Raw genomic sequence first — 88,804 nt, forward strand, 5'->3', positions numbered from 1 at the left:
CAGCACACCCGCGCCCCACCCCTCCCACGTGAGTGTCTGGAATCAGACACGAGACATCGAGACATGGGTCAGCCTTACCCCCAATGTAAAACGTATTCACGCCAGCGGAAAAGTTTAAACATATCAGTCAATTTGAAAAGACCTGAGAAAACGGTTTCAATGCGTGGCATCGCTTCTTCCGAGGACATCCACGTATGGAATTGAAGACTCCTCCCGCACAGCCCACCTTCGCGACCTACCAGGGCGTCGAAATCGTCGGACAATCCATCCTCGCCATCGTCAACGGAATGGAGCTGGCGCAGGCCCGGGCGCTGCGAATCCTCGCGGAGAATGGCATCACTCCACTGGAAGCGAAGACGTGGTACCCGATGCCCGCGTTGCTGAAATCTTTCAGCCTGGTTTTCGAGAAGATTGGCCCCAGCACGGTGCGAACGATTGGCCGGAAGATTCCAGACAGCGCGCACTTCCCGCCAGACATCGACAACCTGGAAAAAGGCCTGCGCGCGGTGGACCTGGCGTACAAGATGAACCACCGGGGCAAGGGCAACATCGGGGGTTACCACTACGAGCCGGTGGACAAGCGCAACGCGAAGATGCGCTGTGACAATCCCTATCCGTGCGACTTGGACTACGGCCTGCTGGAGGCAATCACGGACAGGTTTCGCCCCAAGGATTCGCTTTGGGTGCGTATTGAACATGACCCCAGGAGTTGCCGTCGCAGGGGAGATGGGGCCTGCACGTACAACATCAGTTGGTAGCGCACATCGCAGGCCTCCAGGCCCGCGTGGCTCCCCGCGCGGACCTGGGCACGTCGTCAAAGACACTCCGCCTGGGCCGAGCGGAGACATGCATCCGGGAGGGACATCCATGAAGGCCGTGCTCCAACACATCGCGGTGTGCGAGGAGCGGTTCGCCTCACACCCTTTCTTCGCGGACCTGAAGCAGGACCGACCGATAGAACAGGTGATGGCATTCGCGCCTCGCCTCACCTTCTGGGTGATGACGTTCCAGGATGTGCTGCGCCTCAACGCGCACTTCATCCAGGACGCGCACCTGAAGGAGCTCGCCACGCATCACCATGCGGAGGAAGGCGGGCATGACCAGTGGTTCGAGGACGATATCGCCCAGCTCACCGGGGGCTCGCTGAGCATCGGCGCGCTCTACGGCAAGGCCCACGCGAAGACGCGCGACGCCGCCTACTCCATCATCAGCGAAGTCTACCGCTCGGTGGATGACCGGCTGCGCATCGTCCTCTTGTGGGCGCTGGAGTCCACCAGTCACGTGTTCTTCAGCCGCACCGCCGTCATCAGCGCGGCGCAGGGCGCGGACGACAAGCTCAAGTACTTCTCCGACCACCACATGCAGGCCGAAGCGCAGCACGCCATGTTCGAGCAGCAGCTGGCGGAGGAGCTGGAGGCCATGGTGCTGGCGCCGGAGGTGCGCGAGGACGCGCTGGCCATGGTGAACCGCATCTACGCGGCGTTCGACACCATGTTCGACGGGCTGCGCATCCACCTGGAGCACGAGCGCGCCGACCAGACGGAGCCGCGCCGCGCCACGCTGGCCCCGGCCGCGAATGCGGAGGCAGAGGAGCCCTTCGAGCTGGATGAGGCTGACTTCAGCGACGTGGCGCTGGCGGTGGACCGGGCCGCCTGAGGCGACCCGCGGCGGGTCCGACTACTTCGAGGGCGGGGAGAGCACCAGGATGAGCTCTCCGCCCACGTGTTTGCCCGCCTTCTGATAGACGGCGCCCTGCCGGCCCAGCTCCACGTCCAGCGTGGGCTGGCGCGGAATGGCCACGCGCACGGTGGCGGTGCCTTCCTTCATGCCCAGCAGGAGCAGCGACGCGTTGCTGCCGTTGGGCAGCTTCACCTCGGTGGCCGTCTTCGCGCCCACTTCCAGCTTCTCGTTGGACAGGCGCTTGAAGGACGTGAAGTTGAAGTTCTGCTTCTGGAACTGCTCCTTCATCTTCGCCAGCTCCGGGGGCTCCACTTCCGAGCCCTTCTTGGAGGCGAGCACCACCTCCACCTGGATGCTGACCTTCTGCTCCTCCTGGGCCTGGCCGACCACCGGCATCAGCAAGCCCAGGCCCAGCACGGCCAGCAGCAGCCGGCCGGACGACACGTTCTTCTTCACAGGGGACCTCCCGAGGGGCGCTCCACTTCGGTCTTCGGCTTGCCCAGGGGCTTGGGCCCCTTGCCCTTGTTGCGAAGCCCGCCGCCAATGTCCTCTTCCAGCTCCTCGTCCTCTTCCGACGGGGAGCCGTCCTGCGTCTCTTCATCCACCAGCCAGATGATGGTGCCACCGTTGTCGGTTTCCATCACCACCGGCGCCACGCGGGCGTCCTGGTAGGGCTGGATGGACTTCACCGTCATCCGCTCCGCGCCGTAACCCACCGGGGCCTTGTCGCTGAGCAGCAGCGGCAGCCCCACCAGCACGAGCACCGCCGCCGTCGCCAGCGAGGAGACCATCGCCGTGCGCTGGTAGAGGAACATTTCGGACAGCGCCAGCTTCAGCCGCTCCAGGAGGGGCGGCTTCTCCGGCGTCACCCGCGCCATGACCTTCTGCGCGAAGTCCTTGAAGTCGACGTCATCCACCGCCATGTCCAGGCCGACCCGGAGCAGGCCCGACTCGGCCCGCAGGTCCGCCGCGCGCCCCGTGCAGTCGCGGCACGCGCCAAGATGACGCTCCACGTTCACCCGCTCCGCGGGGGTCAGCTCCCCGTCGACATACGGGGAGAGCATGGGGACAAAACGCTCACATGCGGGATTTCCGGCCATAACCTTCACCCTGCTCGGTGGTGGATGCTGCGAACGCTGTGACGCGGGGGTCCCTCAGATATTCGAGGGCCCTTCATTCGCTGCCCACTCCGCTCTTCGCTTCGTCCAACTCCAGGTATTCACTCAGGATTTTCTGGACCTTCGCCCGGGCATGGAAGAGGCGGCTCATCACCGTGCCCTTGGGAATGTCGAGCGTCCGGGCCAGGTCCTCGTAGGACATGCCTTCGATCTCCCGGAGGAGGAGGATGGCGCGGTGCTTCTCGGGCACCGTGGCGAGCGCTTCCTGAATCTTCTCCGCCAGCTCACGCCGGAGCGCGCTCTTCTGGGGATTGGTGCCCAGGCGGCTGCCGAGCGCGCCGATGCGGGCCTCGGACAGGTCCATGGCCTGGTTCTCGTCGAACTCCACCGCCTCGCCTCCACCTCCGCGCTTGCGCAGCACGTCGATGCAGATGTTCACGGTGATGCGGTAGAGCCAGGTGTAGAACGACGAGTCGCCCTTGAAGTGGTCCAGGTACTTGTAGACCTTGACGAACGCCTCCTGGGAGACGTCCATCGATTCCTCCTTGTCCTTGAGCATGCCGAGCGCAACTGCGTACACCTTGCGCTGGTAACGCTCGACGAGGAGTTTGAACGCGCGCTGGTCGCCGCTCCGGACGCGCTTGACGAGTGTAAGGTCGTCGGTTGCCAATGGGTGCGGCAACGTACCACAAGCCGGCCAACGCCGAGGACTTTCCACCGCCGGGCAGCCTCCCCGGCCAGTCTCCCTAGAGGCTCACGAGCGCCAGCACCAGGAGGGCGATGCCCGCCAGGGCCAGCATGGCCCCGAAGGCCGCCCTGTCCCACTGCCCCTGCGCCACCGCCCCGTCCTCGGGGTCCGAGCGGAACCGGTGCAGCACGTTCCAGAGCATTTGCGGCCCCAACCGCTTGCCCGAGGAGCGGCGCCGGCCGTCGGAATCCGAGGGCTGTTCGTCGGAATCCTCGGACTCGGACGCCCTCATGCCCAGCGGCGCGGGGCCGCCCCGGAGCGTGTCCGGTCCCCGGGCCTGCATGGCGAGAGCTCCCTCGGCCACCCCCTCCTTGCGGACGGCGGCCTCCGAGTGGCGGACCTCCGGGGGCGGCTCCAGCCGGACGGTGGCCACGCGCTCGCGGGCCTCGTCGGGCGTCCTGGCCTCCAGCACCCACAAGCCCTGCGTCACCCCGTCCTGGCCGGTGCGCGCGTCGCGCAGCTCCGCGAAGCCCTGGCCCTTGAGCGACTCGCGGAAGGCCTCCTGCCCCTCCTTCTGGGGCGGCTGGGCCACGGCGGCCTCGGCGTAGGCGGCGAAGAAGGCCCACAGCCGGGTGGCGCGCTCGGTGCTCGACAGCTGCGAGGGCTTGAGGTGCTGGGCCAGCAGCGCCGCGTCCGAGCCGAAGCGCAGCCCCAGCTCCTCCTGGCCCGCCACCTTCTCGAGCCCGGGGGGAATCAGCTCCGCCACCTTGCGCAGCGGCGCCCGCTCAGTGCCACCCAGGGTGGGATGGCCGCCGGGGATGGCGCCCTTGGTCCGGAAGGCGTCGCCCTTCCCATGGCCCCCACCCTCCAACCCACCTCCTTGGGGAACCTTGGGGCCGCGCGGCCCTCCCGCGGGCGACTTGAGGATGAGCTGGGCGAGCCGGCTGAAGTTGGAGGTGATTCGCGAGGAAGCGGACATGAGCGGTGCCTCGTCATCCGTCGTGGGAAGGGGCGTCTCTGGCACGTCCCCGGTGGGCTCCGCCGAAGGACTCCGGGAGCCTAACGCGGGCGCGTCCCGGGGGCTGTTTTGGGAGCTGAACGAAGTGTCCGCCAGCGACGCCGTGCCCCGGGGAGCATTTCCGCTCTCACGCGGTGTGTCGGAGACGGGGGCACGCCAGATGCGGGTGGGCTCCGCGCCTTCTGGCTCCATGCCATCCGCCAGCAGGGGCAGCCCCGCTGGGGGCGTCCGAGGACTGGCGCCCGAGTTGGACGACGCGCGCGGGCCATGCTCGCCACGAGGCTCCCCGCCGCCCCTTCCTGCCCGGGGGCCGTCGCGGGGCCCCCTCATGTCGCCGACGTGGCCCATTTCCCAGATTCTCGCCCGGAGCGAGGATCAGGTTGCGGCCAACTACTCGCCTTCGCGTTCCACCTCGACGGGCGTGGTCATTCCGTTGGCGTCCAGACGCACTCGGTAGACGGAGTTCAGCCCGTCGCCGTCGAAGTCGCCGCGCGCCAGGCACGACACCTCGGGCTCTCCCACGGGGCTCTCCTGCACCACCACCTCGTACTGGAAGCGCACCTTCCCCTCCGGCTCGAAGCCGAGGCGGTGGAAGACGTCGTTCTCCGGGAAGGGCACCGACTCGCCGCCGCGCGGCACGTCCCGGGGCGTGGGGCCCGCGACCTGATAGGCGCCATGCTCGTCGCGGTACGCCTGCACCGCGTCACACAGCGCCAGCACGTTGAGGCGCGCCTCGGTGTCGGTGGGTCGCTCGCTCGACTGCCCGACGTGCCGGAGGCCGAGGACGCCCAGGATGGCGGCGAGGACTCCCAGCCCGGCGGCGAGCAGGGGCCACCGCTTGAGGAGGTTGCCCGGCGGGGACGGAGGCGGCGGGGATGTGGAGGGGTCGGACATGGTCCTCAGCTCTCCCGCGTCCAGGCGGCCCAGTCGCGGGGCTGCTTCAGCACGTCCACCAGCCGGGACTCCCAGCTCCCGGGCTCCGGGTGATGGTCATAGCGCCAGCGCGTCTGGGGCGGCAGGGACATGAGGATGGACTCGGTGCGCCCGCGCGTCTCCAGGCCAAAGACGGTGCCGCGGTCATAGACGAGGTTGAACTCCACGTAGCGCCCGCGCCGCACCTCCTGCCAGAAGCGCTGGGCCTCGGAGAAGGGCGTGTCCTTGCGTCGCTCGGCGATGGGCAGGTACGCGTCCAGGAAGGCCCGGCCACAGTCGCGCACGAAGTCCAGCTCGCGCTCCAGGTCGCCGCCCATGTTCTCGAAGAAGATGCCGCCCACGCCGCGCGTCTCCTCCCGGTGACGCAGGTGGAAGTACTGGTCGCACGCGGCCTTGAAGCGCGGGTAGTACGCCAGGTCGTGCGCGTCACACGCGGCCTTGTGCACGCGGTGGAAGTGCGCCGCGTCCTCTTCGTAGAGGTAGTACGGCGTCAGGTCCGCGCCGCCGCCGAACCACGCCTTCCCGCCCTGATGGATGAAGCGGTAGTTGGCGTGCACGGTGGGCACGTGAGGGTTGCGCGGGTGCAGGACGAGGGAGATGCCGCCGGCCCAGAAGGAGCGCCCCTCACCCTGGAGCTTCTTGGCGAACTGGTCCTCCAGCTCTCCGAAGACCACCGACGTGTTGACGCCCGCCTTCTCCAGCACGGCGCCGTCCTCCAACACGCGGCTGCGTCCACCGCCCCCGCCGGGCCGCGTCCAGGCGTCCTCGCGAAAGCGTCCCGTGCCGTCCAGGCGCTCCAGTGCGCCGCAGATGTCGTCCTGCAGCGACTGGGTGAAGGCGGCCATCCGCTCCTTCAGACTCTCCACGTCCACCTTCGTCATGCGTGCTCCTGGCGATTTCCGCTACGGCGCGGAGTAGTCGGCCGGCGCCTCGAAGTCCACAGGTGGAACGGGGGGCGCGTTGTGGCCCGCCGCATCGAACGCCTCGATGCGCGCCCGGTAGCTGCGGCCATCCTCCATGGCGAACGTCCCGCTGCACGCCTCGTGGCCGATGAAGGCCGTGTTGTTGTGCACCGGCACCACGTACTGCTGGATGCTGGGGCCCGGACGCCGGGGCTCCAGCTTCACCACGAGATACGCGGGGCTCTCCTCCTTCAGCGACAGGTTGAGGCGCACGAAGCGCGCGGTGCCCTGGGCCGTGCGGCGAAGGAAGCCCTCCGAGACGGCGGGGCGCTTCTGCCAGCGCGGCGGCTGGGTGTCGGCGCCCTTGCCCGTGTTCCATTCGGGCAGCGCCCCCGCCCGGCCGTTGAGCACGGCGACGTTGGGCAGCAGCTCGTCGAGCCGCAGCGTGTAGCGCTTGTCCGGCTCCAGCTTGCCCACCACCTTGAGGACGATGGTGGCTCGACCCAGGCTGCTCTCCCAGCCGCGCTGCGCCTTCACCTCCACCTCGTGGGTGTCCGCCACCAGCCGCAGCTTCTTGCCCACCAGCGCGACCACGGACTCCCGGGCCGTACCCACGCCCTCCAGCAGGAAGCGGCTGTTGATGGGGACGATGGCGCCGGGCGTGGGAAACAGCTGCACTCCGTCACCCAGGCATTGGGCGGAGGCGGCACGAGCGCACAGCAGCACGAACAATGAGACGAGGATTCTGAGCACGATTTCCCAAGTCTGCGCCCCTGCGGGATGGATGCCAACCCGTTCAGTGCCCCCGGCGATATGGGGGACACGCACCGTGCGTTTCCAGGAATAGTCCCCCGCGCGCCGGGCCCCGGGCTCGCGGGCAGCTGCTCCCTCCGTTTTCCTCCGGGGACGTTCCGAGAACATCACCATGCGCTCACGCCTTTCGACGTGGGTGACGGTCGGGCTCCTGTGGGGAGCCTGCGGCTGCGCCGTCACGCCTGAAACCCGCCAGCAGTTGGTGGAGACCACCAGCGGCAACGCCGTCTACAACCTGTCGGCGGACGCCCTGCTGGCGACGACGCGGCGCCTGCTCGCGGAGCAGAAGTACGAGCTGCTCCCCAGCTCGGACCCGCTCTACATCCACACCACCTGGCGCATCCGGGGCAACACGGACATGGGCGCCAGCTGGAGTCGCATCTTCGTGCAGGTCCATCCGCTGTCGGACGGCCGCGCCGTGGTGCGAGCCTACCGGATGGCCTACACCACCAACGGGCGCGCGCCCATGCACCCGACCCTCGGTGCTGGCACTCGGGACTCGAAGTTGGGGGATGGAGCGGCGACGGCCTACGTCCAGGGGGAGCCCATGTCGCCGGCGAAGCCCATCGTGCGCCGCGCCTCGGATATCGAATGGGAGGTGCTGTCGCGCGTGGAGCCCAGGCTCGCCGCCCACCTGGAGGCCCGCGCGGAGGCGTACCTGGCCACCGGACGGAAGGACCCGAGCGCGCCCACCGAGGAGGAGTGAGCGCGCCGTCAGGCCCCGTGGCTTCGCGTCAGTGCATGCCGCCGTCGTCCTCGCGCAGGACGATGGCGCCGTACTTCGCCTCGTAGCGGTTGAGGTTGTCCTGCATGGCCAGCATCAGCCGCTTCATGTGCTTGGGGCTGGTGATGATGCGCGAGCGCACCTTGGCCCGGAGCTGCTGCGGCTGGACGTAGATGAAATCCAGCGTGAATTCCGTGTCCGTATGGTTCACGAGGGCCATGTTGGCGTACTGACCATTGGCGACGTCCTCGTCGATTTGAATCTGCAACTGCATGTCCGGGGGCTTCGGAGTGTCCGCCATGAGGCATGGGGCATAGCGCCTGCGCCTCCGCGTGGCCAGCCTGACGTCATGATGGATGCCTCGCTCGCCATGGACGCGGAGAAGACGGAGCCCTTCGAGCTGGGACGGGGCCCGGACGCGTGCCTCTTGCTGCACGGCTTCACCGGCAGTCCCTGGGATGTGCGCCCGCTGGGAGAGGCGCTGGCGGCGCGGGGGATGCATGTGGTGGCGCCGCTCCTGCCGGGCCACGGCACCACGCCCCAGGCGCTGCTGGGCGTCACCTGGCGCGACTGGCGGGACGCGGCCGAGCACGCCCTGGGCGCGCTGCGGGGTCACCGGAGCATCTTCGTCGCGGGGCTGTCCATGGGCGCGCTCCTGGCGCTGGGGCTGGCGGCGGACCATCCGGAGGCGGTGCGAGCGCTGGCGCTCGTCGCCCCGGCGGTGCGCTTCCGGGGACCTCGGATGATGCTCATCCGGCAGTTGTCGCGCACGCCGTTGTTGGAGTGGGCCCGGCCGTGGGTGGAGAAGACGGGCACGGACATCTCGGACCCGGTGGCGCTGGCCCAGGCGCCGGTGCTCTCCGGCTTCCCGGTGGCGCGCCTGCGGGATTTGGTCACCCTGCAGGACGCGGCGGCGCGAGGTGTGTCGCGGGTGCGCTGTCCCGTCCTGGTGGCGGTGGCCGAGCAGGACCACGTCGTGGACCCGGAGGGGGGACGGTGGCTGGCGCGCCGGCTCACCGCGTCGCCGAGCGTGCGCGTGGTGTCGCTGCGACGCGGCTTCCACGTCATTCCCCGGGACACGGACGGCCCCCTGCTGGCGAGCGAGGTGGGTGGCTTCCTGACGCAGTGGCGTGACTTCGGGGAATGGGAGCCACAACCGGCGGGCGCGTGAGCGGGGCTCGGGACGCGGCGAAAGGGGCCGCATCCGTATATCAAGGGCACGCACATGCCTGAGTCCGACACTCCTCCGCTCGTCGAGCTGCGTGACGTCACGAAGTCCTATGCCGAGGGCGACACCGCGCGCGAGGTGCTCTCCGGCGTGCGGCTGACCCTGCGCCGGGGTGAGTTCGTGGTGCTGCTGGGCCGCAGCGGCTCGGGCAAGTCCACGCTGCTCAACCTCATCAGCGGCATCGACCTGCCCACGCGCGGCGAGGTGCTCGTCGACGGCCGGAACCTGGGCACGATGAGCGAGCGCGAGCGCACGCTGCTGCGCCGCGAGCACGTGGGCTTCATCTTCCAGGCGTTCAACCTGCTCCCCACGTTGACGGTGGAGGAGAACGTGCGGCTGCCGGTGGAGCTCAACGGGCACGACGCGGCGCAGGCGAGCGCGAAGGCGCGGGCCCTGCTGGAGCGCGTGGGACTGACCTCGCGCGCGAACAGCTTTCCGGACCGGCTCTCCGGTGGCGAGCAACAGCGCGTGGCGGTGGCGCGGGCGCTCGCGCATTCGCCGCCGCTGCTCCTCGCGGACGAGCCCACGGGCAACCTGGATGAAGCCACGGGGCGACAGGTCCTGGACCTGCTGGAGGGCCTCACTCGACAAGGTCACGCATGCGCGTTCGTCGTCACACACGAGCCGGGCCTGGTGGCCCGCGCGGACCGGGTGCTGGAGATGACGGGCGGACGGCTGGTGGAACGCGACGTGCCGCGAAGGGAGCCCCGGTGACCAACCTCTTGGTGCGCTCCAGTCTGCGCCACCTGGGCCGCCATCCGTGGCTGACGGCGCTGTCCCTGCTGGGCATCGCCCTGGGTGTCGCGGTGGTGGTGTCCATCGACCTGGCGAGCGGCAGCGCGCTGCGGGCCTTCGAGCGCTCCACGGATGCGGTGGCGGGACGCGCCACGCACCAGCTCGTGGGGGGCACCTCCGGGCTGCCGGAGGCCGTGTATCGGGACTTGAGGCTGCGTCCGGACGCGCCCGTGTCCGCGCCGGTGGTGGAAGGGTACGTGCAGGCCGCGGTGGGGGACCGGCGCACGCTCACGGTGCTGGGCGTGGACCCCTTCGCGGAGACTCCGTTCCGCGACTACGCGGGCGGCGAAGCCGTGGGCGACGTGGGCGCGCTGCTCACCCAGCCGGGCACGGTGCTCCTGAGCGCGCGGGCCGCGCGGGCGCTGGGCGTGGAGGCCGGCGGCGTGTTGCCGGTGCGCGTGGAGGGACGCGAGGCCTCGCTGCGCGTGGCGGCGCTGCTGGCGCCCGAGGACGAGGACACCGCGCGGGCACTGGAGGCGCTGGTGCTGACGGACCTGTCCACGGCGCAGGAGGTGCTGGGGCGCGTGGGGCGACTGACGCGCGTGGACCTGCGACTGCCAGGCGGAGAGGCGCAGGCGGACCGACTGCGCGCGACGCTGCCGACAGGGACCGAGGTGGTGCGCGCGTCGGCGCGGGCCGGCACGGTGGAGCAGATGACGAAGGCGTTCCGCACCAACCTCACCGCGCTGTCGCTGCTGGCGCTCGTGGTGGGGATGTTCCTCATCTACAACACGATGACGTTCTCGGTGGTGCAGCGGCGCGGACTGCTGGGGCGGCTGCGCGCGGTGGGCATCACCCGGGGCGAGCTGTTCGCGCTGGTGCTGGGCGAGGCGCTGGTGTTGGGCATGGTCGGCACGGTGGCGGGCCTGCTGCTCGGCATCCTGCTGGGACGCGGGCTGGTGGGGCTCATCACCCAGACCATCAATGACCTCTACTTCGTGGTGAGCGTGCGCGGACTGGCGCTGGAGCCCTTCACGCTGGCCAAGGGCCTGGCGCTGGGCCTGGGGGCCACGTTGCTGGCGGCGCTGGTGCCCGCGTGGGAGGCGGCGCGCTCGGCGCCCGCGACGACGCTGCGCCGCTCGACGCTGGAGGACGTGTCTCGCACGCGAGCGCCGAGGCTGGCGCTGCTCGGGTTGCTGGTGCTCGCGGGAGGCATTGGCCTTCTGGGCTGGCCCACGCAGGCGTTGGTACCGGCGTACGCGGGACTCTTCGCCGTGTTGATTGGTGCCGCGCTGCTGGTGCCGTGGGTGACGGAGCGGCTGTCCCTCTTCGCGGCGGTGCCGTTGGGACTCGCCTTCGGTCTGCTGGGACGCATGGCGGCGCGCGGGGTGAGGACGAGCCTCAGCCGAACGGCGGTGGCGCTGGCGGCGCTGATGGTCGCGGTGGCGACGACGGTGGGCGTGGGCCTCATGGTGTCCAGCTTCCGAGGCACGGTGCTGTCATGGCTGGAGGCCTCGCTCCTGGCGGACGTGTTCATCTCCCCGCCCTCGCTGGTGGCTCGACGCGGAGACTCCACGCTGGTGCCGGGACTGGTGGAGCGACTGCGCACCACGCCGGGCGCCTCCGGCAGCAGCACCCTGCGCGTGACGCGGGCCCGGGTGAATGGCGTGCCCACGGACTTGCTCGCGGTCGATTTCAGCCGCTCACCGGCACGGCCCTATCGCTTCAAGCAGGGCGACGAGGCGGCCGTGTGGCGGGAGCTGGATGCGTCCACGGATGCGCTCATCGTCTCGGAGCCCTTCGCCTTTCACCGGGGCGTGGGTGTCGGCGACACGGTGCAACTGGCCACGGACCGAGGGCCTCACGACTTCCGCGTGGTCGGCGTGTACTTCGACTACGGCTCCGACGTGGGGACGATGCTGATGCCTCGCGCCACGTATGAGCACTGGTACGAAGACCGGGGTGTGAGCGGCGTGGCGCTTTACGCGGCGCCGGGACAGGACGTGGATGCACTGGTGGCCTCGGTGCGTGAGCGCGCGGGAGGCGAGCAGGCGCTGCTGGTGCGGCCCAATCGCTCGCTGCGACAGGCGTCGATGGAGGTGTTCGACCGCACCTTCACGATTACGCAGGTGCTCCGACTGCTGGCCATCGGCGTGGCCTTCGTGGGGGTGCTCAGCGCGTTGATGTCATTGCAGTTGGAGCGGGCGCGGGAGTTCGCGGTGCTGCGGGCCACGGGGCTGACGCCTCGACAGCTCTGGGGACTGGTGTCGCTGCAGACGGGCCTGCTGGGCCTGCTGGCGGGGTTGTTCTCCATGCCGCTGGGGGTGGGGCTGGCGTACATCCTCGTGTATGTCATCAACCAGCGGTCCTTCGGCTGGACGCTGCGGCTCGCGGTGACGCCGGAGACGCTGGGACAGGCGATGCTGCTGGCGCTGGTGGCGTCGGCGCTGGCGGGGCTGTATCCGGCGTGGAAGATGGCACGCGCCAATCCCGCGCTCGCGTTGAGGGAGGAGTGACGCCATGAGCAACGGCCGAGGGCTCGTCATCGGGACGGCGGTGGTGCTGGCGGCGTTGGCGGTGGCGGCGTTCATCGTCACGAGAGAGACGGAGCCGCCCGCGCTGGCGAGGAGCGGGACGCTGACGGTGGCGAAGGCGCTCGGTGGAAGTGATGGGGGAATGGAGGGCTATGCACGCGCCTTCGAGCCACGTCCGTTCCACTTCCCCGAGGACCACGGCCCGCATCCGGAGTTCCGCACGGAGTGGTGGTACTGGACGGGAAATCTCGAGACGGCGGACGGGCGCGCCTTCGGCTATCAGTTCACCCTCTTCCGCAATGCGCTGGCGCCCGGTGCACCAGCACGGGACTCCGCGTGGGGAACGCGAGAGGTGTACCTGGGGCACTTCACGGTGACGGACGTGGCCGCGGGACGCTTCCACGTCGCGGAGCGCTACAGCCGCGCGGCGCTGGGGCTCGCGGGCTCGCGCGCACAGCCGTTCAAGGTGTGGCTGGAGCAATGGGAAGCGGCGAGCGTGGGCGAGGCGATGTGGCCCGTGCGGCTGCGCGCGGAGACGGACGAAGTCGAGTTGGAGTTGTTGCTGGAGCCGGGCAAGCCGCCGGTGCTCGAAGGCGACCGGGGGTTGAGCCAGAAGAGCGCGGAGCCGGGCAACGCGTCGTATTACTACTCGATGACACGCATGCCCTCGCGCGGCACGGTGCGACTGGAAGGACAGACGTACGCGGTGACGGGTGAGAGTTGGATGGACCGTGAGTGGAGCACCAGTGCATTGGGCGCGGACCAGGTGGGCTGGGATTGGTTCTCGCTCCAGCTCTCGGATGGTAGCGAGCTGATGTATTACCAACTGCGTCGCGAGGACGGGACGGTGGACCCGTTCAGCTCGGGAACGTGGGTGCCGCCCGTGGGTGCGGCGGACAGCGCATCCATGCATCTGACCCGGGATGACGTGGAGCTCGCGGTGCTGGACACCTGGAAGAGTCCGCGCGGCGGGGTGTACCCGTCGAAGTGGAAGCTGCGGGTGGCGAAGCTCGGGCTGGAGCTGACGGTGACGCCAAAGCTCGCGGACCAGGAGCTGCCGGTGAGCGTGCGCTACTGGGAGGGCAGCGTGAACCTGGATGGCGTGCGCCAGGGCCAGCCCGTGAAGGGACGCGGCTACGTGGAGCTGACGGGCTACGCGGACACGGCGGCCTCGACACAACGGCCGGAGGCCCGGGCCCGGGGGACTCCGGAGGCCCGAAGCACACCAACGACAGACAGTCCTCGCCACTGATTCCAGCGAAACCACACCCCTGTCGCGGCTCGCTGAAACGGACTTCGTGAGGAATCACCCCGAGTTGCACGGCTGGATACAGCTCAGAAGCCAACTGCCGTGACGATGGGTGGCGATGTAACCATTGCGCACACGAGGGTGCGCCCTTGGCGGGCAGGCTGAAAGAAAGCCTATGCTTCACCCCTCACCCGGGGGGTGTCATGAGTCATGACAATGAAGCGAACACCAGTACAGGAGTGTCCGCCGTCGCGGCTGTGCCATCTCATGGGGGCCTCGCGCCTCCCTCGACAGGCACCATCACCGCCATTCCCCACCCCCAGAATCAGCGACTGCTGATCCTCACCACCGCGCTGCCGCTGCTCAGCCTCGCGGCGGCGTGGTTCGTCGCGCCCGGCTGGAGCTACATCGCCGCGTCCGCCGTGCTGCTCGCCTTCCTCGCCGTGCTCGGCCAGAGCATCACCGGGACTCCCTTCGGCGTGCTCATCAGCGAGCGCAACATCATGAGCCTGTCTCGCTTCCAGGCCGTCACGTGGACCGTCGTCGTCGTCGCCGGCTACCTGACGATGGTCATCGCCCGCGTGAAGGCAAACACACCCAATGCCGTCGACGTCGCCATCCCCCAGGAACTCTGGTGGGCCATGGGCATCGCCTCGACTTCACTGCTCGGCACCTCGCTGCTGCTCAGCGGCAAGCGCTCCAAGACCCCTGACGCCAGGGCCGTCGACGCCACCGCCGCCCAGCTCGCGGAGCCCCCCTCCGAAATCAACGCCCAGCGCCAGGGCGCCCTCTACGCCAACAAGGGCATCCAGGACGCGCGAATCTCAGACATGTTCCAGGGAGACGAGGTCGGCAACACCGCGCAAATCGACCTCGCCAAGGTGCAGATGTTCTATTTCACCGCCATCGCCGCGGTGACCTACTTCGTCGACATCTCCATGGCCATCCAACGCGGCTCCCTCACCAGCCTCCCAGAGCTCTCCGAAGGTCTCGTCGCCCTGCTCGCCATCAGCCACGGCGGATACCTCGTCAGCAAGACCACCGACCACTCCAACTCCAAGCCCTCCTGAGCCACGCGCCCGCCGTATGCTCGGCCCCGGCGCGCCCTCACGAGCGCCGGGCGCCCGAGCACGCAAGCACGGAGGAACGTCGCGGTGCCCAAGCCCCTGGTGGACGTGGACGCAGCCCCCGCGTCCTCCTTCTGTCTCACCGACACGCTGACACCCTTCACCTCCGGCTGGCACACCCACCGCCGCCACCAGCTCCTCTACGCCGATCGCGGCGCCCTCCACCTGGAAGTCGCCGAGGCCCAGTGGCTCCTGCCACCCCAGCGCGCCGCCTGGCTCGCCGCCGGCACCCGCCACCGCGTGCGCTCAACCCAGCCCGCCACCCTCTGCACCGTGTACCTGGAACCCTCGCGCGCGAGATGCTCCTCTACTCCACCCGCTGGGGACCGGAGCGCCCCCCACGCGATGCCGTGGCCGAGAGCTTCTTCTCCGCCCTGGCCCACCTGCTCTCGGAATGGGCCGCGGAACCTCGTGAATGGCGCCTGCCTCGCGCCCGCACTCCCGAACTGGAACGCGCGATGGCCTACACCCTGGCCCGACTCGCCGGCCCCGCCACCCTCGCCGGCGCCGCACGCGCGGCGGGACTGTCCCAGCGCACCCTCGCGCGCCGCTTCGAGGACGAGGCCAGCACCTCCTGGCGCCGCTTCCTCCACGACGCCCGCATGCTGCGCGCCATGGAGCTGCTCGCCGAGGACGGCGCCCGCGTCACCCAGACGGCCTACACCGTCGGCTTCGAGAGCCTCGCCGCGTTCACCCACGCCTTCACGTCCTTCACCGGCGAGAGGCCTCGCGACTTCCGCCAGCGCGTCGCACGAGGCGTCGTCGTCCCACCGCCCCGCGCCACACCCCGCCCCAGGCGACCTGCCAGACGAGCCCCTTGAGGCCCGCCCGAACTCCACGGCGCTTCAGGTAGGTGCCGGCGGCACATCAACCCCGGCGAAAGGGGACTTGCGATGACCGACTGACCAGATTACCATCCTGGTCAATGAGTTCCGACCCTCGCATCGCCATCCTCAAGGCCGCCGGCGAAGTCTTCGCCCGGTTCGGCTTCAAGAAGGCCTCGGTGGAGGACATCGCCAAACGAGCAGGCGTCGGCAAGGGCAGCATCTACCTGCACTTCGAGAGCAAGGAAGCGCTGTTCGAGGCGATTGTCCGGCAATCGCACGAGATGAGCCTCGCCGAGCTCAAGGCGAGCGTCCAGCGCGCCACGACGCCCGAGGCCCAGGTCCGCGCCTACATTCGCTGCAAGCTGGAGCAGAGCGTCCGCAAGCCCGACGGGGAACGCCTTGAGATGGCCACGCTCTTCGAGCTGGGCACCCAGGTGATGCACCTCGTTCCCCAGATGCAGGACGCGGATGCGGCCATCCTGGCGCGCGTCTTCGAGGACGGAGTGGCGCGCGGGGTCTTCACCGTCAGCGCCCCCCAGTTGGCGGCTCGCGGCTTCGTGGAGCTCATCACGATGCTCGTTCCCAAGCTGATGACCCAGGAGACCAGCCCCCTGACGCTCGAAGCCCTGGACGCCTCGTTCGAGATCTTCATCCGCGGCCTCTCGGCCCCACCCGGCCCGACTCCACCCACTCGCTGACTCCCCAGGCCCCACTCCGTGCCCGGAGGATGGGGTGTTCGTTTGCCCGGGACTGACCAGAAAACCAATTCAGTCATTCAGTGCCGGAGTCCCATGAGTGCCGGCCCCACTACGAGGAACGCAGCGATGAAGACGACCTTGAAGGCAGCAGTGGTGGTGGTGGCCGTGGTGGCGGGGGCGTGTGGTGGCGGTAGCAAGCCCGTGGCGCCGTCTCCCTCGGCGCAGGCCGTCCAGAAGCCCGTGGGCGTCAAGGCGCTCACGCCGGCCACGAAGCTGGAGGCGAGCGTCCTGCAGGCCACCGGCAGCGTGCGCGCCAAACAGGAGGCGACGCTGAGCGCGGAGGCCTCCGGCACCCTGACGAAAGTCACCGTGAACGCGGGCGACGCGGTGAAGCGCGGTCAGTTGCTCGCGCAGTTGGACACCTCCAATGCACGCCTCACCGCAAACCAGGCACGCGCCGCCAAGGCCGCGGCCGAAGCGGCACTGGAGGGCGCGAAGACGGAGGTGGAGCGGGCACGGATGCTGGCGCAGTCGGGCAGCCTCGCGCGCGCTTCGCTCGACAAGGCGGAGGTGGGCTACCGACAGGCACAGGCCCAGGCCGAGCAGGCCGCCGCGGTCCTCGCCAGCGCACAGGAGGCGCTGCGCGATGCCACCCTCACGGCGCCCTTCGACGGCGTCATCACCAGCCGCAGCCGCAACGAGGGCGACTATGTGTCGCCGGGCACGGCCATCTTCGGCCTCGTCAACACGCAGGCGCTCGAGGTGCGCGCCCCGGTGCCCGAGGCCTTCGTGGACCGCGTGAAGGTGGGCACCATCGTCAAGGGCACGCTCAACCCCTCCGGCGCGCCCTTCGAGGCGAAGGTGCGGAGCCTCGGCGCCGTCATCGACTCGCAGACGCGCACCGTGGAGGTGCTCGCGGACGTACTGCCCTCGAAGGAGGACGGGGCGCGGCTGCGCGCGGGCGCCCTGGTGGAGCTGGACTTCTCCGACATGATGGCCACCGACAGCGCCCCGGGACAGGCGGGCCTCTTCCTGCCGTCACAGGCCGTCAACGCCAAGGGCCAGCAGGGCTTCGTCTGGGTGGTCCAGGACGGCAAGGCGCAGCGCCGTGACGTCAAGGTGGAGCGCGTGCTGCCCGGCTTCGTGCGCGTGGTGCATGGGCTCGGCCACCAGGAGCGCGTCGTCGCCGACGCCAGCCTGCCGCTCCAGAACGGCGTCGCGCTCCAGGTCGTCCAGTAGCCCTCTTCCCTTCCCTCCCATCTTCCGACGAGCGCCACTGCCATGCTCCAGACCTTCATCAAACACTCCGTCTTCACCGTCATGCTGATGGCGGCGGTCGTCGTCTTCGGCCTGTATGCCTATCCGCGCATCGGCGTGGACCAGTACCCCAACGTCGACATCCCCGTCGTCACCGTCACCACGCTGCTGCCGGGCGCGGACCCCGAGTCCATCGAGAAGAACATCTCCGACCCGCTCGAGGAGGCGCTCAACACGCTCAGCGGCGTGGACGAGCTCAACTCCATCAACCTGGAGAACGTCAGCCAGGTCACCATCAGCTTCAAGCTAGGCACCAACGTGGACGTGGCGGCCCAGGACGTTCGCGACCGCGTGCAGGCCACGCTGCGCGAGCTGCCCGACGACATCGAGACGCCCGTCGTCGAAAAGTTCGACATCGGCGCGGCGCCCATCCTCACGCTGTCGCTCTCCGGCGCGCTGCCCATCGAGGAGCTGACGCGCGTGGCGGAGGACGTGGTGAAGCCCTCGCTCCAGAGTCAGGCGGGCGTGGGCAGCATCGGCGTGGTGGGTGGCCGCGAGCGGGAGATTCAACTGGTGGTCGACCCGCAGCGGCTGCGCGGCTACGGGCTGGCCATCGGCGACGTGAGCCAGGCGCTCCAGGCGCAGAGCGTGGACCTGCCCGGCGGCCGCGCGACGCAAGGAGGCCGCGAGCGAGTCGTGCGTCTGACGGCCGAGGCGCGCAGCGTGGAGGAGATTGGCGGCATCATCGTCGCCAGCCCCAACGGTACGCCGGTGCGCGTACGTGACGTGGCGGCGGTGGTGGACGGCGCGCAGGAGGCGCGGGGTCTGGCGCGCTCCGACACGGGCACGGCCCTGGCGCTCGTGGTGCGCAAGCAGTCGGGCGCCAACACGGTGCAGGTCGCGGAGAACGTCAAGGAGTCACTCGCGGAGCTCAACTCCGAGCTGCCCCAGGGCGTGACGGTCAGCACCATCAGCGACAACTCGACGACGATTCGCGCCTCCATCCACGCGGTGCAGGAGGACATGCTCATCGGCGGCGTCCTCTCCGTCCTCATCGTGCTCATCTTCCTGCGGGACTGGCGTTCCACCTTCGTGTCGGCCATCGCGCTGCCGGTGAGCGTCATCGGCACGTTCGCGGTGATGGCGATGCTGGGCTTCACCTTCAACATCATCACCATGCTGGCGCTGACGCTCTCCATCGGCCTGCTCATCGACGACGCCATCGTGGTCATCGAGAACATCGTGCGCCACCTGGAGGAGGGGAAGACGCCCATGCAGGCGGCGCTCGAGGGCACCTCGCAGATTGTCATCGCCGTGCTCGCGGTGACGCTCGCCATCGTCGCCGTGTTCATCCCCGTGGCCTTCATGGAAGGGACGATTGGCCAGTTCTTCTACCAGTTCGGCGTCACGGTGGCCGTGGCGGTGCTCATCTCCTACGCGGTGTCGATGACGCTCACGCCCATGCTCTCCAGCCGCCTGCTCAAGGCCCACGCCCACAGCGGGCCTCGCAACCGCGTGAGCGCCGCCATCGAGCGCGTGCTCGTGGGAATGGAGCGCGGCTACCGCCGCAGCCTGGGCTGGGTGCTGGAGCGGCGCGCCCTGGCCATCGCCGTCGCGGTGGGTGTGCTGGTGCTGACGTTGGGCATGGCCCGCTTCCTCAAGTTCACCTTCATCCCGCCCTCCGACAACGGCGCCGTGCGCGTGACGGTGGAGCTGCCCGTGGGCTCCACCCTGGAGGACACCGAGCGCGAGCTGGGAATCGTCGCCGCGCAGGTGCGCCCGCTGGAGGGCGTGAAGGAGACGTTCAGCACGGCCGGTGGTGGCACGCTCGAGGAGGTGCACAAGGGCGAGGTGCTGGTGAACCTGGTGCCGCGCAAGGAGCGCGCCTTCGACCAGGAGGCCTTCAAGGTGCGCCTGCGCGACGCGCTGGCCGAGCGCCCCGGGGTGATGCTCTCCGTCCAGGACGTCTCCGGCGTCGGCGGTGGTGGCCGCACCCAGCAGGTCCAGTACGTGCTGCGCGGAACGGACTGGCCCCAGGTCGTCGCGTCCAGCGAGAAGCTGCTCGCCACGATGAAGTCCCACCCGGGCTTCACCGACGTCGACACGACGTTCCGCAGCGGCAAGCCGCAGTTCGACGTGCGCGTGGACCGCGAGCGCGCCGCGCAGATGGGCGTGCCGGCGGCCCAGGTGGGCGTCGCCCTGCGGGCCTACCTCGGGCGCGACGAGTTCATGACCTACCGCGAGGGCGGCGAGACGTACGACGTGAAGCTGCGCCTGCCCGACGCGACGCTCGCCTCCGAGGAGGCGCTGGGACAGCTCACCGTGCGCACCACGGGCGGGCAGTTGGTGGAGCTGCGCAACGTGGCCACCATCACCCCTTCCGAGGGCCCGGTGCAGATTGACCGTCAGAACCAGAAGCGGCAGATCACCCTGCTCGCCAACCTCGCGCCCGACTACACCCTGGGCGAGGGAATGGGCTTCCTCACCGCGCAGGCGGAGCAGGACCTGCCCCAGGGCGTGGTGGGGAGCTTCGCCGGCAACGCGAAGGAGATGAACAAGACCGTCGGCGCCTTCGCGACCGCGCTGGGGCTGGGCATCCTCCTGCTGTACATGATTCTGGCGGCGCAGTTCGGCAGCTACATCCACCCTTTCACCATCATGTTGTCGCTGCCCTTCGCGCTCATCGGCGCCATCGGCGCGCTGCTGCTGTCGGGCAACGCCATGTCGATGATTGCCCTCATCGGCGTCATCATGCTGATGGGTCTGGTGGTGAAGAACGGCATCCTGCTGGTCGACTTCACGCAGCAGCTTCGCGACGCGGGCAAGAGCGCTCGCGAGGCACTGCTGGAGGCCGCGCCGGTGCGCTTGCGCCCCATCCTCATGACGACCATCGCCATGGTGGCCGGCATGATTCCGGTGGCGCTCGCCAAGGGTGACGGCGCGGAGACTCGCGTGCCGATGGCGCTCGTCATCATCGGCGGCCTCATCAGCTCCACGGTGCTGACGCTGGTGGTGGTGCCCGTCGTCTACTCGCTGCTGGACGGACTCTCCGCGCGCTTCAGTCGCCGCGAGAGTGACGCCCCCACGTCGGAGGCCTTGGTCGCGCCGAGCGGCCCGCTCCTCGCGGAGGAAGGCTCCCACTGAAGCACGAGCTCACGCCACGCTGACGGCGGAACCGGGAGCCACATGCCCGGTTCCGTCTCATCCACCTGACTCGCGACGTCGACGCTCCGGTCCTTTCAGGCGACCGCGACGCACCTCGTGTGCCCTCTCTTCCCTGACGCACCCACCTCGGTCTTCACCATGCTCCTCCACGCGTTCCTCACCAGCGTCCTGCTGACGCAGGCCCCCAGCGTCGCCGCCACTCCCGGACGCACGCCCCCCTCCCAGTCGGCTCCCTCCACCACCGACACGCCCATGCGGGACGCGGCCTCCAGCGACTCCGCCGTGCCGATGCCCACGTCCGGCACGAAGGCGACCGCGCTCCCGCTGCTCACCCTCCAGGAGGCCATCGCCCTCGCGGAGAAGCAGAGCCCCAGCCTCGACGCCGCACGCGCGCGGCTCCAGCAATCCAAGGAGCTGGGCAACAAGGCCTGGTCCGGCTACCTCCCCAGCGTCACCGCGAGCGGCTCGTACATCCGCAATCCGAAGGAGCTGAGTTTCGCGCTCCCGGGTGCTCCAGACCCCGTCACCCTGCAGAAGCAGGATCAGCTCTCCGGGCAAATCTCCGCGCGGCAGGCCCTGATTGTCCCCACGCTGTGGCCCGCCATCAAGAATGCCTACCTGGGCGAGAAGGTGGCGGGGCTGACGGCGGAGAACTCGCGACGCGAGATTCTCTTCTCGGTGGCCCAGGCCTATCTCGGCGCCGCGAGCCTGCGGGAGGCCATGGCGGTGCAGGAGCAGCTCCTGGAGGTCCGTCGCGGCTTCGAGCGCGATGCCCAGAACCGCTTCGACGTGGGCGACGTGGAGCGGCTGGCGCTGCTGCGCGCGACGCTGGACCGAAAGCAGGCCGAGCAGGAGGTGGTGCGCAGCCGCAACGCCTATGCGACGGCGAAGAGCTCCCTCGCCGCGCTCCTCGCTCGGCCGGTGGACTTCGACGTGGCGCCCCCCCAGGAGACGGCCGTGCCACTCCCCGCGGAGACAGGGGATGTGGCGTCCGCCGAGAAGACGGCCCTCGACCGGCGGCCGGATGCCTCGGCGGCGCGCCTCAACGTGGACCTGGCGCGCGGCGGGCGCAAGCAGGTGCTCTTCGAGTACCTCCCCAACCTGCATGCGACGGGCAACGTCTCGACGAGCAACACCGCCGGCCTCACCGGCGTCGCGTCCACGTGGACAGCGGGACTGGCCCTGTCATGGAACCTGTTCGACGGCGGACTGCGCGAGGCCAACCTGCGGGAGTCCTCTGGAAAAATCGCCGAGGCGAGCGCCAACCTGCGCGGCACCGAGGAGAAGATTCGCGATGAGGTGCGCAAGGCGCGCAGCGAACTGGAGAGCGCGGAGGTCAACCTCAGTACGGCCGAGGAGCGGGTGAAGCTCGCGTGGGAGAGCGCTCGACTCGCGAAGCAGAGCTTCGACGCGGGGGCCACGACGTATCTCCAGGTGACGGACGTCAACGCGACGCTCGCGAGCGCGCAGATGTCCGCCGTGACGGAGGCGCTCAACGTGCAGTTGTCACGCCTGGCCCTGGCCCGGGCGACGGGCCTCTTCGACCCCACCGGCAACTCGCTGGCGCCCGTGCCTTGAACGCCATGAAGAACGCATCCGTCATGAACACGTCACTGACCCAGGTCCGCCGACTCGTGGTGCTGCACGCGGTCGGGCTCACGTGTACGGCCTGGGCGCAAGACACAGCGCCCACATCGAGCCCCGTTCCAGTCGCTGGAGAAGTGACGATTGAAGCCTCGGCGCCACCACCCGCGACGCTGACGGGGCGCATCGAGCGCATCGACATCCAGGGCAACACCCGCACCCAGGAGTCCGTCATCCTCCGGGCCATGCGCATGGCTCCGGGGGACATGCTCACCACGGGGGACGCCGCCGAGCTGAAGCGACGGCTGCTCAACCTGCAGCTCTTCAAGAGCGTGGAGGTGCTGACACGCCCCGAGGGCGAAGGCGTCGGACTCCAAATCACGGTGGAGGAGCGCTGGACGCTGCTGCCCATTCCCGTCTTCTCCTCGGGAAAGGGGCAATGGCAGGCCGGTGTCTTCGCCGTCGAGAGCAACCTCTTCGGGCTGCGCAAGACGCTGGTGGGCGGAGGCATGTGGGGCAACCGGGGCGGCACCCTGTTCTCCATGTACCGGGACCCGAGCATCGGAGGCAGCCCGTGGACGGCCCTCCTCTCGTTCCAGTTCGCCAAGACGGACCGGGAGCGCCATGTCCGCGATGTCATCAGGGATACGTACACGGACAGGCGCTTCGACATCGCGGGGACGCTCGGCTACCAGGTAACGCCTGAGCTGAATGTCGGCGCGGGTTGGTTCTCCCTCATCAACAAGCCATTGGCCTTGCCGGAGGGCCCGGAGACACCCCAGCGGGGAGAGGTGCACGGGGTGAGCGTCTCGGCCGAGTACCTGGGCCAGGACTTCCACTTCTATTTCAACGAGGGGCTGGTGGCCCGGGCGCTCTACCGTGAGGGATTGGGCTTCCTGGGTTCTTCTCGCGAAATGCGTCAGGTGTCGCTCTTCGCGAGCTACACGCTGCCTGTCTTTGGCAATCATGCGCTGACCTTGACGGCCCAGCACGGACAGACGCGAGGAGACGCGTTCCTGGACGCGCAGCTCCTGGGCGGCCGCACGGGGAGCCGGGGCTTCGCCGCTGGAACACTGTGGGCGGAGATGGCGACCTCGGCGACGCTGGAGTACCAGGTGCCACTCTGGAGCCCCAGCATGCTGACCCTCACCGCGCATGCCTTCGTGGATGTGGGCCGGGTGGAGTGGAGGAACTCACTGCTCAAGTACGTCTCCCCTGGCGTGGGCGTTCGCGCCTATGTCCGCGAAGTGGCCATTCCGGCGGTCGGCGTCGAGCTGGCGCGGGACCCTCTGTCGGGCGACATCGTGACCTCGGTCGCCGTGGGCTTCGGTTTCTAGCGTTCTTCTGAGCGCGGGCCGCCGTTCTCGCGGCGGCCCGTGAAGCCTTGGCCCGGATGAAACTCACCCGCCGCAAGCGACGCGGTGGACCAGTCCGTACACGCCGTAGCGCACCATGTACGGCAGCGCGTACTCCGGGAAGGCCGCCGCCGCGCGCTTCTCCAGCTCCGCGTGGTGGGGCGCCGCCGCGTCACCGCACAGATCCGCCTTGCGCCCACCCAGCTCCGCTGAGTACGTCGTCACCACCGTCACCATTCCATCCAGGTAGCGCTGCTGCGCGGCAATCGCCTCCGCCACCGGCGCTGACGTCCCGCGCCCGCCGTACACCGTGGCGCGCGGCCACGCGGACAGCTCCCCCAGCGCCGCCTTCCACGCCTCCACGTCCGGCACCACCTTGCCGTCACGCACCCCACCCTCCAGCCACGCATGCGCGCCGTGGTGCACCAGGTCTCCGACGATGAGCGCCTCACGTCCCGGCACGTACGCCACCGTCTGCGTCACCGTGACACCCGCGTGCTTCAGCTCCGTCAGCTCCACCTTCGCGCCGCCCTCCAGCGGCAGCGAGTACGCCCCCCTGAACGTGACATCCACCGTGGCCTGCGCCGGATAGGTCTCCTCGGTGAAGGCCTTCGCCACGTTCACCCAGAAGTACTTCTTGTACGCGTGCACGGCGGGAATCGCGGCGGCGGTGGCCTCGCTCGCCACCACCTTCGCACCCGCGCGCTGGAACACCGCCGCGCCGTTGAACTTGTCGGGGTTCGGATGCGTGATGACCACGTAGCGGATGGGGTGGTCGGTCCGTGAGCGGATGTGCTCCAGCACCCGGTTCGCCTCCGCCTCGGTGAACTGCGCGTCGAAGACCACCACCTCCGCGCCCGTGTCATAGAAGAACGAGTGCGTGTCGAAGCCGTTCGCGTCACTCGTGTAATGCGCCACCTCGGAGTCGCCCAGGTTCGCCTTCGTCCCCGCGCACCCCAGCACCAGCAGCGCCCCCAGCGTCAGCACCGTCGAGTTCTTCGTGAAGCCCATGGTCATCGTCCTCGCGTTGGAATGCCGGGACCTCCACAGGGGCCCCGGCGAGCGAGGCGAAACATGCGCGCGTGGCGACTGGCGCGCTTTCGCGCATCGGCCATCGATTTGTTCGAATCCGCCAGATGCCCCGGCACGTCGACCATGAAGACAGGCGCATCCGCCCTGTCGACGGGCTCCGTTCGCGTCTCGCTGCTCACCACGTGACGCCGTTCCCCCCTTCAGGTGCCAGGCCGGGCATTTCCTCCCGTGGGCAGCGCGGCGCTTCCTCACGCACCTCGCGTCACCCAGTCAATCCCGCGCGGCACCCCATCCTGGCCTCCACGCGGCTGGCACCTGACTTGCCTGTGAGCCACCGGCGCTCGAGGGACGTTCGCCCAAGGACGTCGGAGGCGGGACAAGCATGTGCGGGCATGGACGAAGCGGATGGTGGCTGGGATTGCTGGGCGCGCTCTTGCTCGCCGGCTGCAAGGAAGGCGCGGAGACGCGGACTCCTCCCATCGAGGACCAGGACGGACAACCCGACGCGGGCACGCCTCCCGTCGATGATGACGCCGGAGTGCCCGATGCCGGCGAGCCTCCCGACGCGGGACTCCCGGACGATGCGGGCACACCCGACGCGGGCCCACCGGATGCCGGAGCGCCCGACGCGGGCCCGGCCAGCGGCCCTCCCATCCCTCCGGATGCGAGCGGCTGGCGCTTCCTCGGCTCCGCACAGGGCGGACCGCGCGAGGTGCTGGGCGTCACCCAGGACGAGGGCGGAAACATCTGGGTCGCGGGCGGCGAGGACGGCCTGTGTCTGGTGCGCCCCGGTGCGAACACCTTCCAGTGCTTCACGATGGCGGACGGCCTGCATCCCTGGGCCGCGTGGAAGGGCAAGGACCCGCTGCCGGAAAACCGCTACCTCAAGGTGACCGCGGTGACAGGCGGCCCCTCGGGCGTCGTCTTCGTCGGCTACCAGGGCCGCCCCAACTGCGAGAACGAGTTCTACAAGCCCCCTGGCCAGCCCGAGGACCCCGCCATCTACAAGAGCGGCGACGCGGACCGCGTGGAGCTGAAGGCCGATGGCACCTTGTCCGTCGTCCACTATGACATCCACTCGCCAGCGCACTCGGTGCCCGGCTACGGCCACCGCGAGAAGCTCTGCACGGTGAACCGCATCGTCTGGGACAAGGCGACCCAGGGCCTGTGGTTCGCCGCCAACCATGGCCTCGCGTGGGGTGAGGCGAACTACCAGGGCGGCGAGGCCTGTGCCAGCGCCCAGGTCCGCGCCGTCAACGAGTGGGCCCATGTCACTCATGACGCCCAGGGCAACGAGGTGGACCGCGAGCTGCGCCAGCGCTGCAAGTTCGGCGTCATGGAGCACGTCCACCCCGCCATCCAGATGCACGGCACGGACGAGACGGACGAGGACAGCCGGCTCGCGGGAGATGTCTGGGGCGTGGCGGTGCGTCCGGACGGCGACGTGTGGATGGGCACGGCCATCCGCAGCTCGCGCTTCCGCATCATGACCAACGGCGTGGGCCACGTGGGCACCGGCGCGCCCTGGAACTTCGAGGCGGCGCGCAAGCAGTCCGAGGAGAAGAAACACAAGGCCAACCGCATCGACATCTGGCCCGACGCCGTCGCCGAGCCCATTCCCCCCACGCCCGCACAGCGCAAGGACGACGTGGTGAGCGACCTCGCGCTGATGCCGGATGGCACCGTCTGGGTGTCCAGCTTCGCGTGGGGCATGGCGAAGCTGAGCGACGCGGGGCTGGTGGTGGACCAGGCGCTGACGGGTGACGCGGAGCGCTTCGTGTCCTCGCTGGAGCGGGATTCGCGCGACGGCAGCCTGTGGATTGGACACCGCTGGGGCCGGGGCCTGATGCGCCTGCACACCGAGGGCACCTTCATCACCCATAACAAGGTCCTGGGGGGCCTGGCCGGCCAGCCCGTCTGGGATATCCAGGTGGCGGGCACGGGCGATGCGCGCGTGGTGCTGGTGGCCTTCGGGGCGACACGTGATGGTGCGAACAACATCACCCGTCCGGGCTCCATCGGCATCTACACCGGCCATTGACGTGGAGTAGGGTCCTCCCAACGCGCCGTCCATCGTTGGGAGGACCCACCCCATGCCGAAGGCGAAGTACGTCCTGGCCCTTGACCAGGGCACCACTGGCACCCACGTCTCCATCCTCGACTCGAAGCTCAAGGTGGTGGGCCGCTCCTACAAGGAGTTCACCCAACACTTCCCCAAGCCGTCCTGGGTGGAGCATGACTTGGATGAAATCTGGGCCACCAGCGAGTGGTGCATCGGCCGCGCGCTGAAGGACGCGGGGCTGGTGGGCCGGGACATCTCCGCGGTGGGCATCACCAACCAGCGCGAGACGACGGGCCTGTGGGCTCGCGACTCCGGCAAGCCCCTGCACCGCGCCATCGTCTGGCAGGACCGGCGCACCTCGGAGCTGTGTCGCCAGCTCAAGGAGCGCGGCGTGGAGCCGCGCGTGCGAGAGACGACGGGCCTCGTCGTGGACCCGTACTTCTCCGGCACCAAGCTCCACTGGCTCTTCGAGCACGTCAAAGGTGCACGCGCCAGGGCGGAGCGCGGGGACGTGTGCTTCGGCACCATCGACACGTGGCTCGTCTACAAGCTCACCGGCGGCACCACCCACGTCACCGACGTGTCCAATGCCAGCCGGACGCTGTTGATGGACCTGAAGACCTTGCAGTGGAGCGACGAGATGCGCGCGCTCCTGAAGATACCGGCCGCGTGCCTGCCCCAGATTCGCGGCTCGGCGGAGGTCTACGGCACCACGCGCGGCATGCGCAGCCTGCCGGACGGCGTCCCCGTCGCGGGCATGGCGGGAGACCAGCAGGCCGCCCTCTTCGGTCAGGCGTGCTTCGAGCCCGGCGAGTCCAAGTGCACGTACGGCACCGGCGCGTTCCTCTTGATGAACACGGGCACGGAGCCGGTGCGCTCGTCGGCGGGCCTGCTCACCACCGTGGCGTGGCGGCTGGGTGGCACCGGCTCCACCACGTACGCGCTGGAGGGCAGCAGCTTCATCGCGGGCGCCGCGGTGCAGTGGATGCGCGACGGCCTCAAGGTCATCAAGCGCGCGCCGGATATCGAAGCGCTCGCCGCCAGCGTGAAGGACACCGGCGACGTCGTCTTCGTCCCCGCGCTGGCGGGCCTGGGCGCGCCCCACTGGCGCCCCGAGGCACGAGGCCTGTTCGCCGGAATGGACCGCTCCACCACGGTGGCCCACATGGCGCGCGCGGTGCTGGAGGGCATCGCCCTGCAGATTCATGACCTCGCGGAGGCCATGCGTCGCGACAGCGGCCGGAACATCCCCGTCTTCAAGGCGGACGGCGGCGCGGCCGCCAACAACCTGCTCATGCAGTACCAGGCGGACCTGCTCGGCGTGCCGGTGGTGCGCCCGAAGAATCTCGAGACCACCAGCCTGGGCGCGGCGTTCCTCGGCGGCCTGGGCGCGGGCGTCTGGGACAGTCCGGACGCCATCCGCCGCGCGTGGAAGGCGGACAAGGTCTTCAAGCCGAAGATGAAGGCCGACCTGCGCGAGCGTCACCTGGGCAAGTGGAAGCGCGCGGTGGAGCGCGCATGAGCCGGGGGGCGCGCACAGGCCCGCTGCTCGCCGCCATGCTCGCCCTGGTTGTCGGTGCGGGCTGCCCGGGCGATGTGCCGCCGGAGTCGTGTATCAGCGGCGACCCCATCGGCCCGATTCCGCCGTTGGTGCTCGTGCCGGTGGGCGAGGAAGCGAGCCTGCGCGTCACCGCCAACCCGAACATGAACTGCGCCCTCGATGAGGGCAGCTTCCCCGAGTCCGTCACCGCCGAGGTCCAGGACCCCGACAACCTCCCCGTGCAGGCCACGGTGGAGCTGACCTCCGGTTGGGGGGCCACGCTCCGCTTCACACCGACGATGACGGGCCGCTACCACGTCATCGTCGCCTTCGCGCCGGTGGGCAGCCTGAGCCAGTTCGACGTGTACGTGGCGGAGGACGAGCGCCAGCGCCCCTCCGTGGCGAGGCTCTCCGGCGTGCCCCAGTGCCAGCACCTGGACCGCACGAGCAGCGGCACCTGGGTGTGTGACGGCCGGGCCCATCGGGGGTCGGGGTTCCCGGAGCAGACGGTGGGCAGGGACCACCGCCCTTCGACGGCCGTGGTGGGGAACGTGGTGTGGACGATGGTCGAAGGCCAGGTGCGCCGCTTCGTCGACACGGGCGAGGGGCCCCTGGTGCGCGCCGGCAGCGCGCTCTACCCCACCAGCATGGCGACGGACGTCTCCCCCCACACCCGCCTCGCCACGGAGACCGAGTACCTGGTGCTGGATGCCACCACCCTGTACCGCTACACCTTCACCGAGGAGCTGGGGCTCAGCGTCGCCCGGACGTCCAAGTGGACCGAGCAGCCCGGGCTGGCCTTCGGCTCGGACTCCACGCAGGTCATCGCCATGCGCGTGGGTCCGACGCTGTGGCTGGTGAGCCGGTTCCAGGCGCCGGTGACCTTCCTCGCGCGCACGCGGGCCTGCCCCTTCCAGCTCGACGCGCAGGACCACTATGTCCCCGTGTCGGGCCAGCCCTGCCAGGTCCTCGCCGGTGAGCCGCTGGGCCATGGCGACGGCGTGCTGTGGACGCGCGAAGTGACCTCCACCCCGCGAGGGTTCACCAGCGTCCTGCATCGCCACCTGGTGACCGCGGAGCGCGGCCTCGTGGAGGAAGGCGTGCTGGCCCTGGGTGACGGTCTCTCCGTCTCCGTGCCGGAGCTGCGCGCGGGCCCCGCCCTGCCCGTCATCACCTCCTTCGGAAGCACCGGACCGGCCGCCACCCCGCGCTGGGACGCGGAGCGCAACGCGCTGTTGCTCGTGTTGTTGCCCGGCCCGGGAACGAACACCGGCATTACACGCGTCTCGGACCATTTCACCTGGACGGTGAACCTGGACGGGCTCACCGACCTGCGCATCCACCCGTGGACGTCCACCCCCTGACGTCGCCATTCGGATGGCTTCCCTCGGGCGCGAGAGCGGATATGAAGGAGGTCATCATGGCCCACGACCGCACCCTGCTCGCTCCCGAGGCGCTCCAGTCCTTCCTCACCCAGCATCCCGACTGGAAGCATGAGGGCGGGATGATTCGCCGCACGTACGAGGCACCTTCCTTCCTCGCGGGCATCGCCTTCGTGGAGAAGGTGGCCCAGGCGGCGGAGAAGGCGGACCACCACCCGGACATCGACATCCGGTGGCGCAAGGTGACGCTGGCGCTCGTCACGCACGACGCCGGGGGCCTCACGTTCCGCGACACCGCGCTGGCCGCGGACGCCGACCGGCTCTTCGCCGAGGTGGTGCGGGCTCGGTGAGGCACTTCGCGGTGAGTGCCTCCAACAACGTGATGGACTCCAGGATGGGCGGCTCGACGCGGTGGAACGGATGGCTTCGCGCGCTCGGCGGATGCGCGGTGCTGGGCCTCGCGCCCGCGGCCTGGGCGCAAGACGAGGAGCCCACCCAGCCGCGTCCGGAGCGGCTGTATTTCAATCCCGGCGCGCTCCTGGGCTCGGCGCGCGTGGTGGCGCTGGGCGGCGCCTACGTGGGCATCGCCGAGGGCGCGGCGGGGTTCCCCAGCAACCTGGCGGCGCTGGCCCACCGGGGCCCCGCGCTGGAGAAGGACTGGGACTTGGGCGTCACGCTGTCCTGGCTGGACCTGCCGTTCACCAGCGGACGCGCGCGCGACGTGGACAACGACGGGCGGCCGGACGAGTCGCAGGACCGGCGACAACTGCTGGGCGGACTGCTGTTGCAGTACAAGCGCTTCGGCATCGGCTTCGCGCTGCGCAACAGCGCCGTCTCCTACTGCGCGACGGAGGCCTGCGCCGGGGACAGCGAGCGCATCCGCGTGTCGCTGACGCAGTCGGTGCTGGCCGGAGCGGTGTCTTTCGGACAGGACGACTTCATCCTCGCGCTGGGCATCTACGCGGCGCAGGCGTCCTTCCGGCTGCAATCCGGCGGGACGGAGCTGCGCTACGGCGACACGGGCGTGGCGGTGGACATGTTGTACCGCCCGCATGGCCGTCCCTGGCGCATGGGTGTGACGGTGCGGCCGGAGGTCGTCGCGGACTGGAGGCGAGAGGAAGGCCAGGCGCCGGTGCTGGCGGACCGGACGCTGTTCGGCGCGGTGGTGTCCCCGGCGGTGCTGTCGGTGGGCGCGAGCTGGCGACTGGGCGAGGGCGCGGAGCGTTACAACCGCCTGTCTCCCGCCGCCCGACGTCAGCTCGTCATCGAAGGGGACGCGCTGCCAGTGCCGGAAGAGGAACCCAAGGATGCTCCGGCGGGACGGTGGCTCATCAGCGCGCAGGTGGACCTCCTGTCCGGCGTGGACAACGCGGTGCCGCTGCGCAGCTTCGCGTCGACGGCGGAGGAGGAGCGCGTGGGCCACGGCTCCGAGTTCGCCCCCCGGCTGGGCGTGGAGCACGACACGGTGCCGGGGATGATTCGGCTGCGAGCGGGCGTGTACGCGGAGCCCTCGCCCTTCGACGGTCGGCCGCCCCGCCCCCACCTCACCGGCGGCTTCGAGGTCTTCATCCTGCGCTATTGGGAGGACTGGTCCATCAGCACCTCGTTCGACCTGGCGAGCCGCTACACCAACGTCGGCCTGTCCGTGGGCTTCTGGCGCTGAAGCCCAAGGAGCGAGGTGCGCGTTGCCCGGGCTGGGAAGCGCGCCTCCCTCACAGGAGAGGTCCGGTGCGCAGGAGAGGCACACGGACGCCTCGCGGGTGATGCGTCGCGCGCTTCGGAGCGGGCGGGCGGGCAAACGTCGCACACGGTATTGCTGGCACCTACCAGCATGGAGAACCTCCGAGGGGCGGGAGGGGGCTTCATGCATCAGGGGCGGCGATGGTTGCGGACTGTCGCGTTCGCGACAGCGGTGGGCTGGGCGGGGCTGCTGACAGGTTGTGACGACGCGGAGGCCGACACGCCTCCGGATTGTCCGAACGAGTCGCGAAGCGACTGTCCCGCGCAGGAGACGCCTTCGGAGGAAGATGACGCGGGGACGCCGCCTCCCGGGGAGACTCCGGACGCGGGAGCTCCGGATGCGGGCGGTCCACCGCCGATAGAGCCACCGCCTCCGCCACCCCCGGCGACACCGGGAAGCACGCTGTGGCTGGCGCGCGAGGGCACCGCGCAGGATGACCTGGCGCTCGGCGCGGCGGTGGATGCGAATGGCGACATCCTCACCGTGGCCTTGTACGAGATGGATGACCTCCAGGAGCGTCAGCCCACGGACAACACGGTGCGGCTGACGCTCGCGCGGCGCATCCCGACGGGAGAGATGCGCTGGACGCGCAGCTTCGCGGTGCGCGTGGCGGAGACGCCCGAGTCGCTGCGCGCGGACGTGAATGCACGCGTCGCCCCCGCGCCCGACGGGGGACTCTTCGTGGCGGTGGATGCCCGGGGGCTCGTGGACTTCGAGCCGCTGGAGCTGGGCAACGGCGCCTTCCTCGTCCGCCTGGACGCGGCGGGCAATGTCCTCTGGTCCGCCACCGTTCCAGGCAGGGATGCCACCGTGGCGGACCTGGTGCTGGATGCCCAGGGACGGCCGATGGTGGCGTTCAACACCTCCGGCCCGACGGACTTCGGCGGGGGCGTGGTGGGCTCCGGCGCGGTGGTGGTGACGTACTCGCTGGACGGCAAGCCCGAGCAGGCGCTGTCCATCGGCCGGGCGGAGGGTTCGGACTCGCGGGTGACGGTGACCACCCTGGCGCGCGGCGCGAATGACAGGCTCGTGGTGGGGGGGCGCTACCTGGGCGCGGCCCGCTTCGGCACCCAGCGCACGGAGTCGTCGAAGGACGGCAGCCCGTTCGTCGCCGTGTACCAGGCGACCGGAGCCCTGGTGTGGGCAAGGCCGCTCGCCCAGGCCAGCGGCACCATGAGCGACGTGGGCGTGGACAGTCAGGGCACGGTGATGGCGCTGGGCTCCTTCCTGGGCACGGTGTCCTGGGGCACGACGAAGCTCCACGGACATGTGTACCGGGCCAGCCCGTTCCTCGTGTCGGCGGATGCCACGGGCAAGGAGCGCTGGAGCCGCAACCTGGGGGATGGACTCCAGGCGGGAGCGCTGGGCGTGGAGCCCACGGGCGGAGTCGTCGTCGCCGGGTTCACCTACTCGCTCATCGTGGATGGCGCGTCAGGACCGGACGGGCTCGGCTCGGCTCAGCCCCTGGCGCTGCGCTACGGACCGGATGGCGCGTCGCTCGGGTTGCGCCTGTACCTGTCCGACCCACCCCGCCCCCGAGGCGAGCTGTATGGGCTGGAGGACATCCGCTTCGTGCAAGTGCTCCCGGACGGCGATGCCCTGCTGTTCGGCCACACGGACCGCGAATCCGACTTCGGCACGGGCCGTCGGTCGCCCGCGCGGAGTGATTTGTTCCTGCTTCGCATGAAGCGCTGAGCGCTGGCTGGGAGGAGGCCCGTGGGGACCTTCTCGAAGGGTCCTCGGCCTCACCTCAAGCGCTGAGCGCGGCAGCGGGGACCCGTCTCTTACGAGGGGTCCCCGCTTGCTTTCGCGTCGCGAACTAGCGGCGCGTCGTCCGGCGGGTGGTCTTCCGCGCGCCCTTGCGCGCGGTGGTACGGGTGGTGGTGCGACGGGCCGGGCTCTTGCGCGCGGTGCGTCCCGCGGCCGCCGTCCGGCGCGTGGTGGCCTTGCGGGCAGCGCCCTTGCGCGTGCCCCGGACGGCCGTCTTCCGCTTGGCCGTCTTGCGCGTCGTCGACTTGCGCGTCGTCGACTTGCGCGCGGCGGTCCTGCCCCGCTTCGCGGAGGCACGGCGCGAGGTGGTCTTCTTCGCACGAGCACCGGTGCGGCCAGCGGCCTTCTTCGTGGCCCGGCGCCGCCGCGCGGGCGACTTGCGCGTCACGGACGACGAGTCTGAGGTCCCACCCAGGTCCGCGGGCGCCAAGGCATCGGTGATTTGCGAATTGACGGTCTCGTGAGTCATTCCATCTCCTCCAGAAAGGGGAACCGCGTGAATTACGAACCACAGCGTACGCCGATGCGCACGCGATGAGAGCCATCCCCTCGGGAAGATGAACGACAGCGGACGAATGGCGCGTCAGCCTTCACGCATCACGGTGCGCGAGCCAGCTCGCGTTCGACCTTCTCCACCTGCGCGAGCGACGCCTTCAGTCCATGGTCCGTCGCCACCGCGCGCGCCCGTCCCAGTCGCTCCTCCACTCGCGCTCGCTCGCCACGCAGCGCGTGGGCCCGCGTCAAATCCAGCAGCAGGTCCACCGTCGAGAGCCAGTCCTCGTGGGACTCCGCGTTGGCGAGGGACTGCTCCAGGAAGGGAAGCGCGGAGGTGGCGTCCTCGCGGCGCAGGTGGATGCGGCCCAGGACGGCCCGGGCCTCGCGCTCTCCCGACGGGTCCTTCAGCTCGAGCGCCAGCGCCAGCGCCTTTCTCGCGGGCTCCAGCGCGGAGGTGCCCTTGGGCTCGATTCGGGAGCGGACCTGGGCCACCGTCACGAGCGCGAACAGCTCTCCGGTGCGAAAGCCCACCTGCTCCCTCAGGCGCAGCGACTCCTCGAACTGCTCCAGGGCCAACTGAAGCTCCCCCCGGTCCTCGGCCAGCCCCGCGAGGTGCCGCAGGTTGTAGGACTCCATCAGCGGGTCTCGCGAGGCGCGGGAGAGCGCCAGGGAGTGCTCGAAGGTCGACCTGGCGCCCGTGAAGTCCTCCTGGAACTGCTGGGTGAGGCCCAGGTGGAAGAGCGCCACGATGTGTCCGCGCGTGTCCCCGGAGGACTCGGCCAGGTCCCGTGACTGCTCGAAGAGGGCGACGATGGGCGCCCACTCGCCCTTCCCCGCCAGCAGCTTGTCGAAGTAGTGGAACATGCCCTCGGCATCGAGCGCGGCGACCCGCGCGCGCGCATCCCCCGAGTCCTCCGCGAGCCTCCGCGCTCGACGCAGCAAGTCGAGGACCTGGGCCGCATCCAGCCCAGGCTCATGACGGAGCTGGCGGGACAGGACGCGCCCCAGTTCGACCTGGAGGCGGGCCTCACCGCCCGGGTCCTTCAGGAGTCGAGCCCGCTCACTGGCGAACCGGCCCAGCGCCGCGGCCTCCTGGAAGCGGCTCTCCAGGTCATACGCCTGCATGACGGTGACGGCCGCCTCCGTGAACCGTCGTCCCTCTTCCAGGGTGACGGGGTCTCCGCTCCCACGCGCCGACTTCCCGGCGGCGCAGGCGGTAACGAGCGCAGCCAATCCCACACACACGACAGGCCTCATGACGTCCTCCATGGGGAGGCGACCGGCCTCCCAGCGCGAGGAAGACTAAGAACGGAGCTGTCCGGTGGGGCACGGATGGGATGAGACGCGGAATCGGGGGACGAGCCGAAGCCGGACGAGGACGAGTCACGACGCCTCACGGGCGATGGCGCAGGCGCGTGCGTGCGTCTAGCCTCCCGAGCGCCATGACTCCCGAGGAGAAGCAGAGACTCATCGAGCGCGCTCGCGCCATCCTCCTGGAGCAGGTGCCCCACTGGGAACCGGCGACTCCCGAGGAGAGCGACCCCTCCAGTGGCTACGAGCAGCTCGCGGCCGCGGTCAGGGGTGCCCTCGCGGGAGAGCGCGGCGGGGTCCCCACGCTGCATCGCGTCTTCGACGAGAGGTTCTTCGCCGCGACGAACTCACATCATGAGTATGCGCTGGCCGCCCTGAGCCTCGCCCTGCTCGGAGACCGCGCGTCCATCCAGCGCATTCGAGCGGTGTCCGCCATCAACCTGAACCGTGAAGCGAAACCGCTCGCCCTGGCGATTCTCGACGCCACGGAAGAGCCGCTCCCGGCTCACGGGGAGTCGAACAGCTCGCCCGAAGAAGCCTGAAGGCGAAGCAGCTTGGAGTGCGGGGAGGCACACGTCACAGGGGATGGCCGAGCACCTGCTCCAGCCGGGCCCGGTACGTGCGACTCAACGTCAACTCCTGCCCGTCGCGCAGCACCAACCGGTGGTCGCCCGACAGCGTGGGCGACAGCGAGACGATGCGCTCCACGTTCACGAGCGCCGAACGGTGGACCCGAGCGAACCGACGCGGCGGCAACCGCGCCTCCAGCTCCGCCATCGTCTCGCGCAAGAGGTGCGCCTCCGCGCCGACATGCAACGTGACGTAGTTGCCAGCGGACTCCACCCAGTCCAGGTCCTCCACTGGGACGAGCAGCGTCCGGCTCCCCGTCTTCACCACCAGACGCTCGGTGGGCACGGCCACGGGCTCCGGGCGAAGCTCCTGGAACAAGCGCTGGAGCTGCTGACGCAAGTCCCCAGGAGGCGCGGCCAGTCGCTCGCGCACCCGGACCAGCGTGCGCCGGAAGCGCTCCACCGTGAACGGCTTGAGCAGGTAGTCCACCGCGGCGGCATCGAAGGCCCGCAGCGCGTGCTGAGGCCAGGCCGTCACGAAGACGATGACGGGCGGAGGCGTCAGCGCCGCTTCGGCCAGCACACCGAATCCGTCGCGCTCCGGCATCTCCACGTCCAGGAAGACGAGCGCGGGCCGCTCGCGGGCCATGACCTCCAGGGCCTCGTGTCCGTCGCAACACTCGGACACCGGATGAAGGTCCGGCTCCGAAGCCAGGAGCGTGCGCAAGCGCTCCCGGGCCAGGGGCTCGTCGTCGACGATGAGCGTGCGGACCGTCATGCCCGGGCGCTCCGGAAGGGCAGCGAGAGCGAGACGACGAAGCCTCGGGGCGCGTTGGCCTCGCACGTCAGCGACTGAGAGACACCGTAGAGCCGCTCCAACCGGGCGCGAGTCGAACCCAGTCCGATTCCCTCGCTCAGCCCGGAGAGCCCCTCCGCGGGCGGCCCGACGCCGTCGTCTCGGACCTCCAGTGACAGCCGGTCCCCGGCCCGCTGGACGCGGACCCAGACCCGGCCGGGCCCCCGACGGGGAGCGATGCCATGACGGATGGCGTTCTCCACCAGGGGCTGGAGCACCAGGGGCGGAACCAGGGCGTCGTGCACATCGGGCGCCACCTCCACATCCACCTGGAGCCGGTCGGAGAAGCGGGTGCGCTCGATGTCCAGGTAGGGCGCGAGCAGGTCCAGCTCCTCGGAGAGCGGCACCTCGTGGCGACCGTCGCGCTCCAGGCTGGCGCGCAGCAGCTCGCTGAGCTGGCCCACCATGCGGTCCGCCGCGTCCACGTCGCGGTGCATGAGGGTGGAGATGGCGTGCAGCGTGTTGAACAGGAAGTGGGGCCTCAACTGGCTGCGCAAGAGGTGGAGCTGCGCCTGCGCGAGCTGAGCCTGGAGCCCCGAGGCGCGAACGGCCTCCTCGCGCACCTGTCGCGCGTAGCGCAGGGTCGCATCGAGCCCCACCACGGAGAGGTAGATGAGCAGGTCGAAGTCCGTGGTCTTCGACAGGAGCCAGGTGAAGTAGGTCCACGCGGCGGCCCCACCGCCTCCCGCGGGCTGGAGCAGGAGTTGACGCAGCCCCGCCAGGAGCGCCAGGTGCGCCGTGGCGAAGAAGACCGCGGGGGGCAGGTGCAACGCGAGCTGGACGGGCCAGGGGCGCCCCGTGCCTCGCACCCGGCGGGCCACGGCGAGGATGAACGGCGTCAACGCCGCCCAGCCCCCCCAGACGATGGCCCCCGTGAGCAGCGTCTCGCCGAAGACGGGGGGCGCGCCAATGGACGCCTTGTAGACGGAGAGCTGCGCACCGTAGATGAGCGCGAGCACCGTGTACCCGGCCAACACCAACGCGGGCCCGAGCCAACGCGAACGGAACGTGCGTGCCTCCTCGCCGGAGGACACGGGGCGCGGCCCGGTGATGTCTTTCAGTCCGACCACGAGGGCCTGACTCTAACAGGCCTCCAGGACGTCCGGCGGGAGGCCGCCACCGCGCACGCTCAGGACACCGCGCGCCGCCGCTCCAGGAGGCTGGCCGCGCAGAGAAGTCCCAGCAGCACCGCGCTCAGGACGACCTGCGCTGGAATGCCCAGCACCTGTCCAGTCCCCGCCCGCTCCGGGTCGACGAAAGCCGTTCCCGGAAACGCGATGCTCCCCAACTGCGCCAGCCAATACAGGGAGGCGAAGAGCATCCCGGTGCGTGGCCACGGCCCCGCATCCCGGCCGCTCCACCAGGTGAACCCGAGCGCACAGGCACCGAGCCCCAAGCCCAGCAACATCGTCTGGGCACCGTGAAACCTCGCATGCGGTGGCCACAGGGGATTGAAGAGATGCGTCGCGTTCCAGTCCGCGAGGAACGGCCCCACCATCGTCACCCCTGCGACGAAGGTGACGAGTCCCTTCCCCACAAGCGACCCGCGTGCCGAGACCGTGCCTGGATGAATGTTCGTGCCGTGCATCCGCACCGACATGTCGCCTCCTCGTGAATGCATGAAGCTTCGAGAGGACACGCAAGGTAGGCGTGCGAGCCGAGAGGGTCGCGGCGGAAGGTGCGCGACCTAGGCGAAAGGTGCTCCATTCGAGGCACGCACGCGGTACTCGCGAGGCGAGCAGCCATAGCGGGCCCGGAACGCGCGCGCGAAGCGGCCCGGGTCGGTGAAGCCGCACGCCAGGGCGACCTCCAGCACGGAGGGCGTCCGGGCCGCTCGGAGTTGCTCAGCCGCGCGCTCGAGCCGAAGTGTCGTGAGGTGCTGATACGGGCTCGCGCCGACCTGCGCGCGGAAGACATGCAGGAGCGCATAGCGGCTCATCCCCGCGACGCGGGCCAGGTCCTCCACGGACAGTCGCTCGCGATATCCATCGTTCATGGTCGCGAGCACCCGACGAATGCGCCGGTCGAGATGAGCACCCGGGGGTGGCGAGTGGAGCGAGGCTCGCGCCACGCCGAACACCGTGGCGTCCGAGAGGGACTTGATGAGCGGGTCCTTCATGGAGGCACCTTCGGACGCCTCCTCCATGAACAACCGGATGAGCTGCGCGAGCCGGTCGTCGGCACCGAGGACGAGCGGCTCGAGCGGGCCATGCACGGGGAGCCCGAGGGTCATCGCGGCGACCGCGATGATGGACGCGGGGACCATGATTTGCTGGAGCGCCGCGACGCGGACCCTCGGGGTGACGACGGCCCCCGGGGGCAACACGATGCACGCTCCATCCGACGCCACGAGCAGCTTCCCTGAAGCGAGCTCGAACTCAACCCGCCCGGCCTCGACCCAGGTCAGCTCGAAGTCGGGGTGGTGGTGACGAAGCCCGCGCTCGACGCGCCGCCCGCTCACGGCGCGGCGGACGACACGGTCGGCGACCGGCGGCGCCTCCAGGCTGGCGATGCGCATCCCCATGCGATGTCAGGGTAGCGCGGCGGGCGCACCCGCGCGCAAGGCTCCGAGCCCCGTCAGCCCTTGAGGAACGCGGCCAGCTTCTCGTAGGCCACGGCCAGGGGAGCGATGGGCGCGCTCTCGTTGGCCTGATGCGCCTGCGCCGTCTCACCGGGGCCGTAGTTGATGGCGTCCACGCCCCACTCGCCGAAGCGGGCCACGTCCGTCCACGCCTGCTTGGACGCGGCGGGCAACCCGGTGATGGCGAGCAGCTTCTGGAACAAGGGGTTGCCAGCGACGACGGGCCCGCTGGGCGAGGCGTCGGTGATGTCCACCTCCGCGCGGCCCGCGACGAGCGCATGCACGTCCGCCTTCGCCTGCTCGATGCTCTTGCCCGGCGCGAAGCGGTAGTTGAGGTTCAGCTCGAACGCCTCCGGGATGACGTTCCGCGCGCGGCCGCCCTTGGCGAGCGTGGCGTTGATGACCTCGTAGAAGCGGAAGCCATCCACATCCACCTCCACGCGCTGACGGGCCAACAGCTCCGTGAGGAACGGACCCGCCTTGTGGATGGCGTTCTCCCCCTGCCACGGCCGCGCCGAGTGCGCGCTGCGTCCGGTGAAGCGCACCGTCACCTGCATGGAGCCGACGCAGCCCACCTGCACCTCGCTGTCGGTGGGCTCCATGGCGATGCCGAACTTCACGCCCGCCAGGTCCGGACGCTTCGCGAAGAGGGGGATGAGGCCACTCTCCGCGTAGGCACCCTCCTCGCGCTCATAGAAGAGGAACGCGAGATTCACGGGCAACGTGTCGCGGCGCAGGTCCTCCGCCAGCGCCATCATCACCGCGAGCCCGCCCTTCATGTCCGAAGCGCCCAGGCCGAAGATGCGCTCACCCTCGATGCGAGGCTCCCGCCCCACGTCACTGGGGTGCGCGGGCACGGTGTCCAGGTGGCCGATGAGCGCCACCGTGGGCCGTGGGTCGTCCAGGCGACCGAGCAGCAACGTGTGCCCTACCCGGAAGACTTCCCTCGCGGGGAAGTGCTGGAGCGCCCAGCGCTCGACGAAGTCGGCGATGGGGCCTTCGTGGGTGATGGGGCTGGAGATGCGGCACAGCTCGAGCGTCGTGCGGGCGAGCCTCGTAGCGAGGTCTTGAGAGGACATGCGCCTCCCACCATAGCGCCACCCCCACCTCGCCCGCTGATCTCCCTCCACCCCGACGACAATCAGGGCCGCCAGGCAGGCTCGTCAGGCCCTGAAATTATCGATTACTGGAAAACCCGCTGACAGACGGCCCCAGGCATGCCGCGAGTGAAGAAGATGCCCGACGAATCCCGTCCGGGATTACGAGTGACAGTGCTCGGGCGTTCACTGACACTCGCGCCGCTTTCCACCTCCGAGGATGAAATGTCGGCCAAGTCGAACAGTGACGCGACCCAGGCGCTGCTCTCGCTCTGCGAGGCCAAGTCCCGCTGGAAGAACGAGCTGACCCCGGAGGCCGTGAAGAAGGCCGTGGCCGAAGGCGCTGACGTGAATGCCGGCAACAAGTACGGCCAGACGGCCCTGCATCTCGCCGTGCAGTCGCCCTACACGAAGGGCGAGCCGCTCCCCAGCGTCGACGTGGTGCGGGCGCTCATCGAGGCGGGCGCGGACGTGAACGCGCGCGACGCCCATCAGCAGACGCCGTTGATACACGCCGTCAGCTACGAGCCGGACAAGGCCAGCGAGGACCGGGCGCTGGAGATCATCCGGGTGCTGCGCGCCGCGGGCGGCAAGGTGCCCTCGGAGGTGACGGACAGGAGCGGCGGCGCGTTCAGACTGTCGACCGAGGCGCTCTACCGGGAGGTCCTCGACGCGGGCGCGACCGTCAACGTGCGGGACGATTCGGGACAGACGCCGCTTCACCGCGCGATGGGCGTGGGCAAGCCGGAGCTCGTGAAGCTGCTGCTCGAGCGTGGCGCCGACGTGAACGCCATCGACGGGTTGGGGCGCACGCCGCTGGGCGTGGGGCTGCGCACCAAGGAGGAGGTGTGGGTGGCCCACAACAAGCGCACGCCGGGCTTCGTCGCGGCCATCAACGCGCTGGAGGCCGCCGGAGGCAAGGCGAGCGTTCCCATCCAGCACGACCCCACGGACCCGTTCGCGCCCTTCCCCATCGACGAGGCCGCGCTGACGAAGGCCCTGGCGGGCAAGAAACTCTCCTTCAAGCACGCGGTGAGTTCGGCGCAGGAGCTGGCCACGGGGCTGCACAGCTTCGGGGACCCGAGCGATGCGTTGGACAAGCTAGAGGCCGTGAGTGATGTGCTCGGCGTGGAGGAGCGGACGGTCCGGCTGAAGGGCCCGCTGACGCTGAAGCGCGTCTTCTTCCACCACGGCGACCTGGAGGTGGACGGCGACCTGGAAATCCAGAAGCCGTTCGCGGTGACGGGGGATGTCATCGTGCACGGCGTGGTGCGGGACGCCGGGAATGACTCGCTCGTGAACATCCTGGGCGACCTGAAGTGCCACGCGCTCTACACCGATGGAGAGTTCAGCGTCGGGGGCGACATCGAGGCGCGGGACGTGGTGCTCGGCTACTACAACGACCACATCCTGAGCGCGGACACCATCCGGGCCAAGGTCGTCATCGAGGATGAACACGCCGTCGATGCCACCGTCGAGGCCGAGCACCACTTCGACATCGACACCTACGCCCAGGGCTACGGTGATGGCGTGGCCGACGACCTCCGCGCCATCTTCGTCGACCAGGTGTTCGAGGGCGAGACGGACAAGCCCGAGGAAGAGGAGTCGGAGGACGAGGAGGAACTGGACGAGGAGGACTCCGAAGTCGAGGACATCGACGACGGGGATTCCGATGAGGTCGACGACGAGGACTCCGACGACGACGAAGCGGACGACGACGGGGACTCCGACGACGACGAAGCGGACGACGACGAGGACTCCGACGACGATGAAGCGGACGACGACGAGGACTCCGACGACGACGAAGAGGCTTCGGACGACGAGGACTCCGACGACGACGAAGCGGACGACGATGATGATGAGGAAGAGACGCCTCAACTCGACAGAGGGGCGCTCTTCGACCGCATCAGCAAGGGGCTGCCCGTCTTCCGCAAGGCGAAGAAGTAGGAGCTCCGCACAGCAGGCGCGGGAGCTGTCCTCCCGCGTCCGCCGCGGCTCCAGGGCACTCCTGGGTCAGAACGTCCGGATGAAGTCGAGCTCCACGCCGGGCTTCTTCGCGCCCCCCGCGTCGGCGGGCGTCACCGCCTGGGCCTTCGCCGGAAGCGCCGGGCTGCCCGACGCCTGCCACGTGGACACGTGGCGGAACGAGTTGGCGTCGAAGCCCGCGAGCATCAACACGTTGGGCACCTGCGAGGGCAGCGGCGCGTTGTCGTAGGCCGCCAGGTTCCACAGCACCACGTCCACCGGACCCAGCACGTGGTGCCACGCCTGGAGCACGGCCTGGAGCGGCGGCACGCTCGCGTCGAACTCGAGGCCCCTCTTTCGCAGCGACTCCACCAGGCCCGGCTCCACGCTCTGGACCTCCGGCGGATGGAACTGCATGTCGGAGAAGAAGTAGAGCGTGCGGGGCCTCGGCCTCGAGGGATTCTTCAGCAGGAGGGAGATGAGGTTCACCACCGAGTTCACCACCTGCGTGCTGCCCCACCCCGGCCCGCTGCGCAGCTTGGTGGCCAGGTCGAGCACCCCCTGCCCCCGCGCGCGGTCCTCCACGAAGATGTCATCGGAGAACGTCGCCGCGTACCCCAGCTCGCGCGCCATCACCGCGGCCAGCACCACCGCCACGTCGCCCACGTGCGCGGAACCCTTCACCCCGCCCACCTTCGCGCCGAACATGGAGCCGGAGATATCCGCGATGCCAAGGCTCTTGCCCGCCGGCAACAAGCCCTCGCACACCTTCTCCAAGATGACCTCGAAGACAGGCGCGATGGCCGGCACCGGGTCCGCGTGGAAGCAGTCCTCCCCCTGGGAGTCCTCCCGCGTCTTGCCCGCCATCGCCGCCCACCACCCCATGTACACCTGGTGCGGCCACAGCCCCGCGAAGCGGCGCTTGCGCGCCTCCGCCAACAGCACGTCCAGAGGGATTCCTGCCTGATACATCGCTCGGAGGTAGCCCTTGAAGGCCATGTCCGGCAGCAGCCCCGGTACGTCGAGCACCCGGCGCCACGTCTCCTGCGTCGACCCCATGAACGACAGCGCCTGCTCCGTGGAGAGCCGCCCCTTCACGAAGTTCTCCAGGCTCGCCTCGCCGCCGAAGAACGCGCGGCGCGCCTCCAGCAGCTCCAGCCCCTGCGCCAGGGCCGTGCGCTCGCGCGTGGGCGCGTGCAGGTAGTGGTAGAGCTTCAGCGTGCGCTCATCCAGGTGCGCCTTCGCCACGCCCATCGCATCCACCAGCCGCAGGCTCGCGCGCTGACCGTTCTTCCGGCGCCGCGACAGCGCGAACTGTCGCCCCGCGTACTTGAGCAGTTGATACAGGTCCATGCCCGCCAGCGCCCGCGCCATGCCCTTGCGCGCCGCCTCGGGTACCTCGCCCAGCCCCAGGTTGTCGAAGTGCGTGAGGAACAACGCCACGTCGTCCGCGCGGTGTCGCAGACAGCGGAACGTGTACTCCTCCGTGAAAGGGCCCTCCGGGTCCGCCGCCGCGAGGATGGCCGGCGCGACGCTCCCCTGGATGCGATTGCCCTTCCCCTTCACCGGGTCGCGCATGTACGCGGCGAACTTCCAGCCGAAGCCGCGCTCGTGGCGCTCCGCTCCGAGCAGCGCCGCCGCGTAGCTCCGAATCTCCTCCACCTGGGTGCGGTAGAAACTCTCCTCGAGCAGCGCCGCGCCCTTGGTGAAGGTCAGATGCGTCAGCGGGTCCGTCTGGGACAGGTCGAAGGCCGCGGCACCCTCGTGCGTCAGCGCTCCCACCACCTCACGCAACACCCGAGGCATATCCCCTCCCGACCTTTGAAGAAAAAGTCGGCGCCCCGCCCCTGATGGCAAGCCATCAGGAGCTCATGGACGAAGTAGGGGCGCCAGATGTCTCGAAGGCTATGACAACTCAGCCCGGCGTGGCGAGTTCTTCCTCGAAGCTGATCGCACCCTCCAGCAGCGTCGCGCACAGACACGCGGGCCCCCGCAGCGCGCTGAAGCCGTGGGCACTGCCGTCCGTCTTCTCCTGCTCCTCGCCCGGCCACACCTCGTGCCCGGTGTCCTCGCGCAGCCCGCCCTCGAGCACCAGGTTCAGCTCGCGGCCATGGTGGGTGTGCAGCGGGTAGTGAATCCCCGGGTTCAGCCGCAGCATCGCGCCCATCATCCCCTCGCGCGCGGGCCCCGCCTCCACCGGCATCAGCGCCGAGCCCTCCACCGGCCCCGGCATCCACCGCGACGGGTCCGCCAGGGACTCCAGCAGCTCCAGCGCCCGCTCCCTCGACAGGTCGAAGAACGCGGCCACCCGGTCCGCGAAGCGCTCGAAGCGACGCGGCCCCTCCATGCGCTCCATCAGGGCCTCGAGCACGGCGGCGGGCGGCTCGACGGGAGGCACCGCCATCGACAGTCCCTGGCGAGCCATGGACAGGCGGTCGGCCTCGACCCGGCAACGAGAACACGTCGACAGGTGCCGCTCCGCGGCCTCCCAGGCGGGGGAGTCCAGGGTGCCGAGGGCCCACTCAGCCAGGATGTCGTCGAGGTGCTCCATCGTCACATTCCGTCCCGTCACACTCCCTCTACGGAAGTATCAACCGCTCTGGATTTCTGGGGTCAGACCGGCACGGCGAAGTCGCGCAGGGCCGAGTTGAGGCTCGTCTTCTTGTCCGTCGACTGTGTCCGCTGGCCGATGATGAGCGCACAGGGAACCATGAATTTTCCGGCGGGGAACTGCTTCTCCCTCATCCCCGGAATCACCACGCTGCGCGCGGGGACGCGGCCCTTGTAGACGCGCTCCTCGGGTCCAGTGACGTCGATGATTTGCGTGGACGCGGTGAGCACGACATTGGCGCCCAGCACCGCCTCCTCCTCCACCACCACGCCCTCCACGACGATGCAGCGGCTGCCCAGGAAGGCCCGGTCCTCGATGATGACGGGCGACGCGGTGGGCGGCTCCAACACGCCCCCCAGGCCCACGCCACCGGACAGGTGCACGTCGCTGCCCACCTGCGCGCAGCTGCCCACCGTGGCCCAGGTGTCCACCATGGTGCCCGCGCCCACGCGCGCGCCGATGTTGACGTAGCCGGGCATCACCACCGCGCCCCGCTCCACGAAGGCGCCGTAGCGCACCGTGCCCGGAGGCACCACGCGCACCCCCGCCTTGTCCAACCCCTTCTTCAGAGGGACCTTGTCGTGGAACTCGAAGGGGCCCACCTCCATCACCTTCATCTCCGACACCGCGAAGAACAGGAGGATGGCCTCCTTCACCCAGGCGTGGACCTTCCAGCCCTCCGCCCCCTTCTCCGCCACGCGCAGCTCGCCTGCGTCCAGCCGCGCCACCGTCTCGCGCACGGCGGACACGAAGTCCGGGTCCTTCAATTTCGTCCGGTCCGCGAACGCGGCGGAGACCTTCTGGGCAAGCTCGTCGATGGGCAGCATGGCGCCTCCTTGAATCACAATTTGGAGCGCCGCGCCGCACCCAACCGCAGGCCCCGCGCGAGGCTCAGGTCCGCGCCGCGCCGGGCTCCACCAGGGGCAGCGTCTGCGTGGTGATCTCCTCGTACAGCTCCGGGGTCACCGCGTCCGCGGCCCCCCGCCCCTCCAGCACCACCGTGCCCGGCGTCACATGCCGCACCCGGGACATCGGCAGCTGGCCCCACCGCCGGCTGAACGGCCAGCGCCTCACGTAGATGTGCGCGCCACTCAGCAGGGCCACGTACCCCAGGAACGTCCCCGCCTCGTCGCGCACTCGCATGCCTCGGATGATGGAGCGCCGCTCGTAGGGCGACGCCATGTCGGGCCAGGCCATCCGTCCACCTCCTTCCACCAACCTGCACCTTCCTCCGCCTACCCGGGAGCACTCCGCACTCGCCCGTTTCCTTGCCAGCGCAGGCAACTGCTTCCCCAACGAAGTCGATAACTTCCTGTTTTCTCTGAATTCACCATGTTGACGACTGGTCAATCGCACCACGGTCGTGCCAGCATGGGGTCACCCCTCACCCCTGGAGGGCAACATGAGCGCTACCCCCCCGCGCCCGTGGAGCCTCGCAGTGGCAGTGCTCGCGTCGTTCGCCGCCGGTTGCCTCGGCGAGGCGTCGCTCGACATGCAAGGTGTGCCGGATTACGACAATCCGAACCCACCGCCTCCCCCGGTCCAGCAGGACGGCTCGCTGCCGTGTGATTTGGAGAGCGTCCCCGCCGGGGTGACGCTCGCGGGCATCGCCAGCGACTTCGACCGGGTGGTGCAGCCCGCACTGGTGCGGGAGGTGTCGGGCTGTATCTCCTGCCACGCGCCCACCAGCGGACGGCTCTTCCGGGTGGGCCTCAACGGCGTGGAGAACTTCTACGCCATCCGCGCCGCCGGCTATCTCACCCCGTCGTCGGGCTCCATGTTGTCGCGCCTGGTCACCACGGATGAGAGCGCGCGCATGCCCAGGGCCCAGCCGGCCTGGAGCGCGCAGGAGATCGCCGCCGTGGCCAGCCTCACCTGCCAGTTGGCGGCGGTGGAGACGCGCCAGCCGTCTTCGCCGCCGGACGAGGAGTTCCCTCCCGCGCTGCTGGAGGCCTACAGCGGCCCGTCCGTCGCCACGTATGACAATCCCTTCCTGAGCTACGAGCAGCTCAAGGGCAAGGTGAAGGCCGTCTTCAACGACGACTGGGTGCGCGGAGGCCAGGACCGCTTCGCGCAGAACGTGGGCGTGTTCGGCGGCGTGGACTACAAGGACCACTTCGTCGAGGCGCGCGTGGCCTCGGCCGACTTCTTCCTGGGCCTGGATGATTTGTCGCGCGACGTGTGCCTCACGGCCGCCACCGCGAAGACGGGGCCCTTCTCCGGCCTGGACCTGGCCCTGCCGCTGACGGACATCCCCGCGCCCTCCACGAAGACGTACGAGATGGAGGCCGCCGCGAAAGATGGCACCACCATCCCCGCCGGCACGCAGATTCTGGCGAGCACCGGCGGCAAGTCCGGCAGCACCGGGTGGAACCTCTACACCACCGGCACCCTCACCACGCTCCAGCCGTACGCCTTCCCCGCCTCCGCCACCTACCGCTTCACGGTGAAGGCGAAGGGTGACCTGTGCGGCCCGGACCTGCCGAACCTGCAGCTCAAGGTGGACGGCGTGCTGGTGAAGGAGTGGGCCGTCGCGAACAACACGGCCTACGCGGACTTCGTGCACACGCAGGCCGTCACCAGCGGGGACCACATCCTCACGGTGGCCTTCACCAACGACTATGGCGAGACGGGCGTCTGCGACCGCAACCTGCACGTGGACGCGCTCGTGGTGTACGGCCCCACGGAGGCGGCCACCGGCACGCAGCGCGCGGACGCGGCGAAGGCCAAGGTGGACACCATCTACCGGCGGATGCTGTACCGCGCCGCGACGTCGCAGGAGCGCGCCAACGGCTATGCGCTGGTGACGGGCCTCCTGGACATCGAGGCGAACGCCACCAAGGCCTGGAGCGGCCTGTGCGAGGGCCTGATGCGCGCCCCCGACTTCCTCTTCACCCTGCCACCCTCTTACGAGGCGTTCTCCGGCAAGGAGCGCGACAAGCTGCTGTTGGTGAAGCTGGCGCAGGACCTGCTGGGCCGCCCGCCTTCCGCCGCGGACTTCACCGCGCTGGAGAGCGGCACGAAGACGTGGGAGGCCATGGTGGACGGCTACCTGGCCTCGGCGGACTTCCGCTCCAACTACTTCCGCCGCATGCGCGTGCGCACGGAGAGCGAGGGCACCCCCGACACGGACGAGCCCGCGCGGCTGTGGACCTTCCTCGTCGAGCAGGAGCGGCCACTGCAAGAGCTGCTCGTCGGTGACTACTCGGTGGACGCGGCCTTCCAGCAGGTGACGCGGCCCACGCAGCACGGCAAGACGGGCGTGCTCACGATGAAGGGCTTCATCAAGAACAAGCCGGGCCTGCCGCACTACAACTACGCGGCGCGAGTGATGACGGACTTCATGGGCACGCTGTACGAGGTGCCCGCCGAGGTCTTCGACATGCGCGGCGCGGCCACGGCCTCCTCCACGGTGGACCCCAGCAGCATCTGCTTCTCGTGCCACCAGACGCTCACCCCGCTGGCGCACCAGCGCCTGAAGTGGGACGACGAGGGCAACTACCGCACGGCGGACGAGCAGGGCGTCACGCTGGACGACACGGACCGGAACCTGGCGGCCACCTACGCCTTCAAGGGCCCGGGCATGGAGGCCTTCGCCACCCAGGCGGTGAAGAAGGAAGCCTTCGTTCGCCGCACGCTCAACGCCCAGTACGCGCTCTTCTTCGGCCGGGAGATGCGGCACCAGGAGGACGAGCGCGTCATCTACAAGCGCCTGTGGGACGTCAGCCAAGAGCAGCACGGCAACTTGAAGGCCGTGCTGAAGACCATCGCCACCTCGCCCGAATACCTGCGCCAGTAACCGCGCCCAAAGGACCGCCGCCATGAACCGCCGCCGATTCCTCGCGGGCGCCGCAGCGGGCGCCGCCATCAGCACCCTGGACTGGCTCCGCTTCTTCCGTTCCTTCGGAGTGCCGGGGACGAAGAAGGAGCTGGGCTTCGCCGAGGCCGCCGCCGCCGAGGCCGACGACCCGCACTTCCTCATCTACTGGTTCCAGGAGGGAGGCTGGGACGGGTACTCGATGTTCAACCCCATCCACACGCCCAATGACGCCATCCGCGTCGTCCCGGCCGGAGAGCTGCGCCCCACGCCCTCCTGGACGCAGCACCGCTACCGCCCGAAGAACTACGGCACCACGCCGTCGGACCCGCCCAGGATGCAGGGCAACATCCAGTACGGCTACCTGGCGCAGGACGGCCTGGACCTGTTCCCGGACCTGGCGGTGGTGTCCAGCCACAACGGCAACACCTTCCACTCCGGCGGCCGGTGGGAGTACCACTACGGCAAGTACAGCGCCTCGCTGTCCGGCAAGCGCAACGCGGACGAGCGCACGGTGATGCAGGCGTTCTGCGAGGCCTACGGCACCGGCTACCTGTTGCCCCACGTCTCCTGGCACCGCTGGCTGTCGGACGGTGAGCTGTCCATTCCGTCCTACCCGGAGGGCACCGGCTACTACGAGAAGCTGGGCCCGGTGCATGCCCACACGCTCTACGGCAAGACGCCGGGCGCGATGCGAGACAGGCTGTCCTCGTTGGGCAACGTGGCGCAGGGCCAGCGCGACGCGCGCATCCGCCAGTTCACCGACAACCTGCAGGCCAGCTTCCTGGCGGAGAAGAACAGCGAGTCGGTGCGCGCCTTCTCCTCCGCGCTCCAGATTCACCGCGCGCTGACGGCGGGCGGCAGCATCAACCTGGACCCGCGCACGCTGTTCACCGACACCACGCTGCGCGCCGAGTTCGGCATCACCGCCGCGGACGAGGCCACCGATTCCTCGTCCATCAACGGCAACCCCGCTCGCACCAAGGAGACGCCCAACACCAACGTGCAGGCGTTGATGACGTACGAGCTGATGACGAAGGGGCTGTCCATCGGCTTCTTCATCGAGAACCGGGGCCTGCGCCAGTTCGACACGCACCGGGACCGGCGCTCCATCATGAACAACAAGGGCCAGACGGAGCAGCGCGACACCATGCGCAAGCACCTCTGGAACCCGCTCAAGACGCTGGTGGCCAAGCTCAAGTCGACGCAGTACGGGACGACGGGCAAGAGCTACTACGACTTCACCACCATCGTCCTCGCTTCGGAGATGGGCCGCACGATTCAGGGCGACGTGGAGGGCATCCTCACCAAGGCGGACGTGACGGATGCGCAGAAGTACGAGGAGATCATGCTCCAGGACTGCTGCCAGCACTGGCGGGTGAACAGCGCGGCCTTCCTCGGCGGCACCGTGCGCGGCAACACGCAGTACGGCCGCGTGGGCAGCGTCTCACTGGACGGCATTCCCATGATGCCGGATGGCACCTTGGACCCGGCCTTCAACCCGGACACGGGCCTGCTGATGACGGGGCGGACCAAGAGCGCCAACAGCTTCATCTCCGACGCGGGCCACCTGTACGCGACGGCGTTGCACCTGTCCGGCCTGGACCCCGTGGCGCTGAAGGCCGCGGGCAAGGGCAAGAACGACAGGCCAGCGATGAAGTTCATCAAGCGCTGAGTCGACGAAGGCGACCTGGAGTGCTCCTCCGGGTCGCCTCGCGCGCGAGGGTCATCCGTCCAGGGCGCGCGCCACCGCGTCGACCACCTCCTGGTCCGTGGGGAAGGCCAGCGAGTCCTTCCGGATGACGACCTTGTCACCCACCCTGACCTCGTAGCTGCCCGACGGGCCTGGCTTCAGCTCCGTCTCCACATCCAGTTCGTCCTTCAGCACGGCCGCCGCACGGGCGGCCCGAGGCTTGTAGCCTCAGGAATTACAGTAGGTAATCGAGACCGGCTTCGCGTCCGCCATGGTGCGTCTCCTCGCGTGGGCGCATCGACTCGTGCGCACGTCCTGGAGATAATGCGTTTCAAGCGCGCGAGCCAGCCTGCTTGTCTGCCTCGACCGGGGACGCGCGAGGCCCGGGGGCCCTTCGTCCCACCTGCTCGCGACACCCGTCCGCTCGAGACCTGCGCGAGCCTCCGAGGCGCCCTCCCGCCTGCCTGCCCCGACCGGGGACGGGCGCGAGCTCGGGGAGCCGTCGTCTCGCCGGCCCGCGCCTCCTGTCCGCGCAAGACGTGCGCGCGGCCCGGAGGAGCCTGCCCTCATCCCGGCCTCTCGGGTCGTTCATCGGTGAGCGGGACTTGGGGCTCCGTGCTCGTACCCGAGGACGTCGCCATCCATCGCGGTTAGGTTCCCGGTCCGCCATGACCGACTTTCGTGAGCGCATCGCCGCCGCCTATGACACCGAGGCCTTCCGCCGCGAGGGTCGCCAGTTGGTGGACACGCTGGCGGACTATCTGCGACAGGCCGAGCGCGGCGAGGGCCTGCCCGTGTTGCCCTGGGCCGCGCCCGCGGTGAACGTGGACCGCTTCGCCGCCTCCTTCCCGGAGGAGCCCACGGGAGACTTCGCGGAGCTGATGGCGAGCGTGCTCTCCGGTTCCAACCACCTGCACCACCCGCGCTACGTGGGCCACCAGGTGACAGCCCCCGTGCCGCTGGCCGCGCTGTGCGACGCCGTCTCCTCCCTGCTCAACAACGGCATGGCGGTGTACGAGATGGGCCCGGTCTCCACCGCCATGGAGCGCAACGTGCTGCGGTGGATGGCGGCGCGCCTGGGGATGCCGGAGTCCACGGACGGCGTGCTGACCTCGGGCGGCTCGCTCGGCAACCTCACCGCGCTGCTCGCCGCGCGGCAGGCCCGGGCCGGCTACGACGCCTGGAACGACGGCGCGCACGCGGGGCCTCCGCTCGCCGTGCTGGTGCCGACGACCGCGCACTACTGCGTGTCGCGCGCCACGCGGGTCATGGGCTGGGGCTCGGGCGGCGTGGTGCCCGTCCCCGTCGACAGCCGCTTCCGCCTGCGCCCGGAAGCCCTGGGGCCCGCGCTGGAGTCGGCCACGCGCGCGGGGCGCAAGGTCATCGCCGTCGTCGCCAGCGCCGGCTCCACCGCCACCGGCGCGTTCGACCCGCTGGAGCCCGTGGCCGACTTCTGCGAGCGCCACGGCCTGTGGTTCCACGTGGACGCCGCGCATGGCGCCGCCGCCGTGCTCAGCTCCGAGTACCGCCACCAGACGCGCGGCATCGACCGCGCGGACTCCGTCGTCTGGGACGCGCACAAGGGCCTGTTGATGCCCGCGCTGGTGACGGCCGTCCTCTTCCGCGACGGCGCGCGCTCCTTCGAGTCCTTCGCCCAGGAGGCCAGCTACCTCTTCGGCAACACCGAGCGGCCCTGGAGCGACGTGGGCCTGCGGACGATGGAGTGCACCAAGGAGATGATGGCGCTCAAGCTCTACACCTGCCTCCGCGTGCTGGGCACGCGCCTCTTCGCGGACGCGGTGACGGAGTCGTACACCCTGGCCCGTCGCTTCGCCGAGCGCCTCTCCGCCGCCCCCGACTTCGATGTGCCGGTGGCCCCCGACTGCAACATCGTCTGCTTCCGCCACACGCCCGCCCACGTCCCGCCCGAGGAGTGGGACGCCCTCCAGGCCCGGCTGCGCGAGCGACTGGTGACACGCGGGGACTTCTACCTGGTGCAGACGAAGCTGCCCACGGGCGTGTACCTGCGCGTCACCCTCATCAACCCCCTCACCACCGACGCGGACCTGGACGCGCTGATGGAGGCGCTCAGGACGGCAGCTCGACGGTGAACTCGCTGCCGACGCCGGGCTCGGAGGCCACCGAGACGACGCCGCCCAGCACCGACACCATCTCCCGCACCAGCGTCAGCCCCAGGCCCACCCCCGGCTTGGACTTGTTCTCCAGGGGCTCCAGGTGCTCGAAGGGCTCGAACACGCGCGACTGCGCGGCGCGGGGGATGCCCGGGCCGGTGTCTCGCACCCGCAGGCGCCAGCCCTGGGGGCGCTCCTCCACCGCCACCGACACGCCGCCCTGCTCGGTGTACTTCACCGCGTTCGTCACCAGGTTGAGCAGCACCATCTGGACGATGCGCGGGTCCGTGCGCGCCACCGCCTTGCCGGGCGGCCGCTCCAGCTCCAGCGCCAGGCCCTTGCGGCGGGCCTCCGCGCGCGCCTCCTCCACCACCTCCTCCACCACCTCGCCCAGGTCCACGGCCTGACGCCGCACCACCAGCCGGCCTTCTTCCAACTGGTTGTACTGGAGCACCATCTCCACCATGTCCCGCAAGCGCACGGTGGAGCGGTGCATCCGGTCGAACATGTCCAGCGCGCGGGGCGGCATCCCTCCCAGCTCCCGCTGGAGCGCATGTTGGGTGAGCTGGAGCACCGACAGCGGCGTGCGCAGCTCGTGCGACACCAGTTGGAGCAGCGTGCTGCGCGACGTGCTGGCGCGCTCGGTGGTCTCCAGCGCCACCTCCAGCTGCCGCTTGCGCATGCCCAGCTCGCGCGCCATCGCCTCCAGGTCCACCGAGCGCGCGGCCAACAGGCCCTGCAGCACCTCGCGCGTGCGCTTCACCACCGCCAGGTTCGTCACCCGCGCCACCAGCTCCTCGGAGACGAAGGGCTTCACCACGTAGTCCTGCGCCCCCGAGCGCAGCAGGTCCACCCGCAGCGCATCATCCGCGCGCGCGGTCAGCAGGAGGATGGGCGTGGACTCGATTCCGGGACGCGAGCGCACCGCGCGCACCAGCTGGTCTCCCCCCATGCGAGGCATCATCAGGTCACTGACGATGACGTCCGGCTGCATCCGCTCCGCCTGGACCAGCCCGTCCACGCCGTCCACCGCGGTGGCCACCTGGAAGTCCTTCGACAGGGTCTCCACCACGAAGCGGCGCATCTCCCGCGTGTCCTCCACCACCAGCACGCGCGGGCGGCTCGAGTCCTCCGCGCGCGTCGACGCCACCACCTCCCGCGCCTCCGGTCGCAGCAGGTCCAGCTCCGCGCGCGCCGCCGCGTGGTGCTCCACCCGCGCCTCCACCTCCGGACGCGCCGACAGCTTCGCGCCCGAGGGCGCCATCAGCGGCAGCTCCACCACGAAGCGGGCGCCGCCCCCCGGCCGGTCCTCCACCCAGACGCGCCCCTCGTGCAGCACCACGAAGTCCCGGGCAATGGCCAGGCCCAGCCCCGTGCCCCCCAGGTCCCGCACGGTGGCCTCGTCCCCCTGGCGGAAGCGCTCGAAGATGGCCTCACGCAGCTCCAGCCGCACGCCCGGCCCGGTGTCCTCCACCACCAGCCGGCCTCGCCCCGCCTCCGCGCTCAACGCGACCCGGATGCTGCCTCCCGGGGGCGTGAACTTGGCGGCGTTGGACAAGAGGTTGAGCACCACCCGGTCCACCTTCTCCGAGTCCACCTGCGCCGGCAGCATCGCCGGCAGCTCCAGCGCGAAGTCCAGCCGCCGCTCCGCCGCCAGCCCCTCGAAGTTCTCCGCGCCCAGCCGCACCAGCCTCGCCAGGTCCACCTCCTCGTACTGGAGGCGCATCTTCCCCGCGTCCAGCTTGGCCACGTCCAGGAGCGCGTTCACATGCCGCAGCAGCACCCGCGCGTTGCGGCGCACCACCTCCAAGTCCTTGTGGGCGGACTCGGACAGCTCTCCCTGGTTCAGCAGCCGCTCCACCGGCCCCAGGATGAGCGTCAGCGGCGTGCGCAGCTCATGGCTGACATTGGCGAAGAAGCCGGTGCGCTGCGCCTCGGATGCCTTCAGCCTCGCGTACAGCTCCTCCAGCTCCACGGAGCTCTTCTCCAGACGCACCCGGCGCTCCTCGGACAGCCGCGCCGCCTCCGTGAACTCCACCACCCGCCCGCGCAACGGCACCAGGTACATGCCCGTGGCCACCGACGCCACCGCCGTCACCACCTTGATGCCACCCGCCAGGTAGTAGGCCGAATACCAGACGTTCCACACCTCCATCAGGTGCGTCAGCCCACACGCGCCAATGAAGACGCCAAACGACAGAATCATCCCGCCGAAAGGCAGCCGGCTGCGTCGCACCATCGCGTACAGCGACAGGGAGATGAAGAAGTAGGCGGCGCCGATGAGCGCGTCCGACAAGACATGCATCACCACCAACTCCTGCTTCCACAGATAGCAGTGGCCGTGAGGCATGTTCCAGGCACCGTAAAGCACGTCCCGCAGACCCGCCCAGGGTCCCTCTTCCGCCAGGGAAGACCGCACCAGGGAAACCGCGCCGCGCACCGCATGTCCGAGCTGGTCGTTCATGGCGTTCCCTTCCACTGTCCGCATGACAGGGGGGCCCCCCATGGCCCTCCCCCCAAGAAAGCATTCCACGCAAAACAGGCACCTCTTGCTACCCCCCCATCTCACACTGGCGCGAGGGGAAAGGGCATTCACCCCGGCTCCACGCGCCGGGTGCTGGACAGTCGCCCTCCCCCACGAAATGAGGTAGAGGGCTCAACGCCATGCTCGTCTCTCTCGTCATCCCCGTTTACAATGAGATTCCCACACTCGCGGAGCTGCTGCGCCGCTGCATCGCCGTCGACTTTCCGAAGGAGCTTGTCCTGGTGGACGATTGCTCCCGGGACGGAAGTCGGGAGCTGCTCCAGCAGCTCGCGGAGCAGGGCGTGGGTGTGTTGGGGGGAACCCCCAAGAACCGCAACGAAGTCCGGGTGCTGTTCCAGGAGCAGAACCAGGGCAAGGGCGCCGCGCTGCGGCGCGGCTTCGCGGAGTCGACGGGGGACATCATCCTCGTTCAGGACGCGGACCTGGAATACGACCCCAAGGACATCCCGAAGGTGATTCAGCCCATCCTGGACGGGGATGCGGACGTCGTCTTCGGCAGTCGCTTCACGGGGACGCCCCGGCGGGTGCTGTACTTCTGGCACACCGTGCTCAACAACATGCTGACCACGCTCTCCAACATGACGAGCGGGCTGAACCTCACGGACATGGAGACCTGTTACAAGGCCTTCCGCGCCGAGGTGCTGCGCTCCGTCGAGGTGGAGGAGAACCGCTTCGGCTTCGAGCCCGAAATCACCGCCAAGGTGGCCCGAGGCAACTGGCGCATCTTCGAGGTGCCCATCAGCTACCACGGGCGCACGTACGAAGAGGGCAAGAAGATTGGCTGGAAGGACGGCGTGCGCGCCCTCTACGTCATCGGCAAGTACGCGCTGAAGCGGTAGGGACGGCGGGACATGGCCGCCGCCCCCACCGGGGCGGTGCTACCCGTGGGCCCGCGTCTCCGGAGCCGGCGGCTCGGGCGGCGGCGCGGCGGGCTCCACGCCCATCAAGAGCGCCTTGGCCGCGTCCACCGCCTCGCACGTGCCCGTCAGCGCGAGCACGTCTCCAGCCCGCAGCACCTCCTGCGCGGTGGGCACGGAGAGGCTCTCCTCACCGCGCTGAATCGCGAGCACCGTCGCGCCGGTGAGGCCGCGCAGGTTCACCTGGGCCAGCGTCTTGCCCGCCACCGGGCTCTTCTCCTCCAGCCGCACGGACGCCGGCGCGCCCAGGCCCGGCAACAGGCCCTGGACGTGGTCCAGCGCGTGCTCGTCCCCGCCCGGCTCCTTCGAGTGGGACTGCGCCGCCAGCGCCGCGACGATGACCTGTGCTCCGGCGCGCACGTGTCCGTGCAGGTTGGTGGCGCCGCGCCAGAACGCCACACCCAGCGCGCCCACCAGCGTCAGCACGATGAGGGGACCGGTGGCGCCCTTGAGGAAGGGCTGCGTCACCATGACGACGGGGATGCCCACCAGCAGGACGATTCCCACCTGCAGCGTGACGAGCAGCACCCGCCGGGGCGCCGCGGCCAGGTCCAGTTTGCCGTCCTTGCGCGCCGGCAGCGCGGCTTCCGCCAGCGTGGCGCCCAGCCGCCGGGCGATGCCGATGACGCCCAGGATGAACGGCACCGACAGCAGCACCGCGCCGCCGAGGATGACGTTCTTGGACACGTCCTCGTCCAGCCCCGTGCGCGTCTCGACGAAGCCCGCCATGCGCTCGGCCGACATCGTCGTTCCAATCACCAGCGTCACCAGCAGCACGGCGTCCAGCACCAGCAGGCGAATCAGCCGCCGCACGTCCGCGCCCAGCGTCTCGCGCCGGGGCGCCTGCCGCAGCCGCTCCACCCAGGTGCCGTACAGCGTGACGAAGGTCTGCAGCGGCTTGGGCAGCTTGCGGTCCACCCACGTCGCCACCGGCCCCGACACCTTGATGAGCAAGGGCGTGGTGAGCGTGGTGATGGCCGACACGGCCACCGCCACCGGGTAGATGAACGAGCCCGTCGCCTTCAACGACAGCCCCAGGCCCGCGATGATGAAGGAGAACTCACCAATCTGCGCCAGGCTCATGCCCGCCTGGACGGACGTGCGCGTGCCGTTGCCGGTGAGGAAGGCCCCCAGCGTCACGCTGAGCAGCTTGCCCAGGATGACCACCGCGGTGAGCACGAGGATGGCCGCCCAGTGCTCGACGATGAGCTCCGGGTTGATGAGCATGCCCACCGACACGAAGAAGATGGCCGCGAACATGTCGCGCACCGGCTGCACCAGGTGCTCCACCAGCTTCTCCTCGCCCGACTCCGCCACCAGCGAGCCCGCGAGGAACGCGCCGAGCGCCACCGAGTAGCCGAACGACTGCGCCAGCAGCGCCACCGCGAAGCAGATGCCCACGCTCGTCACGAGCGTCGTCTCCGGCCGGTTCAGCTTGATGACCGCGCGCATGGCCCGGGGGATGATGAACAGGCCCACCGCCACCAGCCCCACCAGGAACGCCACCAGCTTGCCCGTGGTGAGCGTCAAATCCTTCACGTTCAGGCCCGCGCCCGTGGAGACGGCCGTCAGAGTCGCCATCAACAGCACGGCGATGAGGTCCTCGACGATGAGCACCCCCACCACCAGCTCCCGCAGCTTGCCCCGGATGCCCTGTTCGTCGAACGCCTTGGCGATGATGGTGGTGCTGGAGATGGCGATGAGCGCGCCGGTGAAGAGGCTCTCCAGCGTCGTCCACCCGAAGGCCCGCCCCACCACGAAGCCCAGCCACACCATGATGCTGCACTGGATGACGGCGGTGACGCCGGCGGTGAAGCCCACGGAGAACAGCTTGCGCAGGCTGAACTCCAGCCCCAGCGAGAACATCAGCAGGATGACGCCCAGCTCCGACAGCGTCGTGACGACCTCTGGATTGGCCACCAGCGGAATCGGCACGAAGGGCCCCACGACGAGCCCCGCGAGGATGTAGCCCAGCACCACGGGCTGTCGCAGCTTCTGGAAGAGAACAGTCGTCACCGCGGCGACGCACAGGACAATGGCAATGGCCTGGAGGACCTCGTGGGCTCCGTGCATCAGGTCACCTCAAGAATGAAAAACTCGGATGGGACACGACCCGCCGTCGCTCCGAGGAAATCGGAGACAAAGGCCGTCGCGCGCGAAGGAAAGGAAAAGACGTCGTAACGCCGGAAATGAGCGCGGGCTCGAACAAGCGCCGGACGAAGCCGGCACGACGCTCGCGGCTCAGCGGCCCCGGGGAGGACCGCGCAACGGCCGGGTGACGATGGAGGGACGGTCCGCGATATCCCCGCTCGAAGTCGGGGCCGCCGCGGACCGACGTTCTCTCAAGGTGACGCGCGCGACGGCGTGACGCCGCTCGCGGCCCCAGCGATGGAGCGCCTGGAGGTCCGGCTCGAAGGAGGCGCGGCCTCGCGCGGAGGACGGCGGGGTGAAGGCGAGGCCGGAGCCGACGTGCAGACCCGAGTCCCAGCCCCCCAGGTCGGTGACGTGGAACTGCGCGCCCCACCGACGTGAAGGCCCTTTCGAGGACTTCGAGCCCTGGCGGACGGAGGTCGCGCCGCTGTCCAGGTAGAAGCTCCGCTCGGAGGCCCACACGGTGGGGCACTCGGCGGCCTCGGCGCGAAAGACAGTGGCCAGGACGAGGCTCACCCCCAAGGCGAGCAGCACCGTCCGGAGCGTCTCGCTCCCGGAGCCGGGCATTCGCGATGTCGTGCCGGGGGAGCGCATCACTCGTTCAGGTACTACGCCGGACCTGGGCCCGTAAAGCGCGCCCTGCCTCACGCTCGCCAGTCCGCTGGAGCCAGGCTACTGGCGCGGGACAACTGCTCCACCGGTTGTCGCGCTCGCTGACGCGTGAGGCTGACGCCTTGCTCCAGGCCGACGCGTCACAGACCTGTAGGGCCATGTCCTCCCCCCGCGTGGAGCACCGTCGCGTCGGTGAAGGGGCGCGGGGCCCTTCCGTGTGGAGGGGAGAACGTCCACCCGTGCACATCGACGGCAGGCGTCGATTCGTCGTGGGGCGGGGCCTGCCGGTTGCGAGGATCGGCCCTAACTTGAGGGCGTGCTTTCACGATTCTTGCTCTACGGGTGCACGGGTTGGGTGTTGGAGGTCCTCTTCACCGGGGCTGGCGCGGCCTTGAGCAGGGACCGGAGCGCGACGGCGCGGACCTACCTGTGGATGCACCCCATCTATGGAGGCACGGCGCTGGCGCTGGAGGAGGTCTCCGCGCGGCTCAAGCCCCTGCCTCGGCCCCTGCGGGCGCTGGCCTACACCGCCCTCATCTTCGGCGCGGAGTACGCCACGGGGTGGATGCTGCGCAAGCTGCTCGGCCGCTGCCCGTGGGACTACGCGCCGCACCGGTGGAGCGTGCACGGCCTCATCCGCCTGGACTACGCCCCCGCCTGGTACCTCACCGCGCTGATGTTCGAGCCGGTCCGGGACGGGCTGCTCCACGTCACCAGCGAGGCCCTGCGCCACACCCCCGAGTACCGGGAGGCGGAACAGGCAGGGGAATTGCCCGTGTGCCTGCCAGAAGGCCAGGCGGAGCAGGCCGGCGTGGTGGCCGCGCGCTTCGAGCAGGCCCACTCGGAAGCGGCTCCCTGAGCCCCCGAGCCTCGGGGCTCCAAGTCCGGTGGCCGACTGCCCCCCAGGCGGTTATTGGAGCGCCGCCGGCTTTTCTTCCTCCGTGCCGCGTCGCGTAGTACCTTCGCGACCGCTCTTCCCACGCGCCAGCGGGAAATTCCGCCGACTCTTCGAAAGTTTCCGCCCTCGTATGTTCGACTGGCTTCACACCCTTTTTTCGCGCGACCTCGCCATCGACCTTGGGACGGCGAACACGCTCATCTACATCCGCGGTCAGGGCATCGTGTCCAACGAGCCCTCTGTGGTGGCCGTCCAGCATGACGCGCGCGGGGGCAAGAAGGTCCTCGCGGTGGGCAAGGAAGCCAAGGAGATGCTGGGGCGGACGCCGGGCAACATCGTTGCCATCCGGCCGATGAAGGACGGCGTCATCGCCGACTTCGAAATCACGGCGGCGATGCTGCGCTACTTCATCCAGAGCGCGCACAACCGCAAGACGCTGGTCAATCCTCGCATCATCATCGGCATCCCCTCTGGCATCACCGAGGTGGAGCGCCGCGCGGTGCGTGAGGCGGCGGCGAACGCGGGCGCGCGCGAGGTCTACCTGATTGAGCAGCCCATGGCGGCGGCCATCGGCGCGGGCCTTCCGGTGACGGAGCCCAGCGGGAACATGATTGTGGACATCGGCGGCGGCACGTCCGACGTCGCGGTCATCAGCCTCGCCGGCATCGTGTTCGCCAAGAGCGTGCGCATCGGCGGCGACAAGCTGGACGAAGCCATCATTCAGTACGTGAAGCGCAAGTACAACCTGCTCATCGGTGAGCGCACGGCCGAGCTCATCAAGATGGGCATTGGCACCGCGTACCCGACGGACGAGGTCATGACCATGGAGATCAAGGGTCGCGACCTGGTGGCCGGTGTGCCGCGCACGCTGACGGTGTCCAGCGACGAAGTCCGCGACGCGCTCGCCGAGCCCGTCAACGGCATCGTCGAGGCCGTGAAGCTGACGCTGGAGCGCACGCCGCCGGAGCTGGCGGGTGACATCGCCGACAGGGGCATTGTCCTGGCCGGTGGTGGCGCGCTCCTGAAGAACCTGGACACGCTGTTGCGCGAGGAGACGGGCCTGCCCGTGTTCCTCGCGGAGGACCCGCTCTCCGCCGTCGTGATGGGCGCGGGCAAGGCGCTGGAGTCGCTCGATATCCTCCGGCAGGTCTGCCAGCCGGGCTGAGGCCCGGAAGTCACTTCCCGCCTGCGCCCACGGCGCCGAGCCTTTCACGAGGCCGGCGCCGTTCGTGTGTCTGGGGACGGGTTTGACAGCCATGTGGCGCCTGGATTGTGGTGCACCGCATGAGCTCATTCTCGGTTCGTCACACGCTGTCGGGAGTCCTCGCCGCCACGCTGCTCTTGTCCACGCCCGCCCTCGCCGACTGGGTCGGGGACCTGCGCGTGAAGAGCGCCCCACTGCCCGGACAAAAGGGCGCGCCCCCGGAGACGAAGGGCAAGATGTACGGCCGTCCGGGGATGATGCGCATGGACCTGGCGCCCGCCGAGGTCCCCGGCGGCATGTCCATCATCTTCGACTGGGACAAGCGCACCGGCACCACCCTCTTTCACTCGAGGAAGGCCGCCACCAGCCGCAGCCTCGATGACATGTCGGTGAAGATTCCCGGCACCTGTGTGGGCAAGGACCAGGACTTCGACGCCTGTTTCAAGGAGCAGGGCTTCAAGAAGGTCGGCACCGAGAAGGTCAACGGCCACCCCACCGTCGTCTACGAGGGCGTTCCTCCCGGCGCCGAGGGCAGCATCCAGCGCCAGAAGGTCTGGCGCCCCACCGACCTCCCGGAGGTCGCCTATGTGCGCAGCCAGACCTTCGACAAGCAGGGCAAGGTCCAGGCGGACATCGACGTCACCAACATCCAGATGGGCGCGCAGCCCGCCTCGCTCTTCGCCGTCCCCGCGGGCTACCAGGAGCTGGACGCCGCCAGCGCCGCGCCCCCCATCATGGGGTCCTTCAAGCCCGAGGACCTCCAGGGCAAGACGCCCGAGCAGATTCAGGAAATGATTCGTCAGCGCATGCAGCAGGGCCCGCCGCCCGCGAAGAAGAAGTAGCGCCGCGTGCGCCACGGCGCCGTGCTTCCGCGAAGGCTCGCGGAGCCGGCGCCGTTCGTGCGTCCGGGGCGTGGTGAGTCAGACCTCGGTGAACTTCGCGCCGGTGGTCCGCTCACGCTCCAGGGCTGCCTTGATGTCCTCGGAGACGATGAGCCCCAGGTCCCAGCCCCAGGTGCGGAACACCTGAGCATCGCCCACCTTCGTGGAGTCGATGCGCATCCCAATGACGGACTTGTAGTCACCCACCCGCTCGGGTTGTCCATCCTCCGGCTTCCAGTAACGAACCTCGTCAGAGGCTTCGTCGTCGATACAGCGGATGAGCCGGGTGACGACCAGGATGAGGTACTGGTCGAGGTCGCCCTGAATCTCCACGGGGATGAGCTGAACGTCGCTGGGGGCGAGCTCCGCGAAGACAGTCGCGACTCGGATATGGACAACGGGTGCCATGCCCAAACCCGCGGTGCTGAAGTCCAAGCGCCTTCCAGGCTCTTCGATGGGAACCGACAGGCGTCCCGGGCTCGGAATCGGATGCCCCGCCCGGAAGGCATGCGGGTCATCCACCTGGAATCCCCGCTCGTCCAGAGAGTCTCCCAGGTCCCAGTTTCCGCCCCTCATCTCCTTCGCGGTGAGCGTCAAGGGAAATGTCGCGTGCGAGGGTTCATCTGATGCGTTTCATCTCCTGCACCGCTGAGGTGAGGTTCGGAGAGGGGCCAAGGCGAACGGGGCCTGCTGGCGTCCAGTTGCGAGTGTCGCGGCTCCATCGCTCGGGCGGCCCTCCTCAGCCCCTCTGCACCCTCCAGCCCTTCAACGGGGCCCTATCCCTCTTACGCGCATGCGCCCAATTTTCCTGGGAGGAGGCAGAGGCAACAACGAGTCAGTCGTTACCCAAAGGCGTCGGAATCGAACTCACGCACGACTCCCTTCAAACAGAGGCTGACCCACATATGCAAAACTCAGCTCCAATTTTCATCAGAAGCCAAACAACACATACCCACCCAACCGAAGCAGAAATAGATCACCCCGTCAAGCGCAACCATCAAAGAAGGCGGCACCAAAGGCCATCAAAAGCCTCAACAACGGGTCAACGACGACACCACAAATCCAAGAATTGACCCCATACACACCACCTCACGACTGTTGCTAGCAATACCACCATCAACATGCCACGCTCTTCATACGTCCCAAACAATCCCAGACAACAAACAACAGACGCCTCAGCAGAACGAGAAGACTAGCAACTCAAAAACACCCAACAACTAACATCCACCGCACCAGTACAATCCCCAGGCCTCAGCACCCCAGGCTTCAAAAAATCATCTCCATCCAAACCGCAGCGCCTCGCCACCACGCGACACGCCCCACGACAAGAGCAAGACAATGACCCAAACAATTCTAAAAAGATTTCGAATCAACCGCCTTCATGGGTACAAGGACATCGAAATCGACTTTTCAAGCCCAGCAAGAATTCTCATCGCTGGAAACGGCTCCGGCAAAACAACAATCTTCAACGCACTCCACGCCCTACTGCGGTGCAGATTCCACCGAATGCACGCGCTGGACTTCCATTCAATCGAATGCGAGTTCACTGGAGAGCCCAAGCCGATTCAGCTACTGAAATCACAGATAGCAAAACCAACCACCGACCCTGTCGACAAGGCAACACACCTACTTGCAAGAATTCCCGGTCTAGATGTCGAGGAGACCATTGAACATCTCCAAACCCAATACCGCATCGGTCATTTTCAGGAGCAATCACAAAACGATTCAATTGTGCGAGCAATATACCTCCACCTGCCAGGGGGATATTCAGAAATTGGCGCCGCGATCGACGAAATAGCAGCCGAATTGCGCGGAATGCATTCAACACATCTTTCCGAAACTGCAGCGGTAATCCGGCGAGCTCTCGGAGGGAGCGAAGTAGTTTATCTGCCCACCTACCGTCGTATTGAGTTGCCGCTCCTAAGAAGCACCAAGAAGGGACCCACAAGTCGTGCCGCGCAACAGGAAACAATATTCTCAGAGGAATCGCCAGACACAAAACACATCAACTTCGGGCTTGCAGATGTCGAAAAGCGACTAAACGATCTCTCGGAAAGTGTCGAGCGACATTCGAACTCCGAATACCGGAACATCAGCGCAACAATACTTGATGAGGCTCTTGCCGATCAGATCCAGGGTTCAGCCGCAGTCGAAGGACTTCCCGACATTGAGTCCCTACGCAGATTCCTGTCACGGGTCTCGCAAGACACAGTTGAGTTTCCTTTTCGATTCGCAATCAACCGTCGATCAAGCACCGAGAAGAATGAGCGCAGAATCAGTGCCATTGAAAACCTATACAACACCAACGAGATACACTCCGAACGACAAATCTTCCTCCGATACTTTCTCAGTCGACTGGGGACTGTAATCGAAAAGACCAAAGAAACAGAGGCAATGCTTCAACGCTTCGTCGATGCCTGCAATGGCTACCTAAGCGAATCGGCCGACGAGAAAATCTTTACCTACGATCCCAACGCCACACAGGTGAAGGTAATCAATTCCTGGACCCGACAAAGCATCCCCCTCGGCAATCTGTCCTCTGGGGAGAAGCAAATCGTATCGATGCTTGCTCACCTCTACCTGAACAAGAAAAAGAAATTTGTCCTAATCGACGAGCCCGAACTGTCGCTATCTATAGAGTGGCAGAAGCGAATTCTTCCAGACATGCTCGCATCCGGCTCAATTTCACAGCTTTTTGCTATCACTCACTCTCCATTCATCTTTGACAACAGCCTCGACCCCTGCGCGGGAGCTTTGCGCACTGAACGACATGAGTTTTCGCGTGGAGACTCTCCATGACAGAGATTTCTGTCGAGAACCTCAGAAGCCAGAGGGAGCGCCCCTCCGTCCTCAAAACCGAACTCGCACACATACGCTCCCACGACAGGTGCACATTGGTTTTTGTAATGGAGGGCTGGGATGACGCAAAGACATACGAGGTGTGGATCCATCGACTCTCCCCGGACTTGAAATGGGAAACACTGATCGCAAAAGGAAAGAAGAACGCCCTTGAGTTCCGTGCCATGCTCGCCAGAGACCAAACAGGTCTTCGTGAATGTACTTTCTTTATCGTCGACCATGACTACGATGGACTTGCCGGCACAGACAATGGCGCAGACATCTATGTCCTGCCCGCCTACTCCGTTGAAAACCTACTCACACACACAGACGTCTTGGGGTCACTGCTAACAACCGAGTTCCGTCTAGTTGGCGCTCCTCAAATCCGAGCAAGAATAACTCAGCAGTTTGCGCAAACCCAGGCTGCATTCTCTGCCTGTGTCAGAGCCTCCTGCGAGACCCTCCACGCAACTAAACGAACAAGCGTAGGAAATGTCCTTATCGACGAGAAACACCTGCGTAGCATCCGCATTGAGCTAAATAGCGCCACAGTAGGCAATCCAGAAACACTCAGCAAGCTTGTTCAGACCGAGCAGACGCTTGGCTCGTTCGATCTTGAATCGGCGCGAGAGTTCTTCGATCTCGCCGACTTGGCAATGTGGACCAGAGGTAAATTTATGATGTGGTTCTTCAAGGACTGGTGCGCCAAATTAATGCAAGACCGAAAATCCGCCAACCCCACTCTCTTTGACAACACAGCAAACGACTGCTCGCTATCAGCAGAGTGGAGCGGATTTGGTTCCCTTGCAGGCCGAAGCCCATTGCCAGAGAAGCTTGATGCTTTCCTCAAACAAGCAGAGGAGTCCTGCAAAACTAATTGCCAACGGCCTCCAGTTAACCAGCCACACTAGAGCCGGTCTCAAAATTGAGCGAGCGGGCACATCGGGCTTCTTCTCTACCTCACCCCGTGCGGGATGCCACGCCGCCGCTTCCAGCGCCCAACGCTCGGGCCTGGGGGCGGCGGTGCTTCGCATACAGGTCGTCGCGCCAAGCGAGCAGGTCGGGGAACGCGGCGGCCAGTGACTCGTGATGCCAGATTTCGCGCGTCCCCGGCCCGAGCGGCAGCCACGCGTCATCCACCGGCCGCGCGAACTGGAGCATGGCGCACGCGGTGATGTCCGCGTAGGTGAAGCCATCCTCCAAGTAGGGCCGTCCACGAAGCTCGGCGCGCAGATGCTCCAGCGCGGGGATGGCCGTCTGACGAATCGCCGCCTCCGGGTCCGCCATGGCCTTGTGCTTGCGCGCGATGAAGCGCGCGCCCAACCGCGCCGTCGGAGCGGACACGCCCCGGAGGAAACCCGGGATGAACGACGGCAGGCTCTCCGCCTGCGCGCGCGGGTTGTGGAGCAGGCGGCTCACCACGCTGGCGCGGGCGATGCTCAACACATGGTCGCTCACCGCCTCCCAGCGCTGGATGGCGGCCATCGCGTTGGCGGGGAACAAGGCCGAGCCCTGCCCCAGCGCCTCGGCGCGGCGGGCGATGGCGAACGAGCCCGTCGTCGCGACGTCCTCCTCGACGAACAGCGGCACGGAGGGATGCGTGCCTTTCGGAGTGCGCCAGCGCAGGGCCAGCTCGCCGATGAGCGGCAGGTGCTCGCGGTAGCGGTGGTCCACGCGGTGATGGTCCAGCGCCCAGCGGGCCTTCTCCGTCCAACCCGAGTAGCTCAACCCGTAAAGAGTGCGCATGCGCCGGGACGCTACCGCCACCACGGGCCCCGTGCATACTGGCCCCATGCCTTCAACTCAGTCTCGGTGACCTGGGCTGAGAGTCGCGCGGGTCCTCCGCTTCCCTGGCCCCGTGGTACAAGCCGGGCCCGATGAGCCCCGCCAAGAAGACCCCGTCCGCGCGGAAGAAGTCTCCGGCCACGAAGTCATCGGCCACTGGGAAGTCCGCGACCCCGAAGCCGGCATCGACTCCAGGCGCCGCCACCACCAAGCCCGCCACCGCGACGCCGACCGGCGAGCTGCCTATCGTCTTCTTCGCGAGCATGGATGCCTTCGACACATGGCTCCAGAAGCACGCCGCCACCTCGCGCGGCGCGTGGCTCAAGCTCACCAAGAAGGGCCACAGCCCCGCCTCGCTCACCTATCAGGAGGCGCTGGAGGTCGCGCTGACGTGGGGCTGGATTGACGGCCAGAAGGGCCGCTTCGACGACACGGCCTACATCCTGAGATTCACCCCGCGCGGCCCGCGCAGCATCTGGTCGACCATCAACCGCGACAAGGCGCTCGCCCTCATCGCCGCGGGCCGGATGAAGCCCTCGGGGCTGGCCGAAATCGAGAACGCGAAACAGAACGGACGCTGGGAGGCCGCCTACGAATCCCAGAGCAAAATCACCGTGCCCGCCGACCTCGCCGCGGCCCTGGCCGCCAATCCCCGCGCGGAGGCGTTCTTCGCCACCCTCAACTCCGTCAACCGCTACGCGGTGCTCTTCCGCATCCACCACGTGAAGAAGGCCGAGACGCGCGCGCAAAATCGCCGAGTACGTCGAGATGCTCGGCAAGCACGAGAAGCTTCACAACTGACGCAGGACGCTCCACCCCCGACATGGCCGAATCCTCCAGCAATCCACCGGTGCTCTCCGTCCGCGAGCTCTGCAAGTCCTACGCGAGCACCGTCGCCGTGGATGGCATCTCCTTCGAGGTCGGCCGCAACGAAATCGTCGGACTGCTCGGCCCCAACGGCGCCGGCAAGACGACGACCATCAACATGGTGCTCGGCGTCCTCGAGCCCACCTCCGGCGCCATCCACATCCAGGGCGTGGACCTCTCCAAACGCCGCTCGCAGGCACTCGAGTACACCAACTTCGCCGCCGTCTACGCGCCGCTCCCCGGCAACCTCACCGTCGTCCAGAACCTGCGCTACTTCGGCATGATTTACGGCGTGAAGCGCGTCTCCGAGCGAATCGAGGCCCTCCTCCAGGAGTTCGACCTCGCGCGCTTCCGCGACACCAAGTGCGGCGTGTTGTCCTCGGGAGAGCAGACGCGCGTCGCGCTCGCCAAGGCCATGCTCAACCGGCCCCAACTGTTGCTGCTCGACGAGCCCACCGCCTCGCTGGACCCGTCGACGGCGCGTGACATCCGCGCTCGCATCCGCGACTTCACCGCGAAGGGCACCGGCGGCGTGCTGTGGACCTCCCACAACATGTACGAGGTGGAAGAGGTGTGTGACCGCGTCCTCTTCATGTCGCGCGGCAAGGTGCTCCTCCAGGGAGACCCGCGCAAGCTGCCCCAGGAGCACGGCAAGGCGACGCTGGAGGAGCTGTTCATCACCGTGGCCCGCGAGCCCCTCGCCCTGGAGCACGCCTAGCCATGCGCCTGTCCCGCGCCGCCGCCATCGTCCTGCGCCAGTTCTACCTGCTGCGCGGAAGCCCCTCGCGCGTCTTCCCCCTCTTCGTCTGGGTGGCCATCGACATCGTCCTGTGGGGCTTCATCACCCGCTACCTGGGCACCATCACCCGCGAGCCGGGCATGGACCTCCTGCCGGCGCTGCTCGGCGCGGTGCTCCTCTGGGACTTCCTCACCCGGGTGATGCAGGGCGTGACAATGGCGTTCTTCGAGGACGTCTGGTCGCGCAACTTCCTCAACGTCTTCGCCACCCCCATGACCATCGCCGAGTACGTCACCGGGCTGGTGCTCTCCAGCATCGCGACCAGCTCGGTGGGACTCGTCGTCATGATTGTCGTCGCGGGCGCGGTGTTCGGCCTGTCGATGCTCGTCTATGGCGCCATGCTGGTGCCGTTCCTGCTGGTGCTGTTCCTGTTCGGAATCGCGCTCGGCATCGTCGGCACGGCGGTGGTGCTCCGACTGGGCCCTTCCGCGGAGTGGTTCATCTGGCCCATCCCCGCGCTCTTGTCCCCGTTCGTCGGCGTCTTCTACCCGCTGTCCACCCTGCCCTCGTGGATGCAGGCCATCTCCCGGCTCCTGCCCCCGTCGTACGTGTTCGAGGGCATGCGCACCATCGTCGCGGGGGACTCGGTGTCGTGGACGACGGTGCTGATGGGGGGCGGCCTCGCCGTGCTCTACATCCTGCTGGCCGCCCTGTTCTTCACCCGCGTTTTCCGCCACGCCGTGCGCACGGGCCTCATCGCCCGCTACAGCGCGGAGAGCGTGAGCTGAGCGCTCAGTCCATCAACTGCTGCGACAGATAGACGTGGTGCAGCGCCCACCGACGCGCGTTGAGCATCGGGTCGGAGTCGTTGGAGTGCCCGCCGTCGGTGTTCTCGAAGTACAGATACGGCAGCCCCATGGCCTCCAGCTTCGCGGCGAACTTGCGCGCATGGCCCGGGTGCACGCGGTCGTCCTTCGTGTTGGTGGTGATGTACGGCTTGGGGTAGCGCACACCCGACTTGAGGTTCTGATAGGCGGAGTACTTCGAGATGAACGCCGCGTCCTCGGGGACGAACGGGTCGCCGTACTCGCCCACCCACGACGCGCCCGCCGGCAGCTTCGGGTAGCGCATCATGTCGATGAGCGGGCTCTCGATGACGGCCGCGTTGAGCAACTCCGGATGCTGCGTCATCACCACGCTGGTAAGGACCCCTCCGTTGGAGCGCCCATAGATGCCGATGTGACTCGGTGAGGTGAGCTTGCGGCGGACCAGGTCCTCCAGCACGGCGGCGAAGTCGTCGAACGCCCGCTGACGCTTCTCGCGCAGCGCGGCCTGATGCCAGCGCGGACCGAACTCGCCACCGCCCCGGATGTTGGCGACGACGTACGCCCCGCCGCGCTCCAGCCACAACTTGCCCATCTCCGGCAGGTACATGGGCGGCTTGGAGACCTGGAAGCCGCCGTAGCCGTACACCACCGTCGGCGTGACGCCGCCCGCCTTGGGCTTCAGGGGCCGCACCAGGAAGTACGGCACCCTCGTCCCGTCCTTCGACTTCACCCAGAACTGCTCCACCCGGTGCTTCGTCGCATCGAAGCGCGCCGGCAGCGACTTCACCTGCTTCACCGAGCCCGACGCCGCGTCACCGAGCCACAGCGATGTCGGCTCCAGGAAACCCTCCGCGCCGGCGAACAGCTTCTCGTGCGAGGACGACGTGGCGACGATTTCCACCGCCGCGTTCTTCGGCATCGCCAGCCGCTTGCGAGTCCAGCGGCCCTTGTTCGACGAGTAGACATCCAGCGCGCCCTTCACGTCCTCGTACAGATTGACGAGCAGCCGGGTGCGCGTGGCCGACACGCGCTCGATGGCCTGACGCGGACCGGGCTGGAAGATGAGCGTGGGCTTCGCCTTCGCGGCGTCCTGCTTCAGCGCGTCCAGCGACCAGGCCAGCAGCGCTCCCTGCTTGAAGCGGCCCCAGTCCTCTTCAATCGTGAAGACGACCTGTCCCTGGACGAACGCCTGGAAGGACACCTTGCGCGGAAAGGGCAACCGCACCGGCGCCGCGTCTCCGAGCAGGAACAGCTCCGACTCGTAGAACGTCACCGCGCGATTGATGAGCACCCCTTGGAGCTGCCCGTCCGCGTCATGCAACACAATGGGGGAGGCGGACACATCCTTGCGCTCGCCCCGGAAGACCTCGGTCGCCTGCTCCACCGGAGTGCCGCGCTTCCAGCGCTTGAGCACGTAGGGGTAACCGGACTCGGTGAGGGTGTCACCGCCCCAGTCCTGACCCACGAGCAGCGTGTCCATGTCCAGCCACGACACGGACGGCTTGCCCTCCTTCAGTCGGAAGCCGCCCTCGACGAACTGCTTCGTGCCCGCGTCGAACTCGCGCGACTCCACCGCGTCCTTGCCGCCGTTGGAGAGGAAGACGACGCATCGCAGGTCCGCGGGGGGCAGGCAGTCGTGGCCCTTCAAGACCCAGGGCGCGCCCTCCTTCTTCGCCAGCGCATCCACGTCCAGCACCGTCTCCCAGGGGATGGTGGCGCTCGCGTAGCCGTCCGTCGTGGTGTGCCGCCACTGGCCGCGCGGGTTCGTCGCGTCCTGCCAGAAGGTGTCCACGCCACCGGCGCGGAAGGACGGCGTGGGGATGCGGTCCGTGGCGGTGAAGATGCGCAGCGCTTCGGCCTGGAACGGCTCGAAGCGCGGGTCCTTCTCCAGCACCGCCTCCGTTCTGGCGTTCTGCGCGCGCACCCACTCCAGCGCACGCTGCCCCTGCACCTCCTCCAGCCACAGGAAGGGGTCCTCCTCCGCCATCGCCGAGGAAGCGGTCAACAGCCCGGTCAGCAGCGGCACGACAAACAACCTGCCCATGTCCTCATCTCCTGATGGCGGTGCGGCGCGGCCTCCAACACGGCGCGCCAGCTCCCATTCCGATGGGCCAGCTTCGCCCAACCCCGGCGCCCTGGCCACCCGCACCCCGTGCTCCCACCGACGACACGCCGAGTCCTGCCCTCGCGGGCTCAGGGAATGAGCAGCACCTTGCCCGTCGTCTCACGGGCCCGCAGCGCGCGGTGCGCCTGGGCGAGGTCCGCGAGCGGATATCGCTGGCCGATGAGCACCTCGACCTGACCCGAGCCCACCAGCGTGAACAGCTCGTCGTAGCTCCGCGCGAGCAAGCCCGGCACACCGAACAGCGGCCAGCCCGAGAAGCCCGTGACGAACTGATTGCGGCTGTAGAGCCCCAGCACCTGCGCCGAGTCCAACTCGCCGAGCTGGTGCGTCGCCGCGCCGCCGTAGATGACGAGCGTGCCCTGGATGGCCAGCACCTCCAACCCGAGCCGCCGCACCTCCCCGCCCACCTGGTCGTAGATGACGTCCGGGCCTCGCCCCTCCGTCTCCACGCGGACCCGCGCCGGCCAGTCCGGCTCCGCGTAGCTCACCACCACGTCCGCGCCGAGCCTTCGCGCCACCGCGAGCTTCTCCGGCGTGCTCGCCGTGGCGATGACGCTCCGGGCCCCTTTGAGCCTGGCGAGTTGCACGAGCCAGGAGCCGACGCCCCCAGCCGCCGCGTGGACCAGCACCGCCCTCCCCGCCGGAGGCACGTGCGCCAACATCCACAGCGCGGTGAGCCCCTGGAGCATCATCGCCGCGCCCTGCTCGAAGCTGATGGCATCGGGCAGGGGCACCAGCAGCGACGTCTCCACGACGAGGGCCTCGGCGGCGGCGCCTCCCAACCTTCCCGCGACGAAGAGCGGAACCACTACCCGCGCGCCCACGCCCACCCCTGTCACGCCCGGCCCGAGGGCTTCCACGACTCCCGCTGCCTCCATGCAGGGGATGAAGGGAAACTCGAGCCGGACAGGAGCATCTCCCTGCCGGATGACGGTGTCCCCGAAGTTGAGACCGATGGCCTTCACTCGCACCCGGACCTGTCCCTCGCCGGGCGTGGGAGTCGGGACTTCTTCGTACGTCAGCACCTCGGGCCCACCGTTGCGGGCCAGCCTCACGACCTTCATGCGTGCACCTCCGGAAGGCAGTGAGCCATGGCCTCGCCAATGGCCTCTACCCACTTCGTCGTGGGATACCCACCTGGAGGTCAGCATGGAGCGACGACGATGAAGAACCTTCCCGAGGTTCCGGCCGAGCGGGCGCTGCGAGTAATTGGCGGGCGCTGGAAGCTGCATGTGCTGTGGCATCTGCTGGAGCACCGGCGCCGCCTGTCCGAGCTGCAGCGCCTCATCCCCGGCATCACCCAGAAGGTCCTGATTCAGCAACTCCGTGAGCTGGAGGCACACGGCGTGGTGAGCCGCGAGGTCTTCGCCGAAGTTCCGCCCCGCGTGGAGTACGAAGCGACACCCCTGGGCCTCACCCTGCGGCCCCTGCTCGAGTCCCTGTGCTCCTGGGGACGCCAGCACGCCCAGGCACGGGGAGCGCGCTGATCACCCCACCGTCCAGAACTTCCCACGCGGTCAGCCGTTCAGAGCCAACATGACCCTCCCTGTCCCGCGCCTCCTCGGGGTGCTCCGCGCCCTGGGCCTCGCCGCGTCAGTCCTGCTGGTGCCTGGCCTGGTGCTCGCCGCCCGCCCCAATGCTCCGTCTCCCGAGGGTCGCGACCGCCCCCTCACCTTCGTCTCCACCGACAAGCCCTTCTACCGACCGGGAGAGTCCGTCCTGGTGCGCGGGCTCGTGCTCCAGGCCCTCACCCACAAGCCCATGACGGGCGGAGTGAACGCGGTCATCGAGGTTCGCGGCCCCCGGGGAGACCTCATCGCCCAGGGCCGGGTGTCCTCCCCTGAGACGGCCTGGGGCTACTCGTGGTCCATCCCCGCCGGACAGGCCGGTGGTGAGTACACCCTGCGAGTCAGCGACCCCTGGACGTCCGGAGCCCCGGTGGAGCGCAAGTTCGAGGTGCGTGCCTACCGCGCGCCCCGCCTGAAGACGCAGGTCCAGTTCCTCCGCGACGGCTACGGCCCCGGGGACACCGTCACCGCGACGCTCGACGTGACACGCGCCGAGGGCGGCGTGCCGGAGACGGCGAAGGTGTCCGCCACCGCGCTCGTCGACGGCGCCAGCGTGGCCGAGCAGACCTGCGCGGTGGACCCGCAGGGCCGCTGCACCGTCCGCTTCAACCTGCCGAAGGCCATGGAGCGCGGTGAAGGGACGCTGGCCTTCACCATCCAGGATGGCGGCGTGGTGGAGACGGCGGCGAAGACGATTCCCATCCTCCTCCAGACGCTGGACCTGGCGATGTACCCGGAGGGCGGTGAGCTGGTGGCGGGGCTGACGTCGCGCGTGTACTTCGAGGCGCGGACTCCCGCGAGCAAGCCCGCGGACCTCACGGGCGTGGTGCTGGATACGAAGACGGGCAGGATTGTCGCCACCGTGCGCTCGGAGCACGAGGGCCGGGGCCGCTTCGAGCTCACCCCTCGCGCCGACACGAGCTACGCGCTGCGCATCGACTCACCGGCCGGCATCAAGAAGACCTTCCCGCTGCCCACCGTGAAGGCGACAGGCGCGGTCATCCGCGCGCGCGAGGATGTGATTGCGCCGGGCGGACTGGTGCGGCTCGTCGTGAGCAACACGGGCGTGGGCCGGACGTCGGTGACGCTGAGCCAGCGCGAGGTGCGCGTCGCCTCGGCGGTGCTCGACGCCGAGGACGAGAACCCCGTGACGCTGGACCCGGGCAAGGCGGATGGCGTGCTCATCGCCACCGTGTGGGACGCGGACGGGCGGCCCCTGGCGGAGCGACTGGTGTTCCGGCAGCCCGCGAAGGAAATCACCGTGGAGCTGAAGGCGGACCGCACCCGCTATGAGCCGGGCGCGCCCGTGGAGCTGACGGCGCGCACGCTGCGCGGCGGCGAGCCCGTCTCCGCGCTGGTGATGCTCACCGTCACCGACGACGCGGTGCTGCAGCTCCAGGAGAAGCGCGAGCAGGCACCGTCGCTGCCGGTGATGGTGCTGCTGGAGCACGAGGTGAAGGAGCTGGCCGACGCGCAGCTCTACTTCGACAAGACGAACCCGAAGTCGCGCCTCGCCGTGGACCTGCTGCTGGGCACCCAGGGCTGGAGGCGCTTCGCGTTCATCCACCCGCGCACCTTCATGTCCAGCCACGGAGACGCGGCCCTGCGGACGCTGGCGATGCATGCGTCGCTGCGGTTGCCGGGCCTGCGAGACAAGGCGGACCGGAATCAACGCCTGCCCAAGATATCCAGGCGGTTCATGCGGGCCGAAGCGGTCCCGGAAGAGGTGGAGAAGGAGGAGGGCGCGGGCGATGGCCTGGCGTTCAGGGATGAAGACAGGGCCCTGATGGGCGCGGTGGCTGCTCCCGCGGCCGCCGTGGCTCCCGCGCCCCCTGCCCCTCCCGCGGCCGAGCCCGTTCTGGCCAGGGCGCCAGAGATGCAGGCTCCGGCGGACCTCAAGGTGGCGATGGAGGTCCTCGAGGCCCCCATCCAGGATGAGCAGCCCCGGAAGAAGAGGGCGCACGCCGGCCGTGGGATGGCGGCTCCGGTGTGGCAGGAGCCGGGGGTGCCCTCGTCGTTCATCTACCTGCGTGAGTACGCGCACGTGACGCGACCGGGCCGCAAGTCCGGGGACCGGGTGGACTTCGCGGAGACGCTCTACTGGAACGCGGGCGTGCGCACCGACGCGCGCACCGGCGAGGTCCGCGTGCGCTTCGCGACCAACGACTCCGTGACGACGTTCAAGGCCACGGCCGGCGCGGTGGGTGACGGGGGCGAGCTGGGCTCGGCCGTCGCGGAGCTGGAGTCCTCGCAGCCCTTCTACGTGGAGCCGAAGCTGCCGCTGGAGGTGACGTCGGGTGACGTCGTCCGTCTGCCGGTGGCGCTGGTGAACGGGACGGACGCCGCGCTGACGGGAGTCTCGCTGAAGGCGGAGCTGAAGGGCGACGTGAAGCTCAGCGGCAACCGGACCATGGACCTGGCGGCGAACGGGCGCGGGCGACAGCTGCTCTCCCTGGAGATTGGCCAGCAGTCGCAGCCGGTGGACCTGAAGCTCATCGCGAGCACGGGCAACTACACCGACACCGTCACCCGCACGCTGTCCATCAAGCCCCGAGGCTTCCCGGGCAGCGTGTCCTTCGGCGGGCTGATGTCCTCGAAGAAGCCGGCCACGCACACCATCACCCTCCCCGACAGCGTGCTGCCCGGCAGCGTCCGCGCGACCATCGCCCTGTACCCGGGCCCCGTGTCCAACCTGACCGAGTCGCTCGCGCGCCTCATCCGTGAGCCGAGCGGCTGCTTCGAGCAGACCAGCTCCACCACGTACCCCATGACGATGGCGCAGCAGTACTTCCAGACGCACACGGGGGTGAACCCGGAGCTGGTCGCCTCCGCTCGCGAGAAGCTGACGTCGGGCTACCAGCGACTGGTGGGCTTCGAGACGAAGGAGCAGGGCTACGAGTGGTTCGGCGAGGCCCCGGGCCACGAGGCCCTCACCGCCTTCGGCCTGCTCCACTTCACGGACTTGCAGCAGGTGCACAGCGTGGACGCGCAGATGCTGCTGCGCACGCGCGAATGGATGCTGAAGCAGCGCGACGGTCAGGGCGGCTTCAACCGCAAGCGTCGCGCGCTGCACGTCTGGGTGGAGGACCCCGACACCTCCAACGCCTACATCACCTGGGCACTGCTGGAGAGCGCGCCCCAGAAGGCCGCCACCGCGAAGGAGCTGACGCGCGAGGTGGCCGCGGTGAAGCAGGCCGCGACGAAGAGCACCAACAGCTACGTCGTCGCCCTGGCGGCCAACGTGCTGTCGCTCGCGGGTGACAGCGCGTCGGCCCGGTCGCTGATGGGCAGGCTCGCGAAGCTTCAGCAGCAGAACGGCGTGGTGGGCGGCGGCACGCAGTCCATCGTCGGCAGCTCGGGGGACACGCTCGAAATCGAGACGACGGCGCTGTCCGTGCTCGCCTGGCTGCGCGAGCCGGAGTACCTGGCGAACGTGCAGCGCGCGATGAAGTACATGGCGGAGTCCAGCGACGGTGGCCGCTATGGCGCGACGCAGAGCACGGTGCTCGCGCTGCGCGCCATCATCGCCTACGACAAGGCCCACGCGGCCAACGTCTCCCCGGGACGGGTGCGCGTCTTCGTGGAGGGCCGTCCGGTGGGTGAGCCGGTCAGCTTCACGGGTGCTTCGCAGGAGGCGCTCAAGCTGCCGGACGTGAGCAAGCTGCTCGGCCCGGGTGGGCGTCAGTTGGAGCTGCGCATGGAGGATGGCTCGGAGCTGCCCTACACGGTGGAGGTCACCTTCAACGCGCTGGTGCCGGACAGCTCCAAGCAGACGCAGGTGTCGCTGGAGGTGGCCCTGGCGAAGCACGAGCTCATCGAGGGCGAGCCCACCGAGGCCCGCCTCATGGTCCTCAACCGCACCGGTCAGCACCTGCCGACGGCGGTCGCCATCTTCGGCGTGCCCGGTGGCCTGGAGGTGCGGCATGACCAGCTCAAGGAGCTGGTGAAGCGCAAGGTGGTGGATGCGTACGAGGTGCTGGGACGCGACGTCGTCCTGTACTGGCGGGGCATGGAGGCGAAGAAGCGCATCGACGTGCCGTTGTCCCTGGTGGCGTCGGTGCCCGGCACGTACACCGGTCCCGCGAGCCGCGCGTACCTGTACTACACCGACGAGCACAAGGTCTGGACCGAGGGCGTGAAGGTCACCATCGCCCCGAAGTCCTGAGTCACTGAAGCCCATACGGAGCTTCCAGGGGGACGGCCTCGAAACACGGCCTCCTGGAAGCTTCTGCTGTTGCAGCAGAAACCCCGGAACAGAAACACCATGAGTGCGACTCCTGGTCGCCTCCGAGGTATCGTCGCGCGGAGTACGAGGAGCCACGGCCCCACGCGATGAGCCGGCGTGGAGCTTCCCACGGCGCCTGCGCACAGAGCCGACATGACCTTGTTCCGCTCGCTGAGTCTGGGAGTGCTCGCGGTACTCGCCGTCCTGGTGGGTCTCGCCACGACCTTCCCACGGGTGCCGGTGCTCCCCCGGAAGGAGTTCGTGGGGGGGCCCGGGGCCCGGCCAGAGGCGCTCACGGCCCAGGACCGGCCGTACACCTACGTGAGCCTCGACAAGCCGATGTACCGCCCGGGCGAGCAGGTCTTGATTCGCGGCCTCGTGCTCGAGGCCCTCAGCCGCAGGCCCCATGTCGCCTCCCGGCGCGGGCAAATCGAAATCACGGGGCCCCAGGGAACCATCGTCGGACGGGGCGAGGTGGAGACCTCGGACTCCGTCTGGGGCTACGCCTGGCCCATCCCTCGCGACCTGCCCGGCGGGGGATACACGCTCGTCGTCAACGACCCCTTTACGGGCACCGCCCAGGTGATGCGCAAGTTCGACGTGCGCGACTACCGTGCCCCCCGACTCAAGTCCCAGATTGCGTTCCTCCGCGACGGCTACGGCCCCGGCGACACCGTCACCGCCACCCTGGAAGTCCAACGCGCAGAGGGCGGCATCCCCGAGGGCGCCAAGGTCACCGCCACCGCGCTCGTCGACGGCAAGAGCGTCGCGGAGAAGCCCTGCGAGGTGGATGCCCAGGGCCACTGCACCGTGAGCTTCGAACTGCCCGAGGCCATCGAGCGCGGCGACGGCACGCTCTCCTTCACCCTCCAGGATGGGGGCGTGGTGGAGACGGCGGCCAAGACGATTCCCATCCTGCTCCAGACGCTCGACGTCGCCCTGTATCCAGAGGGCGGAGACCTGGTCGCGGGGCTGACCTCGCGTGTCTACTTCGAGGCGAGGACCCCCATGCGCAAGCCCGCGGACCTGACGGGCGCGGTGGTGGACCTCGCGACGGGAAGGGAGGTCTCCGTCGTCCGCTCCGAGCACGAAGGCCGCGGACGCTTCGAACTCACACCCACCGCGGGCGTTCGCTATGCGCTGCGCGTCGACTCACCCGCCGGAATCAAGAAGACCTTCCCCTTGCCCGAGGTGAAGGCCACGGGCGCGGTCCTCCGAGCGAAGGACGAGGTCATCGCCGCTGGTCAGAAGGTGCGGCTCGCGGTGGACACGGCGGGCGTGGGCCGCACGAAGGTGACCCTGAACCAGCGCGACGTGCGCGTCGCGGAGGCGACGTTGAGCGAAGACGGCGACGTGACGCTGGAAGCTGGCGTTGCGGACGGCGTGCTCGTCGCCACGGTGTGGACCGAGGACGGGCGCCCGCTCGCGGAGCGACTGGTGTTCCGCCAGCCCGCGAACGCACTCTCCATCGAGCTGAAGGCGGACCGCGCGCACCATGCACCGGGCGACGAGGTGGAACTCACCGCGCGCACGCTGCGCGACGGCAAGCCCGTCTCCGCGCTGGTGATGCTCACCGTCACCGACGACGCCGTCCTCCAGCTCCAGGAGAAGCGCGAGCACGCGCCCCTGCTTCCGGTGATGGTCCTGCTGGAGCCCGAGGTGAAGGAGCTCGCCGACGCGCACCTCTACCTCGACACCTCGAACCCCAAGTCCCCGCTCGCCACGGACCTGCTGCTCGGCACCCAGGGGTGGCGCCGCTTCGCGCTCGTTGATCCGCTCACCTTCATGGCGGACCACGACGAGGCCGCAAGGCGCGTACTCGCGGCCCACACCTCGCGACGATGGCCTCCCTCTCCTCCGGAAGCGGAGCTGCGACGCGGCAGGGGCACGCCCCCCGGCGCCAAGAAATGGAACAGGGGGTACTTCGACCCGAACGCCCAGAGGGACCTGCTCGCCTCGGCGTACCTGCTGATGGAGGGGAATGAGCGGCCGTTCGACCCGGCGCGCGGTAACCCCTTGGAGCTTCGCGACGCGCTGGCGAAATTCGAAGGCATGAAGGTCGTCGGCTTTTCGCGGGTACGGGACACCCTCGTGTATCAACGCGAGTACGCCCACCTCGCATCACCCGACCGACAGAAAGGCGAGCGGAGGGACTTCGCGGAGACGCTCTACTGGAGCGCGGGCGTGCGCACGGACGCAGCCACTGGAGAGGCGCGGGTGCGCTTCGCGATGAGCGACTCGGTGACGACGTTCAAGGCCTTCGCCGGGGCGGTGGACGTGGACGGCGCGCTCGGTGCATCCGTGGCCGAGCTGGAGTCCGTGCAGCCCTTCTACACGGAGCCGAAGCTGCCGCTCGAGGTCACCTCCGGCGACGTCGTGCGCCTGCCGGTGGCGCTGGTGAACGGGACAGACGCCACGCTGACGAACATCGCGGTGAAGGCGGAGGTGAGCGGTGACGTGAAGCTCACCGGGGACGTGCCTCGGGACCTCGCGGCGCGAGCGCGTGAGCGGCGACTGCTCACGCTGGAGATTGGCCAGCAGTCCCAGCCCGTGGAGGTGAAGCTCACCACGAGCGCCGGCGGCCACACGGATGTCGTCACCCGCACGCTGGCCATCCAGGCCCAGGGCTTCCCAGGACGCGAGTCCTTCGGCGGCGCGCTGTCGCGGACGCAGCCCGCGGTCCACACCCTCACCCTGCCAGACACGGTGGACCCCGCCAGCATCCGCGCGTCCGTCGTCGTGTACCCGGGCCCCCTGGCCAACATGACCGAGTCGTTCGCCCGTCTCATCCGCGAGCCGACCGGCTGCTTCGAGCAGACCAGCGCCACCACGTTCCCCATGACGATGGCGCTCCAATACTTCCAGCGGCACCCGGGAGCGCGGGCGGAGCTGGTGAAATCGGCGAAGGAGAAGCTGGAGAAGGGCTATCAGCGGCTGCTGGGCTACGAGACGCCGGAGCAAGGCTTCGAGTGGTTCGGCAAGAGCCCCGCCCACGGAGGGCTGACAGCCTTCGCCCTGCTGAGCTTCACGGAGATGCGTCAGGTCATCGAAGTGGACGGGGCCATGTTGGCGCGCACGCGGAACTGGCTGCTGAAACAACGCGACGGGCGAGGCGGCTTCACACCTCCAGGAGACCAGGCGGACACCTCCAACGCCTACATCACCTGGGCCTTGCTGGAGAGCGCACCCCGGCCCGCCGACATGGCACGGAACCTGGAGCGCGAGGTCGCCTTCGTGAAGAAGAGCGCGGCGAAGAGCTCCAACAGCTATGTGACGGCGCTGGCCGCCAATGTGCTGTCGCTCACCGGCGACCACGCGGGCGCGAAGGTGTTGATGGCCCAGCTCGCCAGACGCCAGGGGAAGACGGGCGAGGTCGAAGGGGGTTCGCAATCCGTCGTCGGCAGCACGGGGCAATCGCTGCTCATCGAGACGACGGCGCTGGCGATGCTGGCGTGGCTGCGAGAGCCCGCCTACCTCACGAATGCGCGGCAGGCGTTGAAGTTCCTCGCACGCTCGAACGACGGCGGGCGCTTCGGGTCGACGCAGGGCACGGTGCTCGCGCTGCGCGCCATCCTCGCCTACGACGTCCACGCCATGAAGCCGGCACCGGGCAAGGTGGGACTGTTCGTGGAGGACGTCCTGGTGGGCGAGCCCGTGAGCTTCGAGGCCTCCGCGCAGGAGACCCTCAAGCTGCCCGACATGAGCGGCCTGCTCGGCCCTGGAGGACGCCGGGTGGAGCTGCGCATGGAGGGGAGTTCGGAGCTGCCCTACTCGGTGGAGGTGACCTACACCTCAAGGATGCCGCGCGACTCGGAGAAGAGCCTGGTCGCGCTGGAGGTGTCCCTGTCGAAGCAGCAACTTACCGAGGGCGAGCCCATCGAGGCACGGGTCATGGTCCTCAACCGCACGAACCAGGCGCTGCCCTCGACGATGGCCATCTTCGGCGTACCGGGCGGGCTGGAGGTGCGGCATGACCAGCTCAAGGAGCTGGTGACGCGGGGACTGGTGGACGCCTACGAGGTGCGCGGTCGCGACGTCGTCTTCTACTGGCGCGGCTTCAAGCCCCGCATGCGCCTGGAGGTCCCCCTGTCGCTGGTGGCCACCGTGCCCGGCACGTACACCGGCCCGCCGAGCCGCGCGTACCTGTACTACGCGGACGAGCACAAGGTCTGGGCCGAGGGCCTGAAGGTCTCCATCACTCCGAAGACCTGAGACCTCCGCGCGGCGGCCAGGGGAACCGTCAGGGCCCCTGGAAACCCTTCGCGCGGAAGGTGAGCACCAGCGTGTCACGGTGCCCCTGACCGTCCACGGGTTGAATCGGAGTGCTCTCGTGGATGACGCGCTCGTCGTCGAGCAGCAGCGCCGACCATGGCTCCGTCAGGGTGAAGCGGATGCCATTGGGGCCGGCGGCCTCGAACACGCGCGTCTCGCCGCCCTTGATGCCCTGGCGACCGACGAGCAGGACGACGACGAAGTCCACGCCGTCGCGATGCGCGCCCTCGGGCGTCGGGCGGCCGATGCCATCCGTCGTGTCGATGCGGAACTGGTGCGACTCCACGTACCAGGGTTGAGCGCCCTTCAGCGCGGAGCCGAGGGCCGCGAGACGACTCAGCAGCTGGGGCCACTCGGGCCGCGAGACGACGGCGGGAGGCATCGGCTCGAACCAGCGCTCCAGGCCACCGTGCAGCGCGTTGTACTCGACGGGCTGCCAGTGCGCGCGGTGGGGCACGGGGGTGACGGTGTCGCCATCGACGATGAAACACGAGTGTCGACGCGAGCGATACCGGCCACCGTCGCGCAGGTAGCCGTCCGCCGGGAGGTCATCCCAGGTGGGCCGCCAGAGGTCCATCGTAGCGGCGGGGATGGCCACCAGCTCGGACAGGCCCGCGCGGTCCAGGACGGCGTAGCCCCGGCCTCGCAGGGTGGTGAGTGCATCAGAAGGAACGGAGATGGGCGGAGAGAAGCTCATGGGCGCGAGGACGACGTTGCCGACGAGTCATCGTCCTTCCGGCCACCGTCGTCAACACTCGCGTCTCATGTGGGCTCGTCGGTCCTCCAAGCGAAACGCTCGGCGTGCTGGCGGGCGGCCTTCTCAGGGGCTGGCGAGGTCAGCGCACGGGCAGTTCGCGGAAGCTCAGTCCATCCAGTTCGAGCTGTTCCACGGCGTCCTTGAAGCGCTGGGTGACGACGAGCACCATCGCGAAGTTCCTCAGTCGCATGAGGTCCAAATCCAGCGGGAGTGACGCCGCGTCGAGGACGGGCTCCTTGGGAAGACTGAAGCCATGTCGACCACACTTCGGACATGGAGGCTGCGTCGAGCGCGGGATGCAGTCAGGGTGCAGCAGACCGCGCGGTTCGACCGCCAGTTCCAGCAGCTCCTCGACATCCTTTGGCCGAAAGCGCAGCTCGGTGCTGACACCCTTCAGTCCCCTGAGTCCGGCGCCATGTAGACGCGCCAGCGCGTCCGGGCGGACGAGCACGACGTCCCCATACTGCTGCAGGAAGGCAGCGAAGGGTCCGCGCGCCGTTCCCACCAGGGGGCCGAACAAGGCGCCCGGCATCAATGGACTGTCTGGTGGCAACAAGGGCCGGAGCTGCTCGCACAGCAGCTCGAACTCCTCGAAGTCCTTCTCCAGGTAAGCCTTCGCGAGCTTCTTCGCCGCGGGATGGTTCGTCAGGTCCAGGGCGGGATAGTTGAAGCCCGTGCTGGCCCACGTCGCATGACAGTGAGGGCATGTGACTCCCGGCAGCCCCCACTTGTGCCGGGCTTTGTACGTGCCCTTCTGCCGCTCGCCGTCACCCCGCTCCAGATGGAAGAAGCGCGTCATGGGCTCAGTAGTCGAGGGAAGGGCCCACGAGCAGGTGGTACGGCAGAATGGGTCCCACCAGGTCGAAGCGGATGATCATCTCCCGAGCGTATCGGTACATGTCCTCTTGGGTCGCCCCAGTGTGGTTATCACGGAACTTCCGCCATTCTCCATTCCAAGGTCCACCGCTGAATCCCTTGTGGATGCGGTGATGGGTGTCGATGTCGATGAGCATCGTCTCCTTGTGGATGTTGATGCCCTGCCGCTCGAACCAGTCTTTGAACTCCTGGGGAAAGATGTGGTGCTTCTCGCGCGGCTTCATCGCCAGCGCCTTCGCCATCTCCAGCAATCGCCTCTGACTGGGCAGCAGCTCCCGCCCATACCAGCGAATGACGAAGACAGGCTGCACGTGCCCGGGAAGTCCCTGGACGTTGCCCCAGTTGCGCTGCGGTGAGCGTACCGCGCTCGGCGGCAGGACGAACGACGCACCCCGCGCCGGCACCACGCGGCCCCAGGACTCCACGTCCTCGCACCGATAGAGGCCACACGCCTCCTCCGCGCACAGGAACGTGACGCACGCGCCTTCCTCCAGGCGCGTGTACTCGTCCGGATACTCATGCTCACTCTCGGGCGTCGGCGTCGTCGCGCACGACAACAGCCAGACACCCAGCCAGCACCACAGCCACCGCTTCATGACGCCCCCCGGGCAGACCTTCCACCCGAGGGGTCATATCAACAGCGCGGGGCCTACTTCTTCCCGTACTCCAGCTTCGTGCCCTTTCGCTGCGCGTAGATATACGCCTCCATCGCGCGCAGCCTCGGGTCCCCGTCCGCCAGCGGCTTGCCGCGCACCGGGTTCTCGATGCACCAGTTGATCATGTCCCGCAGCAGCGCCACGCGGCCCAGCTGCACCTGGTACTTCGGATACGTCTCCGGATGCGTGTTCGACGCATCCGGGTGGCACATGTCACAGGACACCGCAATCGTCCCGCCCACCGCGTCCGCGTCGTGGAACACGCGGTGCCCCTCGTCCACGAACTGCTGCGTGGACGCCGCCCACACCGCCTCGTCCCGCTGCGTGAACGCACCGTAGGAATGTCCGTCCTGGATGTTCACCCCCGCCTGCTTGCGGACCTCCTTGCCACCACTCTCCGCCGTCACCCCACCCTCGCGCACCGCCCCTCCTGTCGCGGGCTTCTGCGTCCCCATGGGCGGGTTCTTCTGCTGCGGCGCCTGCTTCTGTCCCTGCGCCACCACGGGCGGCGGCGCCGGGTCCCAGTTCGCATCCGGGTTCTTCTTGCGCCACGCGTCCATCAGCTCGCCCGACACCCGCGCCGCCTGCGCGCGCGTCAGCTTCTGCCCCTCCTTGACGCCCTTCACCTCCAGGGACGTCTCCCCGTCACACATCCCCACCACCAGGTTGCCGTCCTTCGACACCGGCACCTGATGCCGCGGCAGCTCCGTCGTCTGAAGGGCCTCGGGACGCGGCGCGGGACTCGTGGCCAATGCCACGCCCCCCGCGAAGGAAAGCAGCGCTCCCGCTCCCACCCACAGCTTCATCCGGTAGGTCATCGTGTCCCCTCGCGCTCAGTAGCTCGGAAGCTTCGTCCGGGGCGGCGCATCCTGCTTCCCACCCGACGCGAGGTAGCTCCCGCGCACGGTGATGGGATTGCGCTCCCAGAGGTTGTACAGCTTGTCCACCAACCCCGACTCCAGCACGTCCACCCGCCCATCCCCGCAGCCGTCGAACTGGCTGAACGGGTCCGGCCGATTCATCTGCACCGTGAGCTGCGGCAACCCCTCCGGCGCATACGGCCACGGCCACGCCGTGGACAGCATCCCGTGGAACTGGATGTTGTCGATGCGGTTCGTCAACAACTGGTGCGTGTGTCCATGAATCACGGTGACACGCTCGAAGGGCTTGAGCAGCGCCTGCACCTCGTCCGCGTCGTCCGTCCAGAAGTTCCAGGGCCGGTAGTACTTGTAGAGCGGCGAGTGGCTGAAGACGATGACCGGCGTCTTCTTGTCCACCTTCGCCAGGTCCTGCTTCATCCACGCGCGCTGCTCACCGCCCACCTCGAAGCGCGACTGGATGCCGTTGTCCAACCCGGCGACAATCTTCATCCGCTCCATCGGCGTGAGCTTCCGCTCCGTCCAGAAGTCCTTCTCCAGAATCGAGTTGAGCACCACGAAGTGCACGCCCTTGTGGTCGAACGAGTAGTTCGGCGCGCCGAACAAGTCCCGCCACAGCTCCCCCATGTCGAGGAACCAGTCGTGCTCGCCCACCATCATCCGCACGGGCGCCTTCACGCTCTTGAGAATCTGCGCCCCCAGCTTCAGCTCTCCCGCCTGCCCCAGCTGCGCCAGGTCCCCACCGAACAACACGAAGTCCGGCTGCGGGTCCAACCCGTTGACGTCATCCACCGCCTTCAGGATGGAGCGCACGAAGCGGTCATTCAGCTTCTGCTCGTACAGGTGCGTGTCGGAGATGTACGCGAAGGTGAAGCGCGGCTTCGTCCCCTGCGCCTCCGCCACGTTGACGAGCTGGAAGCTCTGCGGCGTCCTCAGCCCCATCCCCGCGACGATGCCCGCGGACATGCCCGCCACCCGCAGGAAGGCCCGCCGGTCCAACCGCTTCAGGCCCTCGAAGAAGGCGTCGCGTTCCTCATAGTGCTTCGTCTCGATGCTTCGGAACTTGTTCCCCATGGACGGCGCCTCCTCAGGGCTGCTTCGTCGAAGCGGGTTTGGGCAGCGTCTCGGTGCCGTACACACCGATGTCCGCCGGGTTCTTCACCGACAGGTCCGGATTGGGCGCCAGGTCTCCCAGGTTGCCCTTCTTCCCCAGCGCCACCGCCGTGTCCCGCTCCGGCCGCTGGCCCTTGCGCGCACGCTGCCGCGCCAGCTCCTGACCATTGAACTTCGTGAAGCGCTCATCAGTCAGCGTGAAGACGAAGGCCACCAGGTCATCGATTTCGGGCTCCGTCAGCCCCAGTCGCTGCATGCCTCCGTCCAGGTAGGGATTGGCCACTCCGCCCTTGTTGTAGTGGTCCATCACGTCCCACAGCGTCGTCAACGAGCCGTCGTGCATGTACGGGCCCGTGATTCCGACGTTGCGCAGCGTGGGCGTCTTGAACGCGCCCACGTCGTTCTCCTGCTTCGTCACCAGGAAGCGCCCCAGCTCGGAGAAGCGCGTCTGCAGCGCCAGCTCGTCAATCTGCCGCTCGTCGCCCAGCCGGACGACCTTCACACCCTCGCGCGCCAGCTGCGGGAAGTCCTGCTTGTGCGCGGCGACGCCGATGTTGTGGAACTTCTGGTCGCTGAACAGCGGCGACACCGCGTTGCCTGCGTGACAGGAGTTGCACCGCGCCTTGCCGTTGAAGAGGGCCCAGCCCCGTCGCTCCGACGCGTTGAGCGCGTTCGTCTCGCCGTGGATGAAGCGGTCGAAGCGCGCGTTGCCGGAGAACTGCGTGCGTTCGAAAGCGGCGATGGCGGACGCCAGGTCGTCGTAGGTGATGTCCCGCTTGAAGACAGCCTGAAAGGCGGTGACGTACTCGGGAATCCCCCGCAGCTTGGTCACCACCGCCTCCGGCGAGGGCATGGCCATCTCAATCGGATTCAGGATGGGCAGCTTCGCCTGGTCCTCCAGCGTGGACGAGCGCCCGTCCCAGAACTGAGAGGCATTGAAGAGGGCGTTGAGCACCGTGGGGCTGTTGCGCATGCCCTTCTGGCCCTTCACGCCTTCGGCCACCGGCTTGCCATCCGTGAAGCCCTTGTTCGGGTCATGGCAGGTGGCGCAGGACGTGCTGTCATCCAGGGACAGGCGTTTGTCGTTGAAGAGCTTCTCCCCCAGCGCCACCCGCTCGGGCGTCGGCGCCGCGCTCGCGGGCACCGACAGCTTCCACAACACGGCCGACACTCCCGAAGGCAACGGCGAGGGTGGCGGAGCCGAGCTCTGTGTTTCGGGCGCGGCGTGGCTCTCATGGACCCACAGCAACACGGCGAGCGACAGGGCAACGCCGGACGGCGTTCGCATGGTCACCCCTCCCAACCGACGACGGACGACGCCGCGAGAAAGTCACGGCGCCCGAGGCCGGAACAGCTCTTTCCAGAAAACAGCATTGCCCTCGCCTTGCGGTCCAGGAGACGCGAGGAGGAGTGTCCACCTGTGTAAACCCAGGGGTCCGCGGGACAGGTGAGATGTTGAGTCGTGGAGAAAGCGCGGTGTGTCAGCGCGCGGGCAGGCGGAAGTCGCGCGCGCGGACGAGCAGCCCGGAGGCGGTGGCGGGCGCCAGCACCGCGGCGGTGATGACGAGCCAGTCCACGGGCCCTCGCGCTCGCACCGCGTTGTAGGTGGCGGCCTGCACGAAGGTGAGGCACGCATCCGCGGCGGTGAGGCATACCAGCGCGGTGGCCAGGCCATCTCGCCACCGGCGCACCAACGAGAAGAGCCCCGCCGCCAGCCCCACGTCGAACAACACCCAACCCCACTGCACGCGCGCCGAGGGAAACCAGCGCGTGGTGGCGGGCAGCGCCAGGAGCGCCGTCCAGGGCAGCAGCAACACCGCCAGCCCATGCACCAGCAACCGGGGCCGCCGCAGCAACGTCGCCACGCCGAAGCGCACCAGGCTGCCGCGCGCGAAGGCGCGGAGCGCGTCATACACGGCGAAGAAACCACCGCCAGGCTCGGGGTACGCGAGGTGGAGTGGCACCCACGCGTCCGGACGGAACTTCGCCTTGAAGGCGCGCAGCCCCTCGAAGTCGAACAGCGGCTTGCCGCACGCACGCGCCAGTCGCAGCCACGGCCGCACCGGGCCCGACAGCGGCGCCAGCCCCAGCGTCACGTAGCGGCGGCCCTCGGCGGCGGCGGCGCGCATCGCCGCGTCCACCAGGGCCTCGGCGGTGCCGTTGGGCGACTCAGGGTCTCTCACCAGGTCCTGGAGGAACCAGCCGTCCCGCGCGTACACGGGAGACACGAGCAGGACGCCCACCAGTTCGCCCTTCACCTCCGCCGCGAAGGCACGGCGCTCCCGCGCGAAGGCATCCGGACGCAGCTGCACCAGGAAGCCCATGGGCGCCATGCGACGCGACGCCAGCCAGCGCTTCCTCAGGCGATCCAACGCCTGACGCGTGGGGTGCTCGGCCTCCTCCAACACCTGCGCGGGGAGCTCCCGCACCACGACGCCATGCGAGCGCGCGCGGCGCAGTTGCTCGCGCAGACTCCGACTGCCGCGCACCACCGACTCCCAACGCGACGGCTCCCACACGGGCTGCTCGCCGATGGAGAGCGACTCCATGGGCACCCACTCCGTGAAGCGCGGCTCCGTGGCGAAGAAACACACGCGCCGGCCCGCCTGTCGCGCCGCGGCCTGGAAGCCCTCCACCGCGCGCGGCAGGGACTCCGGCGCGGTGATGGGCGCGCCCGCCGCCACCCACGCGCCGCCCGTGTCCACGTACGCGACGAAGGCGTCCCCCGCTGGGTCGAACCAGTAGCGGAAGCCCGGCATCAGCACCTGGAAGGACGTGGCGTTCCACCCGAACCGGCGCAGCAGCTCCAGTGCCCGCTCGCGCTCCCGTGTTCCCGCCTCGCCGTCCACGTGCTTCAGGCTCCTCGGGCCGGCAACGGCCCACCCAGTCCACGCTCCCTGCGCCGCGAGTTCTCCAGCCGCCGCCGATGCGCGCCCAGCAGGTCGCTCCGGGTGATGATGCCCACGACGCTCGAAGGAGTCTCACGCCGGACCACCGGAAGGCGACCCACGCCTTCCTCCACCATGAGGTCCGCCGCCTCGCGCAGTGAGCTGTCCTCATACGCCACCGACGGAGGACGCCTCACCACGTCCCGCACACGCCGCCCCTCGGGCGCTTGCCCGTCCACCAGGTCCCTGCGCGTGACGACGCCCAGCAGGGCGCCCTCCTTCACCACCGGGAAGCCCTGGTGACGGGTGCCCGCCGCGTCCGACAGCAGCCACGCGCGGACCGACTCCAAGGATTGGTCCGCGTCCAGGGTCACCACGGGCTTGAGCCCCACCTCGCGCACCAGCACCTGCCCCAGCGCATCCACGCCGTACTCGGTGAGGACCCGCCCGCCGCGCCGCGCCAGCTTCTCCGTCATGATGGAGTGGCGCATCAACAGCGCCGACACCAGATAGGCCGCCGCACAGCCGCCCAGCAGGGGCAACAACCCCAAAGGCTGGCGCGTCGTCTCGAAGGCGAACACCACCGACGCCAGCAGCGCACGCGAAGCCCCCGCGAAGATGGCCGCCATGCCCACCAGCGCGGCCACGCGAAGGTCCACGCCCAGCCCGGGCGCCAGCCGCATCGCCAGCAGCCCCAGCCCCGAGCCCAATCCACCGCCCAGAGTGAACAGCGGCGCCAGCGTTCCGCCGGAGGTGCCGCTGCCCAGCGCCACGGACCAGGACACGAACTTCAGCGCGCAGAACACGAGCATGGCCGTGCCCACGAAGCGCCCGGAGAGGATGTCCTCGATGTTGGTGTAGCCCACGCCGAGCGTGCGCGGAGACCACCAGCC

Annotated in this window: 73 protein-coding genes and 2 pseudogenes; 38 read left to right on the forward strand and 37 right to left on the reverse strand. The window is 68.8% G+C overall.

Features of this window, described 5'->3' with window-relative positions; translation table 11 throughout:
* The first annotated feature begins 194 nt into the window (after positions 1 to 194).
* Together FJV41_RS05280 and FJV41_RS05285 are read left to right on the forward strand one after the other, a co-directional pair.
* Positions 195 to 758 carry a hypothetical protein gene (locus FJV41_RS05280; RefSeq protein ID WP_141641306.1) on the forward strand — a complete coding sequence of 188 codons (564 nt, stop codon included), beginning with the start codon at positions 195 to 197 and terminating at the stop codon, positions 756 to 758.
* A gap of 109 nt (positions 759 to 867) precedes the next feature.
* Positions 868 to 1,656, forward strand: coding sequence for a hypothetical protein (locus FJV41_RS05285; protein WP_141641307.1), 789 nt, complete (start codon positions 868 to 870; stop codon positions 1,654 to 1,656).
* A 21-nt stretch (positions 1,657 to 1,677) separates the two neighbouring features.
* Here FJV41_RS05285 and FJV41_RS05290 read toward each other — a convergent pair whose 3' ends face one another.
* The 7 genes from FJV41_RS05290 to FJV41_RS05320 all read right to left on the reverse strand — a co-directional run bounded on the left by FJV41_RS05290 (position 1,678) and on the right by FJV41_RS05320 (position 7,095).
* Entirely contained in the window at positions 1,678 to 2,136 is a 459-nt protein-coding gene (locus FJV41_RS05290; RefSeq protein WP_141641308.1) for a hypothetical protein, read from the reverse strand.
* A complete protein-coding gene (locus FJV41_RS05295) occupies positions 2,133 to 2,780 on the reverse strand; it encodes an anti-sigma factor family protein (protein ID WP_141641309.1) in 648 nt (215 codons plus the stop codon). Before FJV41_RS05295 ends, FJV41_RS05290 begins: the two co-directional genes overlap by 4 nt.
* A gap of 73 nt (positions 2,781 to 2,853) precedes the next feature.
* Positions 2,854 to 3,468, reverse strand: a complete 615-nt coding sequence (locus FJV41_RS05300) for an RNA polymerase sigma factor (RefSeq protein ID WP_141641310.1) — start codon at positions 3,466 to 3,468, stop codon at positions 2,854 to 2,856.
* Positions 3,469 to 3,544: 76 nt separating this feature from the next.
* Positions 3,545 to 4,465 carry an Immediate early protein ICP0 gene (locus FJV41_RS05305; RefSeq protein ID WP_246137011.1) on the reverse strand — a complete coding sequence of 307 codons (921 nt, stop codon included), beginning with the start codon at positions 4,463 to 4,465 and terminating at the stop codon, positions 3,545 to 3,547.
* A gap of 429 nt (positions 4,466 to 4,894) precedes the next feature.
* Positions 4,895 to 5,398: a hypothetical protein gene (locus tag FJV41_RS05310; protein ID WP_246137012.1), complete on the reverse strand. Its 504-nt coding sequence runs from the start codon at positions 5,396 to 5,398 to the stop codon at positions 4,895 to 4,897.
* A gap of 5 nt (positions 5,399 to 5,403) precedes the next feature.
* Complete coding sequence (gene hemF / locus FJV41_RS05315; protein ID WP_141641311.1) at positions 5,404 to 6,318, reverse strand: oxygen-dependent coproporphyrinogen oxidase; 915 nt, start codon at positions 6,316 to 6,318, stop codon at positions 5,404 to 5,406.
* A gap of 21 nt (positions 6,319 to 6,339) precedes the next feature.
* Positions 6,340 to 7,095, reverse strand: a complete 756-nt coding sequence (locus FJV41_RS05320) for a hypothetical protein (RefSeq protein ID WP_141641368.1) — start codon at positions 7,093 to 7,095, stop codon at positions 6,340 to 6,342.
* A gap of 169 nt (positions 7,096 to 7,264) precedes the next feature.
* Between FJV41_RS05320 and FJV41_RS05325 the strand changes: the two genes are divergently transcribed.
* Positions 7,265 to 7,858, forward strand: coding sequence for a hypothetical protein (locus FJV41_RS05325; protein WP_141641312.1), 594 nt, complete (start codon positions 7,265 to 7,267; stop codon positions 7,856 to 7,858).
* A 28-nt stretch (positions 7,859 to 7,886) separates the two neighbouring features.
* On the opposite strand, the gene FJV41_RS05330 is transcribed toward FJV41_RS05325, so the two are convergent.
* Positions 7,887 to 8,177 carry a DUF3467 domain-containing protein gene (locus FJV41_RS05330; RefSeq protein ID WP_141641313.1) on the reverse strand — a complete coding sequence of 97 codons (291 nt, stop codon included), beginning with the start codon at positions 8,175 to 8,177 and terminating at the stop codon, positions 7,887 to 7,889.
* A gap of 69 nt (positions 8,178 to 8,246) precedes the next feature.
* Here FJV41_RS05330 and FJV41_RS05335 point away from each other — a divergent pair, with 69 nt between their 5' ends.
* From FJV41_RS05335 to FJV41_RS05385, 12 genes and pseudogenes are all read left to right on the forward strand, one after another.
* The gene (locus FJV41_RS05335; RefSeq protein WP_141641369.1) at positions 8,247 to 9,047 is read left to right on the forward strand and encodes an alpha/beta hydrolase; all 801 of its coding nucleotides are present in this window, start codon (positions 8,247 to 8,249) and stop codon (positions 9,045 to 9,047) included.
* A gap of 54 nt (positions 9,048 to 9,101) precedes the next feature.
* Positions 9,102 to 9,818 (forward strand): ABC transporter ATP-binding protein, encoded by a 717-nt coding sequence (locus tag FJV41_RS05340; protein WP_141641314.1) that lies wholly within the window; start codon positions 9,102 to 9,104, stop codon positions 9,816 to 9,818.
* Entirely contained in the window at positions 9,815 to 12,355 is a 2,541-nt protein-coding gene (locus tag FJV41_RS05345; protein WP_141641315.1) for an ABC transporter permease, read from the forward strand. Before FJV41_RS05340 ends, FJV41_RS05345 begins: the two co-directional genes overlap by 4 nt.
* 4 nt (positions 12,356 to 12,359) lie before the next feature.
* Positions 12,360 to 13,625 carry a lipocalin-like domain-containing protein gene (locus tag FJV41_RS05350; RefSeq protein ID WP_141641316.1) on the forward strand — a complete coding sequence of 422 codons (1,266 nt, stop codon included), beginning with the start codon at positions 12,360 to 12,362 and terminating at the stop codon, positions 13,623 to 13,625.
* Between the two features lie 200 nt (positions 13,626 to 13,825).
* Positions 13,826 to 14,692: a hypothetical protein gene (locus FJV41_RS05355; protein ID WP_217439531.1), complete on the forward strand. Its 867-nt coding sequence runs from the start codon at positions 13,826 to 13,828 to the stop codon at positions 14,690 to 14,692.
* Between the two features lie 105 nt (positions 14,693 to 14,797).
* Positions 14,798 to 14,986 (forward strand): annotated as a pseudogene (locus tag FJV41_RS53480) (AraC family ligand binding domain-containing protein); the annotation flags it as partial.
* A gap of 221 nt (positions 14,987 to 15,207) precedes the next feature.
* On the forward strand, positions 15,208 to 15,570 hold the full coding sequence (locus FJV41_RS53485) for a helix-turn-helix domain-containing protein (RefSeq protein ID WP_246137013.1): 363 nt from the start codon (positions 15,208 to 15,210) through the stop codon (positions 15,568 to 15,570).
* A 104-nt stretch (positions 15,571 to 15,674) separates the two neighbouring features.
* Positions 15,675 to 16,274 (forward strand): TetR/AcrR family transcriptional regulator, encoded by a 600-nt coding sequence (locus FJV41_RS05365; RefSeq protein WP_141641317.1) that lies wholly within the window; start codon positions 15,675 to 15,677, stop codon positions 16,272 to 16,274.
* 126 nt (positions 16,275 to 16,400) lie between these two features.
* Complete coding sequence (locus tag FJV41_RS05370; protein WP_141641318.1) at positions 16,401 to 17,513, forward strand: efflux RND transporter periplasmic adaptor subunit; 1,113 nt, start codon at positions 16,401 to 16,403, stop codon at positions 17,511 to 17,513.
* A 42-nt stretch (positions 17,514 to 17,555) separates the two neighbouring features.
* Complete coding sequence (locus tag FJV41_RS05375) at positions 17,556 to 20,675, forward strand: efflux RND transporter permease subunit (protein WP_141641319.1); 3,120 nt, start codon at positions 17,556 to 17,558, stop codon at positions 20,673 to 20,675.
* 159 nt (positions 20,676 to 20,834) lie between these two features.
* Positions 20,835 to 22,274, forward strand: coding sequence for a TolC family protein (locus FJV41_RS05380; RefSeq protein ID WP_141641320.1), 1,440 nt, complete (start codon positions 20,835 to 20,837; stop codon positions 22,272 to 22,274).
* 23 nt (positions 22,275 to 22,297) lie between these two features.
* Positions 22,298 to 23,617: a POTRA domain-containing protein gene (locus FJV41_RS05385; protein ID WP_246137014.1), complete on the forward strand. Its 1,320-nt coding sequence runs from the start codon at positions 22,298 to 22,300 to the stop codon at positions 23,615 to 23,617.
* 63 nt (positions 23,618 to 23,680) lie between these two features.
* Here FJV41_RS05385 and FJV41_RS05390 read toward each other — a convergent pair whose 3' ends face one another.
* Positions 23,681 to 24,646: an MBL fold metallo-hydrolase gene (locus tag FJV41_RS05390; RefSeq protein ID WP_141641321.1), complete on the reverse strand. Its 966-nt coding sequence runs from the start codon at positions 24,644 to 24,646 to the stop codon at positions 23,681 to 23,683.
* Between the two features lie 439 nt (positions 24,647 to 25,085).
* Here FJV41_RS05390 and FJV41_RS05395 point away from each other — a divergent pair, with 439 nt between their 5' ends.
* From FJV41_RS05395 to FJV41_RS05420, 6 genes are all read left to right on the forward strand, one after another.
* Entirely contained in the window at positions 25,086 to 26,708 is a 1,623-nt protein-coding gene (locus FJV41_RS05395) for a hypothetical protein (RefSeq protein ID WP_246137020.1), read from the forward strand.
* 52 nt (positions 26,709 to 26,760) lie between these two features.
* Positions 26,761 to 28,251, forward strand: a complete 1,491-nt coding sequence (glpK, locus tag FJV41_RS05400) for a glycerol kinase GlpK (protein WP_141641323.1) — start codon at positions 26,761 to 26,763, stop codon at positions 28,249 to 28,251.
* On the forward strand, positions 28,248 to 29,633 hold the full coding sequence (locus FJV41_RS05405; protein ID WP_141641324.1) for a hypothetical protein: 1,386 nt from the start codon (positions 28,248 to 28,250) through the stop codon (positions 29,631 to 29,633). The genes glpK and FJV41_RS05405 overlap by 4 nt, the downstream gene beginning before the upstream one ends.
* Before the next feature lie 56 nt (positions 29,634 to 29,689).
* Positions 29,690 to 30,001 carry a 4a-hydroxytetrahydrobiopterin dehydratase gene (locus FJV41_RS05410; RefSeq protein ID WP_141641325.1) on the forward strand — a complete coding sequence of 104 codons (312 nt, stop codon included), beginning with the start codon at positions 29,690 to 29,692 and terminating at the stop codon, positions 29,999 to 30,001.
* A 44-nt stretch (positions 30,002 to 30,045) separates the two neighbouring features.
* Positions 30,046 to 31,314 carry a hypothetical protein gene (locus FJV41_RS05415; RefSeq protein WP_174461198.1) on the forward strand — a complete coding sequence of 423 codons (1,269 nt, stop codon included), beginning with the start codon at positions 30,046 to 30,048 and terminating at the stop codon, positions 31,312 to 31,314.
* A gap of 201 nt (positions 31,315 to 31,515) precedes the next feature.
* The gene (locus FJV41_RS05420) at positions 31,516 to 33,087 is read left to right on the forward strand and encodes a hypothetical protein (RefSeq protein ID WP_141641326.1); all 1,572 of its coding nucleotides are present in this window, start codon (positions 31,516 to 31,518) and stop codon (positions 33,085 to 33,087) included.
* A gap of 124 nt (positions 33,088 to 33,211) precedes the next feature.
* On the opposite strand, the gene FJV41_RS05425 is transcribed toward FJV41_RS05420, so the two are convergent.
* Together FJV41_RS05425 and FJV41_RS05430 are read right to left on the reverse strand one after the other, a co-directional pair.
* On the reverse strand, positions 33,212 to 33,631 hold the full coding sequence (locus FJV41_RS05425; RefSeq protein ID WP_141641327.1) for a cell envelope biogenesis protein TolA: 420 nt from the start codon (positions 33,629 to 33,631) through the stop codon (positions 33,212 to 33,214).
* 128 nt (positions 33,632 to 33,759) lie between these two features.
* Positions 33,760 to 34,914 (reverse strand): tetratricopeptide repeat protein, encoded by a 1,155-nt coding sequence (locus FJV41_RS05430; protein WP_141641328.1) that lies wholly within the window; start codon positions 34,912 to 34,914, stop codon positions 33,760 to 33,762.
* A gap of 185 nt (positions 34,915 to 35,099) precedes the next feature.
* Between FJV41_RS05430 and FJV41_RS05435 the strand changes: the two genes are divergently transcribed.
* Positions 35,100 to 35,510 carry a hypothetical protein gene (locus FJV41_RS05435; protein WP_141641329.1) on the forward strand — a complete coding sequence of 137 codons (411 nt, stop codon included), beginning with the start codon at positions 35,100 to 35,102 and terminating at the stop codon, positions 35,508 to 35,510.
* A gap of 34 nt (positions 35,511 to 35,544) precedes the next feature.
* Here the strand turns inward: FJV41_RS05435 and FJV41_RS05440 are convergent, their stop codons facing one another.
* The 5 genes from FJV41_RS05440 to dapE all read right to left on the reverse strand — a co-directional run bounded on the left by FJV41_RS05440 (position 35,545) and on the right by dapE (position 40,053).
* Positions 35,545 to 36,315, reverse strand: coding sequence for a LytR/AlgR family response regulator transcription factor (locus FJV41_RS05440; RefSeq protein ID WP_141641330.1), 771 nt, complete (start codon positions 36,313 to 36,315; stop codon positions 35,545 to 35,547).
* Positions 36,312 to 37,463, reverse strand: a complete 1,152-nt coding sequence (locus tag FJV41_RS05445; protein ID WP_246137015.1) for a sensor histidine kinase — start codon at positions 37,461 to 37,463, stop codon at positions 36,312 to 36,314. The genes FJV41_RS05440 and FJV41_RS05445 overlap by 4 nt, the downstream gene beginning before the upstream one ends.
* Positions 37,464 to 37,522: 59 nt before the next feature.
* Entirely contained in the window at positions 37,523 to 37,993 is a 471-nt protein-coding gene (locus FJV41_RS05450; RefSeq protein WP_141641331.1) for a DUF6640 family protein, read from the reverse strand.
* Positions 37,994 to 38,080: 87 nt separating this feature from the next.
* A complete protein-coding gene (locus tag FJV41_RS05455) occupies positions 38,081 to 38,917 on the reverse strand; it encodes a helix-turn-helix domain-containing protein (protein WP_141641332.1) in 837 nt (278 codons plus the stop codon).
* A gap of 53 nt (positions 38,918 to 38,970) precedes the next feature.
* A complete protein-coding gene (dapE, locus tag FJV41_RS05460) occupies positions 38,971 to 40,053 on the reverse strand; it encodes a succinyl-diaminopimelate desuccinylase (RefSeq protein WP_141641333.1) in 1,083 nt (360 codons plus the stop codon).
* A gap of 243 nt (positions 40,054 to 40,296) precedes the next feature.
* Between dapE and FJV41_RS05465 the strand changes: the two genes are divergently transcribed.
* On the forward strand, positions 40,297 to 42,018 hold the full coding sequence (locus FJV41_RS05465; protein WP_141641334.1) for an ankyrin repeat domain-containing protein: 1,722 nt from the start codon (positions 40,297 to 40,299) through the stop codon (positions 42,016 to 42,018).
* A gap of 66 nt (positions 42,019 to 42,084) precedes the next feature.
* Here FJV41_RS05465 and FJV41_RS05470 read toward each other — a convergent pair whose 3' ends face one another.
* The 4 genes from FJV41_RS05470 to FJV41_RS05485 all read right to left on the reverse strand — a co-directional run bounded on the left by FJV41_RS05470 (position 42,085) and on the right by FJV41_RS05485 (position 45,844).
* Positions 42,085 to 43,842, reverse strand: coding sequence for a hypothetical protein (locus FJV41_RS05470; RefSeq protein ID WP_141641335.1), 1,758 nt, complete (start codon positions 43,840 to 43,842; stop codon positions 42,085 to 42,087).
* Positions 43,843 to 43,951: 109 nt separating this feature from the next.
* On the reverse strand, positions 43,952 to 44,587 hold the full coding sequence (locus tag FJV41_RS05475; protein WP_181790410.1) for a cupin domain-containing protein: 636 nt from the start codon (positions 44,585 to 44,587) through the stop codon (positions 43,952 to 43,954).
* 62 nt (positions 44,588 to 44,649) lie between these two features.
* Complete coding sequence (locus FJV41_RS05480; RefSeq protein ID WP_141641337.1) at positions 44,650 to 45,474, reverse strand: 2,3,4,5-tetrahydropyridine-2,6-dicarboxylate N-succinyltransferase; 825 nt, start codon at positions 45,472 to 45,474, stop codon at positions 44,650 to 44,652.
* Positions 45,475 to 45,538: 64 nt separating this feature from the next.
* The gene (locus FJV41_RS05485; RefSeq protein WP_141641338.1) at positions 45,539 to 45,844 is read right to left on the reverse strand and encodes a hypothetical protein; all 306 of its coding nucleotides are present in this window, start codon (positions 45,842 to 45,844) and stop codon (positions 45,539 to 45,541) included.
* Positions 45,845 to 46,049: 205 nt separating this feature from the next.
* On the opposite strand from FJV41_RS05485, the gene FJV41_RS05490 reads away from it, so the two are divergent.
* Together FJV41_RS05490 and FJV41_RS05495 are read left to right on the forward strand one after the other, a co-directional pair.
* Complete coding sequence (locus FJV41_RS05490; protein ID WP_141641339.1) at positions 46,050 to 48,446, forward strand: carbohydrate-binding domain-containing protein; 2,397 nt, start codon at positions 46,050 to 46,052, stop codon at positions 48,444 to 48,446.
* 22 nt (positions 48,447 to 48,468) lie between these two features.
* Entirely contained in the window at positions 48,469 to 50,139 is a 1,671-nt protein-coding gene (locus FJV41_RS05495; protein WP_141641340.1) for a DUF1501 domain-containing protein, read from the forward strand.
* 51 nt (positions 50,140 to 50,190) lie between these two features.
* Here the strand turns inward: FJV41_RS05495 and FJV41_RS52070 are convergent, their stop codons facing one another.
* Positions 50,191 to 50,430 (reverse strand): SelT/SelW/SelH family protein, encoded by a 240-nt coding sequence (locus tag FJV41_RS52070; protein ID WP_246137016.1) that lies wholly within the window; start codon positions 50,428 to 50,430, stop codon positions 50,191 to 50,193.
* A gap of 395 nt (positions 50,431 to 50,825) precedes the next feature.
* Between FJV41_RS52070 and FJV41_RS05500 the strand changes: the two genes are divergently transcribed.
* Positions 50,826 to 52,268, forward strand: coding sequence for a pyridoxal phosphate-dependent decarboxylase family protein (locus FJV41_RS05500; protein WP_141641341.1), 1,443 nt, complete (start codon positions 50,826 to 50,828; stop codon positions 52,266 to 52,268).
* Here FJV41_RS05500 and FJV41_RS05505 read toward each other — a convergent pair.
* Positions 52,246 to 54,753: an ATP-binding response regulator gene (locus tag FJV41_RS05505; protein WP_141641342.1), complete on the reverse strand. Its 2,508-nt coding sequence runs from the start codon at positions 54,751 to 54,753 to the stop codon at positions 52,246 to 52,248. The two genes, FJV41_RS05500 and FJV41_RS05505, sit on opposite strands and share 23 nt — an antisense overlap.
* Before the next feature lie 200 nt (positions 54,754 to 54,953).
* Between FJV41_RS05505 and FJV41_RS05510 the strand changes: the two genes are divergently transcribed.
* Positions 54,954 to 55,673, forward strand: coding sequence for a glycosyltransferase family 2 protein (locus FJV41_RS05510; protein WP_141641343.1), 720 nt, complete (start codon positions 54,954 to 54,956; stop codon positions 55,671 to 55,673).
* Positions 55,674 to 55,712: 39 nt separating this feature from the next.
* Here the strand turns inward: FJV41_RS05510 and FJV41_RS05515 are convergent, their stop codons facing one another.
* Together FJV41_RS05515 and FJV41_RS05520 are read right to left on the reverse strand one after the other, a co-directional pair.
* Entirely contained in the window at positions 55,713 to 57,824 is a 2,112-nt protein-coding gene (locus FJV41_RS05515; protein ID WP_141641344.1) for a monovalent cation:proton antiporter family protein, read from the reverse strand.
* 168 nt (positions 57,825 to 57,992) lie between these two features.
* Entirely contained in the window at positions 57,993 to 58,469 is a 477-nt protein-coding gene (locus FJV41_RS05520) for a hypothetical protein (protein ID WP_141641345.1), read from the reverse strand.
* Positions 58,470 to 58,830: 361 nt separating this feature from the next.
* Here FJV41_RS05520 and FJV41_RS05525 point away from each other — a divergent pair, with 361 nt between their 5' ends.
* The 3 genes from FJV41_RS05525 (at position 58,831) to FJV41_RS05535 (ending at position 61,458) form a co-directional block, all read left to right on the forward strand.
* Positions 58,831 to 59,373, forward strand: a complete 543-nt coding sequence (locus FJV41_RS05525; protein WP_141641346.1) for a putative ABC transporter permease — start codon at positions 58,831 to 58,833, stop codon at positions 59,371 to 59,373.
* Positions 59,374 to 59,542: 169 nt separating this feature from the next.
* Entirely contained in the window at positions 59,543 to 60,577 is a 1,035-nt protein-coding gene (locus tag FJV41_RS05530; RefSeq protein WP_141641347.1) for a rod shape-determining protein, read from the forward strand.
* 119 nt (positions 60,578 to 60,696) lie between these two features.
* Positions 60,697 to 61,458, forward strand: coding sequence for a LolA family protein (locus FJV41_RS05535; protein WP_141641348.1), 762 nt, complete (start codon positions 60,697 to 60,699; stop codon positions 61,456 to 61,458).
* Positions 61,459 to 61,536: 78 nt separating this feature from the next.
* On the opposite strand, the gene FJV41_RS05540 is transcribed toward FJV41_RS05535, so the two are convergent.
* Positions 61,537 to 62,073: an imm11 family protein gene (locus FJV41_RS05540; RefSeq protein ID WP_141641374.1), complete on the reverse strand. Its 537-nt coding sequence runs from the start codon at positions 62,071 to 62,073 to the stop codon at positions 61,537 to 61,539.
* Positions 62,074 to 62,835: 762 nt separating this feature from the next.
* On the opposite strand from FJV41_RS05540, the gene FJV41_RS05545 reads away from it, so the two are divergent.
* Entirely contained in the window at positions 62,836 to 64,296 is a 1,461-nt protein-coding gene (locus FJV41_RS05545) for an AAA family ATPase (protein WP_141641349.1), read from the forward strand.
* The gene (locus tag FJV41_RS05550; protein ID WP_141641350.1) at positions 64,293 to 65,246 is read left to right on the forward strand and encodes a DUF4435 domain-containing protein; all 954 of its coding nucleotides are present in this window, start codon (positions 64,293 to 64,295) and stop codon (positions 65,244 to 65,246) included. Before FJV41_RS05545 ends, FJV41_RS05550 begins: the two co-directional genes overlap by 4 nt.
* Before the next feature lie 49 nt (positions 65,247 to 65,295).
* On the opposite strand, the gene FJV41_RS05555 is transcribed toward FJV41_RS05550, so the two are convergent.
* Positions 65,296 to 66,081: a glutathione S-transferase family protein gene (locus FJV41_RS05555; protein WP_141641351.1), complete on the reverse strand. Its 786-nt coding sequence runs from the start codon at positions 66,079 to 66,081 to the stop codon at positions 65,296 to 65,298.
* Between the two features lie 52 nt (positions 66,082 to 66,133).
* Positions 66,134 to 66,445, reverse strand: coding sequence for a hypothetical protein (locus FJV41_RS53490; protein ID WP_246137017.1), 312 nt, complete (start codon positions 66,443 to 66,445; stop codon positions 66,134 to 66,136).
* On the opposite strand from FJV41_RS53490, the pseudogene FJV41_RS56980 reads away from it, so the two are divergent.
* From FJV41_RS56980 to FJV41_RS05570, 3 genes and pseudogenes are all read left to right on the forward strand, one after another.
* Positions 66,384 to 66,809: pseudogene (locus FJV41_RS56980) on the forward strand (YdeI/OmpD-associated family protein); the annotation flags it as partial. The gene FJV41_RS53490 and the pseudogene FJV41_RS56980 overlap by 62 nt on opposite strands.
* A gap of 134 nt (positions 66,810 to 66,943) precedes the next feature.
* Positions 66,944 to 67,705 carry an ABC transporter ATP-binding protein gene (locus FJV41_RS05565; RefSeq protein ID WP_141641352.1) on the forward strand — a complete coding sequence of 254 codons (762 nt, stop codon included), beginning with the start codon at positions 66,944 to 66,946 and terminating at the stop codon, positions 67,703 to 67,705.
* A 2-nt stretch (positions 67,706 to 67,707) separates the two neighbouring features.
* Positions 67,708 to 68,514 carry an ABC transporter permease gene (locus FJV41_RS05570; protein ID WP_141641353.1) on the forward strand — a complete coding sequence of 269 codons (807 nt, stop codon included), beginning with the start codon at positions 67,708 to 67,710 and terminating at the stop codon, positions 68,512 to 68,514.
* Between the two features lie 4 nt (positions 68,515 to 68,518).
* On the opposite strand, the gene FJV41_RS05575 is transcribed toward FJV41_RS05570, so the two are convergent.
* Positions 68,519 to 70,597 carry a prolyl oligopeptidase family serine peptidase gene (locus tag FJV41_RS05575; RefSeq protein WP_141641354.1) on the reverse strand — a complete coding sequence of 693 codons (2,079 nt, stop codon included), beginning with the start codon at positions 70,595 to 70,597 and terminating at the stop codon, positions 68,519 to 68,521.
* A 149-nt stretch (positions 70,598 to 70,746) separates the two neighbouring features.
* Positions 70,747 to 71,742: a zinc-binding dehydrogenase gene (locus FJV41_RS05580; protein WP_181790408.1), complete on the reverse strand. Its 996-nt coding sequence runs from the start codon at positions 71,740 to 71,742 to the stop codon at positions 70,747 to 70,749.
* A 99-nt stretch (positions 71,743 to 71,841) separates the two neighbouring features.
* Here FJV41_RS05580 and FJV41_RS05585 point away from each other — a divergent pair, with 99 nt between their 5' ends.
* From FJV41_RS05585 to FJV41_RS05595, 3 genes are all read left to right on the forward strand, one after another.
* Positions 71,842 to 72,165 carry a winged helix-turn-helix transcriptional regulator gene (locus FJV41_RS05585; protein ID WP_141641356.1) on the forward strand — a complete coding sequence of 108 codons (324 nt, stop codon included), beginning with the start codon at positions 71,842 to 71,844 and terminating at the stop codon, positions 72,163 to 72,165.
* Between the two features lie 49 nt (positions 72,166 to 72,214).
* Positions 72,215 to 76,411: an MG2 domain-containing protein gene (locus FJV41_RS05590; RefSeq protein ID WP_141641357.1), complete on the forward strand. Its 4,197-nt coding sequence runs from the start codon at positions 72,215 to 72,217 to the stop codon at positions 76,409 to 76,411.
* Positions 76,412 to 76,624: 213 nt separating this feature from the next.
* Entirely contained in the window at positions 76,625 to 80,683 is a 4,059-nt protein-coding gene (locus tag FJV41_RS05595) for an MG2 domain-containing protein (protein ID WP_141641358.1), read from the forward strand.
* Positions 80,684 to 80,711: 28 nt separating this feature from the next.
* Here FJV41_RS05595 and FJV41_RS05600 read toward each other — a convergent pair whose 3' ends face one another.
* The 8 genes from FJV41_RS05600 to FJV41_RS05635 all read right to left on the reverse strand — a co-directional run.
* Positions 80,712 to 81,440 (reverse strand): 2OG-Fe dioxygenase family protein, encoded by a 729-nt coding sequence (locus FJV41_RS05600; protein WP_141641359.1) that lies wholly within the window; start codon positions 81,438 to 81,440, stop codon positions 80,712 to 80,714.
* 139 nt (positions 81,441 to 81,579) lie between these two features.
* Positions 81,580 to 82,299, reverse strand: coding sequence for a SitI6 family double-CXXCG motif immunity protein (gene sitI6, locus FJV41_RS05605; protein ID WP_141641360.1), 720 nt, complete (start codon positions 82,297 to 82,299; stop codon positions 81,580 to 81,582).
* 4 nt (positions 82,300 to 82,303) lie between these two features.
* Positions 82,304 to 82,972, reverse strand: a complete 669-nt coding sequence (gene sitA6, locus FJV41_RS05610) for a SitA6 family polymorphic toxin lipoprotein (protein WP_141641361.1) — start codon at positions 82,970 to 82,972, stop codon at positions 82,304 to 82,306.
* Between the two features lie 53 nt (positions 82,973 to 83,025).
* A complete protein-coding gene (locus FJV41_RS53500; protein ID WP_246137018.1) occupies positions 83,026 to 83,850 on the reverse strand; it encodes a c-type cytochrome in 825 nt (274 codons plus the stop codon).
* A gap of 15 nt (positions 83,851 to 83,865) precedes the next feature.
* Complete coding sequence (locus FJV41_RS05620) at positions 83,866 to 84,984, reverse strand: metallophosphoesterase family protein (RefSeq protein ID WP_141641362.1); 1,119 nt, start codon at positions 84,982 to 84,984, stop codon at positions 83,866 to 83,868.
* A 13-nt stretch (positions 84,985 to 84,997) separates the two neighbouring features.
* Complete coding sequence (locus FJV41_RS05625) at positions 84,998 to 86,311, reverse strand: cytochrome-c peroxidase (RefSeq protein ID WP_141641363.1); 1,314 nt, start codon at positions 86,309 to 86,311, stop codon at positions 84,998 to 85,000.
* Between the two features lie 193 nt (positions 86,312 to 86,504).
* Positions 86,505 to 87,872, reverse strand: a complete 1,368-nt coding sequence (locus tag FJV41_RS05630; RefSeq protein WP_246137019.1) for a DUF2156 domain-containing protein — start codon at positions 87,870 to 87,872, stop codon at positions 86,505 to 86,507.
* Between the two features lie 5 nt (positions 87,873 to 87,877).
* Positions 87,878 to 88,804, reverse strand: a 927-nt coding sequence (locus FJV41_RS05635) for a chloride channel protein (protein WP_141641365.1), incomplete at its 5' end; no start/stop codon positions are given.

It is taken from the genome of Myxococcus llanfairpwllgwyngyllgogerychwyrndrobwllllantysiliogogogochensis (assembly GCF_006636215.1).
Classification (GTDB): domain Bacteria; phylum Myxococcota; class Myxococcia; order Myxococcales; family Myxococcaceae; genus Myxococcus; species Myxococcus llanfairpwllgwyngyllgogerychwyrndrobwllllantysiliogogogochensis.

Excerpts from the sequence above, each read along its gene's own strand:
- FJV41_RS05280 (WP_141641306.1), top strand. The coding sequence starts at position 195 with ATGGAATTGAAGACTCCTCCCGCACAGCCCACCTTCGCGACCTACCAG.
- FJV41_RS05285 (WP_141641307.1), top strand. The coding sequence starts at position 868 with ATGAAGGCCGTGCTCCAACACATCGCGGTGTGCGAGGAGCGGTTCGCC.
- FJV41_RS05295 (WP_141641309.1), bottom strand. The coding sequence starts at position 2,780 with ATGGCCGGAAATCCCGCATGTGAGCGTTTTGTCCCCATGCTCTCCCCG.
- FJV41_RS05305 (WP_246137011.1), bottom strand. The coding sequence starts at position 4,465 with ATGTCCGCTTCCTCGCGAATCACCTCCAACTTCAGCCGGCTCGCCCAG.
- FJV41_RS05310 (WP_246137012.1), bottom strand. The coding sequence starts at position 5,398 with ATGTCCGACCCCTCCACATCCCCGCCGCCTCCGTCCCCGCCGGGCAAC.
- hemF (WP_141641311.1), bottom strand. The coding sequence starts at position 6,318 with ATGACGAAGGTGGACGTGGAGAGTCTGAAGGAGCGGATGGCCGCCTTC.
- FJV41_RS05325 (WP_141641312.1), top strand. The coding sequence starts at position 7,265 with ATGCGCTCACGCCTTTCGACGTGGGTGACGGTCGGGCTCCTGTGGGGA.
- FJV41_RS05330 (WP_141641313.1), bottom strand. The coding sequence starts at position 8,177 with ATGGCGGACACTCCGAAGCCCCCGGACATGCAGTTGCAGATTCAAATC.
- FJV41_RS05335 (WP_141641369.1), top strand. The coding sequence starts at position 8,247 with ATGGACGCGGAGAAGACGGAGCCCTTCGAGCTGGGACGGGGCCCGGAC.
- FJV41_RS05340 (WP_141641314.1), top strand. The coding sequence starts at position 9,102 with ATGCCTGAGTCCGACACTCCTCCGCTCGTCGAGCTGCGTGACGTCACG.
- FJV41_RS05350 (WP_141641316.1), top strand. The coding sequence starts at position 12,360 with ATGAGCAACGGCCGAGGGCTCGTCATCGGGACGGCGGTGGTGCTGGCG.
- FJV41_RS05355 (WP_217439531.1), top strand. The coding sequence starts at position 13,826 with ATGAGTCATGACAATGAAGCGAACACCAGTACAGGAGTGTCCGCCGTC.
- FJV41_RS53485 (WP_246137013.1), top strand. The coding sequence starts at position 15,208 with ATGGCCTACACCCTGGCCCGACTCGCCGGCCCCGCCACCCTCGCCGGC.
- FJV41_RS05365 (WP_141641317.1), top strand. The coding sequence starts at position 15,675 with ATGAGTTCCGACCCTCGCATCGCCATCCTCAAGGCCGCCGGCGAAGTC.
- FJV41_RS05370 (WP_141641318.1), top strand. The coding sequence starts at position 16,401 with ATGAAGACGACCTTGAAGGCAGCAGTGGTGGTGGTGGCCGTGGTGGCG.
- FJV41_RS05375 (WP_141641319.1), top strand. The coding sequence starts at position 17,556 with ATGCTCCAGACCTTCATCAAACACTCCGTCTTCACCGTCATGCTGATG.
- FJV41_RS05380 (WP_141641320.1), top strand. The coding sequence starts at position 20,835 with ATGCTCCTCCACGCGTTCCTCACCAGCGTCCTGCTGACGCAGGCCCCC.
- FJV41_RS05385 (WP_246137014.1), top strand. The coding sequence starts at position 22,298 with ATGAACACGTCACTGACCCAGGTCCGCCGACTCGTGGTGCTGCACGCG.
- FJV41_RS05390 (WP_141641321.1), bottom strand. The coding sequence starts at position 24,646 with ATGGGCTTCACGAAGAACTCGACGGTGCTGACGCTGGGGGCGCTGCTG.
- glpK (WP_141641323.1), top strand. The coding sequence starts at position 26,761 with ATGCCGAAGGCGAAGTACGTCCTGGCCCTTGACCAGGGCACCACTGGC.
- FJV41_RS05405 (WP_141641324.1), top strand. The coding sequence starts at position 28,248 with ATGAGCCGGGGGGCGCGCACAGGCCCGCTGCTCGCCGCCATGCTCGCC.
- FJV41_RS05410 (WP_141641325.1), top strand. The coding sequence starts at position 29,690 with ATGGCCCACGACCGCACCCTGCTCGCTCCCGAGGCGCTCCAGTCCTTC.
- FJV41_RS05415 (WP_174461198.1), top strand. The coding sequence starts at position 30,046 with ATGGGCGGCTCGACGCGGTGGAACGGATGGCTTCGCGCGCTCGGCGGA.
- FJV41_RS05420 (WP_141641326.1), top strand. The coding sequence starts at position 31,516 with ATGCATCAGGGGCGGCGATGGTTGCGGACTGTCGCGTTCGCGACAGCG.
- FJV41_RS05425 (WP_141641327.1), bottom strand. The coding sequence starts at position 33,631 with ATGACTCACGAGACCGTCAATTCGCAAATCACCGATGCCTTGGCGCCC.
- FJV41_RS05430 (WP_141641328.1), bottom strand. The coding sequence starts at position 34,914 with ATGAGGCCTGTCGTGTGTGTGGGATTGGCTGCGCTCGTTACCGCCTGC.
- FJV41_RS05435 (WP_141641329.1), top strand. The coding sequence starts at position 35,100 with ATGACTCCCGAGGAGAAGCAGAGACTCATCGAGCGCGCTCGCGCCATC.
- FJV41_RS05440 (WP_141641330.1), bottom strand. The coding sequence starts at position 36,315 with ATGACGGTCCGCACGCTCATCGTCGACGACGAGCCCCTGGCCCGGGAG.
- FJV41_RS05450 (WP_141641331.1), bottom strand. The coding sequence starts at position 37,993 with ATGTCGGTGCGGATGCACGGCACGAACATTCATCCAGGCACGGTCTCG.
- FJV41_RS05455 (WP_141641332.1), bottom strand. The coding sequence starts at position 38,917 with ATGGGGATGCGCATCGCCAGCCTGGAGGCGCCGCCGGTCGCCGACCGT.
- dapE (WP_141641333.1), bottom strand. The coding sequence starts at position 40,053 with ATGTCCTCTCAAGACCTCGCTACGAGGCTCGCCCGCACGACGCTCGAG.
- FJV41_RS05465 (WP_141641334.1), top strand. The coding sequence starts at position 40,297 with ATGTCGGCCAAGTCGAACAGTGACGCGACCCAGGCGCTGCTCTCGCTC.
- FJV41_RS05470 (WP_141641335.1), bottom strand. The coding sequence starts at position 43,842 with ATGCCTCGGGTGTTGCGTGAGGTGGTGGGAGCGCTGACGCACGAGGGT.
- FJV41_RS05475 (WP_181790410.1), bottom strand. The coding sequence starts at position 44,587 with ATGGAGCACCTCGACGACATCCTGGCTGAGTGGGCCCTCGGCACCCTG.
- FJV41_RS05480 (WP_141641337.1), bottom strand. The coding sequence starts at position 45,474 with ATGCTGCCCATCGACGAGCTTGCCCAGAAGGTCTCCGCCGCGTTCGCG.
- FJV41_RS05485 (WP_141641338.1), bottom strand. The coding sequence starts at position 45,844 with ATGGCCTGGCCCGACATGGCGTCGCCCTACGAGCGGCGCTCCATCATC.
- FJV41_RS05490 (WP_141641339.1), top strand. The coding sequence starts at position 46,050 with ATGAGCGCTACCCCCCCGCGCCCGTGGAGCCTCGCAGTGGCAGTGCTC.
- FJV41_RS05495 (WP_141641340.1), top strand. The coding sequence starts at position 48,469 with ATGAACCGCCGCCGATTCCTCGCGGGCGCCGCAGCGGGCGCCGCCATC.
- FJV41_RS05500 (WP_141641341.1), top strand. The coding sequence starts at position 50,826 with ATGACCGACTTTCGTGAGCGCATCGCCGCCGCCTATGACACCGAGGCC.
- FJV41_RS05505 (WP_141641342.1), bottom strand. The coding sequence starts at position 54,753 with ATGAACGACCAGCTCGGACATGCGGTGCGCGGCGCGGTTTCCCTGGTG.
- FJV41_RS05510 (WP_141641343.1), top strand. The coding sequence starts at position 54,954 with ATGCTCGTCTCTCTCGTCATCCCCGTTTACAATGAGATTCCCACACTC.
- FJV41_RS05515 (WP_141641344.1), bottom strand. The coding sequence starts at position 57,824 with ATGCACGGAGCCCACGAGGTCCTCCAGGCCATTGCCATTGTCCTGTGC.
- FJV41_RS05520 (WP_141641345.1), bottom strand. The coding sequence starts at position 58,469 with ATGCCCGGCTCCGGGAGCGAGACGCTCCGGACGGTGCTGCTCGCCTTG.
- FJV41_RS05530 (WP_141641347.1), top strand. The coding sequence starts at position 59,543 with ATGTTCGACTGGCTTCACACCCTTTTTTCGCGCGACCTCGCCATCGAC.
- FJV41_RS05535 (WP_141641348.1), top strand. The coding sequence starts at position 60,697 with ATGAGCTCATTCTCGGTTCGTCACACGCTGTCGGGAGTCCTCGCCGCC.
- FJV41_RS05540 (WP_141641374.1), bottom strand. The coding sequence starts at position 62,073 with ATGAGGGGCGGAAACTGGGACCTGGGAGACTCTCTGGACGAGCGGGGA.
- FJV41_RS05545 (WP_141641349.1), top strand. The coding sequence starts at position 62,836 with ATGACCCAAACAATTCTAAAAAGATTTCGAATCAACCGCCTTCATGGG.
- FJV41_RS05550 (WP_141641350.1), top strand. The coding sequence starts at position 64,293 with ATGACAGAGATTTCTGTCGAGAACCTCAGAAGCCAGAGGGAGCGCCCC.
- FJV41_RS05555 (WP_141641351.1), bottom strand. The coding sequence starts at position 66,081 with ATGCGCACTCTTTACGGGTTGAGCTACTCGGGTTGGACGGAGAAGGCC.
- FJV41_RS05565 (WP_141641352.1), top strand. The coding sequence starts at position 66,944 with ATGGCCGAATCCTCCAGCAATCCACCGGTGCTCTCCGTCCGCGAGCTC.
- FJV41_RS05570 (WP_141641353.1), top strand. The coding sequence starts at position 67,708 with ATGCGCCTGTCCCGCGCCGCCGCCATCGTCCTGCGCCAGTTCTACCTG.
- FJV41_RS05575 (WP_141641354.1), bottom strand. The coding sequence starts at position 70,597 with ATGGGCAGGTTGTTTGTCGTGCCGCTGCTGACCGGGCTGTTGACCGCT.
- FJV41_RS05580 (WP_181790408.1), bottom strand. The coding sequence starts at position 71,742 with ATGAAGGTCGTGAGGCTGGCCCGCAACGGTGGGCCCGAGGTGCTGACG.
- FJV41_RS05585 (WP_141641356.1), top strand. The coding sequence starts at position 71,842 with ATGAAGAACCTTCCCGAGGTTCCGGCCGAGCGGGCGCTGCGAGTAATT.
- FJV41_RS05590 (WP_141641357.1), top strand. The coding sequence starts at position 72,215 with ATGACCCTCCCTGTCCCGCGCCTCCTCGGGGTGCTCCGCGCCCTGGGC.
- FJV41_RS05595 (WP_141641358.1), top strand. The coding sequence starts at position 76,625 with ATGACCTTGTTCCGCTCGCTGAGTCTGGGAGTGCTCGCGGTACTCGCC.
- FJV41_RS05600 (WP_141641359.1), bottom strand. The coding sequence starts at position 81,440 with ATGAGCTTCTCTCCGCCCATCTCCGTTCCTTCTGATGCACTCACCACC.
- sitI6 (WP_141641360.1), bottom strand. The coding sequence starts at position 82,299 with ATGACGCGCTTCTTCCATCTGGAGCGGGGTGACGGCGAGCGGCAGAAG.
- sitA6 (WP_141641361.1), bottom strand. The coding sequence starts at position 82,972 with ATGAAGCGGTGGCTGTGGTGCTGGCTGGGTGTCTGGCTGTTGTCGTGC.
- FJV41_RS53500 (WP_246137018.1), bottom strand. The coding sequence starts at position 83,850 with ATGACCTACCGGATGAAGCTGTGGGTGGGAGCGGGAGCGCTGCTTTCC.
- FJV41_RS05620 (WP_141641362.1), bottom strand. The coding sequence starts at position 84,984 with ATGGGGAACAAGTTCCGAAGCATCGAGACGAAGCACTATGAGGAACGC.
- FJV41_RS05625 (WP_141641363.1), bottom strand. The coding sequence starts at position 86,311 with ATGCGAACGCCGTCCGGCGTTGCCCTGTCGCTCGCCGTGTTGCTGTGG.